Origin of the sequence: Flavobacterium sp. 2, assembly GCF_049949195.1 — a bacterium.
Taxonomy (GTDB): Bacteria; Bacteroidota; Bacteroidia; order Flavobacteriales; family Flavobacteriaceae; genus Flavobacterium.
On sequence record NZ_CP188206.1, the window covers coordinates 980414 to 1095756 of the forward strand.

The window sequence follows — 115343 nt, forward strand, 5'->3', positions numbered from 1 at the left end:
GAAATTTCTTGAGTCACCCGGACCTGAATTCTCTTTAAAATAATACGAGATATTCAGTTTTCCCTGATAATTCATCACAACATCCTTACACGGAATAGAAGAACCGTCTTCAACAAGAACAATTTCAAAAGGTTCATTATAATCAGATTTTGCTAGACTTTCTAAAAGTTCATCAACTTCATCTGGACGATTATACACGGGTATAATTAAAGAAAAAATCATAATGGGATATGCGGTATTAGAATGGCAATTTTTTAAATTTCAAAATTTTAACAAAGATAGGCTATATTCATAAAAAAACCATCAACTTTTGATTGATGGTTTTGATTTTATGTTTTTCAATATCCTTATTTGATACTTTCAATATCAACTACTTCATTTGCTTCAGCCTTATAATCAACTCCAGCAAATTCAAATCCGAATAAGTTTAAGAAATCATTTCTATATCCAGCTAAATCACCAATTTCTGGCAACGTTTCTGTTGTAGCTTCTAACCAAAGTTTAGCCACTTTTTCCTGAACATCATCTCTCATTTCCCAGTCATCAATTCTAATTCTTCCTTTTTCATCAACAGGAACTTCAGAACCGTTATATAATCTGTCTTGGAATAAACGCTGAATCTGCTCAATACAACCTTCGTGAATTCCTTCTTCTTTCATAATTTTATATAAAAGAGAAATATACAATGGAATTACCGGAATTGCAGAACTTGCCTGAGTTACCAACGCTTTATTTACCGAAACATAAGCTTTTCCTCCAATAGATTGTAAGCTCTCAGTAATAGTAAATGCAGTAGCTTCTAAATGGTCTTTTGCACGTCCAATTGTTCCCTTACGGTAAACTGCTTCTGTTAATCCAGGTCCGATATAAGAATAAGCAACTGTAGTAGCTCCATCAGCCAATAAATTTTCTGCTTTTAAAGCATCAATCCACATTGCCCAGTCTTCACCTCCCATAACAGCAACTGTATTCTCAATATCTTCCTCATTTGCAGGAGCGATTGAAACTTCAGAAACTTTTCCTGTATGGAAATCAACTGTTTTATTTGTAAAAGTTTGTCCAATTGGTTTTAAAACCGACCGATGCGTAACTCCTGTGTTAGGATTTGTACGCACTGGAGAAGCTAAACTGTAAATTACAAGGTCAACTTGTCCTAAATCAGCTTTAATTAAATCAAGTGTTTCTCTTTTTATTTCGTTTGAAAAAGCATCTCCATTGATACTTTTTGCATATAGACCCGCTTTATGAGCTTCTTTTTCAAATGCTGCCGAATTATACCAACCTGGAGAAGCCGTTTTTCCTTCAACTGGTGGTTTTTCAAAAAACACTCCAATCGTTGATGCATCAGATCCAAAAGCACTTGTAATTCTTGAAGCCAATCCGAAACCTGTTGAAGCTCCAATAACCAATACTTTTTTAGCACCAGCAATTGATCCTTTTGATTTTACATATTCAATTTGATTTTTTACATTTTGCTCGGCTCCGTCTGGGTGCGCTGTCAAGCAAATAAAGCCTCTCATTCTAGGTTCTATAATCATATTTTCTTGTTTTTCGTTATAGCAATTGCCAATTAAGACAATTGATTAACTTATTTTAGCTTTGTTTAATTCGTTTTTAGATGACAAATATAAAGTATTTCTTTAGTTCAACAAGGCCTTCGCATGATTTAAAGCCGAATCCGAAACAACTGCACCAGATAACATTTGAGCAATTTCGATAACTCTTTCGTCCTGAGACAGAAGCTTTAATTCTGATTGTGTGTCGTCATCGACAGTTGATTTAAAAACTTTAAAATGAGAATCTCCTTTTGCCGCAATTTGAGGTAAGTGCGTTATTGCAAAAATTTGCATCGATGTACTCATTTCTTTCATGATTTCGCCCATTCTAATAGCGATTTCACCAGAAACTCCTGTATCAATTTCGTCAAAAATCAATGTTGGAAGTTTTGAATATTGTGCCAAAATTGCTTTTACAGCCAGCATAATACGAGACATCTCCCCGCCTGACGCTACTTTCTTAAGTAATCCAAAGTCGGTTCCTTTATTTGCAGAAAACAAAAACTGAAGTTCATCTTTACCATTTGAGAAATACGTTTCTGATGGCAAAAGTTCGATATTAAAACGCACATTCGGCATTCCTAAAGTTTCTAAAATAGAAATCAATTTATTTGATAAAACCGGAATTGCGTTGGATCTATTTTCATGAATTGTTTTAGAAAAAGCATCTAATTCAATTACTTTCTGCTCAATTATTTTTGATAATGAAGCTATTTCTTCTTCAATATTACCTAATTCTAAAACCGTGTTGCTCAATTCGGTTTCAATTTGAATTAGTTCCTCAACTGAAGAAACCTGATGTTTCTTTTGAAGATTATAAATCAATTGCAGTTTTTGACTAATCAATTCTAATTGTGCTGGATCGTTCAATAATTTCTCCGAACAATTTTGAAGTTCTTTCGAAACATCATCAAACTCAATTGTTAAACTTGAAATTCTATCAAACAAACCTTGATATTCAGCAGAAAATGGCGCTATTTTTTGAAGCGAAATTTTCACTTCATTTAAATTATGCAATAAACCGAATTGCTCTTCATTTGCAATTGCAAGGGATTTATCAATAGACTCTTTTATAATCTCAACATTATTTAATTTTTCAAAATCGGCTTCAAGTTCTTCTTGTTCACCTGATTTTAATTTAGCTGAAACTAGTTCATTTAATAAATACGTATTATATTCTTGCTCTTTTCCTGAATCGCTTTGTTTTTTTAATAAAGCATTCAATTTTGATTTATCTGATTTGTATGTTTTAAGCAATTTTTGATAATCCAAAATAACATCTCCATTATTTGCAATGGCATCAATTATTTTAAACTGAACACTTTCATCAGACAATTCCTGAGTTTGTTGCTGTGAGTGGATATCAATTAAAAACAGACTTAAATCTTGTAGTTCCTGAAGATTTACGGGACTATCATTTATAAAAGCACGAGATTTTCCTGAAGGCAAAATTTCACGTCGAATGATTGTTTCATCTTCATAATCCAAATCATTTGCTTCAAAAAATTCCTTTAAGTTATATTTTGAAATTTCAAACTGGGCTTCAATTATACATTTTTCTTCTTTGTTTTTTAAAGAAGTTAAATCGGCTCTTTTTCCTAAAACTAGCCCCAAAGCTCCTAAAATAATAGATTTTCCAGCTCCTGTTTCACCTGTAATTATTGAAAATCCTTTTGAAAAATCAATAGAGAGTTTTTCAATCAAAGCATAATTTTTAATCGACAGCGAAGTAATCATAAAATAAATTTGAGGATATAAAAGTTATTGTTGAAAGTAAAAGTAAGACTAAAAAACCAACTAAAACTTAATTTGTGACCATTTTGTACTATTCAATGGTGAAACTTTATTGAGAACATCGGTTAAATCTGTAACCGTAATGCTAGGACCGCCTGAAAAAATCGAAGTAATCTCATCTGATTTTGCATCAAAGAAAACTCTGGTCAAAAAGGCATTTGGTTTAACACTATTAAATCTTCCAATTAGTAATAAAGACGCTTTAATTTTTTCCTTTGCTCCTTTTAAATCATCACTCATAGTATCTAATCCAGAGTGATACATAAAAGTAGCTTGGCGCAAATCGCTATACATTGGTGAAATCATATCTGTTATTAAATAATAGCGATTTTGAATTCCGTCAGCTTGACTCCAACCTTTAAAACCGCCTTGCTGGGCAACATTTGCTATATTTTGTGCCGTTTGAAGATATTGATTTCCGGCTCCCAATTGAAATGTATCAGCATCCATTCCTAAAATCAAGTAGCTGTAAAAAGAAACTACAGAAACCAGATTTGATTCAAAAGTAGTCGGATTAAAAAGCAAAGGTTCGTATTCAGTGTACCTAAAACTAAAATCTTTATCATTATAATTTAGTACTGGAGAAGAATATGTCGAATTAAAAATTAATCGTGAAGATTGAACCTGAATAGTTCCAGTAAACTGATCCGAACTGTTTGAAGACAACGTAATATACATCGAGCAATTTATACGTTCATTTTGTTTTAAAACTGAGCCTGTCCAATCTGTTTTATTTACAAATTCTGACAATGAAGTCTGAAGCGTTTTAAAAACCTGCTGATTGGGATTTGGAAGCCTTTCAGTATTAATTGTTACAATACAATTTAGCTGTTGCGCCTGAGTAAAGCCAAAAATTAAAAACATTAAAAATGTAACTGCTTTATTCATAAAAAAAGATTTGTGTTGATGTAAAATTGATGTTGATACTCTATTTTAAAAAAGCTATTATTTCGTAAAATGCAAAATCACTTTGTTTAAAATATCAACAGCAACAGACTCTTTTGATTTTAATTCCATTGGCTCAATTTTAAAATCTTTATCAATAAAAGTAACTTTATTGGTTTCTTTTTTAAAACCTGCACCTTCATCCTGCAAGGAATTAAGAACTATCAAATCTAAGTTTTTTTTCTGAATTTTCAGCTTGGCATTTTCAATTTCATTTTGAGTTTCTAAAGCAAATCCAATTAAAAACTGCTCTTTTTTTATTACTCCTAACGAAGCTAAAATATCTTTTGTTTTCTCAAGTTCTATTGAAAATTCTTCCGCAGCTTTTTTAATTTTCTGCGAAGCCACTACTTTTGGCTTGTAATCTGCCACAGCTGCCGCCGCAATAGCCACATCTACATCATTATAATATAAATGGCACGCATCGTACATTTCCTGCGCTGAGACCACATTTATTACTTGAACTAAACTGCTTTTTGCTTTAAAATGAGTTGGACCAGCAACTAAAATTACTTGTGCACCTAATTTTACAGCTTCATTTGCGATATCAAAACCCATCTTTCCAGATGAATGATTTCCTATAAAACGTACAGGATCTATCGCTTCGTATGTTGGACCAGCAGTAATTAGTATTTTTTTCCCTACTAACGGAAGTTTACTTTGCAAATCAGCTTCAAGAAAAGCTACAATATTCTCAGGTTCAGCCATTCGGCCTTCTCCAGATAAACCACTTGCCAGCTCACCACTTTCAGCAGGAATCATAATATTGCCAAATTGTTTTAAAGCAGCAAAACTAGATAAAGTTGAAGGATGTTTATACATATCCAAATCCATTGCGGGTGCAAAATAGACAGGACATTTAGCCGATAAATAAGTAGCAATTAATAAATTATCACAATTTCCCGTTGCCATTTTCGACAACGTATTAGCAGTTGCCGGAGCAATTAACATGAAATCAGCCCAAAGTGCTAAATCAACGTGATTGTTCCAGACAGCATCTTGATCATCTTCATTAAAGAAACTGGAATGTACAGGATTTTTTGATAACGTAGATAACGTTAATGGAGTTACAAAATCCTTAGAAGCAGGTGTCATTATCACTTGGACATGTGCACCTGCTTTTATAAAAAGTCGTACTAATGAGGCTGTTTTATAGGCTGCAATTCCACCAGAAACTCCTAGTAAAATTTTTTTCCCGTTTAAAACTGACATTTATACTATATTATTTGTTTGAACCTCTGTGGTAAGTTTTACCGTCTAACCATTCTTGAACAGCTAAAGCATGTGGTTTTGGTAATTTTTCGTAAAATTTAGAAACTTCAATTTGCTCTTTATTTTCAAAAACTTCTTCAAGACTATCATTGTAAGTCGCAAATTCTTCTAATTTCTCAGTTAATTCTTTTTTGATTTCAGAATTAATTTGATTTGCTCTTTTAGCCATAATGGTAATTGCTTCATACACATTTCCTGTTGGCTCTTCAATAACTGTTTTATTGTAAGTTATTGTGTTTACAGGAGCATTCGTCTTTTTTAAATCCATGACTTTATTTATTTAGTATATTTTTGTAAATCTGTTTCAACTCGGGCATACATTTCGTCTGCCTCTTTTTTGTATTTTGTATCGCTTTTAAACTTAATCAAGTTATTGTAAGCCACTTTTGCAACATTTAAGCGTTCTTCCATTTTTTGTGGAATACTGTTTATAGCCAATTTATAGGCTGAATCATATTTATAAAACAGTGCATCTTCTTTTAATGGAGTTCCAGGGAAATCAGCAATAAAATTGTCAAATGCAACTAAGGCTGATTTATAATCTGAAATTGTGTTATATCCTTTAGCATTTTCATATGCTTTTTTCTCCAATTTACCATTTAAAACTTTTACAGACTCATTTGCCTGAGCGATATACTCAGAATTTGGATAATTATCAATAAAAGCCTGTAATTTCTCTAAAGCTTTTACTGTATCTGCCTGATCTAAACTGTAAACAGGAGCTAATTTTGAATAACTATACGCACCTAAAAATGCTGCTTCCTGTACTTTTTCACTACGAGGATAACCTGAAACGAAACTTTCAAATTGATAACCAGCTAAATAATACTGATGTGTCTTATAATAAGATTGTGAAAACATATAAAAAAGCTTTTCAGCCTGTGGCTTACCTCTATATGAAGGCGCTAATTGCTCAAAAAGACGAATTGCTTTTGAATATTTCCCTGCATCATACATTTTTGTTGCCATTTCAAATTTTGCTGCAACATCTTCATTTTTTAATACCTTTTGGTAATCACTACAAGAACAAAAAAGGGCAACAACAATTAATAATGATACTATTTTTTTCATTTTCTTACTTTTATTATGATTTCTCAGACAATTGCCAAAGCTAAATCACACCGAAGTTTCGGTGGCAAATTTAGTCATTAATTTAGCGACTGCAAAATAATTTTTTAGTATCTTAAAATACTAACACTTTAACAATTATTTAATGCTGTTTTTTACAAAATCATTTAATCTTGCTGCTAAAGAATCATCAACAGAAACCAAAGGCAAACGCACTGTATTGTCAGCAATTCCAAGGGCTTGAAAAACTTGCTTGATTCCGGCAGGATTTCCTTGCTCAAAAATCATATCAATACAATCTGATAAAAAATATTGTGTTTTAAATGCTTCATTTACTTTTCTGTTCAGTCCTAAACGGATCATTTCAGAAAATTCTTTTGGATAACCTTGTCCAATTACTGAAATTACACCTGCTCCACCTGCTAAAACAATCGGCAACGCAATCATGTCATCTCCAGAAATTACCAAGAAATCTTTTGGTGCATTTTTAATCAATTGTAAAGCCTGAGCCATATCTCCGGCAGCTTCTTTTATAGCAACAACATTGCTAAAATCATTTGCCAGACGAATTACTGTTGACGGAAGCATATTACTAGAAGTTCTTCCCGGAACGTTATATAAAATTACTGGAATTGGAGAAGCCTCAGCAATTGCTTTGAAATGCTGATAAATTCCTTCCTGAGTTGGTTTATTATAATAAGGAGAAACAGAAAGAATAGCTTCAAAAGCTGAAAAATCACCTGTCTTTAATTCTTCAACAATTTGCGTTGTATTATTTCCTCCTACTCCAAGAACTAAAGGCAATCTTCCCTTATTTACATCGATTACTGTACTGATAACCAACTCTTTTTCGGCTTGAGTCAAGGTCGCATTTTCTGCTGTTGTTCCCATAACCACAAGATATTCAACTCCTCCGTCAATCGAAAAATTAACGATACGCTGCAAAGCTTCGATATCAACTGAAAAGTCTTTTTTAAATGGAGTTACAAGTGCAACACCAGTTCCTATTAATGATTGCATATTTTAATTTATATTTTATTTTAAACTTTTTAAATACCTAAATAATTCGGAAACAAATATTTTATAATTCTCCATTTCCGTCTCTATCATCCATCGGTTTAATTTTTTATCCACCGCTGAAAATCCAATTTTGAATTTTGCTTTTGACTTGCTGGTGACCATCATCAAAATTGGCTTTTCGCTTTCATAATAACTAATCAACAGATCAAATTCTGTTTCGATAAATTCATTCAAAAAACTTTCTGTAATTTCTCCCCTCCAATTAATCTGTTTTTTACTAAAAGTTGGTCTCGAGTACGTTTTTTTCTTCTTCAATTTATCTCTATACGCTACAATTTTTATGTTTTCAGAAGCAATTCCGTAAAGGGAAAACTCATTGAACAACTCTTTTGAATGACGAAAGTTACTTTCATCTATCAATAAACCAATTGTTTGTATGTCGCTTGTAAAAACTTCGTTTTTGACAATATTCAGATTATTTTTTAATGATTTTTTTACAAATAATTCCTTTATATAATTTAAAAACATAGTATTTTTACCAGATTACAAAATTAATTATTTAAGTCGCATTTAAGATGGTAAAACTAAAAAAGTATAACGGATTTTTAAAACTTTTTGTTATATTCTTAACACTATTTTTTATTTTTTCATGTAGCCCAAAAAACTACAGTTTAACTAAGATCGAAGGAAAACAGCTTCCTATAACAGAAAAAGGAGCTCAAACTCCTGAAATTGAAAACTTTATCAAGCCTTATCGCGATCATATTAATAAGGATTTAGACAGCGTTTTAGCTTATTGTCCTGAGACTCTGGATAAAAGCAACGGAAAATGGCAAACAGCAATTGGATCTTTAATGGCTGACGTTTGTGTACAAAGAGGAAATTTGGTTTTTAAACAACGTGAAAATAAAACAATTGATCTTTGTTTATTAAACCATGGCGGAATTCGTGCTATTTTACCAAAAGGAAATGTGACCACAAGAACTGCTTTTGAAATTATGCCTTTTGAAAATAATTTGGTTGTTCTAGGTTTAAAAGGGGAACAAGTTCAAGAAATAGCTGCTTATATTATTAAGGAGAAAAAAGCACAGCCGTTGTCTGGAATGACGTTTACAATTGCAAAAGACAAAACAGCTAAAAATATTATGGTTCAGGGAAAACCTCTTGATCTAAATAAAATTTATTATGTTGCTACTAACGATTACCTTGCTAATAGAGGTGATAACATGAACTTCTTTGGTAAAAGTGTTGAGAAATATGATTTAAATTATAAACTTCGAAATGTTTTAATCGATTATTTCAAAGAAGTTGATACAATTCCGGTTCCAAAAGACATCAGAATTACAGAAGAATAAGCATTCAAGAAAAAATAAAATTATACTAGCGTTTACGCAAAAAATATATCCAATGAAAAGAAGAGAATTTATTGAAAAAACTGCTGCAAGTACAGCCTTATTAAGTTTAGGTTTGTCATTAAGCAGTTTTGAAACTAACGATATAAAACACCTGACTATTTTACATACAAATGATGTACACAGCCATATAGATCCTTTTCCTGCTGATGACCCTCGTAATGCAAATAAAGGAGGTGTATCTAGACGTGCAGCTCTTATAGAGACCATTCGCCAGGAAAATCCAAATGTACTTTTATTGGATGCCGGAGATATTTTTCAAGGAACTCCTTATTTTAACTATTATGGAGGCGAATTGGAATTCAAATTGATGAGCATGATGAAATATGATGCTTCAACTATTGGAAATCATGATTTTGACAATGGTCTGGATGGTTTATATGCTCAAATGCCACATGCTAAATTTGAATTCATCAATTCTAATTATGACTTTAAAAATACGGTCATGAACGGACTTGTGAAGCCTTATAAAATTTTCAATAAAAACGGAATTAAAGTTGGCGTTTTTGGTTTAGGAATTGAACTTGACGGTTTGGTTGACAAGCAAATGTATAAAGAAACAGTATACAATGATCCTGTAGAAATTGCTCAGGACATGACTCAATTATTAAAAAAAGAGGAAAAATGTGATTTGGTTATCTGCTTATCACACCTTGGTTACAATTATAAGGATGAACCAACGAAAATCTCCGATTTAAAATTGGCTGAACTTACACAAGATATTGATTTAATCATTGGAGGTCACACTCATACTTTTCTTGATAAACCAACTATTGTAAAAAATAAAGCTGGCGAGAAAGTTTTAGTTAATCAGGTAGGTTGTTATGGAATAAATTTAGGCCGAATTGATTTTTACTTTGATAAAAACAAAAATCATACGAATCAAGGAAAATCAATTATTGTATAGCATTTTTTTGTGCATTTTTGTTTTTTCAAGAAAGTATTCGACCATAAAGTAGTAGCCCAAAATTTGTGTAACATCACGAATCAAAACTAAAACTACTGAATAGGAAAAATATTCATTGAAAATATAAAAAATGTCCGAAAAAATATAACTAACAGCCATCAAAGACATTAAAAGAGCCAAATGAGTTCCTTTGGTAATATATGTTACAAACGAATAATAACTCATAACGCTCAGTACTATTCCATAAAAAGTATAAAGCCAATTAAACTTTTTCATATTATCCAATTGAAGACTTAGTACGGAAACCAACAAATAGACAAGAAATATGACCACGATAGAAACCGGAAGAATATCTTTTCTTCTTAATTTTATTCTTTCGTGGTCTATTATAAAAAGCTTTAAAATCAGCAAGTAAACAATTAAAAAGCTTATTACTCCTCCTAGTTCTGAAATCTCAACATCCATGAGATCAAAAACTTGACCTATAAAACAAAAGAAAAAGATCAAGCCTTCTGTTTTTCCTATTTTGAAATCACTACTGATAATAAAATAGAAAAAAATAGCTGGAAGCACGACAGCTTTAGCATAAATCGCCAAAATATCCTGTCTCGTGCAATCTAAAATAATTGTAAACAATAATGCTACAAAGAATAAAATCAAAGACGGTTTATTCGCTTTCATTTAATTTACTTATAAATTCTTCCTCTGACAATATAGGAATATTTAATTTATTGGCTTTTTCTAATTTTGCCGGTCCCATATTATCACCTGCGACAACAAAATCTGTTTTCGCGGAAATTGAACTTCCTACTTTTCCACCATTATCTTCGATTGTTTTCTTTAGTTCATCTCTTGAAAACTTTTCAAATACGCCTGAAACGACAAATGTTTTTCCGATGAATTTTTCTGTAGCGTTGGGGTTAATTTTTTCTACTATTTCAAATTGAACACCATAATTTTTTAAGCGCTCAATTATTCGTTTATTTTCTTCATTTTCAAAAAATTCGATTACGCTTTTAGCAATTCGTTCACCAATTTCATCCACTAAAATCAAATCCATTAAAGAAGCCTGGCTTAAAGCATCGATATTTTTATAATGTTTGGCCAATTTTTTAGCAACGGTTTCACCTACAAAACGGATTCCGAGTGCAAAAAGAACACTTTCAAAAGGAATTTCTTTCGATTTTTCAACACCGTTTACTAAGTTCTCCGCAGATTTTTGCGCCATTCTTTCCAAGTGCAAAATATCTTCGACTTTTAATTCATACAAATCGGCATAATTATGCACTAAATCATTTTTGAAAAGCAAAGCAACTGTTTCTCCTCCAAGACCTTCAATATCCATTGCTTTTCTTGAAATATAATGCTGTACGCGCCCAATAATCTGTGGAGGGCATCCGTAGAAATTTGGACAATAATGATTGGCTTCGCCTTCGTTTCTAACTAATTCCGTCTGACATTCAGGACAATGAGTAATATATTCTGTTTTTTCTGAATTTTCTGGTCGTTTATCTAAATCTACTGCAATAATTTTTGGAATGATCTCTCCTCCCTTTTCAACAAAAACAGTGTCATTTATTCTAATATCTAATTTTTCAATTTGGTCTGCATTATGCAAAGAAGCTCTTTTTACAATCGTTCCCGCTAATTGAACAGGCGCTAAATTGGCTACCGGAGTAATTGCTCCCGTGCGTCCAACTTGATACGAAATTGAATTTAATTTCGTCGATACCTGTTCTGCTTTAAATTTATACGCAATTGCCCAACGTGGAGATTTTGCTGTATAACCCAATTCTTCCTGATATTGAATGTTGTTTACTTTTATTACAACACCATCAGTTTCGTAAGGTAAATTATGTCTGTGCGTATCCCAATAATCGATAAAATCAAAAACCTCGTTCATATTATCGACTAATTTTGCTTCACTCGGAACTTTAAATCCCCATTTTCTCGCCGATTCCAATCCTTCAAACTGAGAAGAAAACGGCAAATTATTTCCGGTTACAAAATATAATAGACATTCCAACGGACGCTTAGCAACCTCAGCACTATCTTGAAGTTTTAAACTTCCAGAAGCTGTATTTCTTGGATTTGAATAAGGTGTTTCTCCAATTTCAATCAATTCCTGGTTCATTTTTTCGAAACCTGCATACGGCAAAATTATTTCTCCTCTGATATCAAATTTTTCAGGATAATTTCCTTTTAATTGCAACGGAACTGATTTTATGGTTTTGATATTATTTGTTACCTCATCACCCTGAAAACCATCTCCACGTGTTAACGCCTGAACTAGTTTTCCGTTTTCGTAAGTAATACTTATTGAAGCTCCGTCATATTTTAATTCGCAGGTATATTCTAATTTAACATTACCTAAAACTCTTTGAATTCGGTTTTCCCAATCCAGTAAATCTTCTTTAGAATAGGAATTATCCAAAGAATACATGCGATATTGGTGTGCAATTGTTTTAAAATTTTTAGTAATTGCTCCTCCAACTCGCTGCGTAGGTGAATGTTCGTCAAAAAATTCGGGGTGTTTGTTTTCTAAATCCTGAAGCTCTTTTAATTTTCTATCGAAATCATAGTCCGAAATAGTAGCATTATCAAGCACATAATAATTGTAATTGTGCTGGTTAAGTTCGTCTCTTAAAGTTTGAATAGTTTCTTGAATACTCATAGGATATTAAAATGATGCCAATTAATTTAGAAATACTGAAACATCAAAATTAGATAATTATTTTCGTTGAAAAACATCAAAAAATAAAAGTTTTAAAAAATCAAAAATCAAGTCACAAAAAAATGCGACTTGATTTTCTTCTTGTCCATTATTCTTAAAAAAGAATTAAACAAAACCAACTTCCAAATGGTTTCTTCGTTTTATATCTTTACACTGATAATCAAATAATTAGCATGCAAATATAAAACTATTTTTGGATAATGATAAAGTCAGAACGTCTATTTAACAAATGCTCTTCTTCGGTACATTTTACACCATTTTTGCATTTATTAATTAACCTACTTTCTCCGTAACCTTTTGCGCTTTCAATTCGAGAAGCATCAATTCCTTGAGAAACAATATAATCTCGGGTTGATTTGGCTCTATTATCTGAAAGTTTTAAGTTGTATGAGTCTTTTCCGCGTGAATCTGTATGAGATTCGATCTTGATTTTGATGTTTGGAAATTTTTGCATGATGAAAACTACTTTTGTCAATTCTTCAATTGCCAATGGCGTAATATCATATTTGTCGTAATCGAAGTAAATTGGTTTTACATCCACTTTTTCAACACCTTTGCTTTTCACTACCAAATCGTCATAATTACTCAATTCAAAATTAACGTCTTTAATTTCTCCTCCGTTTTCTTTAGTCGTTTCAACGGTTTTTTCATCACTTGCGTAATTTGGTTTTGCGGCAATCATTTTTACTGTTTTTCCGCAAGGCACTTCGATGGCGTATTTACCTTCAAAATTTGTTTTAGTTTCCCCAAGAATTTCGGTATATGAATTATATGCCATAATTGAAACATCTGTAAGCGGCAATCTAGTCTTTTTATCTATTGCCATACCCGAAATACTCTGGTTGCAAACTGGTTTTCCTTTTACAAATGAGTAAATATCATCATCGCCTTTACCTCCTGCTCTGTTCGATGAAACATAACCATAAGTTTCAGCGCTGTCAATTATAAAAGTAAAATCGTCTTTATTACTATTAATTGGAGCACCTAAATTTACTGGATCAGAGAAAGTTCCGTCAGGTAAAAGTTTGCTTTCGTAAACATCCAAATCTCCTAAGCCATAATGTCCATCAGAAGAAAAATAAAGTTTTCCGTTTCGGAAATATGGAAAAACTTCATTTCCAAGCGTGTTGATTTTTGGTCCAAGATTTAACGGAGAACTCATTGTTCCGTCGTCAGCGATTTTCACATAATACAAATCGGTTTCACCAATTCCTCCGCTCATATCAGAGGCAAAGAAAAGCCATTTTCCATCTTCACTTAAAGAAGGATGTCCAACTGAATAATCATCATTGTCAAAGAAAAGTTTTTGCGGATTTTCTAATTTATTGTTTACAATACTTCCTTTAACAATCTGAAAATTATTGGTTTTGCTTTCATCAATAACTAATTTATTCTTTTTGACAATGTTTGTCGAATAATAAATTGTTTTTCCGCTGGCATCGAAAGAGGCTGTTGCTTCATGATACTTTGTCATTACATTTGGAAGAAATAATGTTTCGTTGAACAAACTTCCATCAGCTGGATTTCTTTCGGATAAATAAAGATTCAGAAAAGGCTGATTGTTCCAAGTATATAACTTTTCGCTAAATTTTGTTGTATCTCTGGCAGATGTAAACACGATTCTGTCCTGAAAAAAAGTAGCACCAAAATCAGATTTGCTTGTATTAATATCAAGATTTTTGATTGTGTAAAGTGGTTTCGCTTTAGACAAACTATCAAGCAGTTTTTTCTGAGCAAGATAACGGTTCACCTCTTTTTGATCACCTTTTTTAGTCAAATACTCTTTTGTCATTTTATCAGCATCATCATAATCCATAACTCCTTTCAGTGACTGAATATAACGCAAGTAGTAAATATCGGTTAAATTATTTCCTTGCGCTTCGTACAGTTTTTTGTACCATTTTAAAGCATTTCTTTCATCGGAAATAAAATAATACGAGTCGGCTGCGTTCTTCAACGTTTGTGTCGATGGATTTTTGCTGTTTTGCAAAATTTCTTCGTAAGCCTTTGATGCATCTGCATAAGCAAAATTTCTAAACAGCGCATCGGCTTTCTTTAAATTAGTCTTTTGAGCAAAACTAAATGTAATGCTCAAGACTAAACTTAGGATATATAGTTTTTTCATAGGTTTTAGATTTAGAAGAATCGAGGAGATTTGATTTTACTTTCGCCTTTATTGAACTGATAACGCAGAATGATTTCGTGCGATCCGTCGTTGTATTTATTCAGATCACTGACTGTGTAATCGAAAGCATATCCAACATAAAAACTTTTAGAAATCTGAAAACCAGCCAAGATGCTCACAGAATCATCTGTTCTGTATGAACCTCCTATCACAAACTTTTCAGCAATCATAAAATTCGCCGATATATCAGCAGTAAGTGGAGCCCCACTTACTGCTTTCACTAAAAATGCAGGTTTGAATTTTAAATTTGGATTCAAATCAAAAACGTAACCTCCCATGAAATAATAATGCAAACGATCATAGTCGATGGATTCCTGAACATCATCGTAATAACTGTTTTCGATGAAACTAGGAACTGAAGCTCCTACATACCATTTATCAGTATAGTAATAGATTCCGGCTCCAACGGCTAATTTTGCCTGATTGTCGATATTTTGGTTTAGCAAAACATCGTTCGGATCGTAATATCTCCCTTTTGACCAATCTACATTCAGCATTCTCATACCTGCTTTCAAACCGAAGGCTAATCTTTTTTCATATCCAAGCGGAATTGAATAAGAAAAGTTTCCGTCAAGATAAAGTTCATTTGATGGACCAATTTTGTCATTGACAACGCTAAGTCCTAAACCAACTTTCTCGTTTCGAAGCGGTGCGTGAATTGAAAAAGACTGTGTTTCTGGTGCTCCAGAAATTCCAACCCATTGTGAACGGTGCAAAAGTGTTGCTTCTAATGTTCCGGTAGACCCAGCATACGCTGGATTTACCGCCATTGTGTTGTACATATACTGCGTGTACTCAGGATCTTGCTGCGCACTGGCACAGACTGTGATAAAAGAGCATATTAGAATAAAATATGCTTCTAATGATTTTATATATAGTTTCATAACGATACTTATTTAGTTTAATTAATTAGATGATTAACATTGTCTGCTTATCTCATTATAGATAACCATCCTTTTTTAACCGTTCCGTCTCCAATGTCTATCACATAAAAATAAGTACCTGTTGGCAGCATATCTCCTCTACTAATAACTCCAGATACATTCGCAGTTCCGTTCCAATCATTTTCATAATGTTGTTTACTGTAAACTAACGCGCCATATCTGTTGTATACTTTCAATTCATTATTTGGATACGATTCTATACAGTCAATTCTAAAGAGATCATTAGCTCCATCATTATTTGGAGTGAACTCATTATAAACTGTTAAACAAATTGGTTCGACTGAAACTGAAGCCGAGTTGTTTGCTGCGGAAACATCTAAAGGAGTTGATATTTCAATAGTTGCAACAGATAAATAATCAGTACCATGAACTACTTCGGCAACAATTGTAAGCACCACGCTCTGACCAGCATTTAGCGTTGGAATTGTCCAAAGCTGTGTTGTTGGATCAAATGTTCCTTGAGTCGTGCTTGAACTTATAAATTCATAACCATTAGGCAATAAGTCGCTTACAAGTGTGTTTATGAAATTTCCTTGTCCAACATTATTTACTGTTACTGTAAATGTTATCTGCTCACCAAAATTTGGAGTTGGATTACTCACTGTATTAGTAATAGTTAAATCTGAACAAGTTGCTACTGTAACATTTAATGTTTTAGTAGTTGTTTCATCGCAAGTGTTGATGTATGTAACTTTTACTTGACCAGAACCAATATCTGACCATGAAATTGTCACATTTCCATCAGCAGTTCCTCCGCCAGAAATAATTGTTCCATTGGTAACTGACCAAACATAATTTGATTTACCATTTGCTACTGAATAAGTTACACCTTGGAAAACACATGGAGTATCGTCGCTTGTTGTAATTGGAACCAAAGCATCATTTTCAAAAGCAATTGTGATTCCTAATCTTGTTGCGCTTTCACATCCATTTGTTGTATTGGCAAGAGCCGAAGCATAGTAAGTTCCAGCAGTTAATTGTGTATTTGCAGCTAAAGGTGTTCCGCCCGTTGCAGAAGAATACCATACTACATTTGGTTCATTTACTAAGATATTAGCAAGTGTTGGCAATTTTGACAAACAGAATGTTTGTGTCGTTCTTGGTGTTGTAATCACTCCTGGAGTATTTACATTTACCACAACTGCCAAACGTACTGGATTCTCACAACCTATTGCACTTGAAACAGCTCCGTAATATGTTCCTGTAGTCAATGCTGTTGCTGCTGGAATTGCTGTTCCTCCTGTTGCTGTACTATACCAAACTACATTTGCTTCATTAACCTGAATATTAGCAACTGTTGGTGTATTTAGTGTACAGAAGTTCTGAACTGCATTCGTTGTTGTTGGTGTCGGACTTGGGTTTGTTACCGTAACCGTAACCTGTAAACGAGTTGAACTTTCGCATCCTGTTGCTGGGTCAACAATATTTCCAAAATAAATACCTGTTGTCAAAGCAGTTGTCGCTGGAATCGCTGTTCCTCCTGTTGCTGTACTAAACCAAGTAACATTGCTTTCGTTTACCTGTATGTTAGCAATAGTAGGCGCTGTTGTTGAACAGAAGCTTTGCGATGCGTTAGTTGTAGTCGGATTTATTGTATTTCCAACAGTCACATTAACTGCCAATCTTACACTACTTTCACAACCTGTTACCGGATCTTTTATAGCTCCGTAATATGTACCATTAGATAAAGCTGTTGTTGCTGGAATTGCTGTTCCGCCTGTCGCGGCACTGTACCAAACTACATTTGCTTCGTTCACTTGGATATTGGCAACTGTAGGTGCATTTCCAGAACAGAAAACTTGAGTTGCATTTGTAGTTGTTGGAGTTAATGGATCTGTTACGTTGATTGTAACGCTTAATCTTGTAGCACTCTCACATCCTGTTACTGGATCGTTTATTGCTGCAAAATAAGTTCCGTTAGTCAATGCCTGAGTTGATGGAATCAATGTTCCTCCAGTCAAAGCTGTATACCAAACGATATTTGTTTCATTGAATTGAACACTTGCAAAAGTCGGTGCGTTAACCAAACAGAAATTTTGTGTGCCTGCTGTTAGCAATGTCGGTGTTCCTGGATCGTTTACGTTTATTGTCACACTCAATCTTGTTGCACTTTCACATCCTGTTGCAGGATCACTTATTGAAGCGAAATAAGTTCCGCTTGTCAATGCCTGAGTTGATGGAATCAAAGTTCCTCCTGTCAAGGCAGTGTACCAAACAATGTTTGTTTCATTGAACTGAACACTTGCAAAAGTGGGTGCATTAATCAAACAGAAGTTTTGTGTTCCTGCTGTCACTAATGTCGGTGTTCCCGGATCGTTTACATTTATTGTTACGCTCAATCTTGTTGCGCTTTCACATCCTGTTGCAGGATCGCTGATTGAGGCGAAATAAGTTCCGCTTGTCAATGCCTGAGTCGATGGAATCAAAGTTCCTCCTGTCAAAGCTGTGTACCAAACAATGTTTGTCACATTGAACTGAACACTTGCAAAAGTCGGTGCATTAATCAAACAGAAGTTTTGTGTTCCTGCTGTTACTAGTGTCGGTGTGCCCGGATCGTTTACGTTTATAGTCACGCTCAATCTTGTTGCGCTCTCGCATCCTGTTGCTGGGTCGCTGATTGTTGCAAAATAAGTTCCATTTGTCAATGCCTGAGTTGATGGAATCAATGTTCCTCCTGTCAAGGCAGTATACCAAACAATGTTTGTTTCATTGAATTGAACACTTGCAAAAGTCGGTGCGTTAACCAAACAGAAATTTTGTGTTCCTGCTGTTACCAATGTCGGTGTGCCCGGATCGTTTACATTTATTGTTACGCTCAATCTTGTTGCGCTTTCACATCCTGTTGCAGGATCACTTATTGAAGCGAAATAAGTTCCACTTGTCAATGCCTGAGTTGATGGAATCAAAGTTCCTCCTGTCAAAGCAGTGTACCAAACAATGTTTGTCTCATTGAACTGAACACTTGCAAAAGTCGGTGCATTAATCAGACAGAAGTTTTGTGTTCCTGCTGTAACCAATGTCGGTGTTCCCGGATCATTTACGTTTATTGTTACGCTCAATCTTGTTGTGCTTTCACATCCTGTTGCAGGATCACTTATTGACGCGAAATAAGTTCCGCTTGTCAATGCCTGAGTCGATGGAATCAATGTTCCTCCTGTCAAAGCAGTATACCAAACAATATTTGCTTCATTAAACTGAACACTTGCAAAAGTCGGTGCATTAATCAGACAGAAGTTTTGTGTTCCTGCTGTCACTAATGTCGGTGTACCCGGATCGTTTATGTTTATAGTCACGCTTAATCTTGTTGCGCTCTCGCATCCTGTTGCAGGATCGCTGATTGTGGCAAAATAAGTTCCGTTAGTCAATGCCTGAGTCGATGGAATCAATGTTCCTCCAGTCAAAGCTGTATACCAAACAATGTTTGTCTCATTAAACTGAACACTTGCAAAAGTCGGTGCATTAATCAAACAGAAATTTTGTGTTCCTGCTGTTACCAATGTTGGTGTTCCTGGATCGTTTACATTTATTGTTACGCTCAATCTTGTTGCGCTTTCACATCCTGTAACTGGATCACTTATTGAAGCGAAATAAGTTCCGCTTGTCAATGCCTGAGTCGATGGAATCAAAGTTCCTCCTGTCAAAGCAGTGTACCAAACAATGTTTGTCTCATTGAACTGAACACTTGCAAAAGTCGGCGCATTAATCAGACAGAAGTTTTGTGTTCCTGCTGTTACTAATGTCGGTGTTCCCGGATCGTTTACGTTTATAGTCACGCTCAATCTTGTTGCGCTTTCACAACCTGTTGCAGGATCACTTATTGAAGCGAAATAAGTTCCACTTGTCAATGCCTGAGTCGATGGAATCAATGTTCCTCCTGTCAAAGCAGTATACCAAACAATATTTGCTTCATTAAACTGAACGCTGGTAAAAGTCGGAGCATTAACCAAACAGAAATTTTGTGTTCCTGCTGTTACTAGTGTCGGTGTGCCCGGATCATTTACATTGATTGTTACGCTTAATCTTGTAGCGCTTTCACAACCTGTTGCAGGATCACTTATTGAAGCGAAATAAGTTCCATTTGTCAATGCCTGAGTCGATGGAATCAATGTTCCTCCAGTCAAAGCTGTATACCAAACAATGTTTGTCTCATTCAACTGAACGCTTGCAAATGTAGGTGCATTTACCAAACAGAAGTTTTGTGTTCCTGCTGTTACCAATGTCGGTGTTCCTGGATCATTTACATTTATTGTTACGCTTAATCTTGTAGCGCTTTCACATCCTGTAACTGGGTCGCTTATTGAAGCGAAATAAGTTCCGCTTGTCAATGCCTGAGTTGATGGAATCAATGTTCCTCCTGTCAAAGCAGTGTACCAAACAATGTTTGTCTCATTAAACTGAACGCTTGCAAATGTTGGAGCATTAATCAAACAGAAATTTTGTGTGCCTGCTGTCACTAATGTCGGTGTCCCCGGATCATTTACATTTATTGTTACGCTTAATCTTGTAGCGCTTTCACATCCTGTAACTGGGTCGCTTATTGAAGCGAAATAAGTTCCGCTTGTCAATGCCTGAGTTGACGGAATCAGTGTTCCTCCTGTCAAAGCTGTGTACCAAACAATATTCGTTTCGTTGAATTGAACACTTGCAAAAGTCGGAGCATTAATCAAACAGAAGTTTTGTGTTCCTGCTGTTACCAATGTCGGAGTTCCAGGATCGTTTACATTTATGGTCACGCTTAATCTTGTTGCGCTTTCACATCCTGTTGCTGGATCGCTGATTGTTGCAAAATAAGTTCCATTAGTCAATGCCTGAGTAGATGGAATTAAGTTTCCTCCTGTCAAGGCATCATACCAAACAATGTTTGTTTCATTAAACTGAACGCTTGCAAATGTAGGTGCATTTACCAAACAAAAGTTTTGCGTTCCTGCTGTTACCAAAGTTGGTGTTCCTGGATCGTTTACATTAACTGCAACTGCCAAGCGAACACTACTCTCACAATTAGTAACTGGATCTTTTGCTGTGGCATAATAGGTACCCGTAACTAAAGCGTCAGTAGATAACAAAGGCGTTGTAGAAGTATCTGTGCTATACCAAACCACATTTGATTCATTTACCTGAATATTTGCAACCGTTGGATTATTAATTAAACAAAAATTCTGAGTAGAATTTGTTGTCGTTGGTGTATTCGGATCACTTATAATAATTACAGCATCTTGTAATGTTCCTGCAAGATTTTCACAAGTTGTATCACTCGAAACAGCAACATAATAAGTTATTGGACTCACTGCACGTGTTAAACCAGTAACCGTCAAGACTCCTGTTGAACTTACTGTATAAGTTACACCTGCTGGTGTTCCATTTACAAGAGGAGTTTTGCTTGCATCTGCATACCAAGTGAAAATAGGATTTGTCAACGTTGGTGCAGTTGGCGTTAATGATGCAGTAACACCATTACATACTGTTAAATCATCAACTACAATATCAGTTGCTACTGAAGGAGGTAAAATAGTAAACGTTATTTGTTTTCTATCCGCTTCAGCCGTTTCACAAAATTCATTTGAACTAACACCAACAAAATAAGTATAAGTTCCTGGAATTAAACCATTCACTATCAATGATGGTCCTGTCGCGCTGGCTACTGGCTGGCTTACACTTCCATCAAATTTATACCAATGAAAAACTGGATTCGTAAACGTGCCCACTAAACTTGTGGCTAATGTTACAGTTCCTGAAGGTGCACAAATCGCAGTTGCTGCAGCACCATTTAAAGTAATATCTGTCAATGTAGGTTCTGGGCTTGTTGCTCTAACTTCAACAGTAACTTCGCCTCGGGTCATTGCCTCACAACCGTAACGCACTGGCTGAACATAATATTTATAGATACCTGCCGCTAAAGTTGCCGGAACAGTATAAGTAATACCACTCGCTACAATTGCTCCTCCCGTAGGTGAATCATACCAAACATAGGTTGAACAAGCTTCTTCTGGTATTTGAAGTGTAACGGTGCTTCCCGGACAAACTGTAACCTTATTATCAGTTCCTCCGCCTATAACCGAAGTATTAGCAACGCGCTCTACTGTGTGAACTCTTAAGAATTCTAAAACACCTGCTACTCCGCCAAAACGGATTCTCACTCTATCATACGATTCTGTTGGAGAAGATACCAACACCATTGCCATAGTATTGGCAGATAATAATTTCAAACTTAATAATGTACTATTATTTTGAATAGGAGCTCCAACCGCAACGTTTCCTAGATAACGCTGAATGGTAAAACCAGTTAACAAATTAACATTCAATAATGTTCCTGGTTTTGAAATCACTATTCTTAATGTATCACTTACAACTGACGGCGTTTTGAATTGAACTGTCATATCTGCTGCTGCAAGAGCACCAACACCGCTATACATTGTAGCAAAAGTCGTAACATCATTATCAGCTATGTTCCAGGCATCACTTACTCCAACTGTCGCAGTTAACGCTCCTACAGGAAGCCCTAAATCAGTTGTTCCATAAAAAATATCCTGAATATCTCCTGGTGTACAGGTTACTGTAGCAACAGATTTATTATAATATGCTTCATAAACTTTAGTGTTTTGAGCAACACTTAAAACTGCACCTGACACAATTCGGATTCCGTCGTAATCCTGTGGGCCTGCAGCATTTGAAGGTACAAAAGTATACTCATAAGCATTATCTCCCGGAAGCACATTCAATAACGCTCCTGAAATAGATTGCAATGTACCGATATCAGCTCCAGCTTTAGTTCCAATTACTGAAACGCCCTGTGCTACTCCTAATACACTATATTCAGAACCTAATTTAATAGTTACTGGTGTTCCTTTTGCAATATTTGAAGGCCAAGTTAAGTTTTGCCAGGTTGTACCAATTCCTAAAAGCCCAACTCCAGTAACAATTGTTGAAAATGTTTGTGGGTTTCCATCAATAGCATTTGGCCCATTTGCCACACCTCCCGTAATAATTGATCCTGAACTTTGTCCAGTTGCATATACTCTTTCAGTTAATAATTGGCAATTGTCTGGATCTTTAACATTTATAGAAAGTGTTCCTGTAACTGAACATGTTCCTAATGTCGCTACAACTGTATAAGTATAAATTCCAGGAACATTAAGCGCTCCTGTGTTAAACGGAGGTCCCGCGATTGCATTTCCTTGTGGATCATACCAAGCTAATGTACCTGTTGAAGTTGCATTCAGCGTAACATTGGTGCCTTGAGCTACAGACTGTGCAGGATCGACAGTCAAGCTTGGCAGCGTATTAATTGTCACTGTTACTGCTTGTTTTGCAGATGGACAATCGAATCCGCTACCTTGAGCCTGAATTGAGTAAACACCACTAATCGTTATATTCGATGCTGCTTCGTCTGTCATAATTGCATTTGAAGGATCGAAAAAAGTATAAGTTGTATTTCCGCTAGTATCAAGTGCTGTAATCGCATTTTTTAAATTAGCACTTCCACAAGCAACTAATGGCGATGTTACTGCCAAAGTTGTAGTAGTTGCCGGGAAATTAACAACGACTGGTTTTAAAGTATTTATTGCATTATCACAGCTTGCTGTATTCCCAACAGCGATATAATAAGTATAAGATACTCCTGAAGCAAGTCCGCTTATAGTAAGTGCTCCTGTTGATGCATCTTTAGAAAAAGTAATTCCAGGCTGAGCAACAACTGTTGATCCTGTAATAATTTCTTGCGTTTTAACCTGATCTGTGTAATATTTAAATTGTGCTCCCGCTAAACCAGAAGTTGGGTTCAAAACAGCTGTTCCATCACAAGAAGATGTTACTGGACTTGCAATAGTAATATCTGCTGCAACTGATAAAGGCAACACTGTTACTGTTACTGGCTGACGAACACTATTTATACACGTACCGCCTCGAACAGCTTCAATATAATAGGTTTTAGAACCTGTTAAAGGTCCTGTTGTATAAGTGTTTGTGTTTGAAACCAAAGCTAAACCTCCGCTAGGAACGTCATACCAGCTAAGTATATCTCCTCCTGTAGTTGAAGCTGTCAATGTTGCAGATGCTCCTGAACAAATTGGTGAAGATGCTCCAGTGATTGTAGCTTCTTTATATCTAAATGAAGCTCCATAAATATCTAATTCACTTAATACCGAAAGCACTCCTCCTAGTCTAACTTGCACACCAGTGAAATTTGCGCCTGCTGCAAAAGTAGCTCGGAAACGGTTTCCACCTAATAACTGTACATTTAGTAATGAATTAATAGCTGCACCATCTCCATTATCAGTTCCTCCATTATAACTTTCTAAAGTAATATAAGAAAGGGCACTTACGTCTAAAAGTCCGGTTGGTAATCCAAGCTCAACTTCTATTATATCACCTGCAAAGCCAGAGCTCGCAAAATCTAATCTTTGTTGCACATAGCCAGCTACTCCAACAGGATTTTGAAGAGTAGTTGCAGTACTATTATCACCGTCAACAGATAAATTAGCAGTTCCTAAAGCAGCTCCACAACCGACACAAGCAATACCGCTTGTTGAAATGGTTTGTGCATTTGCCTGTAAACATGTAGTTACTGGTGCTGGTGGCGTTACAACAACATTGATTATTGTTCTTGATGCACTAACGCAATTTGAGGCGTTTCTTGCTTCAATATAATACGTTTTGTCTGCTGTTAAAGCTGGACTTGGAGTATAACTTGGATTATCCGTCACCAACGCTGTTCCTCCTGTAGCCACATCGTACCAATCATAAGCGATACCTGCCACAGGGTTTGAAACTTGCAAAGTAACAACTTGTCCTGAAGGAATAATTACTGTTGAAGCAGCCACAGTTGGTGGTGCTGGAAGTGGATTAACAGTTATACTGGCTTGCGCTCTGCTTGAAGTAGTACAGCTTCCAATTACTGATTCAACATAATAACTTGTTGAAGAAGTTAAAGCTGGAGTTGTAAAGGTTGTTCCTGTAAACAATAAATTTCCAGCTGTTGCTGCATCGTACCAATTATAAGTGGTACCTGCAACTGGAGACTGAACTGTTATTGTTGTAGATTGTCCTTCACAAATACTTGAAGAAGCTGCTGCCACTGTTGCCACTACAGGATTATTTACCGTAATTGGCACAGCATAACGCACACTGTTAACACAACCATTTCGAGTTACTTCTGTCCAATATGTTGTATCAACAGTTAAATTTGGTGTGGTAAAAGCTGCAGTACTTGCCAATGAAGCACCGCCGGTGGCTGCAGAATACCAATTAACGGTTTCTCCAACAGCAAGGCCTGCAGTTAATACTGTATTTTGTCCACTACAAATATTTTTATTTCCAGTAACATTTGTTTCACCATAATGGTAGCTTGCCTGATAAATATCCAAGCTCGTTAATGCTGATACTAAACCACCTAAGCGAACTTCAACTCTGTCAAAATTTGCTCCTGCAGTTATACTAGCTCTAAAACGATTTCCTCCTAATAGTTGAACACTTACTAAGTTATTTATCGAAACTCTGTCATTATTAAAAGTGGCTCCATTATATGTTGCTAAACTTATATAATTCAATAAACTTAAATCTAGAACACCGCCCGGCAACTCCAATTCAACATCAACAATATCACCCGCTTTTCCTGGATTATTAAATTGCAATGTTTGCTGAATCCATCCATTTATTAAACCAACTGGCACGGTCAAACGTGCCGCAGTATTAATATCTCCGTCAACAGACAAATCTGGATTTGTACTGCTACATAACAAACAAAGACCATTAATATTAGTTTGTTGACTATTTGCTTGTAAACATCCCCCAAGCGGAGTACTCACTACGTTCACTGTAATTGGAGTTCTGGAAGCACTTACACAACCACCAGTTGCACTTTGAGTTTCTACATAATAGGTTTTTGTAGCAGTTAAAATCGGAGTTGTGAAAGTTGAGTTATTTGTTGCAAGAGCTGTTCCGCCTGTCGCTACATCATACCAATTCAGCGTCACTCCAGGTTCAGATGTTGTAGCATTCAAAGTGGCATTTTGTCCAGATTGAATGGTTACATTTTGCGTCAAAGCACTAGCCGCTGCCGGAACCGCAACCGAAACTACATCTACCTGAGCTCTGGTTGGACTTATGCAACTTCCAATAACAGCTTCTACATAAAAAGTAGTTGTTCCAATAGGAACTGTAGGAGAATACGAAGTTCCCGAAGCCAATATTGTTCCGGCAGTTGGTACTGAATACCAATTATAAGTTGTTCCCGGAATTGCATTAATTAATGATAAAGTAGTTTGTTGTGTTGCTCCTGAAGAACACACAGCAGTCCCCGAAGAACTAATTGCCGGTGCAACAGGATTAGACACATTAACAACCACTGGCACACGATTGTTGCCTTCACATCCTCCTGCTCTTTCTACACCAATATAATAAGTAGTACTAGCAGTTAAAGTTGGAGTAACCAAAGTATTTCCAGTTGCTAACGCAGTTGTAGAAGATGCTGAACTATACCATGCTAAAGTTGTTCCTGCTACTGGTGTAGCAGTTAAAGTCGTTGAAGTTCCAGAACAAATCGTCTGATTTAAACCACCTGTTACAGTTGGTTTTGCAAAATCAAGACGAACATCATAAACTCTTAAGTTAACAAGTAGGCTTAAAAGACCACCTACCTGAATTTGTACTTGATTGGCGTCGCCAGGAACTGTATATCGGACTTCTCCAATAGCATTTCCAGATAACAAACTTAGGTTCAAAACTGGGCTGTTAAGCGCCACTCTTGGACCTACATCTGTTCCTGAAAGTTTTGTTTGAATTGATACATTGGATAATAATCCAACATCAAGCAAACCATTCCCTGTACCTAAATAAAGTACAATTTCGTCTCCTGCTTTCACGGTCTGATTCAGCGTCATGGTCTCTTCAACCACACAAAGAAGTCCGACCGCATTTTGCAGAGTCGCAAATGTCGTTAGCCCCGGATCGTTGTCATAGGCCAACGTGGGATTGCTTACATCTAAACCTACACACAATAAGCCTCCCTGACTGTTTGTTTGTGACACTGGTCTACAAACAGTCTGAGCAAAAGCATTACTACATAATAGGAATAAAAATAATAGCCCCAATAATCTCTTCTGAATAATGAGATTACAAAAAGTAAAGATTTTTTTCATAATTTGGAAGATTAGAAAATGGACAATAAAATACCTGTTGCGATAAGCACGAATGCTTAGGCAATTTTAAAAAACGTTAATAATCAACTAGTTAAAACAAAATATAAAGTATTTGGGGCTAACTTTAAAATCTTGCTACATTAAAAAAAATAAATTAGGGTAGACATTTTTATGTATACCAAAGAGTGCTCTTATTCATCCTGAATAAAAAATCCCTCAAAACTTTTAGGAAATACTGATCTAGACCAATCTTCCTGATGAAGTGATTTGTTTGCTGCATAATTTTCAATTAAGAAAATTTAAACGTTATGTTGTGGGGGAATAAAAAAATACTGATTCAATATCGCAAGAAAGCTGATTAGACTATCTAGATTTTTTTTATAAGATTAAAAAAATTGAAACAGTGTTTAATAAATAATTATTTATCGCATTCGCTAAAAATTAAACACGATAAATCATCATTTATTAACCTAGCCGCCAACTGGGCAATGATAATAAATGAATGTCTCGATTATGATTTTGAAATAAACTTAGATTTGAATAGAAAGAAATTTTGCGAACAAATTTCGCAGCATTAAATAAAGCAAAAATAACTTGAACACCTAATGCAAACTTGATAATGAGAGTAATTGTCAATTCCATACGCATATAATTAAGTTACTTAAAACATTTAGGCAAATATTTTCTGTCAAAGCAAAAAATTAAACAAAACACTGTAAAAATAGGTTTATCAAAACAGGGCCAAATTATTTTGTTTAACATTTCTATATCAAAAATAAATAAAATAAAAACAAAAAACAATCTAATATTCTCATTTTTTTTCATGCAAGAAGCAGTTTAAAAAACAAAAAAAGCTAATAATATAAGAAAAAACCTTGTTTTTACTACAAAAAACGCACTTTATGAAGTGTGTGAAAAATACGTTTATTTAATGTTAAATTTAAAAACTGAAAGAAAAAACTTATATTAAATATATTTCAAACGATATAGTTTTAACAATAAAGACAAAAACATCTACTAAACCAAATATTTAAAAGCTAAAATCTTAAAATATTGAGAAATCTTAAATAAATGCGTAAAAGTACGTGCCCATAAAAATTTTAAACATTAAACAAATGTTAAAAAATTAAAAAAAGGCTAAACAATTCAAGACAAACTGTTTAACCTTTTAATTCTTTTTTTAATGGATTTTGCTATCTACGATTCTATAATCGTATTAATCTGTTTAAATAATTGTCCATCACTCAAAAAAGCACCTTGCTGAATTAATTCAAAAATAGAAACGTTTCGATCTTCAGTAAATACTTTTTTACCCACTTTCATTTCAATTGTTTCTGTAAACATATTATCACTCAACCATTGCAAACCTTCTTGAGTCAAAAAATCAGTTTCCGGTACTAACGACTTCAATACTATAGATTGAACATGGGTTTCAAAACACTGAAATAAGAAAATATGATTTTTAGAAAAATGCTCCAAGAATTCAGCTCTAGACAAAACACCTTCCCAGATCAAATCTGAAAAAACATCTAATTCCTGTTCGGCAACTTCAGGTTTATTTTCTTTAAGAGAATCCCATTCTGCTTTATCAATTGCTTGTGTCGCCAAAAAACTGGCAAATTCAGCATGCAATTCATCAAATTGCTCTTTTGTTAATCTTGCGTATTTCATTTCACTCTATATTTTACGCATTAAGTCATAAACCATACATATCTGCATACAAACAACTTAAAGTCTAATTTATTTATTGTAAAAAAAAATCCCGATTTTCATCGGGATTTTTATATAGTTTTTAAAACTATTACTTTTCAGCAACAATTTCGTAAGCTAATTCAACGATTACATCTCTGTGTAAACGAACTGTAGCATTGTATTTTCCTAAACGTTTTACAACACCGCTAGTGATGAATTTTCTATCGATAGCATTACCAGATTTCTCTAAAGCTTCAGCAATATCGATATTAGTGATAGAACCAAAAAGTTTCTCTCCACCAGCTTTTGCAGTAAGTTTAATTTCAAGAGCTTTTAAAGTTTCAGCTAATGCTTTAGCATCAGCAACAACTTTAGCTTCTTTGTGTGCTCTTTGTTTTAGGTTTTCAGCTAAAACTTTTTTAGCAGAAGGAGTTGCTAAAGTAGCAAAACCTTGAGGAATTAAAAAGTTACGACCGTAACCAGGTTTTACAGATACTACATCATCTTTAAACCCTAGGTTTTGTACGTCTTGTTTTAAAATAATTTCCATGTTGTTGTCCTTATATTTTAGAAGTTAGGTTCTGATCAAGCAGAAACCAGCGACTAGATTTTTTTTATACTATTTTAATAAATCGGCCACGTATGGCATTAAAGCTAAGTGACGAGCTCTTTTTACAGCTACAGAAACTTTTCTTTGGTATTTTAATGAAGTTCCAGTTAAACGACGAGGAAGAATTTTTCCTTGCTCATTTACGAATTTCAATAAGAAATCAGCATCTTTATAATCGATGTATTTGATTCCTGATTTTTTGAAACGGCAATACTTTTTAGTTTTGTTAGTTTCAATGTTTAAAGGCGTTAAATATCTGATATCTCCGTCTTTTTTTCCTTTTGCAGATTGTTCGATTGTAGACATAATAATTACGCTTTAGTAGATTTTAATTTAGCTCTTCTTCTCTCCGCCCATGAAATAGCATGTTTATCTAAACTTACAGTTAAGAAACGCATAACTCTTTCGTCACGTCTAAATTCAGTTTCAAAAGCTACAAGAACTTCTCCAGCTACTTTGAATTCGAATAAATGGTAAAAACCACTTTTTTTGTTTTGGATTTCGTAAGCCATTTTTTTCAGACCCCAATCCTCTTTCGATACCATTTCAGCTCCTCTACTAGTAAGAAATTCTTCAAATTTCGTTACTGTTTCCTTCACCTGAACCTCAGATAAAACGGGATTTAAAATGAAAACAGTTTCATAATGATTCATAAATACAATATTTATTTGTTAAAATTGGGTGCAAAAGTAATCATAAAATTTAAATAAACAACACATTTTTGCTTTTATTCGTCATACTGCAAAAAATATATGCTCAGTTTAGTTTTTTTTACAAAAAAAATAATACTTTTACTAATGCTATCCTGAATTTATTCTAAATTTAAATGTTATGAAACTAAACTGTGTTGTTGTAGATGATAGTTCTATACAGAGGACCATTATTGCAAAATTAGTTAATAATCACCCAGGTTTGCACTTAATCGGGGACTTTTCTAATGCAATAGAAGCAAAAAGCTGTATCTCTTTAAATAATATCGATTTAATATTTCTTGATATCGAAATGCCTGTTATCAATGGTTTTGACTTTCTTGACGGACTAAAATCAAAACCTCAAATTATATTTATCACTTCTAAAGCAGAGTATGCTTTAAAAGCCTTTGACTATGATGCCACCGATTATCTGCAGAAACCAATTGCTGTGGATCGATTCAACGCTTCTGTCAAAAGGGCAATTGATATGCATTTACTTAAAAAAGAAGTCAAAGAAGAAGAAGGAGAACATATTTTCATTAAAAGTAATCTTAAAAAACTAAAAATCTTTACTGCTAAAATTAAATGGATCGAAGCATTTGGAGATTATGTTAGAGTAGTTACTGAGGATGATAGCAATTTGGTACTTTCAACAATGAAATCTTTTGAAAACGATTTATCAAAAGACAAATTTATTCGTGTACACAAGTCTTATATTATTAATATTGATAAGGTAGAACGCTTCAACAGCAAATTTGCAGAGATTGGAATTACAAAAATTCCGTTAAGCCGAAATAAAAAAGAAGACTTAGTTAAAGCATTATCTACTTCGTCTTAATAGAAATCGACATTCACAACAACTTTTATAGCTCTGTATTGAGCAACAGCTTCAAAACTATTCAGCATTTTCTGAATAGTTTTTTTTGTGTTTCCTAAATGCAGGTTTTGCGGAATCTTAATTAATATAGTTCGGATATACTCATTTCTGATTCGGCTTATTGCTGGTTCTTCCGGACCTAAAACCGGCATATTCAAATTCTGACTCAAAACCTGATACAGCCACATTGATCCTTCTTTTAATTTATCAAAATCCTTATGTTTTATAGTAAGTTTTATAATTCTGAAATAAGGCGGATATTTATAGATTTGACGGTCGTATAATTGCTCCTTATACATACCTAAATAATTATGATTGGTAACCTGCTGAATTGTATTATGATTTGGATTATAGGTCTGAATCACAACTTTACCTTGTTTTTCTGATCTTCCCGCTCTTCCTGCAACCTGAGTCATCATTTGGAAACTGCGTTCAAAAGCTCTAAAATCGGGATGATGAAGCATATTATCGGCATTCATAATTCCAACCAGACTTACATTATCAAAATCCAAACCTTTGGCCAACATTTGTGTTCCGACTAAAATATCAATTTCTCTATTTTTAAAAGCATCGATGATTTTCTCAAAACCAAATTTTCCTCGCGTTGTATCCTGATCCATTCGCGCCGTTTTTGCTTTTGGAAAAAGCGAAACTAACTCCTGCTCTATTTGTTCGGTTCCAAAGCCTTTTGTTGTCAAATCGATACTTGAACAACTGTGGCAATTCGTTGGTTTTGCAATCGAATAACCGCAATAATGACAACGCAATTGATTTTTAAATTTATGAAAAGTCAAACTCACATCGCATTGTTGACAATGCGGAACATGCCCACAAGTTAAACATTCTATTATAGGAGAATATCCTCTTCTGTTTTGAAACAAAATTACCTGTTCACCAAAAGACAAAGCTTCGGAAATTTCTTCAATTAAAAGATCGCTAAAATGTCCGGTCATTCTTTTTCTGAAATGTTTGTCTTTCAAATCAACCAAAACAACTTCAGGCATACGAACATTTTTATAACGTTCTGTAAGCGTTACTAAACCGTATTTATTATTTTGTGTATTAAAATAAGTTTCAATACTTGGCGTTGCTGAACCTAATAAAACTTTGGCATTATGAAAATTAGCCAAAACTATTGCAGCATCTCTTGCGTGATATCTTGGCGCAGGATCTGTTTGCTTAAAAGTTTGCTCGTGTTCTTCATCAACAATTAATAGTCCTAAATCATTGAAAGGCAAAAACAAAGCCGACCTCGCTCCTATTACAATTTGTGCTTTTTCCGAATTTTCAAGCGTTTGTTTCCAAACCTCAATTCTTTCATTATTGCTGTATTTGGAATGAAAAACAGCTACTTTATCTCCAAAATGAAGCCTTAAACGAGAAACTAATTGAGTTGTCAATGCAATTTCAGGAAGCAAATACAGAATCTGTTTTCCTGTCTGCAGATATTCTTCAATTAATTTGATATATATTTCAGTTTTTCCGCTTGAAGTAACACCATGAAGCAGACAAACTTCTTTTTCAGAAAAACTCTCTTTTATTGCAAGAAAAGCATTTTCCTGCGCTTCACTTAAATGAAGTTCTTTTTCTGATTTTTCTCCATTAAATGAAACTCGATCGTGCTGCAAATAATACTCTTCAAAGATTTCTTTTTCAATTAAAGCCTTAACAACTGCTGATGTCACATTCGCGACTTCAGTAAGTTTTTTTACTGTGATTGGCTTTTTTTCTGAGGCATTTAGCTGAAAATAAGCCAAAACAATTTCTTTTTGTTTATTGGCACTTTTCAACACTTCAAGCAATTCTGCTAAACCATTATCAGAATCATATTTGGAATGCAATTTTACATACCGAACCAATTTTGGCTTGTAGTTTTCTTTTATTTCTTCTTCTAAAACAATAATATCTTTGCTTATCAATTTTTGAAGAACCGGAAGTATGTTTTTCTTATTTAAAATTGAAGTAATTTCCTGAACCTTCAATGAACTCTGATGCTGCAAAGCTTCATAAACCAAAAATTCATCATCTGAAAGTTCACTATCATTTACAATAACTTCTGGTTTATGCGAAACTATTGTTTCACTTTCCAATAATAATCCGCTTGGAAAGGCACCGCGATAAACATCGCCAATTCCGCACATATAATAATTAGCAACCCAAAGCCAGTGTTTTATCTGAGTTTCGGTTGCAATTGGTTTTTCATCTAAAATCTGATGAATTTCTTTGGCATCATATAATGTTGGCGCATTTTCATGAATGTCTAAAACTAGCGCTGTGTAAATTTTATTTTTACCAAAAGGTACCGCCACTCGCATTCCTTTTTTAATGAAATGATATTCAGCCTCAGAAATTCGATAAGTAAACGTTTTTGCTAAGGAAAGCGGTAAAATAACTTCGATAAAAAACATGCAACAATTTTAAATATGATTTGGAAAATTATTTTTTTCCTGAAGATTTTTGAGCCAAATACTCATCAACTAATTTCTGAGTATGATTTAAAGATTGAATATTTGTCCAATCTTCATGACCCGGAATAATATACTTTGGACTTTTAAATTTCGCTTGTACTTTTTTAATAGATGTTTTCCATTCTTTAACATCGGAGTCACCTAAATAACCAAGATCCTGCGCATCGGCACTTTTTATAAAACAAGCTCCATAAAGTACTTTTTCTTGATTAAACCAAACCACAATATTATCTGGCGCGTGCCCTTTTCCTGGATAATAAACCTCAAAAGTATGTTGCCCAACAGTAAAAGTTTTGTCATTAGGAATTATGAATTCAGCTCTCAGTTTCTTTTCTTTTTTCAGAATATCATCCGTCAACTTAATAGAATACGTTTTAATTCCTTTTTTTCTATAAAAATCAAATCCGCCTGCGCGATCATCATGAGAATGCGTAGCAAAAAGCATTACAACTTCTTTGTTATGTTTTGTCTTTATACTATCCAACAAAGGCTGAAATTGTGTTTCATCCCAAGGCGCATCAAAAAGAACAACACCTTTATCTGTGACCAGATACATGGCATTGGCAGAAATCAGCGTTCCTTTATAATCATGAAACGTTTTATAAACATAAAAGTCACCTGTAAGATGACTTATTTGTAATGGCGAATTCTTAGATTGTCCAAAAGCATTTGAAAAAATCACTAAGAATAAAACTATCGAAGCTAATTTTCGCATTTATATTTTAATTTAGTTTTTTACGCGTGTCCAGTACTGTGTTCTGCCCATTAGAGAGATTCCAACATAACCACGAAGTTTCAACTTATCTGCAGAATCTAAAGTGATATAACATTTGTACTTTTTACCATTTGTCGGGTCAAGAATAGTACCGTCATTATATTCACTTCCGTCTTTTTTAAGACCGTTAATAATCACCATTCCTAAAATTGGTTTATTTTTTTCAGCACCGTCACACTTAGAACAAACATCTTTTTTATGATTCTCACGAAGTATTTCTACTACTTTACCGTAAATTTTTCCTGATTTTTCGTAAACCTCTACGATTGATTTCGCTTCTCCAGTTTCATCGTCAATTGTTTTCCATTTTCCAATAACACTTTGAGCCTGAACACTCATTGCGAAGAAAAAAACACCAATTGCTAACATCCAATTTTTCATACTATTTATTTTTTTTTTGTTTTAATTTTCTGATAGTAGCATTCAATTCGAACCCTAAAAGCAGAATCATACAGTTTATCCAAATGTAAAACATTAGAATTAATAATGTCCCAATTGAACCATAAAGTTCGTTATATTTTGAGAATTTTATAACCCAAATCCCAAAAAAGAATGAAGATATAACAATTAAGACCGTTGTAAAAACAGATCCAATGCTTATAAAAGGTACTTTATTATACTGTTTTGTACCATAACGCAATAATATTGAGGATGTTATCAAAATCATTAAAAGAACAAACAAATATCGACCCAAAATAATCAGCGGAATTCTATCACTTAATACATCCTGAATGATTGTTTTTTGAATAAATACCTCAAAAACGACAATCGTTGCCACCGTTACAAACAATATTATAGTCATAACAAGCGAAATTGCCAGCGCCACTAAATATTGATGCAAAAACCCACGTTTATCAAAAACATGTTTAGAGGATTCAAAACCGCTCAAGATTCCGTTAATACCATTCGCCATCAAGAAAATCGAAAGAAAAAAACCAGTTGACAATAATCCCGAGTGACTATTATTTAAGATATCGCTGATAATTTTGCTAATGGCATCATATGTATTTGGAGGAACTCCTTGTTGTACAAACTGAAGAAAATCCTCCTGAAAATTATCAATCGGGATAAAGGGAATTAAGTTCAAAATAAATAAAGCAAACGGAAACAAAGCCATAAAAAAGCTAAAAGAAACCGCACTCGCATGATACGAAAATGCGCCATCAATAATACCGATAACGTACATTTCGATCAAATCATACAGCGAAAAACCTTCCAGCCAAGGCAATTTTATTTTCTTTAAAAGTCGGGCGAAAGAACGCACCACAGGCAATTTCTCAATCCGAGCTTCTATCTCTTGCGACATATTTATTTGATTTTAGATTTCTGAGTTTAAATTTTAGATCACAAAATTCAACTCATAACTTATAACTCAAAACTCATAACTTAACTAAAACGCTTTCAAGCTCAAATCCATATTATAAACAGAATGCGTCAAAGCCCCTGAAGATATATAATTTACACCGCAAAGACCATATTCGCGAATGGTTTTTTCGTTGATATTTCCTGAAGATTCTGTCTGGCATTTTTTACCAATTAAATCGACAGCCTTTTTGGTATCTTCATAATTAAAGTTATCAATCAAAATTCTGTGAACGCCGTCGCTCAACAAAATTTCACGAATTTCGTCAAGGTTTCTAGCTTCAACAATAATCTTCAAATCTAAATTATTGGCTTTTAAAAACTCTTTGGTTTTTTTGATTGCAAGCGTAATTCCACCAGCAAAATCGATGTGATTATCTTTCAGCATAATCATATCATACAACGCATAACGGTGATTTTCGCCTCCGCCAATTTTTACTGCCCATTTCTCAGCTACTCTAAAATTTGGCGTTGTTTTGCGTGTGTCCAAAATTTTAGCGCCAGTTCCTTCTAAAAGTTGCATCAAATGATGAGTTTTTGTAGCAATAGCCGACATACGTTGCATAGTATTCAAAACCACTCTTTCCGACTTTAAAATCGATTGTGAACTTCCCGAAACCTCAAAAACAACATCGCCATATTCTACATGCGTTCCGTCTTCGATAAAAGTCTTTATTTTTAATTTTGGGTCAACAAATTCAAAAATCATTTTCGCCAAGGCAACACCCGCAATAATTCCCTGATCTTTTACCAATAATTTTGCCTGACCGTGAGCCGTATCTGGAATACAAGCCAACGAACTGTAATCGCCCGGGCCAACATCTTCTCTTATGGCATTGCTTATCAAAAGTTGTAATTCTGTCTGAAATTGCGCTTCACTTATCATTTTTCTGTTTTTAATAATATGCTAAATTAGGATATATTTTATGGATTTGAAAGTTTACTTAACATGAAAAATTTTTCAAAACATTAAAGTTTTCTTTTTTAACCATTAAGATATTCAGAAAAAAAAGTTACAATTCTTAACAAAATTTACCCCCTTAATAAGCGTTCAATTAAATATCTTTGAGGTTCATTCAAACAAAATCATGGGATTAATTAAAGATATTTATTCGGTTTCTTTTTACGAAAAATTTGGTCAGGCTGTCGCCGAAGTGCATCTAACATTCAACAAGCAAAAATTTATTGAGACCATTTACGAAGGTGATTTTGCGCAAAAAGAGTGGAAAGAAAGAATGAAACATACAACAGTTGTGTTTCACCAATTTATGCCTCAAAATTTTCCCGAAGCTGTTGCTGCAATTGATAAAATCATCAAAAATCTGAAAAAAAACAACTTTGCAGATAGCAATTTGGCTTTCATTTTTTTTGCTGATTATATCGAAATGTATGGTTTAGACGATTTTAAAACTTCGGCGAAAGCCTTTGTTTCCATTACGCAGTTTATAAGTTGTGAATTTGCCGTTCGCCCTTTTATTTTAAAGTATAAAGAACAAATGATTGATGAAATGGTAAAATGGTCTTTACATGAAAATCATCATGTTAGAAGATTAGCCAGCGAAGGTTCCCGCCCGAGATTACCGTGGGCAATGGCGATTCCGTTTCTTAAAAAAGACCCTACTTCTATTCTTCCAATTTTGGAAAATCTAAAAAATGATCCATCAGAATATGTTCGCAGAAGCGTTGCAAATAGTTTAAATGATATTGCAAAAGATAATCCACAAATTGTATTAGAAATTGCAAATAAATGGAAAGGCCACAGCAAAGAAACCGACGGAATTATAAAACACGGATGCCGAACTTTATTAAAACAAGGTCATCCTGAAATTTTAAGTCATTATGGCTTAGAAAGCACTAACATTGAACTTTCCTCTTTTGAAATCAAAACACCGATTGTAAAAATTGGTGATTATTTGCAATTTCAATTTCATTTAAATAATAAAAATGAAGAAGCTAAAACGATTCGTTTAGAATATGCTGTTCATTATAAAAAAGCAAAAGGACATTTGGCTAAAAAAGTCTTTAAAATCAGTGAGAAAATTTACGATCCGAATCAATTGACTAAAGTTGAAAGAAATCAGTCTTTTAAGTTAATTACAACGAGAGTTTTTCATACTGGAATTCACCAGTTGTCGATTATTATTAATGGAACTGAAAGTGAAGTTTTGGAATTTGAATTGATTGAATAACTTATATAAAAAAATATTCATGTGGTATACGAGAAAATTAATATTTAAGCTGAGTTTTTTATTTTACTTACTTCTTTCCTTTTTTATTTTCAGTTTTCAAACTAAAAATGAAGAGGTATTAATCGTTTCCTATTCTGCGATAAGCTGTCCTTGTGCTCAATGGAAAATCGAGAATAAAAACAATACTTCAAACATTTATCTTGAGAGAGTAAATAGCAAACTATTAGATGCTAATCATATTTGGGATGGAAAAACTTTACCTTTAAAATTAAAAATAAAAGGATATTTTAAAAAAGAATTAGGAATTCCTAAAGACTTTACAACTAAAGGAGATCCAAAACCTGCAAAAATATTTCTATATACTGAAATCAAAATAATCAAATAAAAAGTTTCCTCAAAACACTGATTACAAAATACATAAATATTCATTTTACGAATCTTATCCTTTTAAATCAAAACATAATCAACGATTTTCCTTACTTTTATAAATCTAAAAACAAGTTTCTTAATCTAAATTAAGTTACAGATTTCTATCACAACTGTAATTTTGTTTTCAAATCAAATCAAATCAAAATACCACATGTCAAATATCAGTTTAATTATCGAAGAACGCTCAGCCAATATTGGCAATTTTATGGTGGGACGTTTATTGCCTTTCCGCGAAAAAAGAGCCGTTGGACCATTTGTATTTATCGATCATATGGGACCTGCACATTTAAGTGATCATGAAAATATGGATGTTCCGCCACACCCGCATATCGGACTTTCGACATTAACTTTTTTGTTTGAAGGAAGCATTATGCACCGCGATAGTTTAGGAACAGAATTAGAAATAAAACCCGGCGCCGTAAACTGGATGACAGCCGGAAAAGGAATAGTGCACTCCGAAAGAACGCCAGAATACTTAAGACATTCAGACAAAATGCTTCACGGATTACAAATTTGGGTTGCGCTTCCAAAAGAATTGGAACAAATGGATCCGAATTTTACGCATGTTGAAGCTGATGATATTCCGGCTTGGGAAGAAGATGGCGTTTCGTACAAATTAATCGCCGGAGAAGCTTTCGGAAAAAAATCACCAGTTCCTGTTTATAGTCCGCTTTATTTTATTGAAATTAAAAGCAAAGAAGCTAAGAAAATCAATATTGGAAGCCATTTATTCGGCGAAAGCGGTTTGTATATTTTAGAAGGAAGCATCAAAAATGGCGAACATGTTTATGATCCGAGACAAATTTTAATTACAACTGAAGCTTCTCTTTGTGAATTTGAAATTTCTGAAAACTCTACCGTTTACATCTTTGGCGGACAACCATTTCCGGAAGAACATTTTATCTTTTGGAACTTCGTTTCTTCGGATAAAGAATTAATCGAAAAAGCAAAAAAAGACTGGACAGAACAAACTTTCCCAAAAGTTCCGGGAGAAACCGAATTTGTTCCATTACCTGAACCAAGAATCAAATAATTATGGATACAGTTTCAGCAAAAATAGATACACGTTTGTATCGCACGGAAATTACTTCTGCAAGCGGAAATGTTTTAATTTCGGATGAACCTCAAGAAATTGGAGGAAAAAATTTAGGGCTTAATCCGACAGAACTTTTGGCTTCATCATTAGCATCTTGTACATTAATTACTTTAAGAATGTACATTAATCGCAAGCAATGGAACGTCGAAGAAATCAATATCAAAATTGATTTTGAAAGAGATTCAGAACGAAATTGTACCTCATTTACCAGAAGAATTGAAGTAATCGGAGAAGTAGACGAAACGCAAAGACAAAGATTGGAAACCATTGCCAACAGTTGCCCAATTCACAAAACATTAATGCATTCAATAGAAATTAAAACGACACTAATATAATTAACATGGAAATTCAACAAATAAACGATACAAGAAGAGGATATTTTGAAGCTTTAGAAGACGGAAAACAAGCTGGAAAAATGACTTACACCTGGGCCGGAGATTCAAAATTCATCATAGATCATACAGAAGTTAACGAAGAATTCAATGGAAAAGGTGTTGGTAAAAAACTTGTTATGGCTTCGGTAGAATATGCAAGAGCTAACAACTTAAAAATTATTCCACTTTGTCCTTTTGCTAAAAGTGTTTTTGATAAGGTTCCTGAAATACATGATGTACTTTTTTCTTAAAGATGCTAAATTTCTAAGTTTTTTTTAACCGCAATCCCGATAGCTATCGGGAGCAAAGGATTACGCAAAGTTCGCAAAGTTTTTTTAGATAAAGCTTTGCGAACTTTGCGTTTATATTAAGTCCTACAGATAATAAAAACCTTGCGTTCTTTGCGGTTAAATTCCCACATCAAAAAATCGAATTTTAAAATCTCCGCAGAAATTCCTATATTTGCGCGTAATTTAAACTTAGAGTATGACAAGGATAATTACGCTTTTCTGTATTTTTATAGCACAAATCGGCTTTTCTCAATCGGCTGAAAGTTATTTAGAAAAAATCAGAAATAATGAAGCTCTCTTAACAGCTTTTTTTCAACAAATGCCAAAAGGAGGCGATTTACACCACCATTTTTCAGGATCAATTTACGCAGAACCACTTTTAGAAAGAGCCATTTCTGAAAACTTTTATCTTAATTTAGAAACTTTGGCAGTTTCAAAAACAAAACCTGAAAAAGGAAACTGGATAAATTTCGATAGTATAAAAAAACTCGAAAAACTGGATTATTACGAACAGCAAATCATGCAGACCTGGTCGATCAAAGATTATAATGGTTCTGTTCCTTCTGACGATCAGTTTTTTGATTCGTTTATGAAATTTGAGCCGACAATTCCAGGCCATTTTGCTGAAGGAATGCTCGAATTAAAAAAGCGTGCCGTTGCCGAAAATGTAAGTTACATCGAAACACAATTATCTACAATTCCGTGCGATATGAATGTTTCAGATTTATCGGATTTTAATTCAAAATTGCGTCAGGCATCTTCTCAAAAAGATGAAAAAGCAGTTCTAAAACTTTTAGACGATTTATACAAATCGCTTCAGAAAAAAGATGCCAAAAAATACGCCGAAGATTTCAATACAAATTTCTTAGCAAAACTTCATAAAGACTTAAAAATTGATGACGAAAAATTCACAATGCGTTATCAAAACTTCGTACTTCGTTTTATGGAACCTGTAGATTTATTCAAAAATCTGGTTATTGCTTTTATTTCGTCAAGCGAAAGTAAATTAACTGCCGGCGTAAACATCGTTTCTCCGGAGCACGGACAAACTTCTATGAAAGATTATTGGCTTCACATGGTCATGTTTAAATACTGCCACGATAAATTTCCGAATGTAAAATACACGCTTCACGCGGGTGAATTGACTTTAGGTTTGGTTCAGCCTGAAGAATTGACCTGGCATATTAACGATGCCATTTATGTTGCAGGAGCTAACAGAATTGGCCACGGAGTTGACATCGCTTACGAAGCAAATTCGTATAATTTATTGAAATATATGTCGAAAAATAATATTCCGATTGAAATTAATTTAGCAAGTAACGAATTCATTTTGAAAGTAAAAGAAAACAGGCATCCGTTTACACTTTACAAAGAATTCAATGTGCCAATTGTAATCAGTACAGACGATGCAGGAATTTTAAGAAGCAATATGACTGAACAATATGTTTTATTAGCTAAAAGATATCAAGATGTTTCGTATGCGACTATAAAACAATATGTTTACAATAGTATTAATTATAGTTTTATCCAAGATGAATCGGTTAAAAAACAATTGATTAAAGATTTAGATAATCGTTTTAAAACTTTTGAATTGAAGTTTTCTAAAAACTAATCTTTGCGAAAATTGCACGCAGATTTAAACAGATTTAAGCTGATAAACACAGATTTTATTAATAAAATATCAAAAATAACATCTGCTTAAATCTGTTTAAATCTGCGTGAAAAAACATTTACAATTATGATTCTAGAAGCCGTATATCTTTTTATAAAACCAGAATTAGTATCAACATTTGAAGCTGATTTTGCAAAAGCAAGTCAATATATTTCATCAATCGAAGGTTACTTAGGACATCGTTTAGAAAAATGTCTGGAAGTCGAAAATAAATATCTTTTATTAGTTGATTGGAATACATTGGAAGATCATACAATCGGTTTTAGAAATTCGGAAGCGTATTTGGAATGGAAAAAGCTTTTACATCATTATTATGAACCGTTTCCTGTTGTAGAACATTTTGAAACGGTTTTTGAAAATAAAAAATAGAATTAAAATTAGCCCACAGATTACGCGGATTAAACCGATTAACACAGGTTAAATTTGTGGTGAAAAATATTGAAAATGAATATCAAACTTATCGCAATAGGCAAAACAGATAATAAATCGCTTCAGACTTTGATTGACGATTATACCAAACGTTTGTCGTTTTATATCAAATTTGATTTGGAGATTATTCCCGATATCAAAAACGTAAAAAACTTATCTGAAAGTCAGCAAAAGGAAAAAGAAGGCGAATTGATTCTCTCAAAACTTTCTGCAACCGATCAGTTGATTTTGTTGGATGAAAACGGAAAAACTTTCTCCAGCGTTGGTTTTTCTGAAGAATTGCAGAAGAAAATGAATTCTGGTGTAAAAACATTGGTTTTTGTTATTGGAGGTCCTTATGGCTTTTCTGAAACGGTTTATAAAAAAGCACAAGGAAAAGTTTCGCTTTCGCTGATGACGTTTTCACATCAAATGGTTCGTTTATTTTTTATCGAACAATTGTACCGTGGATTTACAATTTTACGAAATGAACCTTATCATCATCAGTAATGGTTAATCGTTGATTTGTTTAATTGTTTAATCGCAGTTTCTAAAAAATGAATTCTTCGTCTTCATTTATAAAAACGAATAGAATCTTTTTATCAATTATAGTTTTTACTAAAATCTTACATTGAATATATTCTTCATAGCTCATGTTTTTATCATATGAAAATGTAATTTGAGCTTTTGGATTGATAACTAAACTATCTAAAAATGGTTTTAAATTACTTTTTGGAAAATCATAGGTTTTTCTTCCACTGTATTTTACCATTCCGTTCTTTTTAAAATACAGCTGGCTTCTGTTATTCGCAATTTCCATTTTATAATACACTTTCGTGAAAGGCAAAAAAGCTAAATTCTTTCCAATAGAATCAGCGTAAGAATAATAATTTTGTGCATTTTCATTTTTATGCGCGCTGTCGCCACGCTTTTTTTCCTGTAATTTCATTACTTCCGGAATTAGTAATTTTAATGGCAAACGTTTGTCAATGTTGAAAATCCAATTCGTTGAAATGATGCTGTTTTTTCGATTTACATCTGCAATTGTATCTTTTCCTTCGGTTTTAAAAAAGATGTAAATTGGCGAATGATCCTGAACGTCTTTTACAATTGTAACGTTTGATTTTGGGAGTAAAACGTCTTTTTTTTCTCCGCAGGAGAAAAGAATAAAAGCAATGATTAAGGTAAAGTATTTCATTTTATTATTAATTTTCACATACAGTTTGTCATTTCGACGAAGGAGAAATCACACTAGTATTTCCTCAAAGAAATTCGCCAATCTTTGTCGAGTTTCGAGTGTGATTTCTCCTTCGTCGAAATGACAAAACCAAGCGATTGTTTTAATTATAAATCTAATTTATTAAATAAAGCCACACATTCCACAGCCTCCTTAACATCATGAACACGCAAAATTTTAGTGCCTTTTGTCAACGCAATTGTATTTAAAAAAGTAGTTCCGTTTAAAGCTTCCTGAGCTGTAATATCAAGCGTTTTATAAATCATTGATTTTCTAGAAATCCCTGCTAAAACAGGCAATTCTAATAAATTAAAAAGTTCCATTTTTTGCATCACTTCATAATTCTGATCCGTTGTTTTGGCGAAACCGAAACCTGGATCGAGAATCAAATCGTTGATTCCTAAAGCTCTTGCCTTTTTTACTTTTTCTGAGAAATAAAAAAGCATTTCTTTTACAATATCATCATATTGCGTCAAACTCTGCATCGTCTGTGGATTGCCGCGCATGTGCATCATAATGTATGGAACGTTATATTTTGCAATAACCTCAAACATTTTATCGTCAAGTTCTCCCGCTGCAATATCGTTTATAATCGCTGCGCCGCTTTCTATACTCGCTTTTGCAACTTCGGCTCTGAAAGTGTCAATTGACAATAAAGCTTTCGGAAAATGCTTTAAAATCAATTCTATGGCTGGAACAATTCGGTCAATTTCTTCTTGTTCTGACACAAATTCTGCACTTGGTTTACTTGAGTAAGCACCAATATCAATAAAAGTAGCGCCTTCAGAAAGCATTTTATCAACTTGCGAAATGATTTCATCTTCGTTTTTATATTTTCCTCCATCAAAGAAAGAATTTGGCGTAACATTTAAAATCCCCATTACTTTAGGAATCGATAAATCTATAAGTTCGCCTCTGCAATTAATTGTCATTTGTTTATTTTGTTTCAGGTTTCAAGTTTCAAGTTGATGCAGATTGCGCAAGTTCTGGAACTTGAAACCTGAAACCTGAAACTTTTTAAACTACTTTCGAGTTTCAAGTTATAACCGTTAACACTTTGTTTAGAAAAAACTTGGAACAAAGAAAACCTGAAACTTGAAACTCTTGAAAAATTATCCTTATTTTTGGAAAAATTTAAGCAAATATACAGCATATAAATGAAGAATACTTCCCAAGAATTTGATAATGTTATCGCGGTTTGTCGAACCTTATTCATCAATAAAATGAAAGATTACGGCAGTGCATGGAGAATTTTAAGACTTCCTTCTCTAACTGATCAAATTTTCATAAAAGCGCAACGAATCAGAAGTTTACAAGAAAACGATATCCGTAAAGTTGATGAAGATGAAAAAGGAGAATTTATCGGAATAATCAATTATTCTATCATGGCTTTGATTCAGTTGGAATTGGGCGTTGTTGATCAGCCGGATCTTGACGTTGAAAAAGCAACCGAATTATATGACGCTAAAGTAAAGCTGACAAAAGACTTAATGGAAGCAAAAAATCACGATTACGGAGAAGCATGGCGTGATATGCGTGTGAGTTCTTTAACCGATTTGATTCTGCAAAAACTCCTTCGCGTTAAGCAAATTGAAGATAATAAAGGAAAAACTTTAGTTTCTGAAGGCATTGATGCTAATTATCAGGATATGATTAATTATTCTGTTTTTGCATTAATTCTAAATCCGATAAAATAAATCAAATTTCAAAAAAGAAATTCCAGATTCCAATGCTAAACTTGGAGTTTAGAATTTTAATACTTAAACATTTGTTATGAAAAACATCCTTACCCAATTCTCCCGCTTATTTGTCGGTGTATTATTTATCATTTCTGGATTAATCAAACTAAACGATCCTGTTGGTTTCTCTTATAAATTGGCAGAATATTTTAGCGAACCGGTTTTTAATATGCCTTTTTTAGAGCCATTGGCTTTAGGATTAGCTATCTTTTTAGTAATTCTGGAAGTAGTTTTAGGTGTAATGTTGTTGGTTGGCTATAAATCAAAATTAACCATTTGGGCATTATTGCTTTTAATCGTTTTCTTTACCTTCCTTACCTTCTACTCTGCTTATTTTGATGTAGTAAAAGATTGCGGATGTTTTGGAGATGCTTTACACTTAACGCCTTGGCAATCCTTCACAAAAGATGTTGTTTTACTTTTCTTTATCCTGATTTTATTCATCAATAAAAAATTAGTAAAACCATTATTTTCAAAAATGGTGACCAACATTCTTACTTTGCTAAGCATTGTTTTATGTGTTTTCATGGCAGTTTGGGTTTTAAACCATAATCCGATCAAAGATTTCCGTCCGTATAAAGTTGGAACAAACATTGAGAAAGGAATGGAAATTCCGGAAGGCGCACCAAAATCGGTTGTAGAAATGATTTTTATTTATAAAGTAAACGGAGTTGACAAAGAATTTACCGAAAAAGATTTAATGAATATTCCCGAAGGTGCAACTTTCGTGGATAGAAAAGACAAAGTGATCACTGAAGGTTTTGTACCGCCAATTCACGATTTCACAATGACAAAAGACGATTCTGATTATAAAGCAGAATTATTACAAGAACCAAAATTAGTGATTTTTGTTACTTACGATTTGGCTTTGTCAAATCCTGAAGGAATGAAAAAATTAGCAAAAGTTGCTGCGGATGCAAAAGCAAAAGGTTACAAAGTTATTGGAATGACGGCTTCTGGCGCGGAAGAAATTGCAAAAGCTAAAAAACAATATGGCTTGAATGTTGATTTTTATTTCTGTGATGCAACAGCTTTAAAAACAGTTGAAAGAGCAAATCCGAGCATTGTTGTTTTACACAAAGGAACTATTGTTCAAAAAGTACATTATAATGATGTTGATGATTTAAAGTTATCTGATGTTGCTTATGGGATTTAAAAAATCTTAACAATATAAATAACGCCAATATTTCTATTTTTTTTAGATATATTGGCGTTATTTTTTGAAAATCAAACTAAACCAACTCCAATTAAAAACAAAATAGAATGATAACTGCGATAAGAAAAAATTTGACCAAAACGTTTTATGAAAATCCTTTCCTTTTTTCATTTATAGTATTTTTACTTATTTATGCCGGTTATGATTATTCTGTTCACAAATCTTCTGGTACACATTTAGTTTCTCTTCAGGTTTTGGCATTAATTGCTGGTGTAATTTTTGAAAGTAAAAGAATTTCAAATAAATGGACAACATCAGTTCTTATAGGAATCATTTCTTTTGTTTTTATATTTTTCTTTGGTGTTTTTTTATGCATCATAGTTGGTGAATCAGATTGTAATCTTTCATTCATTTTGGATAGAAGTCTTACGTTTTGGCCTTTTATTTTCTTTGTCTTTTACGTTATGTATTCACGCATATTTAATGAACGAAATATAACGCCAAAATTAACCGAGGGAATAACATTATTTCTCTCGATTGCCATGATATACTGGGTAGCTGATAACGGATTAATCAACTTTGACAACATAATCTCCCAAACCATAATGGCTATTGGTATTTTATTTTCATTATTTTCTTTTTTTCATGCCTTTACAAGAACTTATTTGTCAGACAGAAACAAACTTATCCTAAGTATTTGGAGCTCAATAATCATGATGTTTTTTGCCGTAGATAATTTAAATTCAATTTATAATCAAAACATTATCAATTCAAATGATATCTTGCAGGGAATATACATTGCCATTCAATATTTTCTTTTAGGAATTTCAAGTATTTATATGATTCAGAATTTCATGATGCTTATTGGTTTTCTGCCAAGATGGAAAAGGTTTTTCAATTCAAGATATTTTAGAGAACTAAGAGAACTCAAAGACGAACATATTGATCGATATTCTGAAGAACAGGTAAATTATTTAGATTCTATATTCTGTATTGTTCTTATAGGTTCTGTTTTCTATTTAAACTATTACTATGAGTTTGTTTCCAGACAATTTATAATTTGGATAAGCTTTGTAATTTTTCCTGTGATTCTAAATCTTTTTAATCGTGTTACAGGAAAGAAAAGATTTGCTTATCTCCTATTTTTGGTTCTGTTTATTTCTTGCCAGAATAAAGAGGAAAAAACTATAAAAATCAATCCCGAGAATATTAGCTTAAATGAAGTTGTTTCGGATTTAACTCCAGAACAAATTGAAAAAATCAAAACTATTCATGCCATTTTTGCGGAAGTTGACAAAAGCAGTTTAGAGCAAACAATAACTGATTTTAAGAGAGATTTACACCCCGAAAATGAAATCGAAATCTGGATGCAGATGGCAGACGCATACAAAGGCTATCTTAGTAAAAACAAAAAGAATCTAGATGAAAAGAAAGAAGTTTTTAAACTGATTTTATCTCGTTCTATGATGAGTTCTCAAGAAACTTTAGAAAACACCAATTTAGAATACCTTTCTAAAAAAGACGCAGAAGAAGTTTTGAGTTTTTACAATGATACTCCGCAGCCATTAATTGTAAAACAATCAGCTAAATAAAAAGTATTTCCAGAACGGTTTTCTTTCTTACATTTGTTTAAACCAACTGTAAGAAACCAAACATTTCTATGAAACAAATCTCAAAGTTTTTATTTACTTTTTTAGCGGCTTTTCTATTCAACCAAGTAAGTTTCAGCCAAACTCAAACATCAAACAAAGACCAGCGTTACATCTTCTTCTTACACAATGCATATATAGAGCAAAATCCCTTAAATATTCCACATCCTGAATATGGAAAAGCGGAATACAACGAAATTTTGGCTTCTTTCAGAAAAGATAATTTTATCGTTTACAGCGAAATCAGAAAGAAAAATACAAATGCCTCTAAATACGCTGAAAAGATTGTAAAACAAATAAAAGCACTATTAAAAAAAGGCGTTTCACCAGATAAAATAACTGTAATAGGAACTTCAAAAGGCGGTTATATCGCGCAATTTATTTCTACTTATTTAGCTAATCCCAACGTAAATTTTGTTTTTATTGGCTGTTTCAGAGATGTAGATATTCAAGAATTCCCAGAGATTAATTTCTGCGGAAATATTTTGACGATTTATGAAAAATCAGATATTTATGGTGTTTCAGCAATTAAAAGAAAAGAAACTTCAAAACTGAAAATAAATCATTTCAAAGAAATAGAACTTAACACAGGTCTAAAACACGGATTTTTATATAAAGCTGCCGAAAACTGGATTGCTCCAAGCAAAAAATGGGCAAATGGAAATTATGATTTGAATTAAAAATAAAGCTTTCAATAAATTGAATTATTGAAAGCTTTTTTTATTGAAAAGCTGACGTTTTTTTAGTTCAAAACCCATTCTTAAAATCAAAATTTTACTTGTTTTTTCATCCGTTATAAAATCCAATTAAAAATTTACCGAATTTTAGCCTTAACTATTACGATTTCATTCTATTTTTTGTAACCCAAATTTCACATTTTGTTACAAAATAAACGATTCTTCAAATTTTGTTAATGTACAATTGGCATTCAATTTGTTTGTTTAACTTTGTGAATTCAGTACTAAATAAAAATAATTTTAATATAATATGAAACAATTAGCCCTAGTCGTTATTGCGTTTATTACATTTTCATGCTCACAGGCTCAGAAAAAAGAATTTTCAAAAGAAGCCTTGTCTGAAAAATTATTAGCTTCAGATGGAAGCCAGGTTGCCTTCAAAAGCATTTTGAAAAAATACAAAGGAAAAACTTTAGTTATTGAAGTTTGGGCTTCATGGTGTGGAGATTGCGTAAAAGCAATGCCAAAAGTAAAAGAATTACAAGCCAATAATCCAGATGTATCTTATTTATTCATTTCTGCTGATAAAACAGCTGATAAATGGAAAGCCGGAATCGAAAAACATGAATTAAAAGGCGATCATTACATGATGAATGACGGTATGAAAGGCTTATTCGGAAAAGCAATCGACCTAGATTGGATTCCGCGTTACATCATCGTTGATAAAAAAGGAAATATAGTGCTTTACCGTGCTATTGAAACTGATTTTGATAAAATCAACGAAGCTTTGAAAGGTTTAAAACAAGCTTAAAAATTACTTTAAAAAACAAAAAATTAAAAGAATAATAAAAACTACCAAAATGAGAAAATCGATTGTTGCAGGAAACTGGAAAATGCATAAAAATGCTGCACAGACTGAAGAATTATTGAACGAATTAATTGCTAAAATTCCAGCAAAAACTAATGCACAAGTAATTGTAGCGCCAACTTTTGTAAACTTACAAGCTGCTGCTACAAAATTAAAAAATACAACTATCGGAGTATCTGCTCAAAACGTTCACCAAGCTGAAGGTGGTGCTTTTACAGGAGAAATTTCTGCAGATATGTTGACAAGCATTGGTGTTAATACAGTAATTTTAGGTCATTCAGAGCGCAGAGCTATTTTCCACGAAACTGATGCATTAATCGCAAACAAAGTTGATACTGCTTTAAAACATGACATGACAGTAATTTTCTGTTTTGGTGAAGAATTAAAAGATCGCCAATCTGGAAATCATTTCAATATTGTTGAAAACCAATTACGTGATGGCGTTTTCCACATTGCAAAAGAATCTTGGTCGAAAATTGTTTTAGCTTACGAACCAGTTTGGGCTATTGGAACAGGAGAAACTGCTTCACCAGAGCAAGCTCAGGAAATGCACGAATTTATCAGAGAAGTTATCCGTAAAGCTTTTGGAGCTGAAATCGCTGATGAAGTTTCTATTTTATACGGTGGTTCAGTTAAACCAGACAACGCTAAAGAAATTTTCTCTAAACCAGACGTAGATGGGGGTTTAATTGGAGGTGCAGCTTTAAAAGCTGATGATTTCTTAGCAATTGTAACGGCTATCTAATTAAAATTTTAGATTTTAAAATCAAGCTTTATAAAAAAGCGTTCGCCGTGGCGAACGCTTTTTGTTTTTTAAATTATTCTTAAATTAAGAATGTTCTTTTAGTTTTTTAGACAACTTCTGCTTTCTATTCTTACCTTTGCAAAAATTTTTTTTATGTCAAATATATATTTAGGATATCATTTTACGATTGAGCCAAAAGAACTAGGATCAGAAATTTTAGTGGCAGAATTAGGCGAAAAAGCGTTTGAGAGTTTTACAGAAACTGAAAACGGAATTTCGGCTTTTGTGAAGAAAGATTTATGGGACGAAAATATTCTGGATGATATTTATATTTTACAGTCTGAAGAATTTAAAATTGAATATACCATTGAAGAAATCGATCAGATAAACTGGAACGAAGAATGGGAAAAGAATTTTGAACCAATTGATGTAGACGGAAAATGTCATGTTCGTGCTCCTTTTCATCCAAAAACAGATGCTGAATTTGATATTTTAATTGAACCAAAAATGAGTTTTGGAACTGGTCATCACGAGACAACTCACATGATGATTCAACATTTATTAGAAATGGATGTTAAAGGTTTAAAAACACTTGATATGGGATGCGGAACTGCTATTTTGGCCATTTTAGCCGAAATGAAAGGCGCTGAACCAATTGATGCAATTGATATTGATAATTGGTGTTATTTAAATTCTATTGAAAATGCTGAACGCAATAATTGCAAACATATCAGCGTTTATGAGGGCGATGCAGCTTTATTAGCAGGTAAAAAATACGATTTGATTATTGCCAATATCAACAGAAATATTTTATTGAATGATATGCAAGCTTATGTTGATTCTTTGAACCCAAAAGGAATTATATTATTCAGCGGTTTCTATGAAGAAGACATTCCATTTATCGATGCATCCTGCGTTGAAAAAGGGTTAACGTATGTTAAAAAATTTCAAAGAAACAATTGGGTTTCATTAAAATACGTAAATTAGTCACAAGTTACAAAGTACAAAAACCAAATGAGATGAGTACTAAAGAAAAAGTAAAAGAAAGAGTTCGCGAGAAGGAAGCAACAGTTTTTAATAACGAAATTATTGTTTATAATGACGATGTAAACACTTTTGATCATGTAATTGATACTTTAATGCGTGTTTGCAGCCATACCGCAGAACAAGCAGAACAATGTTCCTTAATTGTACATTACAATGGAAAATGCACTGTAAAAACGGGTCCGCTTGACAAGTTAAAACCGCAATGCACACAACTTTTAGAAGCTGGATTGAGCGCCGAGATTGTTTAATCGCAAATAATTTAAAAAGCATTCTATTTTATTCTATATTTGGATAAAATAGAATGCTTTTTTTATGGAAGAATACGGAAAAATATTAATCATTGCGATGCCTATTTTTTTGGCCTTAATTATTATTGAAAAAATTTACGGCATTTATAAAAAAAATGACACTGCACCTTTAATCGACAGTGTATCGAGCATCAGTTCCGGAATCACTAATTCGGTAAAAGATGTTTTGGGACTTAGCATTACTTTTCTTTCGTATGAATGGCTGGTTTCTAAAATTGCTTTACAACATTTGGAACCAAGTGTTCTCTCCTATTTTATTGCTTTTTTTGTAATTGATTTTTATGGTTATTGGAGTCACCGCTTAGCGCATCAAATCAATTTTCTTTGGAATAAACACGCCATTCATCATAGCAGCGAAGAGTTTAATCTTGCCTGTGCGCTTCGCCAGCCAATTGCAAGTTTAGTAAATCTGTTTACTTTTTTGCTGATTCCCGCAGCTCTTTTGGGAGTTCCGGCTTCTGTTATTGCCATTACGCTTCCTCTGCATTTATTTTTGCAGTTTTGGTATCACACCAAACATATCAACAAAATGGGATTTTTGGAACATATTATCGTGACGCCATCACATCATCGTGTGCATCACGCCATAAATCCGGAATATTTAGATAAAAACCATTCGCAGATTTTTATCTTTTGGGATAAACTGTTTGGTACTTTCCAAGCTGAATTAGACGAGGTTCCACCGGTTTTCGGAATTACAAGACCGGCAAATACCTGGAATCCAATCAAAATCAATTTTCAGCATTTAACACTTCTTATCAAAGATGCGTGGCGTGCCGAAAACTGGAAAGACAAATTCACAATTTGGTTTAAACCAACTGGCTGGAGACCAGAAAATTTTGAAGAAAAATATCCCGTAAATAAAATCGAAAATGTTTTTGAATTTGAAAAATATGGAACTCAAAACTCTCAAAAACTCATTTATTGGTCGGTTGCACAAGTCTTGATTACGCTTTTGTTTGTGAGTTATCTTTTTGACAATATTGCCAAAATTGGTTTGCCAAACATCTTCATTTACGGATTTTTTATTTTTATAACAATTTATAGCTACAGCGAGTTAATGGACAAAAGCAAATATGCCATCTTTTGGGAAGGATTCCGTTTTTGTACTGCCGCAGCAATTATAGTTTACAATGGTGACTGGTTTGGCTTAAATACTATTTTTTCATTAGGTAATTTTGTCATTTTAATCTATTTGGGTTTATCATTTTTAACCACAATATATTTTGTAACCGTTGATTTTAAAAATAACCAAAACCAAACCATAAACTCACTCAACCCCTTATGAGAAACGCTACCTATTTTAAAATTTACCTCGCATTTTGCCTCGTATACCTCATTGTTTTACTTTTGGGGTATGAAAACTTAGATTTGTTTTTAAAACCAATTTTAATTCCGTTATTGAGTTTCGGAATTTATTTTTACAGGACATTCCCAACAAAAAACATTCTGCTCCTTGCGCTGCTTTTTTCATGGATAGGTGATGTAATTTTGCTTTTTACTGACTTAGGTGAAATTTATTTTATTTTAGGATTGGTTGCTTTTCTTATTTCACACATTACTTATTGCGTTTTGTTCAACAAACAGAATAGAAGACAAGTCAAGAGAAACTTAGTGTTTTTTGGAATTGGAAGTGTTGTAATTGCCTTTTATTTAATTGGAATGCTTTCGCTTTTATTACCCACTTTAGGCGATTTGCAAATTCCGGTGATTGTGTATGCAAGTGTCATTTCAATTATGCTTTTATTTGCTTTTAATGGTTATTTAATTTGGGAAAAACGAGGAAGTTTATATGTTTTTTCAGGAGCAGCGGTATTTGTCATTTCTGATAGTATTTTGGCCGTAAACAAATTCTACACACCAATTGAAAAAAGTTCGTTTTTCATTATGCTTACTTATCTTGTGGCACAATATCTGATTGTAATTGGAATATTGAAACTGAATCCAAAAAAGGCAGAATAACATTTATAGATTTCTATATTTTAAATCTTTAAAATGATTTATCTGATAGCTGCTAGCAGTGACGGGAAAACCTTTTAAATTTGCATGACCAAAAAAGCATAACCATGAAAAAAATATTCATCTTTTTAATTTTATTAATCAGTGCAACTTCTTGTATTAGTACAAAATCGACATTAAAAAATGTAGATGATAATGCTCCTGATTTAATTTTGAAGAAAGACAATACGTTTGCCATTACACTTTTTGCCAAAGACAAAAAATATGGCTACGATCCCGATTATCCCGTAAATATTTTCTACCGAAATACTAAAGACGAAGCTTTGAACGAAACTCGTTTTCTAAATGCACTTGCTGGTCCAAGTGGTGAAAAAATCACTTATAAACGATTAGAAACATGTTGTCCGTTTCCAACTAAAAGAAGCGATATGGGTGCTGGATTTTTAAATGTTTATGAACTAACTTGGGAAGGACAGAAAAAGCCTGTGATACTTTATTTAAACATTTATGAAAAAGGAATTTTAATGGTTCCGATGGGATTGAGTTTGAAGAAAGAGTAATAAAAAATATAGCTTAAATGTCTAACAATATTGATAACAGAATTGAATTTTGGATTAATTTATGGGAAGATTTAATTTCTAACTTCTTAAAAAAATCATATGGTCTTTCATTATATAGTCCACATATACTCGTAGAAGATATAATTACCGAAATTGAAGAAAACTCTTTTAAAAATTTAGACAACAAGCGTTATTTTTATGAGAAATTATCATTTTATTTAAAGGATGATATTGTAGTTAAAACCAACTTTGAATCCAGTTTCAAAATCTTGAGATCAATCTTTAATTCTGATAGAAATAATTATATTCTTGAAATTTCAAAAAAAATAAAAAATCAGTTTGAAGAAGGGTTGTATTTCAATTATTGTTTAGAAATTCTAAGTCAAGAACTTAGCAAAGATGAAGAAATAAACGTGAATTTTATAAATTCGATAAATTATTTAACCCAAAATTTAATCGTTGAATTTATAAAAAAAGGCTACATTTTAGAAGACATTAAAAAATTTGCGAACAATATATTTTCTAATTATACAGAAATATCTGGGGATATTTCAACTAAATACCCTCATAATTTAGATGAGAAAAAATACATTGGTGATAACGAAATTTTCGATCAGTCTAAATACAATAAAGACATTGTTCTTCTAATGGATAAATTAGAATATAAAGATCGAATTAAGGCATTTTACCACTATTTTTATAAACAGAAAGAAAAAGCTAATTATATCTTTGTAGTTAAAGGACTAAAAGGTTCTATAAGTATTGAAATCGGAGGAATTACATTATATTCTTTAATCAGCAAGCAATTTGTAACGAGTGAGAATAAATTTAATATTGAAGATTTACAAAGAAAAAGTAATAATGAATCTGAAAAATTTATTCAAGCTTCAGTTGAAGTTGATTATCTATCTCCAAAGTCCTCCCTTATTAATGCATTAACAAAACTCGAAAACGCTCTCGATTTAATTTCTTGTCACTTTAAGACAAAAACTGAAATTGAAATTGACTCTTCAAATTATATAGTCGTAAAAAATGGTAGGCGTATTTTTTCTTCCTCAGGATTAAACAAAAGAGAAAACCATGTAAGACATAGAGATTCATTAACCCTAGACGACTTCGAAAAAGATTTAAACAGCTTAAATGACTTCTCATTTTTATGGAATAATAAAAATTTGCAAAAAAAAGGTCACTCAAAATTATTAAATGCGATTCATTGGTATAGTAAAGCAGAACAATCTATAAAACAAGAAGACAAGATGCTTAATTATTGGATTGCGATTGAAAATTTATTTAATTTAGAATTCGATATTAGTAATGACGTTTTAACTGGTAATAAAAAACGAAAAATCCATTTAATACAAGAAATTATTTCATCTACACAAATTTTTAACTATATATATGATTATGGATGGGAACTATATCGTCATTATGAACACATAGTTAGAAACCAACGATTCTCAACAAAAAAAATACCAAAAGAAATTATTATAAAAGCTAATTTAGATGTAAATGCAGGTGAGACAATTTATTTGGAAAAATTTGTAAACTCATTAGAAGAAATAAAAAATTATGAAACTGATCTATTTATACTCCAAAAGTTAGAAAATCTAATTTCCTTCTATAAAGATTCGAAATTTACCAAGAAAAATATTGAAGAGCAAATAAACATAATTGAAAATGATGTATTGATGATTTATAGATTTAGAAATTTAATTGTTCATAATGCACATTTTGATAATGCTTTACTACCATATTTTGTTTGGAAAATTAGGGATTATTCTGGTACTTTAATTAGAAAATTAATTCAAGAATTAAGTTTAAATGATACCGAACTTTCTAATTTAATGATGCAATTATTTCTAAACAAAGAGCATTTTCTCCTTGAACTAGAAAGTGGAAAAGTTAATATGTTTGAAGATGAAAAATAACTTAGACTATAATTGAGTTTACACTAGTGATGAAAGAAATTCAAACTAAGATAAACTCCAAAAAACAGCTTATTCAAAACTTAAATTAACTTAATTTCTCATAATTCCACTAAATCTAGCCCTGATAGAAGTGGAAATCATTTTTCTCTAAAACTTATTTTTTCCTGGCTGGGCAGAGCGACCGGAGGAAGCTCCTGAACAGACTTTGGAAAAAAAAGTTTTAGAGAAAAATATTGAAACGAATAGCAGGATTAGCTTCATAAAATAATCTTAAATCTTAATCCTAAACTCATAAATCATAACTACCTTTGCAGTGCAAAAAAATAATTTTATGAACTTACAACATATTCCACAAATTAAGCATACTGACAGCGGAAATTTCTTTTTATTAGCGGGGCCTTGTGCTATCGAAGGAGAAGAAATGGCGCTGAGAATTGCTGAAAAATTAGTTGGTATTACCGACAATCTTCAGATTCCTTATGTGTTTAAAGGATCTTTTAAAAAAGCGAACCGTTCTAGAATTGACAGTTTTTCTGGAATTGGAGATGAAAAAGCTTTAAAAATCTTAAGAAAAGTTTCTGAAACTTTTCACGTTCCAACTGTAACTGATATTCATACAAACGAAGATGCTGATATGGCAGCCCAATACGTTGATGTATTGCAAATACCAGCTTTCTTGGTTCGTCAGACTGATCTTGTTGTTGCTGCGGCAAATACTGGAAAAGTAGTAAACTTGAAAAAAGGGCAATTTATGAGTCCGGAGAGCATGAAACATGCTGTTCAAAAAGTATTAGACTGTAATAATGAAAACGTTATGGTTACTGATCGTGGTACTATGTTTGGCTACCAGGACATGATTGTTGATTTTAGAGGTATTCCTACTATGCAGCAATATGCTTCTACAGTTTTGGATGTAACGCATTCTTTACAACAACCAAATCAAACTGCAGGTGTTACAGGCGGAAGACCTGATATGATTGAAACGGTTGCTAAAGCGGGTATTGCAGTTGGTGTTGACGGTATTTTTATCGAAACACATTTTGATCCGGCTAATGCAAAAAGTGATGGTGCCAATATGCTTCATTTAGACTATTTTGAAGGTTTGATGACAAAATTAGTTGCTATCAGAAAAACAGTTAACTCATTCTAAATTTATAATACTTAAGTTCTTTGAAAACAAAAATTTTATTTTTCCTTCTGGCTTGCGTTTCACTAAGCGCTTTTGCTCAGGAAGAAATTCCGGTACAAAAATACGCTGCACACAATAAAGGAAAATTCTTTGTGATGTGGGGTGGTAACAGAGAAAGTTACTCTAAATCTGATGTGAATTTCAGAGGTAAAGATTACAACTTTACTGTTGAGAACATGCAAGCTCATGATAAACCAAAAGGATGGCATGTAGACTATATCAATCCTGCAAATATGACTATTCCTCAAACGAATTTGAGATTGGGTTATTTTTTCAGCGATCATTATAGTGTTACAATTGGTGTTGACCACATGAAATATGTAATGTCACAAAATCAAATTGCTAACGTTAACGGAAACATCAATTTACCTACAGATGATCCTGCATCAATTTACAATGGAAATTACAATAACACACCTGTAGATATGTCTCAGGGAGGAGCTATTGAAGGCGGTTATAACAAAGGTGAAATAAATCCAAACGGTCCTGCTTTTTTAATGTATGAACATACAGATGGTTTAAACTACATTAATACTGAGGTGGCGAGATTTGATGATGTTTCAAAATGGTTTGGATTACCAAATATTGATAAAGTTCAGATTAACTTAACCGAAGGTATTGGTGCTGGAGTTTTATATCCTAAAACCAATACTACAATTTTAGGTAAAGAACGTCACGATGATTTTCACGTTTCTGGTTATGGTGTTTCTGCAAAAGCTGGTTTAAACATTACCTTTTTTAAACATTTCTATGTTCAGGGAGAGTTAAAAGGCGGTTATATCAATATGCCAGATATTAAAACTACAATGAGCAATGATGATAAGGCTTCTCAGCACTTTACTTATTTTCAACGAATTATTGCTGTTGGAGGAATTTTCAGAATCTAAAAAGATTACTTTACAAAATAATAAAAGCAGAATTTCATTCATTTGAAATTCTGCTTTTTTGTTTGTGTTAATTCCGAATGAAAACTGAAGAATAAATTATACTTTTAATTTTTTAAAATTTGAATATGAAAAAACAAAAATACCTCTTTCTGATAATTACCTTTTTACTGAGTTTTGGTTGCGCGTTATTTGTCGCGATGAAAGTTTTTCCGAATAATCCATTTTCAGGAAACAAAGCTCAAAATACTGTTTTAGATAAAATTCAGGATGGCGATATTATTTTTCAAACTTCAGAATCTCCACAATGCGAAGCAGTACGAATTGCCACAAATTCTAAATTTTCTCACTGTGGCATTATCTACAAAATAAACGGAAATCTATTTGTTTTTGAAGCCGTTCAGCCTGTAAAATTAACTCGTTTGGAAGATTGGATCCAGCACGGAAAAGACAATAAATATCTCGTAAAAAGACTGAAAAATGCTGCTGAAATTTTGACTCCTTCAACTTTGCAAAAAATGAAAGATTACAGTCAGCAATTTAACGGCAAAGAATATGACGCTTATTTTGAATGGACTGATACCAGAATTTATTGTTCTGAATTAATTTGGAAAATATACAAAAACGCTGCCGGCATCGAATTATCAAAACTCAAACAACTGAAAGATTTTAATTTAACCGATGAAAAAGTTCAGAAAATATTAAAGGAAAGATATGGAAATGAAATTCCACTAGAAGAAAAAGTAGTTGCGCCTTCTGACCTTGCAGATTCTGATTTATTGAAAACAGTTATCGGCACTTATTAAACTTATATAGATCTTAAAACAAAAAAGCTATGAGCAAAACTCATAGCTTTTTTGTTATTTAAAATTATCAAAAATTAATTTGAAGGAGGAAGAACGATTCCGTTTTGATCTACTAGATAGATTAATGAAGTCATAGTTGCTGCACCAAGTTCTAATTCTCTTTTGTTGATTGCATCAAATTTATCGTTTGCTGCATGATGGTAATCAAAATAACGCTGTGAATCTGGCTGTAAACCTGCTTTAACAATTGTTTTAGATGTTAAATGCTCAATATCTGATCCTGCGTGTCCTTTTACAAAACTGTGAATTAAATAAGGCTCAAAAAGGTTTTTGTATTCCTGTAATTTTTTGAAGTTAGCATCATCAGCTTCGATTGAAAATCCTCTTGGTGTAAATCCGCCTGAATCACTTTCTAAAGCAAAAATATGATTCTCGTTCTTTTGTTTTGCAACTTCTTCATATTTTGCTCCACCTTTTCCACCGTTTTCTTCATTCATAAACAATACAACACGAATCGTATTTTTAGGTTTGTAGTTTAAGTTTTTCAGGATACGAACTACTTCCATACTTTGTACTACTCCTGCTCCATCGTCATGCGAACCATCAGCTAAATCCCAAGAATCTAAGTGCCCTCCAACAACAAGAATGTTCTCTGGAGTTACTGTTCCTTTTAATTCTCCAATTACATTATAAGATAATACATCTGGCAAAGTCTCGCAAGATTGTTTGAAATATAATTTAATCCCCGGATTGGCTTTCAAAGTTTTACTCAATAATTCAGCTCCGTTTGTACTAATTGCCGCCGCCGGAATATATTGTTCTTTTGGCAAATCACCATAGCTTTGTGCACCTGCATGTGGAAAATCATCTAAACGCAAGTTTAAAGAACGTACAATCGCTCCAACTGCACCAAGTTTCGCTGCTTCTTTTGCACCACTTCTTCTTTGATCTCCTGCTTCAGAATAAGAATTAAAAGTTCCAATATATTCAGGATTCATTGGTCTGTTAAAAAACACAATTTTACCTTTTACTTTATCACCTAATCCTTTTAATTCATCAAGGCTTTGTACTTCGATTACTTCAGCTGTAATTCCTGTTTTCGGAGTTGCAACTGAACCTCCCAATGCACAGATTGGTACAGCAGTTTTTACTTTTCCGTCTACGATAAAAGCAGTTTCTTTCTCACCGCGAACCCAGTGAGGAACCATAACTTCTTGTAAATAAACTTTATCAAGACCAAGACTTTCTAATTGTCTTTTTGTGTATTCTACACCTTCCGCAGCACCTTTTGATCCAGATAAACGGCTTCCGATATCATTTGATAAATATTCTAACCAAGAATAACATTTAGCTTCGGTTAAAGCTTTTTTGTAAAATAATTTAATGTTTTTTTCATCATTCGATTGTGCAAACGATGCGGTCAATCCATTTAAAACTAAAGCAGTTAAAAGAATGGTTTTTTTCATGTTTTTTATAGCATTTTGGGTTGTTTTACAAAGGAACAAAAATCTTTAGAACTGTCAGAGTTTTTTTGTAGACTTTTGTCAAAAAAAAAAGCTCTGATTGCAATTATCTTTCAATTTGCAAATCAGAGCTTTTATATTGTACTAAATAAAATTTATTTTACTTCAATAAGTTTATTTCTTGTACCAATTCCGTTTTCATTAAAAGGCTCAATCGTGAAATAATATTTTGTGCCTTTATCAAGACCTCTAAAATCATACGAGTTCTCTCCGTAAACCATAATACTGTTATATAGTTTATCAGGAGTTATGCCATAAAAAATATTATACCCAATTGCATCTGACTGCTTTTTCCATGATATCATAGCGTTGCGAGAATCAGTTTTGTTTCTGTCAACCTTAAATACGGAAACTGCTTTTGGTTTTTCTGACAAACCATTTCCAAAAACTCTAAAATCAGAAATCGCAAATAAACCAGAAGCATTATGAATATTTTCCATTTTGATATAACGCGCTTTTATCGATTTTGTAAGCTCTACATAATCATGCGGTACATCTTTATCATTTTTGGATTTATCAACAACCAAAGTCCAGTTTACAGCATCATCAGACATAAATATTTTATATTGATAATAAATATCCATTGCCTTATTGTACTGCGTTGCTTTATGATCTGCGTAATTAATTTGAAGTGCTTTGATTTCCATTTGTCTGCCTAAATCCATTTGAAGCCACTCTCCTGGATTACTTGTTTTAGCCGACCAATAGGTTTGAATGTTTTCGTCTGTTAAATTCTCAGGTCCGTAACAGAACTTCTCGTATACTTTTTTACCACCGTTATCCATTCTGTGTGTTTCTACTTCCATACATTCTTCAGAAGAAGAAACGGTTACAGGCTTTTTATATGAAAGTAACATCCAGCCTGATGAAGCGCCTTTTGTCTGATCACGCTGACTTGTTGGAAGCACAATCGGGAAATCTCCATAAGCTGTAATAGAATACATTACGTCATCTTTATCAAATCCGGCAGGAAACATATCAATGCGACGCTCAAAACGGTCTTTAATTGAAATTTTACACGTTCCTGTATTCCAATAATTTCCGTAATTGTCTGCGAATGTATTTCCGTGACCGGCACCAATTACAAATCCGCCCGGTTTATATGACATTGGATTGTGTTTTTGATACGTAAAAGGCCCTAACGGATTATCACCTACATGAACGCCATTTGCATAACCTTTAAATTCAGTTGCTGGCGCTCCATATTGCATATAGTATTTTCCGTTATGTTTGGTCATCCAGGCGCCTTCAATGAAATTTCCCCAAGGCGCTGGTTCCATATCATTATTTGGGCCAAAACGTTCCCAACCATGCGCTGATGGGTCTAGAATTGCAACTTCTTTTATCTGCCCATACGGACGCTGAATATCTTCTACTTCAGTTGCTTTGTATAACTGTGCATAATCAGCCTGATTTCCTTTTGGAAGCCAAGTATTATAATCTACTTCTGTTCCTACAAGAGGTAGTTTTCCGCTTGAACCGTAGTAAATATATACTTTTTTATCATCGTCTTGAAAAATCGCAGGATCCCAAGTTGGCAACATTGCTTTGTCAACATGACGGGTCCATTTACCAGATTTTGGATTTGCTGTTTTCCAGATTGGGTGATCTCTTTTCCAAGTTGAACCAACGTAGAATAATGTATCATTAACAACCCAAGCTGCTGGCGCACATTGATCATCATCGCCAGGCTGTCTCTGAAAACTTCCGTAAACAAAATTCCAGTCTGACATATCTTTACTCCAAAAAAAACCTGCCTGATTCGTTGCAAATAAATAATATTCTCCTTTGTATGTAATAATAACGGGATCAGCACTAGAACGGCGTGAGTATGGAATTCCGTTATGATTGTAAGTCGTATAATTGTAACCAATATTAATTGGATTACAATACGTTGTTGCAGGTTTATTAGGGTCAAACCATTCTGTTTTGCCTGTTGCATTTTGAGCCAAAATACTGTTATTGAAAACGATCAAAAACAATAAAATTGGCAATCTCAGTTGTTTATATATTTTTTTCATGATTTGATTTGTTTTTATAAAGGCTGAAAGATTATTTTTTTGCTTTTAATCTTTCCTTTAAAAGTTCAGGTTCATTCGTCGTGATATAATTGAATTTTTGATCGATAATCCAATCCATATCAGCAGCTTCATTTACAGTCCAAGCGTTCAAAATGATTTTGTTTTCTTTGGCTTCTTGGATCCATTCTGGATGTTTTTTAAATACCGAATAGTGATAATCAACACCATTGATATTGTCCGCTTTAACTTCTTTCGGAGATTTATTTCCTTCTAAATATTGAAGCGAAGTTTTAGAATCTATAGCTCTAATTTGTTTTAGAATATCGTAATCAAAACTTATGTAGCATGTTTTTTTATTCGCTTTAAGTTTTTTGATTGTTTCTACCGTTTTTATAGCCGTTTCTTTTCCGCGCTCTTTGCTAATTTCTGAAGGTTTTATTTCGCAAACCAAAAGCGTGTGCTTATTGTTTTTTATTCCTTCTGAAATATATTCGTAAAGTGTTGGCAACTTTTCACCATTCGACAAATTAAACTTAATTAAGTCAGCGTAATTGGTTTGTTCTATCAGTAATTTATTAAAATGAGCATCGTGATTAATCACAAGAGAATCATCGGCAGTGCGCCAAACATCAAATTCTGATCCAGATAATTTTAAATCAATTGCATGTCGTAAAGAAGCAATCGAATTTTCCGGAAGATTATTTTTTTTCCACGCACCTCTATGCGCTACAATTGCATTCTTCTGTGCATAACAAGCAGCGAACGCGAATAAAAAACTTAAAAAAAAGAAAGTATGGGATTTTTTGAAAACATTCATAACATTTAAAGATTAAAAAGGTTTTGTCTTTTAGAAAAAAAGCCCTCCAAATGAAGGGCTTTTAACTAACCAATAAACCAACTATTTAGTTAACTCGAAACTAACTTTCTTGTCGGCAGTTGAATTTCCTCCTACGAAAATATCAAACTGTCCAGGCTCTGCTACGAATTGTAAATCAGAGTTATAAAATTTTAAATCTTCAACAGTAATATCAAAACTTACGGTTTGTTTTTCACCTTTTTTAAGTGCTATTTTTTGGAAACCTTTTAATTCTCTAACTGGTCTTGTTACAGAACCAACTAAATCTCTGATGTATAACTGAACCGTTTCTTTTCCGTCAAAATTTCCAGTATTGGTTACATCAACCGTTACTTTTAATTTTCCGCTGAAATTCATTTTATCAGAAGAAATTTTCAAGTTTGAATAATCAAAAGTGGTATAGCTTAAACCAAATCCGAATGGGAATAAAGGCTCGTTTCTTTCGTCAATATAGTTTGATCTGAATTTCTCGAATTTCCCTTCTGTGTTAGAAAGTGGTCTTCCTGTATTTTTGTGTGCATAGTAAATTGGCAATTGACCAACGCTTCTTGGGAAAGTTGAAGTCAATTTTCCTGAAGGATTAACATCTCCAAACAAAACATCTGCAATTGCATATCCCGCTTCTGTACCAGCAAACCAAGCGTTTAAGATTGCAGGAACTGTTTTCTCTTCATCAGTAATTACTAACGGACGACCATCAAATAAAACTAAAACAACTGGTTTTCCTGTTTTCAATAAAGCATTTAATAAGTCTTTTTGCGCTTGTGGAATTTGTAAGTTTGTGCGGCTGCTTGATTCTCCACTCATTTCTGCAGATTCTCCTAAAGCAGCAACAATTACATCTGACTGATTAGCAACTTTTAAAGCTTCTGCTAATAATTCTTCTTTTGAACGGCCATCACGGTGTAATGTTTTTCCAAACATTGTCGCATTTGTTTCAAAAGTTTCGTCATAATCTAAATTGCTTCCTTTTGCATATAAAACTTTCGTTCCTGCTCCGGCAACTTCTTTAATTCCAGCTAATAATGAAACTGCGTTTTCCATTTTAGTGGCAACACTCCAAGTTCCTGGCATGTTTTCTTTAGCATCTGCTAATGGTCCAATTAAACCAATTGTTCCCGATTTTTTAAGTGGTAATAATTGGTTTTGATTTTTTAATAAAACCAATGATTGAGCTGCAATTTGACGTGCTTCTTTTCTGCTATCCATTGTAAAGATTTCAGTTTTAGCTCTTTTCTCATCACAGTATTTATATGGATCTTCGAATAATCCTAAATCATATTTTGCTTCTAAAATAAGTTTAACAGCATTGTCGATAGTTTCCATAGAAACTCTTTTCTCATCTAGGGATTTTTTCAAAGTTCCTAAGAAACCTTCTCCAACCATATCCATTTCAACACCAGCATTTAAAGCTAAAGCCGAAACATCTTGAAGATTCCCCATTCCGTGTTCGATCATTTCTGGAATTCCAGTAAAATCTGTTACCACAAAACCTTTGAATCCCCATTGTTTTCTTAAAACATCTGTCATTAACCATTTATTTCCAGTTGCCGGAATTCCGTCAATTTCGTTGAACGACGCCATAACTGAACCTACACCAGCATCAACTGCTGCTTTGTAAGGCGGGAAATAATCGTTGAACATTCTGATATGGCTCATATCAACAGTGTTATAATCACGTCCAGCTTCTGGCGCTCCATATAATGCGAAGTGTTTAACACACGCTAAAATGGAGTTGTTTTTTGAAAGATCATGTTGTTGGTAACCGTTAACCATCGCTTTTGCGATTTGGCTTCCTAAATATGGATCTTCTCCAGAACCTTCGGAAACTCTTCCCCAACGTGGGTCACGAGAAATATCAACCATTGGTGAGAAAGTCCAGTTGATTCCGTCAGCACTTGCTTCTTTTGCTGCGATTTGAGCACTTCTTTCGATTAAGCCCATATCCCAAGTACAAGATAATCCTAACGGAATTGGGAATGTTGTTTCGTAACCGTGAATAACGTCCATTCCAAAAAGCAACGGAATTTTCAAACGGCTTTTTTCAACAGCAATTTTTTGTACTTCTTTAATTTTTTGAACTGATTTAATGTTGAACAAACCACCCACTTTACCTTCAGCAATATTTTTTGCCACATTTGAGCTGTTTGCCTGCCCTGTGGTAATATCACCAGATGTTGGCAAGTTTAACTGACCCAATTTCTCGTCTAAAGTCATTTTTGACATTAACTCTGCTACAAATTCAGACTTTGGTTTAATTTTTACTGTATTTTTAGCAGGCTTTTTTTGAGCGTAACCCAAAACAGCGCATCCTAAAAAAAGCAAGACTAATTTGTTTTTCATTATAATTTATTTATTTGTTTGTATTCGTTTTTTTCTGTTGCAACATCCAATCGTAGATAGCTGCATTATCATAAACTCTTGTCCAGCTGTCGTGATTTGCATCATCAAAGATTGTAAGCTTTACATCTTTTGCATTGCATTTTTTCAATTCTTTGTAAATCGTGATCGCATAATTCACATTTACGACATCATCCAGCAATCCGTGAAAAATTCTGGTTGGAATATTGGCTATTTCACAAGCTTTTTCTAATTGAATTAAATCTACAAAACCAGCGACAGGTACGTTTGCGGCAAATAGATCCGGATGTGCAAAAGCCAAATTCCACGAAGCCCAGCCTCCTGAGCTCAAACCAGTAACATATATTCTTTCTGAATCAATTTTATTTTCTTTCTGAATTTTTAAAATCAGCTCATAAATCGATTCTATATCCCAATTTTCATCTTCTTTACATTGCGGAGCCAAAACGTAAGCATCTAATTGATGCGTTTTTAAATACTTAAAAGGTCCATGAATTTTTACCTTTTCAATATCGGTTCCTTTTTCTCCATCTCCAGAAATAAAAACTATCAAAGGCTTCTTCTCTTTTGTATTTGCAGGCTTATGCAGTGCATAACCCAGTTCATACTTTGTCATTATTACTGTATTTATTTTTCCCGTTATTTCACTTTGGGCAAAACCAAATACAGAAAACAATAAGACTAGAAGCGTTATTTTTTGTTTCATTTAGAGGCAATTAAATTCCGTATTTGCTTGACGTGAAACCAAGTTTTGTTAATCCTTGTTTTACTTCTGGTGCATTCATAAATAATTTCCACAGCAATCCTGTTCTATAATTTTCAATCATTACAACTTCAGGACCTTGGTCTATTGCTAAGTAACGCTTTGCTACCCATTTATTACCTAAGCTAAGTGCATCATAAAAACCTGCATTACCCCATGTTTCTTCTTTATGATTTTCGTATAAATTTCTGATCAAAGCCATCGATTCTTTTGGCGTATAAACAATTGAGCTTATTGCTGCTGTTGGGGAAATTACTCCTTGATCATTACTTGGCATATGTGCATTATAACCAATAGAACCATCAGGATTTCTAGAATATGATGCTGTTAACCCCCAATATTCAGGACCATAACCCGCATTTTTATTTGGATTTTGTACACAATATTCATAATTGATTTTGGTTTGATTTACATTCAAATCCCAATAGTTAGCATATTTATCGCTCAATTGATTTGGATCTAAACCAACATAAGAATAATGAGCCCAGAATAATGGTCCACCAAATTCTTTAGCTCCATTATGACTTAAAATTAAAGGAATATTATATTTTGTATTAGATGAAACTATACCTCCGTTTCTTGCCCATCCTTCATGATATACTTTCGCATCAATTGTATGTACAGGTGATGAGGCTGCCATAACATAAGTTATCAAACACTCATTGTATCCTTGTAAAGGAAAGTTCATTTCCCATGCATAGCTAGGTGACCAGTGCCAGTACAACACATTTTTTTTGTTTGTGTACCATTGCCAGTCGACACCTTTCCAAAGCGCATCAAATTTTTGTGCTACGGCCTTTTCCTTTTGAGAACCATCTTTAAGATATTCACGAACAGTAATCATTCCTGCAACCAAAAATGAGGTTTCAACTAAATCGCCACCATTATCCTTGGTTCCAAAAGGTTTTACTTTTCCTGTATTTCCGTCAATCCAATGTGACCATGCTCCATGAAAACGATCTGCTTTACCTAAAAAATCTGCAATTTTGTTAAGACGTTCTACACCTTGTTCTTTTGTAATATAACCTTGCGACATTCCTGAAACAAGCGCCATTAATCCAAAACCTGATCCACCAGTTGTAACAATATTTGAGTCATTTTCTGGATAAACTCCATCAGGATGATAACGCTCTCTTGCTAATCCAGAATTTGGTTCTGCATAATCCCAGAAATATTTAAACGTTTGTTTTTGAACAGTATTTAAAAGCTGTTCATCAGTTAATGTAACAACGCCAGAGGTATTTTCCTGTGCATTTTCTTTTGATTTATCAGCATTTGATCCACAACTAAAAAAAGTAAAAGCTAAAAATAAAACTGAAATTCTAACCATTATAAAAGTTTAAGATTTTGAAAAATAATCACTTCCCTCAGGAAATCTGAAGGAAGTGAGTTTTAAGATTTTAATTAATAACCAGGATTCTGAGTTGTTAAACCTCCTGATTGTTGAATAACTGTAGATGGAATTGGATATAATTCATGTTTCCCAACTACAAAGGTTTTTCCTTGAGGAAAAGTAGGACTGACATCAGCTTTCAATGCAGCTTCAGCTTGTCCAGTTCTTACAAGATCAAACCATCTATCGTGCTCAAAAGCAAATTCTAATCTTCTTTCTTTATAGATTGCTTTTCTAACATCTGCTTGTGATGTTGCTGGAGTATTGCCTAGACCAGCTCTTTGTCTAATCTGATTGATTAAAGGAATCGCAGCTGAAGTTTGTCCCGATTCATTTAAAGCCTCAGCTTTCATCAATATTACCTCTGCGTATCTTAAATATCTAAGATTTGTGTCTGTAAATTCCTGATTGTAAAAAGCTGATGAATAAGCTTTATAATTATACATTGGGTTAGAAACTGTAGATGCTACAACTCTTCCATCGTACAAAACTGAACCTCTAAAAATAATGGTTGCATTTTTTCTAACGTCTCCTGCTTCATAAGCATCAGCAAGTCCTTGAGAAGGAGTATTGAAACCCCATCCCCATCCTCCAGCACCTCTAGGCGCTTGAGATACAGAATAATTTCCAATTCCGAATCCTGGAGAAGAAGTTCCACCAATTCCATTAATTTCAAAAATTGATTCTGGACCAAATTCTCCTTCTTTTTTGTATTGTAGAGAATAATCAGAAACTAAAGAATATCCTGTTACTTTATCGCAATTATCAATCACGTTTTGCCATTTTTTTTGGTATAAGTTAACCTTAGCTAACAAAGCATAAGCTGCTCCTTGAGACGCACGTGAAACATCAGTTCCACTATATGAAGATTTTAATGGTAATGCTTGTATAGCGTCATTCAAATCTTTTTCAATAAAAGCATAAACTTCGGCTGGGCTTTTACGAGTCAATTGCATAATTCTATCGGCATCATTTCCAGGAACTGGTAAATGATCAACAATTGGAACTGCACCATATCCTTTCACTAAAGTAAAATACATAAAAGCCCTTAAAAATTTTGCTTCCCCTTCCAATCTAGTTTTTAAAACTGGGCTTACATTATTAAGTTTTGGAAACATTGCCAACGCTTGATTAGCTCTGTTGATTCCTGCATAATTATAATTCCAAATACTGCTAAAAGATGGTGTAGAAGCATTAAAAGTCAAAGCATCTAAAACATCTTTATCTGTACCTGTGTCTCCAGGATCTGATCCTTTGTCTGCATCATCAGTCATAATACTTGAAACTCCGTTCCAGGCAAATGAAGACATATCCCAAGTTAAAAATATATTATAAACCGCATCAACCATTGACGTAGCACCTGCATCGCTATCAACTAAGGCTGGATCAGCAGGTATATTTTTTGTTTGATCTACATCTAGAAAATCTTCTGAACATCCAGAGACAAATAATCCAGAAAGTATAAAAAGTGATATATATATTCGTTTCATGATATTAAAATTTTAAGTTTGCACCAACTACAAATGTTTTTAACGCTGGATAAGCATCTAACTCAACTCCTTGAGTTCCTTTAACTAATTCACCATCTCCTAAAACTTCAGGTGAGAATCCAGAAAACTTTTGAGTAATAAAAGGATTCATTGCATTTACATAAATTCTGCAATAGCTTACAAAACCATCTTCTCTTAAAGGAAGTTTATATCCTAAAGTGATATTATTGATTCTGAAATAATCTCCAGATTCTAAATAATAAGTTGATGCTACTGGAACTTGATTAAATGGAGCTGGATTTGAACCTGTAGTATTTGTTGGAGTCCACATATCGTTTAATAAAGATGCTTCCACATTTTCTCCATAAAAACGTTGTGCTTTTTTTCCGTTATAAACTTTCGCTCCTCCTGTTCCGTATCCGTCTACAGAAAAATCAATGTTCTTGTAATTTAATCCCACAGTAACTCCGTAGTTTGAAGTTGGTAAAACTGAACCTACATATTTTCTGTCTTTGGTTTGATCTAAAGATCCTTGAGGAACTTTACTTCCGCTTGCTGTATAGTACAACATCTGTCCGTTTGTTGGATCAACACCTGCATATTCATACATATAAAAACTACCTAAAGGTTGTCCTACTGATGTATTGTCAAGTATTTTTGTAACCTGACCATTACCTAATGATCCTCCATTTATTGTTGCAAGTGTAACATTCTTCAAACTAGCTAGTTCATTTTTGTTATGAGAGAAATTCCCTCCTACCCAGTAACTTAAGTTATCCGTAATTTTATCATCCCAACGTAAAGCAATTTCGTAACCTTTATTAGATACTTCTCCCACATGTGTTGGAGATTCTAAAGTGATACCTGAAGTTGAATATGGTGTAACATTTAAAATAGCATTATTGGTATTTTTGCTGTAAACATCAAAAGATCCTTTTAATCTGCTGTTAAGCAACTCAAAATCTAAACCTGCAGAAGCTTCTTCAACAATTTCCCATGATAAACTAGGGTCAATTTGAGAATTAATGGTAGTTCCTGAATTTCCATTATAATCTACTCCAGATGTAAATGACTGGATGTTTAATGGCACTTTTTGGTTTCCTAATTTACCCCAAGATCCTCTAATTTTTAATAGATCCAAACCTTTTACATCAGATAAGAAGCTTTCTTTTGTTACAATCCATCCAAGACCAACTGATGGGAATGTCCCCCAACGATAATCACTTGAATAATTGGAAGATCCATCACGTCTTACAGTACCAGTTAATAAGTATCTATCCATTAATTTGTATTGGAAACGAGCAAAATAAGATGCTAAACGAGATTGATTTTCATTTACAGCTTTGTAAGTAGTTACACCTCCATTTTGTGCATATGCAATACCGTCAAGTCCCCAATAATTACTATTTGGATTTACATTCTTGATATCTGCAGTTGTTTTTGATCTTGTACCAATTACGTTTGCCTCGATACCCGCAGTAACTTCAACATCATGAATCTCTCCAAAAACTTTATTGTAAGTGAAATAGTTAGATAAATTCCAATTGAAATAATCGTCTGTATTTCTTGTCAAAGTATTTGTGTTCAAACTTTTTTTATCATAACCAGCCTCTACTCTAGTTGGGTCAGCTGCTAACCAAAGACCTAAATTATCAACAAAATTGTATTGTTTGTAAGTGAAATATTCTCCATTAAATTGTGAAGTAAATTTCAATGATTTCATAATGTCCCAATCCAATCTTAACCCACCTTGAAGCATAACCGTTTTTTGTTGCTCATTGTTATAATCTAAAGCAACTACTGGGTTACCAACTGAATTAAAAGAATCTCCTGTTTGAGCGATGACACCATCTTTGATAAATGGCACACCATATTTTCCATTAGGAAAACGTACTGGAACTAAAGGAGATTGTCTGTAAGCAGATGTAAATGCAGACATAGGTTGTGGAGTGTTTTTTATTGAACTCACACTAAAATTTTGAGTAATTTTAAGTTTTTCTGAAATTTTGTACTCGTTATTACTTCTAAAAGTAGTACGTCCGTATTCTGTACCTTTTAATATACCTTCTTCTTCGTAGTTCCCTACACTGAAAAAGTATTTAATATTTTCTGAAGATCCAGAAAGAGATACATTATTTTGAGTATAAACTCCAGTTTGAGTTATCTCATCAAACCAATTTGTATTATATGGCTGATTTGCCGAAAATCTTCCAGCTGGAAACTGAGCGCTAAAGGCAGCATTATTATACTGAATATATTGGTCAGCATTTGCCATTTTTACTTTCTTTAGAGGTGATCTAAAGCCAGCATAACTGTCAATATCTACAATAAGTTTTCCTTTACCTGTTTTGGTTGTAATCATGATTACACCATTAGCACCTCTTGTACCATAAATTGCAAGCGCAGAGGCATCTTTTAAAACTTCGTAAGAAGTAATATCATTCGCATTGATATTATTAATATTATCAGTAGGCATACCATCGACAACGTACAATGGGCTTCTTCCCCCTAATGCTGTACCAACTCCTCTAATAACAATAGAAGGAGTACTACCCGGTGCGTCTGATGTAGCGACTTGAACCCCTGCAGCCTTACCTTGTATAGCTTGCGAAGCATTAATAACTTTCATCTTGGTAATCTCTTCGGATTTGATTGAGCTTACTGCCGAAGTATTATCAATTTTTTTTCTGGTACCGTACCCAATTACTACCACTTCCTTTAAGGCTGTATCGCCTGATTCTTTTAAAGTGATTGTCATTGGTGCGGCCGTTGCCGGTACAGAAACTGCATCAAAACCTAACATAGAGATTTTTAATATGTCTCCAGGTTTTGCATTGATTGTAAAGTTTCCGTCGAAATCTGCATCAGCAGTTGCTCTGGCATCAGACGAAGCAATTACTGCTCCGGGAATTCCCATTCCGCTGCTGTCTACTACTTTTCCTTTAATTGCTTGTGTTTGCCCTATCATATATGTAGGCAGCAACAAGAGCGCTAAAAAGCTAAAAATAAAATTTTTCATACAGTACGTAATCGTTTAAGTTAGTAGAGCCAAATTAAACAATTACAACGTTGTAGTACATCAAATACCACTACTACACAGCTACATCACTTTGTTAAAATACAAGCATATACCAATGATTATCAACGTTATAAATATCAAAATATTTTCATTAACACATCATTATGATGTAGTAATGATGTATTGGAATTATATAAAAAAAGAACTGAAAAAATAGAATATCTTTAAAATTTAAATGCTAATCTTACACAGTTAATAAAAACTTTGATAGGTTTTCTTCCTGATTAAGGTTTAGTTTCTTTCTTAAGCGATATCTATGCAATTCTACACCTCTAAAAGAGATGTTCATCATAGGGGCAATTTCCTTTGAAGAAAGGTTCATTTTTAGATAAACACACAGTTTTATATCCTTCGGAGTAAGATTTGGAAATTTCTTGGAAAGATTAATAATAAACTCATTGTGGATTTGATTCAGATTGGTTTCAAAAATCTCCCATTCGTGTTTGTTTACTTCATTAATTTTAATTGCTTTTTTGATTTCGCTTTTGAGTTTATTGAAATCCTTTTCAGAATCCAGAATGTTTTGAATATTCTCAATCATTTCACTTTGCTTTGCAATAGATAATGATTTACCCGCAACTTCTGAGGATTTGGTTTGCAATTCCAATTCTAAAATATGTTTTTCATATTCCTGAACATTCAATTCATTCTCCTTTTTCAATTCCATTTCAAGAATTTCACGCTGATGCTTCAGCTCCTCTGCCTGTAATTTTAATTTTTGAGTATATCGAAGTTTATTCCATTTGTAATAAAAGAACAATACGGCTCCTATCACCAATAAATAAAGCAGAATCATCCAAAATGAAAAATACCACGGTTGTGCTACTTTAAACTCGAATGTTGCAACATTATCATAATTTGCTCCATCGTGCTTAAAAATTTCGACAGAATGAAAACCACTGTTAAGATTATTTAAAACAATTGTACCATTTGAGATTGGAATATAATTTTTGCTTCCATTTATTTGGTAAAATAAATTTGGTTTACTTGCTCCATAAATTCCTGAAATCACATTAATACGTAATTCAGTATTGTGTTTTATTTTACCTTCATTCGGCAACAAAATATTATTGTTGAATGCTTCAACTTTTACTCCTTTGTTTTGCTTGTTTTCATATGACAGCTGCAACGAAATAAAACCATCATCAAGGTTCATTAAATAATGATTTTTGCTTTTGAAAATGCGCAGGTTTTCATTAATTAATTTTCCTTTATAATATTTCTCCTGGATCATATTCCATACAAACTTATTTCCATTTGCATAAATATGGTACAAGATTCCTTCCTGAAGTACTATAAAATGGTTCTCGTCGATTGCAACAACATCAGAAATATTTTTAAAGTTTGTATTGAACAATTCATTCTCTTCTAATTTATTTGTAATTGAATTGAAAGTGTACCAAACATTATTAATTAGAAAAAGAATTTCTTCTCTAAACTCAAAAATCTTAACTCCAAAGTCATTTTGTATTTTACTTTGTTGGGTGATATTTTCAACTTTTGTTGTTTTAAAATTATCATCAAAAAGAACTCTATATAATCCGCGATAATTATCTGCCGCCCAAATTTCATTTCTTTTGTTTTGGGCAACATATTTTATTGGTTTTGAAAGATCATTAAATTTGGAACTTTCTGTCAGTTTTGCAGCATCGTTATAAACTAAAATTCCGCTGTAGGTAGATTGAAAATAAGTGTCGTTAATAATACTTTTTGATAAATTCCATCCGCCACTAACATTATTAATTTTTGTCAATACTCCATTTTCATAAACAAAAGTTCCGTCATTATGACCTATAACATATTTATTGCCGATTTTTGTAATATTCCAGCCTTGTCCTTGTGTATTAGGCAACATTTTAAAATTACCCGAATCAAATTCAAAAATACCATGATTTGAGGCAATTAAATATCCTTTATCAATCGTAGCAACCGAATAAACAGAACCTAAAATACCCGAATTGTCATAAAAAAAGGAAATTGGCGAATTTACCTCAACATGTGCAATTCCGTTATCAAGTCCGAGCCACAAATCTTCTTCTTTATCAAAACCAATGCACAAAACCGAATTGTTCATCAAAACATTATTTCGGTCAATATTTTTAAAAGTCTGAGTACTGAAATCATAAATAAAAACGCCTTTATTTCCTGTTCCAATGACCAATTTATTGTTTTTAATAAATTTGGCGACATTAATTCCTGTTCCTTTCAACGTTTCATTTAATGGATTCTTCCAAGCTGATAATCCATCTTTTTCAACAATAAAAATGCCGCGTTTATGGGTAAAAATATAAGTTTTGCCTTTGTATTTTTCTATAGCGTGAACAACGGTGTTTTTTAAAACATTCCAACCTTTTGGATTTGCAATTTTTGATCCGTTCATTCTAAAAATTCCTTTGTCGACAGACGCTACATAAAGATTTTGATCAACAACAAAGCAATAGGATATCAGAAAAGGAAATTTGATTTTTTTAATGTGTTTGCCATCATAAATAAAAACATCATTAAAAGATTGAAAATACAATGAACCGTTGAATCTAAAAATTTTCCAGATTTCTTCATTATCTTTTTCATCAAACAAACGCAAATTTTTGGTGATGGAAACATAATGCATTTTTCCATCTTTTCTTTGCCAATAACCAAACTCTTTATAAGAACCAGAATAAATTCGATCTCCTTCAATTAAAATGGAACGGATGATTGTTTTATTGGGCAACGAATATTTTTCCCAAACAACACCATCATATCGTAATAAATAGTGATTATTAGCAAAATACATGGCTTTGTCCTGTCCTTGAACAATATTCCAGATTTGATTATCGCCTTGATAATCTGATTTATTGTAATTTTCGACAAAAGGAAGTAATTCTTGTGCTTGTAAGTTCGAAGCAATGAAAAAGAAGAAGAGTAATTTAAAAAGTATCGATTTCAAGATATTCGGTTTTATAGTCAAAGATACTGACAAATATTTAATTTTGGGCGTAAAAAAAGCCTCTCTGACGAGAAGCTTTGTTATGTGAAATTGGTTTAAATCTTAATTGTTCAATAACTGATAAACCTGATTTGCAATTTCGTATTCTTCGTCTGTTGGAACAACCAAAACTTTAGCTCTTGAATTTGCTTTATTGATTTCTCTCAATTCTTTTGAACGAATTTGATTTTTTTCAGAATCAATTTCAATTCCAAAATAATCCATATCTGTACAAACCAGATTACGCATATATGAAGAATTTTCGCCAATTCCAGCCGTAAATACAATAGCATCTAATCCATTTAAAGCAGCTGCATAAGCTCCAATTGTTTTTTTAATTCGGTAAGCATTCATCAATAAAGCTAATTGGCAGTCTTTATTTCCTTTTGCTGCTTCAGCTTCAATATCACGCAAATCGCTGTAACCTGTAAGACCGAGCATACCACTTTGTTTTAGCAAAACAGCATTTACTTCATCTGGAGTATAACCTAGATTTTTTATCATATAAAAAACTACTGACTGGTCAATATCTCCTGCTCGCGTTCCCATAATTAAACCATTTGAAGGCGAAAATCCCATTGAAGTATCAATACATTTTCCATCCTTAATTGCAGCCATACTACAGCCATTTCCTAAATGGATTGTAATTATTTTAGAATTCTGATCTAAATAATCAATTGCTTTTTCAGAAACATATTTATGGCTTGTTCCATGAAAACCGTAAACACGGACTTTATTCTCCGTTAAAAGGTAATTCGGAATTGCATATTTATAAGCTACTTCTGGCATTGTTTGATGAAAAGCAGTATCAAAAACTGCAATTTGTTCCGCCGAACTGAAAATTTCCTCTGCCACATTAATTCCTTCTAAATTTGCCGGATTGTGCAATGGCGCCAATTCAAAAAGCTGTTTAATTTTTGCTTTTACTTTCTCGTCGATTTTTACAGTATCGCTAAAATCGCTTCCGCCATGCACCACTCGATGTCCAACTGCAGTAATTTCTGAAGTTGATTTTATAACCCCTTTTTCAGCATCTAAAAGCATATTGGCTACTTTTTGCAGACCTACTTTATGATTCGGAATCGGCAATGTTTCTTCATGTGAATTAGCCGAAGTTTTAAAAGTAATATTTGAAGTTTCTAAACCAATTCTGTCAATCATACCAGAACAAATTACTTCATTTTCCGGCATAACCATTAATTGATATTTGATCGATGAACTTCCTGAGTTTATAATTAGTATTTTCATTTTTTTTTAAGTTGCTAAGATTCTAAGGCACTTAGTATGTTATTTCATTTTTAAATTTGTATTATAATCCCTGCGCCTGAATGGCTGTAATTACAACTGTATTGATAATATCATCTACGGTACAACCACGGCTTAAGTCGTTTACAGGTTTGTTTAAACCTTGAAGCATCGGTCCAATTGCCAAAGCTCCAGTTTCTCTCTGAACGGCTTTGTAGGTATTATTTCCTGTATTTAAATCCGGGAAAATCAATACGCTCGCTTGTCCTGCAACTTCTGAATCTGGCATTTTGCTTTTTCCGACAGCGCGATCCACTGCGGCATCGTATTGAATTGGGCCTTCAATTTTTAAGTCTGGGCGTTTTTGTTTTACAATTTCTGTAGCCGTTCTTACTTTGTCCACTTCATCGCCTTTTCCAGACGCTCCAGATGAATACGAAAGCATTGCGATTTTTGGTTCAATTCCGAAAGCAGAGCTTGATTCTGCTGATGAAATTGCGATTTCTGCCAATTGTTCCGCAGTTGGATTTGGATTAATAGCACAATCCCCAAAAACAGAAACTCTGTCTTCTAAACACATAAAAAACACAGAAGAAACTACAGATGAATTAGGTTTTGTTTTAATGAATTGCAATGCCGGTAAAATAGTATGTTGCGTTGTATGTGCTGCTCCCGAAACCATTCCGTCTGCATGTCCTTTGTAAACCATCATGGTTCCAAAATACGACACATCTTCCATTAAATCCCTCGCCATGGTAATACTTACATTTTTCGCTTTTCTAAGCTCATAATACGTGTTTGCATAATCCTCATAAAGCGGAGATTCTTTTGGATTGATGATGCTCACTTTTGAGAAATCAAACGTAAGTCCGAGTTCAACAACTTTGCTCTCAATTTGTTTTTTGTCGCCAATTATAGAAATATCAACTACATTCATATCCAATAATCTTGATGCAGCAGTAATAATTCGGTCATCATTTCCTTCTGGCAGTACAATATGTTTTCTGTGCTGTTTGGCTCTTTTTACCATGTTGTACTGGAACATTTTTGGCGTCATTCCTTCTGGTTCGAATGTAATTACCCTTTCAGATAAAGCTTCTATTTGAACGTATTTTTCGAATGTACTTATCGAAGTTTCAATTTTATGCGTGTTATTAGCATAAATTTCTGATTTTATCGAACCGATTTTATTTGTAATATTATACGTTCCGCCATCAACAGCAATAATTGGAACAATGGCTGAAAGTCCTTCAATTAGTTTTAAGATACTTTCTTCCGGAACAATATTTCCCGTCAAAATGATTCCTGAAATAGTTGGATAATTTGCCGATTCATTGGCCTGTAAAGCGCCTAAAATAATATCAGATCTGTCTCCTGGAGTAATTACTAAAGCATTGTTATGCAAGTGAACCAAATAATTATGCAATTGCATGGCTCCAACACTGTAATGGCCAATTTCATTATTTAGATAATTTTCTCCAAACAAAACTTTGGCACCAAGCTCATTTACGATTTCCTGCATTGTGGGATTATCTAAACTCGATATTAGCGGAATTGTATTAACCAAAACATTTGGCGGAAGACTTTTCTGCAGACTTTTTGTTACTAATTTAATATTTTCTGGCTGCACTTTATTAGCAAAAACAGATAAAACTTCTACCTCTTTTACTTTAAAGGAATCATAAACCAAATATAAGCTGTCTACTAATTCTTCAAGTGTTTTTCCAACTCCTGAACCAATGATAATCGTTGGAATTCCAAGATTTTTAGCAATTAAAACATTCAAATCTAATTCGATTGATGTTCCTTCGCCAGTAAAACTAGTTCCTTCGACCAAAACAAAATCAAACCGATCTTCGAGTTTTTTATACTTTTCAATAATCAGGTCTAAAACCTCTCCAATTTTGCCTTTATTTTTCTTCTTGATCAGTTTGCTTTTTGTAATTGCATAAGCATCTTCAAACTTAATATCGAGATTAAAATGAGACAAAACGGTCTCAATATGATTATCTTTTTCTCCGTCTACAAAATCTTCAATTATTGGCCTAAAATATCCCACTTTGGCCGTTTTGCCAATCAAAATGCTCATCACTCCCAGCGTAATAATCGATTTTCCGCTATTGTGATCACTTGTGGCAATATAAATTGCTTTGCTCATAATTTATATTTTTAAACTAAATTTTTAATTTGCTGATGTTCTATTAATTGGCATTAAAACCAACGTCTTTTTTTGAAATATATAATCAGGGCAACAACTAATAAAAACATGATTCCCATGACTATAAAATAGCCATTTTGAGTTTTGAGTTCTGGCATATTTTCAAAGTTCATTCCATAAACTCCAACTATGAAGGTAAGCGGAATAAATATCGCCGAAATAATAGTCAGCGTTTTCATAATCTCATTCATCTTTCGGCTTTGTTCCGAAAAATAAAAATTGGATGCACTTTCTAATGCACTCATATCTGATTCTATTTGTTCTAAGAGCTCTAAACTCTTTTGATGAAGTCTAATAAAGAAATTAAATGTTTCCTTCTGAATCAAGCCGTTATTTTCATCATCATCTTTAATTGTTTTCAGATAATACAATGAATCTCGAAGCGGTACAATGGAACGTTTTAAAAAATTAAAATTATCTCGGTGATTCTCGATTTTTTCCAGAATAACCGGATGCGCTCCTTTTTTGGCCTGATTAATTAATTCTTCAATTTTGTCTTCTTCATCTTCAATCGTAATGTAGAAGTTTTCCATAACGGCATCAAGCAGTAAATAAAGAAGATAATCTACTTTTTTAGTTCTTACGATTCCTGCATGTGTGCGAAGTCGCTCACGAATATGCGTAAAGAAATCACTTCGTTTTTCTTGAAATGAAATTAAGATTCCATCTTTTAAAATAAAACTAAGCTGCTCAACACTAATATTGTCAGAATATTCAGAAGGCAAAAGTGATTTTATATTGAAAAATAAAATATTTGGTTGTTCTTCTAATTTAGTTCTTTTGGTTGTATTTAAAATGTCTGCTAAAAGGAAGTCGTCAAGCTTAAAATGTGTCCCAATTGTTTTAAGCAAGCCAATGTCATTTAAGCCATGAACATTTAACCAATTGTTTTTAGTATAATCAAAACAAGAATTTAATGCTAAAACCGTAAACTTATCATATTCAATAACATCTGCATCATCGTATACAAAAAGTTGCATTTCAGTTTCATGCTCTTTATGTGATCCTGTATACTCTAATGTTATATGCTGAACTTTGCGTCCTTTCTTGTATTTAATCTTTCTCATTCATGAAAATTTACAATAGTAATATTACGAAAAAGATTTGGAATGGGAAATGACAATTGTCAGTTTGTAGAAACCTTAATGCAGAAAAACCGCAATGCTTTTCTACATTAATAAAAATTAAACATAAAAAAACCGAGTCAGAAATACCCGGTTTTATACTATGATTTAAATTGGTTTTATGGCGTTGTAATTATTGTATAAGATAAATTCTTAAAAACCCCATTTGTAACTTCTACTATTTCTGGAGTAACTATTTTAGTTTGCAAAATGCCTATTTTTTCAGTTGTAAAATTAAATGTCCCTGAAATTGTTTTCTTTTCTGAATCCATAGCCGTAATAGTAATTTTTCCTGATACAGGAGAATGTTCTGTATACAAATATCCATCGACTCTAGAGCTATTTAAAAACAATGCATCACTTACTTTATCTGGATTTGTTTTATCATTATACCAATTGTATGCTTTTAAAGGCATTAAATTATTTGTTGTAATTTCACTTTCAAAAGCTAAAAAAAGCTCTGACGAATCATCCTGAAAATTAATATCAAACCTCATCAGGTCCACATCAGGAATTTTAATTAAGGTCGCTATGACTGGCTTGGTAGGCTTCCATTCTTTACCATTCACAGTAGCAGATACTGAGCTTGCTTCTTCATTGCTGTCATCACTGGAGCAACTTGAAAATAAAATAGTTATCAAAATAAACACAAGGCTTAAGTTTTTTTTCATCAGTAATTGTTTTTGGTTAATTTCTTATCAAAACTAAATTAAAACCAAACATCTTGTTTGAGGAAAACCTCATTTTGGAGAAATTTTAATAAATATTTTAAACAAAAAAAACCGAGCCATTTCTGACTCGGCTTTCATATTCAATTATTTAAGAGTAAATTATTTTACTTCTTCGAATTCAACGTCTTCAACATTGTCTCCAGATTGCTCTTGTTGTGGAGCAGCTTGTTGACCTTGATCACCACCTTGAGCGTACATTGCTTCTGTAGCTGTTTTCCAAGCTGCATTTACATTGTCTAATCCTTTTTGGATTGCTTCAAGATCTTGAGATTGGTGAGCAAATCTTAATTCAGTTAAAGCAAATTCGATAGCTGTTTTTTGATCGTCTGTCAATTTATCTCCTAACTCTTTCAATTGAGATTCAGTTTGGAAAATAGTACTGTCAGCTTCGTTCAATTTCTCAGCTCTTTCTTTTGCAATTCTGTCAGCATCAGCGTTAGCTTCAGCATCTTTTTTCATTTTTTCGATTTCCTCAGCTGTTAATCCAGAAGATGCTTCGATACGGATATCGTGAGATTTTCCAGTTCCTTTATCAGTTGCAGAAACTTTAATGATACCATTAGCATCGATATCGAAAGTTACTTCGATTTGAGGAACTCCTCTTGGTGCTGGTGGAATACCATCTAAGTGGAAACGACCGATAGTTTTGTTATCAGCAGCCATAGCTCTTTCTCCTTGTAATACGTGGATTTCAACAGATGGTTGAGAATCAGCAGCAGTAGAGAATACTTGAGATTTTTTAGTTGGGATAGTTGTGTTAGACTCGATTAATTTAGTTAATACACCACCCATAGTTTCGATACCTAAAGAAAGAGGAGTTACGTCAAGTAACAATACATCTTTTACATCTCCAGATAAAACTCCACCTTGAATAGCAGCTCCAATAGCAACAACCTCATCAGGGTTAACACCTTTAGATGCTTTTTTACCGAAGAATTTTTCAACTTCGTCAGCGATTCTTGGCATACGAGTAGAACCTCCAACAAGGATTACTTCGTCGATATCAGATGTAGATAAACCTGCATCTTTTAATGCTTTAGCAACTGGCTCCATAGAACGTTTTACTAAAGTATCAGATAATTGCTCAAATTTAGCTCTAGATAATTTTTTCACTAAGTGTTTTGGTCCAGAAGCAGTAGCAGTTACGTATGGTAAGTTGATTTCTGTTTCAGCAGAAGATGATAATTCAATCTTAGCTTTCTCAGCAGCTTCTTTCAAACGCTGTAATGACATTGGATCTAAACGTAAATCAATTCCTTCTTCAGTTTTGAATTCGTCAGCTAACCAGTCAATAATAACTTGGTCAAAATCATCACCACCTAAGTGAGTATCACCATTTGTAGATAATACTTCGAATACACCGTCTCCTAATTCAAGAACAGAGATATCAAAAGTACCTCCACCTAAATCGTAAACAGCAATTTTTTGATCAGTTCCTTTTTTATCTAATCCGTAAGCAAGTGCAGCAGCAGTTGGCTCGTTGATGATACGCATAACTTTAAGACCAGCGATTTCTCCAGCTTCTTTTGTAGCTTGACGTTGTGCATCGTTAAAGTAAGCAGGAACAGTGATAACTGCCTCAGTTACTGTTTGACCTAAATAGTCTTCAGCAGTTTTTTTCATTTTTTGAAGTGTCATTGCAGACAATTCTTGAGCAGTGTATAAACGACCATCAATATCCACACGTGGAGTATTGTTGTCACCTTTTACAACACTGTAAGGAACTCTTTTTGCCTCATCTTGAGTTTCAGCAAAAGTGTGTCCCATAAAACGTTTAATAGAAGCAATCGTTTTTGTAGGATTCGTTACTGCTTGTCTTTTTGCAGGATCACCTACTTTAATTTCTCCACCTTCAACAAAAGCGATGATAGATGGTGTAGTTCTTTTTCCTTCTGCGTTAGGGATAACAACTGCTTCGTTACCTTCCATTACAGAAACACAAGAGTTCGTCGTACCTAAGTCAATTCCGATTATTTTACCCATTTTTTATATATTTAATTTTTGATTTAATTTTATTAACTCAGGTGGCATAAGTCAATCTTTGTGCCAATATAAAAAACTAAATAAAATTGTCAGTTTTAATGTCGGAAGCTTAAAAAACATCTGACAACATGACATTTTAAATACCTGACATGTATGGCATATTAGTATTTCAGCTGTCATTATATTCGACAAACTTTCCGGTTACGATATAATTACAAGGGAGTTATCTCTTTTAAAAGCTCTTTTTTTCCGAATAAAAAATCTATATTTGAGATATTCAAAATTAATTAAACCTTAACCCATGAAGTTGTTTCAATTAATAGTAATAATGCTTCTTCCTGCATTTGCATTTTGCCAAACCAAAAAAGACAATATTAAAATAATCGGAAAAATAGCCGGAAAAATCCCCGAAACAATTGAATATACTTTACCCATTAACGGAATTGAATATTTTGGTTTTACCAATTCTATACAACCGGATTCGGCAGGAAATTTTGAAATTAATGTTTATTCCAGTAAAGCTTGTTTCATAGATTTATCAAATAGTTATAAATCATTCGGAACATTAATTGCAGAGCCTGGAATGACTTATAACATTTCCATCAATACTGAATCTCCTGAAAATAAATTTAGGGTTGCTTCCAAAAATGAAAAAGGACAAACTTTATATAATCAAATTTCAACCCGAAATATGATTACTGGTGATGGTCATTTTGAATCCGAAACAAAAAAATATAAAAATGACAGTATTTCTTTTGAAGTAAAACAAAAAATTGAACATCAAAGAGAACTCGAAATTGCCGGATTTCAACAATTATTAAAAGACAAAACCATTTCTAAAGATTTTTATAATCTGGTAAAATCAGACCGAGATTATTTCTATAAAGGCATGCAAGGAAGTCTTGCTTTTATAAATTATTTGATTTCAGCACAAAAAAACAATTCACTTTCTCCTACTGAATATAAAAAGCTTTGGGAAGGAATTTTCGAAACAAATCCTGTAACAAATCTTAATCTTTTAAGCTCGCCTTGGTTTTATTTTTATGTCGAAAATTATTTGCGCTATAATGAGTTAATAATAGATGCGATAGACAGGTCAACTTTAACTGAATTTAATAAACAAGGACTTATTCATACTCATAATATTGATTATGCTAAAAAACATTTATCAGGCCTCCAATTAGAATATTACTTTGCAGCTTATATTTATTACGAAGCCATTAATAATAATTATGAAAAAGAACTGATAACGCTTTTTGAGCAATTCAAAAAAGAATATCCATCAAGCTCGTACACCCATTTCTTAGAACCTGTAATTATTCCCATTATTGCTTTTCACAAAAAACAGGCAGAACCATTAAATGAAAAAATAAAAATCGTTGCTAATACAACAACTTTCAATTCGGTAAAAGATGCACTGAAAACATTAAATGGTAAACAATATTATGTTGATATCTGGGCAACTTGGTGCGGGCCATGCAAAGAAGAATTTAAAGACAATGCAAAATTGTATGAATTGCTGAAATCAAAAAACATCACGATGGTTTACGTTTCAATCGACAAAGATAATCGTGAAAAACAATGGCAGGAAATGATTCATTTTTATAATCTGGAAGGTTTTCACATCAGAGCAAATGAAAAATTAGATGCCGATTTAAGACAGTTATATGGAAGTCAGTCAATGGGAATTCCGTGGCATTTTTTGACAGATGAAAATGGAAATATCATTAATAAAAGACTAAGCGGGTCATCTGAAATTGAGATTTTAGAAAAACAGCTAAATAATAATTAATAAACACCCGATTTGGCGAATCCGAAAATAGAGCATAATTTAGTTCAAAACCCAATACATTGTTGGAACGCTACGCAGCACATATAACCAAATTTAGAATATAAAATTAACTAATTAAAAATGGGAATACTAGAAAAAATATTTGGAAAGCCAAAACCAAAAAATCCTGAAGATTTTTTTTTAGTTACAATTAATAAAGAATTTATTAGAGTTGAGCATCCAGAGAGAAAAACCGAAGAAATTTTATGGAAGGACATTGACGAAATAAAATTAATAAACACAGATGATGGACCTTTTGTACCTGATGTTTGGTTAGCGTTGCTTGGCGAAAATTCAGTGTGTCTTATTCCACATGGTGCTAAAGGATTTGAAACAGTTTATGAAATAATTTCAAAATATGACAATTTCAACTTTGACAATTTTATTTCTTCAATGTCATGCACAGATAATGAAGAATTTTTATTGTGGAAAAAGGAATAAATATATCGCATAATAACTAACAAAACGATTTTTTTTAAAACAAGCTTAATGAATCGGTGTAAATAATACTATCCATTAAATTGAGATCAACAAAAAAACAATCCGTCATAAAATGAGACTAAAACTAACTTTATTTTTCCTGATTTTGTCTATTTCGATATTTGCACAAACAAACTTAGGCATTGGTTTAATTTCCATTAAATTTAATGATAAAACTGTTTTGCCATTTTATTCTTCAATGAATGACAAAGAACCTATAAAAACTATTCGATTTTTTAATGATAAATCGATCAACAGCTGGAATATTAAAGATCTTAAAAATGAGCAAAAATGGTTGAAACCAGAAGTACTTTGGATCGATTACAATTTCTTTGTCTTTCGTTGCGAGAAACAGGAAAATGAATGGTTTAAAATAATTGTAAATAACGAATCTGGAAAATCACTTTGGATTAAAAAAAACAAAATAACTGAATTTAAAAATTGGGAAAAGTATCTTCAGGATATGTTTAGAATTGAAAGAGTCTCAAAAACCGACAAAATTTATAAATCACCCAATAAAAATGCAGCAACAATTAAATACTCTGGAGAGGATTGTTTTCAGGTTAAATCAACGAAAGGAGATTGGATTGAAATTTTTACTTCAGAATGTGATGAATCAAAAAATGAAATAAAATCGGGCTGGATAAAATGGAAAGAAGGAAATCGTTTATTGATTGAGTACTTTCCAATCAGCTAATAAACAGTTGAATTATTGCTTATTAACATTTTTCTAAATTATAAAAATGAAAAAACTTATTTTACCTATCATAGCAATTTCATTTGCTTTTACAGTTCAATCTTGTCTTAAAAAAGAAACAATAAGCCCCAAAAAAAATGTTTCTGTAATCGACAGCCTTCCAGAGCATGACTGTACAGGCGAAGAAGAATATGAGGAAAGCACTTCCGGAGAACCTGATAATGTCACTTATCCTGAAACAGGAAATAAAATTGCAGACTTTCTTCCTAAACCCGACGTTTATGAAGTGCAATATAAAGCTGAAGGAGATTTGAATAATGACAATTTACCTGATATTGCTGTTGTATTAAAACACAAGGAAAATTATACGTTAAAAAGACCCATGTTAATCCTTTTGCAAAATCCAGATAAATCATACCGTTTAGATAAAATATCCAATATTGTGATGCCCCCTGAATATAACGAAAATGATTTTAAAATGTACACTGAAACTATAAGTATAGAAAAAGAGGAACTTCGTATCTATCTCTTTGGTGGCCCGCATAATGCCATTTCCAGTACATTTAAATATATTGAAAAAGATCTTGTTTTGAACACTTTAACTGCATATTCTGGTGGTGCTGGAAGTATCGTCGAAATGTCTTATGATTTTGAAAAAAGTGAAAGCACAACAAAAGAAACCAATACAATGGAAGAAAATATGCCGTCAACATCTGAAACTTTCCCAATAAAAAAAGAACTTCATATTTTTGAAGATACTGCCCTTTCGGAATTCTATAACGGAGATAGTGACGAATCTTAAAATTTTACAATATGTTTACTGTCTTTTTAAACTTTAAAAAATGGAAAACTACACCATAATCATTTTCATATTAGCCATTGTAATCGGTATATCTGCTTTTGCCGAAAAATCAAAATTGCCCTTTCCTATTCTTTTGGTAATTGTTGGAGTTGCAATTGGATTTATTCCAACAATGAATGAAATCGAAATTAATCCCGAAATCATTTTTTTGATATTTCTGCCGCCATTATTATATGATGCTTCATTTAATATTTCGCCAAAACATTTCAAAACAAATCTTAGCACAATCAGCACATTAGCTATTCCTTTGGTTTTCCTGACTACTTTCTGGATTGCAGTGGTTTCGCATTATATGATTCCCGGAATGAGCTGGCCATTGTCTTTTGTTCTCGGTGCCATACTTTCAGCTACTGATGCCGTTGCAGCGGTAAATATTACAAAAGGTCTTGACATTCCTGAAAAAACGATTACAATACTCGAAGGCGAAAGTCTTATTAATGACGCTTCTGCTCTTGTTGCTTATCGTTTTGCTGTTGCTGCAGTGATGGGCTCGGCTTTTATTATTTGGAAAGCTACATTTCAATTTGTGCTCTTACTTGGAGGCGGGTTTTTAGTTGGTTTTGTTACTGGTAAAATTTTAGCTTTTATTCTAAAAAAAGTCCGCAATAATATAAATGTTACGGTTAGCTTTATGCTGCTTATGCCTTTTGTCACTTACCTTATTGCAGAACATTTGCATGTTTCGGGCGTAATTGCGGTTGTTATTTTAGGTTTAGCAATGGCACGTTTAAGCAATAAAGTCTTTCCTGAAAATTTAAAAAACAATGCCCGAAGTCTTTGGGATGTTATTATTTTTCTGCTCAATGGTTTGATTTTTATATTAATCGGACTCAATTTTAGATATATTCTGAAAGATATTGACGACGGTATGATTTTACCCTACATTGGTTATGCGGCAATTATTACTATTGTTGCCTTATTAACCAGAATGGTGAGGGTATTTTTTCAAAAGAAAAATCTACAAAAGGCTTTTCAAAAGAACAAAAAAGGAAAACGAAAAGTGAGTGAGAATGCATTGCTTGATTTTGGTAATAGTTTAATTATAAGCTGGTCAGGAATGCGCGGCATTGTTTCGCTGGCAATTGCTTTAGGTTTACCAAAATTTCTAGATGACGGAACTGCTTTTCCTCAACGAAATGCTATTATTTTCATTTCGGTAGCAGTTGTTTTGATAACTATTATTGGGCAAGGACTTACATTACCGTGGGTAGTTAAAAAAATAAACTCAACCAATAAAGACAAAGAGCTCACTCAGAAGTAATTTTATAAGTAAATACGCTTACGAATTTTAATATTTTGCGTACTTTCGGTAAACCATTTACTAACGCCCCAAAAACAAAAAAATGAGCGAAGAATTACAAAGCAAATTTGACGAGTTTGACAAACCAGAAATCATCCGAAGAAATCTACTTCCTTGGTGGATTAAAACATTTTCCTGGATTTTTATGATTTTAGCAGTTTGCGGATTAGGTACTTTAATAGGAAGCGCTTTTTCTACAAATGTTCAACTTTCTTTATATGGCTTTGAAACCAATACAGCCTACTCTGCTGTTGGTATTTTTATTATTTTGGTAATGGCATTGAAAGGATTTGCAGGTTATTCGCTTTGGTTCGAAAAAGCAAATGCGATTTCAATTGCCAAAATTGATGCGATTATTGGTGTTGTAATTTGTATTATTTCGATGTTTGTACTTCCATTTACTTCTGGAGACGGACATATTCAATTACGTTTAGAACTTCTATTATTAATTCCTTATTTCATTAAAATTAATAAAATTGAATATGAATGGGATAACTTAGAAAAACCCTGATACTATCTTTTTAATTAAATAATTATATCAAATGGAATCAGAAATTACAGTAACCACACCAGAATCAGAAATTGTTACGACACGAATTCTGAATTTTCCGCAAGAATTGGTTTTTAAAGCCTGGAGTAATCCTGACCATTTAAAAAATTGGTGGGGACCAAAAGGCTTCACCAATACTTTTCATGAATTTAATTTTTGCGAAGGCGGAAAATGGAGCTTTATTATGCACGGTCCCGAAGTTGGAAATTATGCCAATGAATGTGAATTCATAAAAATAGACAAACCGAATCTTATTGCTTGGAAACGCCATTCTAAACCGCTTTTCCAAATTCTGACCACATTTGAAACTGTTGCCGAAAATCAAACGAAAGTAATTTTTAAAATGCTTTTTGAAACTGCTGAAGAATGCCAAAAACTGAAACCTTACGTTGTCGATAAAAATGAAGAAAACTTTGATAAGCTCGAAGTTGAATTATCGAAAATGAAGTCATAAACATCTATAAAATATATCATATGGTAATTAATCGAGAAAGATTATGTGTAGAGTTTATAATACCATTGGATGTCTGAATACTTTACAAATTCAACTTGTCAGATATAATGCTGATCACTTTCACACATTAAATGAGCTGATTAATTTTCGGAAAAATTATCGAGCAAATGAAGCACAGATTATTGCTGATCATTCTCTATTTATAGAAGAAGAAAAAACAAGCCTCGAAAAAGATATTGCTGAACTAAACCTTGCTATTCCACAAAAGAAAATTGATCTTGAAGAACAATTAAAACAAAAACTTGACGATTTAAATCTGAAAATTGAATACCTCCCCGAAACTCATTCCAGAATTATTCCAACAATAAAAGATTATTGGTTCAACCTTGTCATTTGCATAAAATTTTGGCTGGTACAACTTAAATTCCATTTTGATATTTTACATTTTAATTATCAGGCAAAAAAACTACTTTCCAAAAAAAATAAACAATTAGAATACCTTTCTTCACATTTTCAGGATGCTGTAAATGAAAGCTGTTTCCCTGATATACAAGCGCTCGAAAAGAAAAAAGAAATCGTTGAAAATCTAAACAATACAATTTATGGCGCAATTGGAGAGCAAAAAGTAGAAACTACACTCAAAAAACTCTCTAACGATTATATTTTGATAAATGATTTTTGTTGCTCTTTCAATCCGCCAATCTATAATAAAAACAATAAAGATCATATACATTCTATTCAAATTGATCATCTGCTTTTGTCGCCAGCTGGTATCTTTTTAATTGAAACAAAAAATTGGAGTAACAATTCAATAGATAATCCAGATTTTCGATCTCCCGTTCAGCAAATTCTCAGAACTAATTTTGCATTGTATAAAATGCTTAATAATGAATTAGGCAACTTAAATAAAAATTTTGCCCGGCAATATTGGGGAAACAGAAAAGTGCCTATCAAAAATGTAATTGTTTTCACCAACAATAAACCTTTAGAGCAATTTGAATTTGTAAAAATTGTCACATTAGACGAATTACTTCCTTATATAAAATACTTCGACGCAAGCTTTCTAAATGACGAAATTGAAATGATTGCTGACTTTCTTCTTAAATTTTCTGAACAAAGAAAAAACCGCTCTAGATTAAGTGCTTAACACAAACTAAATTTTACTTTACACCATAAAATTTAAAAGCTCTCTTTTAAAAAAATAGTATATTTATCAAAAAACTATCAAATCAAACCACATGAAAAAATTAATTTGTTTTACTCTTCTCTTAATTACACCATTCTTTTACGCACAAAATAAAGTCGCCAAAAAGCCCGAAACTGTCATTATAATCAACAATGAAATTGTAACAATGGCACAAGTTGAGAAATATGCTCAGGAAGGCAGAATTAAATCAATGAATAAAGGTGTTACAGAAGAAGAAAGAAACAAATTAGCCGAAAAATATGGTGATAAAATTGGAGACAGAGAATTTATAACGGTTGTTGAGGTTTTTACTGAACAAGAAAAACCTGAAAGTAGCCCCAAAAACAGCGACATCGCAGCGGAAAAATTCACTAAAAATAATAACCCTGAATATCTTTTAAAAATCAATGACAAAGCCAAAGATTTTACTTTGAAACTCCTTGATGGCAAAACAATAAAACTTTCCGATCTAAAAGGAAAAGTGGTTCTTGTCAATTTTTGGGCCACTTGGTGCGCACCATGTCTTCAGGAATTTTACGATGTTCCTGCAAAAATTACAGAACCATTTAAAAATGACAATTTTATATTTTTGGCTATCTCAAGTGGAGAAGCTGAAAATCTTGTTTTAAAAAAAGCAACAAAACTAAAAAAAGATGGTCTTGATTTTAATTATGGAATCGATCCAGATAAAAAAATATGGAATGATTATGCCACCAATTCAATTCCAAAAAACTTCTTGATTGATCAAAATGGAGTTATAAAATTTGCAACAACTGGAAATGTAGAAGGAAATTTAGATAACATTGCGAGTGAAATCAAAAAACTGCTTTCAAAATAAAACTTATGACATTTAAATATTCTATTTGCCATCCTGACAAACCAGAAATCGAATATAAAAAACAATTGATTTCAAAAGAAGAAGTTTTAGAAATTGCTAAAAATTATCCATGGGCTGAAAAATTAGATTTCTCAGATACGCTCGACCAAAATAAAGTTTACTTTAATCCTTCGCTCGATTTCAGCTGTATTAGTAACGGACAAAGTTTTGCTTTGACTGCAATATATGATAAACAAAAAAATCTCGAATTTTCTTTGTGGTACAACAGACCTAAAAAAGTCAAATCTTTCTTTGGCTTATTCGGAGAATCTGAAAAAATGATTGTTGATGATTATTGGTCGCTTAATCTTGATGAATCTTTAAAATTTCTTACCTATTTTGTAGAAGGAAAATATGATGCTATTGAAGATTTGTATAAAAAATAAAGTATCAATTTTGATAAATTTTATTCTGTCGGAAATTCCATTTGTTTTTATTCGTAATTTCGATTTTTTAAAAAGATTGTCGTTTTAGACGAAACAATTTCGGCAGGCAATCGCAATACAATTTAAATTACAATTACAAAATGGCTTCATTTATTAAAGAAATTTCTTTTCGCTGGTCAGATCTAGACCCTAATTTTCACGTTCGTCATAGTGCTTATTACGATTTTGGTGCACAGCATCGTATCGAAATCCTTGAAGAACTAGGATTGACATTGAGAGTTATGCAAACGCAGGGTTTTGGCCCGGTTTTGTTTAGAGAAGAATGTGTTTTCAGAAAAGAATTAAAACTTTCAGATAAAATTTTCATTCACACCAAAACATCAAAAATGAAAGCCGATGCTTCTCGCTGGTCGATCATTCATGAATTTAGAAGAGAAGACGATACACTTTGCGCAACCATTACTGTTGACGGTGCATGGATGGACACAAAATTGAGAAAACTGGCTTCTCCAACGCCAGAAATTGCAATCGAAGCGTTGAGTATTTTTCCAAAAAGCGATGATTTTGTTGGACTATAAAAACTAGCAAAATTTATTTAACTTTATAAAATCCAAAAAACAATATTTACAATTGTTTTTTGGATTTTTTTTCTCAAAATCAAAATCTATGATTGATTACGTAAAAGACTTTAGAATTGTATTTTTTATCGTTATTATCGCCATTGTAACTATAGTTTTGGGCGCTTTAACAGATAAAATTCTTCGTTATTTTTTATACCGAAAACTAAACGACAAAGAATATGATGCCACTGGTTTTAGATTCTTAAAACATTTGGTTATAACCGTAATCTACATTCTTGGATTTGCTTTTGCTTTAATCCAAATTCCTGAATTTAAAATCATTGGACATTCCTTTTTAGCTGGTGCCGGCGTTATTTCTCTCGTTGCTGGTTTAGCTTCGCAACAAGCTTTAAGCAATATTGTCAGCGGAATCTTTTTGGTGATTTTTAAGCCTTTCAAAATCAATGATAAAATCACAATCAACAATTTTGTTGGAACAGTGGAAGATATTAATTTAAGGCAAGTCGTTTTGAAAGATGCTGAAAACAACCGAATTATAATTCCAAATTCAGTTATCAGCAATCAAATTATTGTCAATACAAACATGCACGATACCAAATGTTGCAAAATAATCGAAATTGGAATTGGTTATGATTCTGATCTCGAAAAAGCATTGGAAATCATGAAAGATGAAATTGCCAAACATCCGTTTTTTATTGATACACGCACTAAAGAAGCCAAAAATCAAAAAGCACCTCTTGTTGTGGCGCGAGTTGTAGCTCTCGCCGATTCAAGCGTCAATTTAAAAGCTTGGGCCTGGGCAAAAAACTCTACAGACGGTTTCATAATGTATTGCGATTTACTGCAAAGCATTAAAAAACGTTTTGATGAAGCCAAAATTGATATTCCGTATCCGCAAAGAGTGGTGACAATTAAGCAGTAATTTACTCAAACTTTAGTCCAAAGTTTACTTTCTCAAAAGTCGTACTGCAGGAAAAGGCAAATCGACCAACATTTACAGTTCCGAAGATTCCACCTACCGAATGTCCTGAATAAAATCCGCCGGCTGAAAATCGATGAACCTGATACTTCAAAGCAATATCATTCACTCTTGAGCTAAGTTGCCCAAAAGCAATCACATGGGATATAATTTCATAACTTCCAAAAACTTTCGGGACCAGTTTTTTGTAATAATCAAAACTTTCATCGGTTTCATAATCCACACTTGTTGAATGCAGATTTTCAAGATTTCCGCCAATATAAGTGTTTTCAGAAAAATGCCATGAAACGCTAAAACCCGTAAAAGTTCCGTCGTAACCACTCCGTGATTCGAGATATCCCACACCAATCGTGGCTCTGAAATTACCGCAAATTTTTCCGATGTAGCCAATGTAAGTCCGATCAATTTCCGACTTGTCAATTCCAGCGCCAAAAATAATATCGTCATCACACATACTAAAAGCATACTGAAAATAAGCCGAATATTGATCTTTATTGGCCGCGACAACGCTTCGGCCTTTATCCAGATCGATATTTGCAGAAATTAAGGTTGAGTTTATAACGGCGAAATCAAATGTGTTGATTTCTTGGGCAAATGTGGGGACTGTGAGCAGGAATAAAAGTATTGTTTTTTTCATAATACTATTTTTTAGCTTACAACATTCTGATACTAAGTTACATACATTTTCACTATTAATATAAAGAAGTTCCCTAAAATGCTACATTACTCGTCAAAATGCATTATTTTCAAAATCAGCATCATTTAATCGATAAAATTTCAAAAAATCATCGATTATTAACATTAAAAACCATTAAATTCTTCCGAATGCTCTTTTTCTGATAACTTTAAGACATTAATTTTTGCATTTCCAAATGGTTAACGGTAATTTTATACTTCTTAACCCATAATTGGCCCTGAAATGAAAATTGCAAAGCTTTTATTATTCCTGTTCCCTTTTTTGGTTTTCGCACAAGATGCCAATATTAAACCTCTAGATATTAATTTGACGAATTACGAATATCCTTATCCCGTTCAATTTTTAGAATTGACCAGCCAGCGTCAGTACATGCAAATGTTTTATATGGATGTAACTCCGGAAAATTACAACAACAAAAATGTGGTACTTCTTCATGGAAAAAATTTCAACGGAGCCTATTGGGAAACTACCATAAAAGCTTTAACCGCAGCAGGTTTCCGAGTAATTGTTCCAGATCAGATTGGCTTTGGAAAATCATCAAAACCCGATAATTTTCAATATACATTTCAGCAATTGGCAGAAAACACCAAAAAATTATTAGATCATCTTGGAATCGGGAAAGCGACTATTTTAGGACATTCTATGGGCGGAATGCTGGCAACTCGCTTCGTCTTGATGTATCCTGAAATGACAGAAAAATTAGTTTTAGAAAATCCAATTGGTTTGGAAGACTGGAAATTAGTCGTTCCTTATAAACCTGTAGATTGGTGGTACGAATCAGAATTGAAACAAAACTTTCAGACCATCAAAAATTATCAAATGGCTAATTATTACAATGGAAAATGGAATTCCGATTATCAAAAATGGGCCGAACTCAGCGCCGGTTGGACAACAGATCCAGAATATGAAAAAGTCGCGTGGAATTCGGCACTTTTGTATGAAATGATATTTACACAGCCCGTTTTATATGAATTCAAAAACCTTCAGGTTCCTACGCTTTTAATTATTGGCACGAGAGACAAAACAGCTTTAGGAAAGCCTTTAGTTTCAGAAGATATTCAAGCAACAATGGGAAATTATGCCGAATTAGGCAAACGAACTCAAAAGGCAATTCCGAATTCAAAACTAGTTGAAATTCCAAATACTGGACATTTGCCACATATTGAATCTTTTGATCAATTTATAAAACCATTAATCGTATTTTTGAAAGAATAATTAATTAAAACCACACTATTATGTTTACTATCGACCAAATCAAAGAAGCACATTCTAAAGTAAAAAGCGGTGCTGATTTTCCAAACTATATTCAAGATTTAATCATTCTTGGCGTAAAAGGTTATGATACTTTTGTGCATGACGGAAGTGTAATTTATTTTGGATTAAATAATTATACCGCTGCTGCAGAAGAAAAATATCCTGAAATAAAAGTCGCTGATTTTCCTAACAAAGAACTTTTCATCGAACTTTTAGTAAAACATCAACATGGTGAAACCGATTATATGACTTTCTGTACACATTGTGCACAATGCGGTATTGCAAAATGGCGCGTTAATATCGTCGAAATGACTTGTACTTATTTTGATAAATCAGAGAACGAAATTTTAATCGAAAAAATCCCTAGTTAATTTTTAAAGTATGAAGATTTTTAATCAAAGAATAAATTTAGTTTTAGCGGCACTTTTTCTAATTTGCTTTACAAGCTTTTCACAACATAAAAAAGATAAACCAAAATTTAAAGTAATTGCTTTTTATACAGGCAAAAATGATCAGGCACACATCAGTTTTGTACACGAAGCCAATAAATGGTTTCCAAAAATTGCCGAAGAAAATCATTTTGTGTACGATTCAACAAGCAATTGGGACAATCTGAACGCGAAGTTTTTAGCTAATTACCAAGTTGTATTGTTTTTAGACACAAGACCAGAAACACCATCTCAGCGCGAAGCTTTTCAAAAATATATGGAAAATGGCGGAGGTTTCATCGGATTTCATTTTTCGGCTTTTGCATTAAATAATTCCTCTTATCCACAAAACTGGGACTGGTACCACAATACTTTTCTGGGTTCTGGAGAATATGGAAGTAATACCTGGAGACCTACATCGGCAATTTTGAGAGTTGAAAACCAGGATCCAATAACTAAAGGTATTCCTAAAACTTTCAAATCACAACCAAACGAATGGTACCGATGGGGCAATGATTTGACAAAAAATCCAGACATTAAAATTCTTTTAGCAATTGACGAAAGTAGTTTTCCATTAGGAACAGGCCCAAAAGCACATGAAATTTGGCATAGCGGTTACTATCCTGTCGTTTGGACAAATAAAAAATACAAAATGCTTTATGTGAATATGGGGCATAATGATATTGATTATGAAGGTAAAACCAACAAAACTCTTTCGTACACATTTGAAAATGAAACACAAAACAAAGTAATTTTGAATGCTTTGCTTTTGTTTGGAAATAAAAAAAATAAATAAATTTCAAAATACTAGACAAACTGTCTGTAATCATAAATTCTGAAGAAATTTTTAAAATAATTACTATAATAATTTAATGAAAAATAAAATCGCGATCATTCTTTTTACACTACTATTAATTTCTTGCAATTCAAAACAACAGGAAAATAAAATCAATAAGACAGATAATCTGAAAAAAGAAACATCATCAAAAATAATTAGTAAAAAAAATGAATCCGATACTGTAGATTATCAAATTTCGACGTTTGATAATCCTGAAGATGCAGATCGTATATCTAGACAAAAGGAAAGTTTGAAACGACTTTCAGAAAAAAAAGTTTTTTTTAATATTCATAATAAATTGATTGAAAAAATAAACGAAGAGCAACAATCCTTTTTCGAAAAAAACAACAATTATGAATTACTTTCTGTTGCCAAAGGAAGTCTGTTTCAGGAAAACAGTAATGATTTTGTGTTTACAGTTTATGACAAAAAGAATGTGAAAATTTCGTTTTTACTCTATAATGAAAAAACTGCTGCATATGCTGAATTATACAAAGACATAAAAGTCATAAATGGCCTTAAAGATGCAGATTGCGATTTCTATTCTTTTGGAACATTAGATTATCAATTTGCAGATGAATTTTTAGTTTACAGTGAAGATCATTTAACAAAAAGCATAGAAACTTATTTACAATATACTTCTGTTAAAATTACTGATATATCAAAAGCTCAAGATTTTGCATTGAAAGAAGGATGTTTCGCTAAAAATGTTTCAAAAACAAATCTTGCAAATACACTTTGTTTGGCCACAAGTGCTGTTTACAACAATTGGGAATGCTTACGATACGACAAAACAAACAATACTTTTTTTATTTTTTTCGGTCAGGCTTTCGCTGATTAATGATTTAAAAAATAATTCATTAAAAAATATATTTAAAATGTCAGACAAACTTTCTCCAATTATAAATTCTGAAGAATTAATTCAATTGTCGCATTCAAAAACGATTGTTTTAATCGACGCCAGAGCCGGACTAAATGCGCAAGAAAATTATCAAAAAGAGCATTTAAAAGGCGCTCGATATGTTGATTTGAACAAAGATTTAGCAACAGTTGACTGCAATCCGAAAAATGGCGGAAGACATCCGCTTCCATCGTTAGAAAAATTTGCTGATGTACTTTCTAAAATAGGAATTTCGCCGGAAAGCCATGTCGTAATTTATGATGACAAAAACGGATCCAATGCAGCATCGCGATTTTGGTGGATGCTGAAAGCAATTGGACACGAAAAAGTTCAGGTTTTAAATGGAGGTTTGAAGGAAGCTATAAAAGCAGGTTTTCCAATAAGTTCAGAAATTGAACAATTTGAACAAAGCAATTATCCAGTTTCAAATTGGAAATTAGCTGTAGCCGATATTGAAGAAGTTGAAAAAGCCCGAAAAACCAATGAAAATATCGTGATTGATGTTAGAGACAAAAATCGTTTTGACGGACTTACAGAACCACTTGATTTAATCGCCGGACATATTCCAGGTGCAATTAATGTTCCGTTTAGTGAAAATTTAAATGAAGATGGATTATATAAATCTCCTGAAGTTTTAAAAGAAAAATACAATGCCATTTTAGGCGATATTAATTCAGAAAATGTAATTGTACACTGCGGTTCAGGCGTAACGGCATGTCACACCTTACTTGCAATGGATTATGCCGGAATTCCGATTCCAAAACTATATGTTGGCTCATGGAGCGAATGGTCGAGAAATGACCGCGAAATGGCAACAAAAAAATAGAGTAAACTTTTTTGCCACAGATTTCACAGATTAGAGTGATTAATCTTTTTAATCTGTGAAATCTGTGGCAAAAGAAATTTTTAATAATATAGAAATGCAACACTGGGACATACTTTTATCTAACCAGGTAAACAAAAAAGCTTTTATTGACAACATACTCAATAGCGAATCAAAAGGAGAATTAGCCTTTTTAAACGATCAAAAAGGAATTCTGTTCTCAGATATCGCAATTGAAAAATTCATTGAAAAAGAGTATCAATATGATATTGTAGAAGCTTCTCCGGAATCACATCGTCAATTAAGGACTTTTTCTTCGGGCGAACGCAAAAAAGAGTTTTTAAAATACTGCATCAGCCAAAAACCTGATTTTATCATTTTTGATAATCCATTTGATCATTTAGATCAGGCATCGCGAGTTGTGCTAGAAGAATCTTTAAAAAAACTGACGAACGAAATTGCCATAATCCAAATCGTAAATCGCGTTTCAGATGTTTTAGAATTTGTTCCGAATAAAGCACAAATCAAAGACAATTCATTTGAATTGCATCCGATTTTAAAAACCGAAAATCATTTTAAAACCTTAAATTCAGCTGCAATTCCAAAAGCAATTGAACCACATTCTTTCCACGAAAGTGTGTTAATTAAAATGGAAGAAGTTTCAGTAAGTTACGAAGAACGCAAAATTGTAGACAAAATTTCCTGGACAATAAAGCAAGGTGAATTTTGGCAGCTAATTGGCCCGAATGGTTCTGGAAAAAGCACCATTTTATCTTTGATTACGGGCGATAACCCAAAAGGTTTTGGTCAGGATTTATATTTATTTGGAAGAAAAAAGGGAAGCGGAGAAAGCGTTTGGGACATAAAAAAACAAATCGGAATCTTCACCACTTCTATGACCGATTTATTTCAGAAAGGCCATACTTTGGAACAAATGATTCTTTCCGGTTTTTTTGATTCCATTGGACTTTATAACGAACCAACGACGCATCAACTGCAAATTGTAAATCAATGGCTTGATGTAATTGAAATGACGCATTTGCGCAAAAAACGTTTTATCGATCTTTCAATCGGGCAGCAAAGAGTTGCTTTGATTGTTCGCGCTGTTTTAAAACATCCGCCATTATTAATTTTAGACGAACCTGTAGAAGGCCTTGACGACGAAAATGTAGATTTAGTAATTCAGCTTATCAATACGATAAAACAAGAAACAAACGTTGCTATTTTATACGTTTCACATCGAATTGAAGTCGGCCTCGCACCTACTTCTGTTTTCGAGCTTTTGCCATCAGAAACAGGATCAATCGGAAAAATAAAATATCATTCAGAATTAAATTAGATAATTTGCCAATTAGATAATGTGGCAATTATAACACAAAGTATATCTGTAGAGGCGCACTGCAGTGCGTCTCCGCAACGAATATCCACAATGCGTTAGACGCACCGCAGTGCGTCTCTACAGAAAATTGGAACGATAATAAAATTATGGTAAAACAAAAAAGCTCCAAAAAGGAGCTTTTTCAATATTAAGAAATTATCTAATTATCTATATTGACACATTATCTAATTAATTCTCGTCATCTTCAGTATTATGCGACTTCACGTAAGTACGCCATTTTTCAATACAATCCTGAAAATCCTGAGGTAATTCCGTATCAAAACGCATCAATTCTCCCGTATTTGGATGAACAAAACCAAGCGTTTTAGCATGAAGCGCCTGACGTGGCAATGCTTTAAAACAATTCTCAATAAACTGTTTGTATTTAGTAAACGTCGTTCCTTTCAAAATCAAATGTCCGCCGTAACGTTCATCATTGAATAACGGATGCCCGATATGTTTCATATGTGCACGAATCTGGTGTGTTCTTCCTGTTTCAAGTTTACATGAAATCAAAGTTACGTAACCAAAACGTTCCAAAACTTTATAATGCGTAATAGCCGGTTTTCCAATTTCCGGATCAGCAAAAACAGCCATTTGCATGCGATCTTTCAAATGTCTAGCTAAGTTTCCTTCAATTGTACCACTTTCTGCAGCCACATTTCCCCAAACAAGCGCAATATACTCACGTTCGGTAGTTTTAGCTTCAAATTGCTTCGCTAAATGCGTCATTGCTGCTTCCGTTTTGGCAACAACCAAAAGTCCTGACGTATCTTTGTCTATTCGGTGAACCAATCCCGGACGTTCACTACTATTCATTGGCAAATTATCAAAATGATGTGCCAAAGCATTTACCAGCGTTCCCGTGTAATTTCCGTGGCCTGGATGCACAACCATTCCTGGTTCTTTATTTATTAGCAAAAGTGCATCATCTTCATAAACAATATTCAACGGAATATCTTCAGGAAGAATATGATTTTCAAATGGCGGATGCGACAACATAACCGTTATCACATCAAAAGGTTTTACTTTGTAATTTGATTTTACCGGAATATCATTTACAAAGATATTTCCATTAGTTGCTGCATTCTGAATTTTATTTCGTGTAGCATTCGGAATCAAATACATTAAATATTTGTCAATACGCAAAAACGCCTGACCTTTAGGGACTTCAAATCTGTAATGCTCGAATAATTCGTCTTCCAGATCTAAATTTTCTTCAATATTATTGTTCATCTTGTGGGGTTTCTACAGGCACTGCTGTACTGTCTGCCTGGCTGTCATCTACATAACTCGCTTTTCCGTCTCCTAAAACCAAATCAATTTTAGAAGCTTTCAACACGCGGTCTCCTACTTTTAAGTTTCTTCCTTTGTAACGCATTTCCAAAACCATATCTTTTCCAAGATTCGGAATATAAGTAATCGTTCCCGGCTCAAGCCCTAAAGCTTTCAAAGTAGGAACTGCTTCGCGATATGTTTTTTCAATTAAATCAGGAATTTTAACAGATGAAAATCCTGATGCGTTAATTTTAATATATATTTTTCTTCCAACTTTCACCTTAGTTCCCGGCAATGGATCTTGCTCAACAACACTGAATTTCGGAAATTCACTTCGGTAATCAACACTATCCAAAAGCACATAATCTAAGTCCAGTTCGTCTAATTTCTCTTCAACCTGTTCTTCAGTTAATCTTGCTAAATTCGGAACCGCAATTTCATGTCCGTGATCAGTCGTAAAAGTCAGCCAATGCATAAACAAATAACCCAAAACTGCAATGATAGCTGCCGCACTCAACAATTGTAAAAAAAATACGCGGCTAGTTAAATACTTACGTAAACTCATAAATTAATTTTTAGTTGAACGCAAAGATAAAGTATTTCATTTCAAAAAAAATGATAATTTTGTTTAAAACAAAAATGCCCTGCGATTGTTATTTCTATTAAAAACTAAAATCTTTGGAATTTGGTATTTTAGAATTTAAAATTTCAATTTTTAGGAGCTGTTTCCCGCTTTCGCCTATATCTTTTTGTCTGCAGAAAAAGCAGCCAAAAAGGATACCGGCTCTATCGGGGCTAGGGCACTCGGTTTCAGGATAAAATCTCGATTAAATAAATTAACGATTAAATAAATAAGAAAGTCAATGAAAAACATTGCCATAATAATGGGCGGATATTCAAGCGAATACAAAATTTCGCTTATCAGCGGAAACGTTGTTTACCAATATCTTGACAAAACAAAATACAACGGATTCCGAATTCATATTTTCAAAGAAAAATGGGTTTATGTAGACGCAAACGACGCCGAATTTCCAATTGACAGAAACGATTTTTCTGTAACTGTAAATGGAGAAAAAATCACTTTTGACTGTGTTTTCAATGCCATTCACGGAACTCCGGGCGAAGATGGATTAATGCAGGCCTATTTTGAATTAATTGGTCTTCCACAATCATCTTGCGATTATTATCAATCGGCTTTGACTTTCAACAAAAGAGATTTATTATCGGTTTTAAAACCATACGGAATCAAAACGGCAATTTCATATTATCTAAACAAAGGCGACGAAATCAATACAGCTGAAATCGTTAAAAAAGTGGGACTTCCTTGTTTCGTAAAACCAAATAAAGCAGGTTCAAGTTTCGGGATTTCAAAAGTAAAATCTGAAGCTGAACTTCCAATCGCAATTGAAGTTGCATATAAAGAGGATAACGAAATCATCATTGAAAGTTTCCTTGACGGAACTGAAGTTTCTGTCGGCGTAATCAATTACAAAGGCGAAATCAAAGTTTTGCCAATTACAGAAATTGTATCAGACAATGATTTCTTCGATTATGAAGCCAAATACGAAGGAAAATCACAAGAAATCACTCCAGCGAGAATTTCTGACGAACTGACACAAAAAGTGGGAGAAACAGCAAAACGTGCTTACGAAGTTTTAAAAATGAAAGGTTTCTCAAGAAGCGAATTCATTATCGTAGACAACGAACCATATATGCTGGAAATGAACACTATTCCAGGATTGACAACAGAAAGTCTGATTCCGCAACAAGCAAAAGCAGCCGGAATTTCTCTGGAAGATCTATTTACAAATGCAATTGAACTGGCTTTAGCCTAGTCACTAAGATACTAAGGTGCTGAGATACTAAGATTTCAGCACCTTATTTTTTAATTATAACACAATCTTGTCGTTCTGAATCTGCGATTCTAAAAAAAACTTAGAATCTTAGCATCTCAGCACCTCAGAATCTTTAAAAGAAATGCGAAAAGCCATATTCCCAGGATCATTTGACCCAATTACGTTAGGACACGAAGATATCATCAAAAGAGGAGTTCCGTTATTTGATGAAATTGTAATTGCTATTGGTGTAAATGCCGAGAAAAAATACATGTTTTCATTAGAAGAAAGAAAACGTTTCATCGAAGAAACCTTTAAAGACGAACCAAAAATTTCGGTAATAACTTATGAAGGATTGACAATTGATTTAGCAAAAAAAGAAAAAGCCAATTTCATTTTAAGAGGTCTGCGCAACCCAGCTGATTTCGAATTTGAAAAAGCAATTGCACATACCAACAGAAAGCTTTCAAAAATTGAAACAGTCTTTTTATTGACCGCCGCAAAAACTTCTTTTATCAGTTCGAGTATTGTTCGTGATGTATTAAGAAATGGCGGCGAATATGAAATGTTAGTTCCAGATGCTGTAAGAGTTACAAAATAAGGGAATAAACAAACTTATTTGCACAGGTAAGATAAATCGTTATTTTTGTTTACCTAACCCTTAAAACCTAAATAATGATTTTTTACGGAACCAAAGCTGCAAACATCAAAAATGACCAAGTTTTAAACGTAGATTGCTCACATTGCGATTCGAAAGTTACCATGAGATACAGCATATTCGAAAAATATGCTCACATTTATTGGATTCCTTTTTTTCCAATCAAAAAATTAATTTTTGCAGAATGTAATTCCTGTAAAAAAACATTTGAAAGACACGAACTTCCAACGCCAACTCAGCAAAAAATTGACCGATCAAAAGGAAAAGTAAACAGCCCGTTTTGGATGTTTTCAGGATTAATGATTATAGGAGCTTTTGTTCTATACGGTTTTTACAGTTCAGTCCAAACAACAAAAAACACTGAAAATTTTATTCAAAGCCCAAAAATTGGTGACGTTTACCTGATTAATAGCTCAACTGGATTTTATTCAACAATGAAACTGGATGAAATTTCAAAAGATAGTTTGGTATTATCAATCAATAATAAGGAAATTGACAACAAAGAGGAAACTGGAAAAATTGATTTAGAAGAGAATTATGTAAACAAAAAAACTATAGCCAAAAGAGAGCTGCAAAAACTTTTCACCGAAAATAAAATTTACGAAGTAGTTAGGCATTAACACTTCCAACCATAAATTTGTAAGCGAAGCAAATTATAAGTAATTTCGCATTTTTAAAATAAACAAAAAATAATGAGCATCGAGAGAGAATTAAACAAGCGAGGCGGATCTAAATGTGAACTTTGTGGCGCCGAGGAAAATCTAAAAGTATATCAAGTTTTGCCAACTCAAAAAGGCGGACTTGACGAAAGCATTTTAGCTTGTAACACCTGTATTGACCAAATTGAAAACCCAGATAATGTAGATTTAAATCACTGGAGATGTCTAAACGACAGCATGTGGAATGAAAATATTCCGGTTCAGGTTGTGGCGTGGAGAATGCTAAGCCGTTTGCGCGCTGCGGGATGGCCTCAGGAATTACTTGACATGATGTATTTAGATGAAGATACGCTGGCATGGGCACAAGCTACTGGCGAAGGTGAAGACGACGAAAACAAACTCGTTCACCGCGACAGCAACGGCGTTATTTTACAACACGGAGATTCTGTAGTTTTGATTAAAGATCTTAAAGTAAAAGGCTCTAGCATGGTTGCCAAACAAGGAACTGCTGTTAGAAACATTCGTTTAGATCACGAAAACGCTGAGTATATTGAAGGAAAAGTCGATGGTCAGCAAATTGTGATTATTACACAATACGTAAAGAAGATTTAAAAGATACTAAGGTTCTAAGTTGCTAAGATTCTAAGTTTTTTTTTTAAACTCATAATTCATAACTCATAACTTTTAAACATAAAAAAAAGCTGTTCGACTGAACAGCTTTTTTTTTATGTTTAAGTAAATTATTTCTGGAATAATTTATTGATTTGATCTTTTACAAATGGCTCAGAAACGCTGCTTGTTGCTGAAGTAGCTTCTTTGCTTGAAACCATAAACTGAACTGTAGCTTTCTCTGGAATCACACTTCCTGTGTAATGCAACCAGATATAGTTGTTAGGCAATTCTAATTTAATATCATATAATGGGCTTGCAGAAAAACCATTCATGATAATAGAGTAAAGACTTGCGTAATCATTGTTTACATTTTTGAATGAAAATTTTCTCAAAGCTGAAGAATCGTCATCATTCTGAATACTAGTGTAATACACAGTATACTCGTCTCCAATTTTCTGAATGTAATTGTTATTTACTTTTCCTAATTTTTCAACCGGAACTGTTTCAAGAACTTTAATTTGTGCAAATGAAACGAAACTTAAGAACAAAGTAGCAATGGTAATAATGTTTTTCATAACGTATTTGGGGTTTACAATTTTACTGTAGCAAAAAAACATAGAAATAATGAAAAAATCGCTATCAAATCATTATTTTTTTAACACAAAATTGTAAAACTTAATTTGAATTTTATAAAATACTGACAAACAATACAATAGAACAAAAATTACTCAACTGTTCTATTTTTCCTCAATCTAGTATTTTTTGCTTTTTTCGTCTTCTTTCTTTACGACATTACGAGCCACTTCAATTTTAAACTTTTTGCCTTTCATTTTTTCATCTTTGATATGCTTCAGCAAATCTTTGACTTTATTGTATTTTACAGCTGCAAACGAAACAAAATCTTTTACCTCGATCAATCCTAAATCTTCTTTTTCTAATTTTCCTTTTTGAGAAAAGAAACCAACAATGTCAAATTTGTTCAGTTTTGTTTTCTTTCCGCCGCTTATGTAAATGGTTTGAAATTGTGGTGGTTTTGGCAACGAAACAATTCCTTCGACATCTAAAACATCCATTTCATAATCAATATAATCCAGCTGTTTTTCACTTTCATGAATAATTACATAAGCTGTTCCGCTTGCCTGCATACGCGCCGTACGCCCGTTTCTATGCGTGAATTCGTCTTCTTTTAATGGCAAATGATAATGAATAACGTGCTTCATTTCTGGAATATCCAAACCTCTCGCTGCTAAATCTGTTGTGACCAAATAACTAATACTTCCGTTTCTAAACTGAATTAAAGCGCGCTCACGTTCGTCCTGATCCATTCCGCCATGATAATAAACCGAATAGATTCCTTTTTCATTCAAAGTATCACTGATACGTTCTGCCGCGTCTCTATGATTGCAAAAAATAATAGCCGATTCTGATTTTAAAGAGCAAATCAAATTGAATAAACTCCCTAATTTATCTTTGGCTGACGAAACAATCATTTTCATCGACAGATTCGCTTTTTCCTCTTCTTCTGGAATAAAATCCAAAACAGTTGGATTTATAACGCGTGTATATTTCGGAATTTCAATATCTGAAGTTGCAGAAACCAAAACTCTTTTATTGACTTTTGGCAATCTTCCAATAATAAAAGACATTTGTTCGTGAAACCCTAACTGAAGCGATTTATCAAACTCGTCTAAAATCAAAGTCTGTATTTTATCGGTTCTAAAAGTTTCTCTGTCAATATGATCTGCAATTCTTCCAGGAGTTCCAATTAAAACTGCAGGCGGATTACTTAAATTCTTGATTTCAGTATCAATTGAATGCCCTCCGTAGCAGATATTTACTTTGTATTGTGTTCCCATTTTCTTCCAAACTTGCTCAATTTGAAGTCCAAGTTCGCGTGATGGAACCAAAATTAAACATTGAACAGAAAGAATTTCAGGCTGAAGCATTTCTAAAACCGGAAGCAAAAAAGCCAATGTTTTTCCTGATCCTGTTGGAGAAAGCAATAAAACATTGTTTTCGTTCAAAATAGCATCTTGAGCCATTTCTTGCATTTCGTTTAGGCTCTCAATCCCTAAATTCGAAAGTATGTTGTTGGAATGGTGTTTTTTATTCATTTTGCAAAAGTAGGGAAAGTTTTTTAACCGCAAAGCACGCAAAGGTTTACGCTAAGTCCGCAAAGTCAATATTCAAAGCTTTGCGAACTTAGCGTTTATAAAACCTCTCATAAAAAAACTTTGCGTGCTTTGCGGTTAAAAATCACAAAGCATATCAACTTTAAACCTGAAACCTGAAACAAAAAAAACTTATATTTGAATCCTATTAAAATTAAACTCATGAAACTTTTTACCCTTCTCCTCTCCCTTTTCACAATCAGCATTTTCGCTCAAAACAACAAAAAATACGATACGTTTTTCGAAAAAGGAAACGGAAATCAATCGGCTTCTTATCAGGAAACTATAGCTTATTTTAAAATGCTTGCTGCTGATTTTCCAACCATTCAAATGAAAGAAATGGGATTGACTGATTCTGGTGAACCATTGCACATGATCACTTTTAATCCGGACAAAGAATTTGACTTTGATAAAATTCAGAAAACAAAAGCCGTGCTTTTTGTAAATAATGGAATTCACGCCGGAGAACCAGACGGAATCGACGCAACAATGCAATTTTACAGAGATTTAGCAACCGGAAAAATGAAAGCGCCAAAAAATACCGTTTTGGTTACAATTCCGGTTTATAATATTGGCGGGGCTTTAAACCGAAATTCGACAACACGTGCCAATCAGGACGGACCCGAAGTTTATGGCTTTAGAGGAAATGCAAGGAACTACGATTTGAATCGTGATTTAATGAAATCGGATACTCGAAATACAAAAAGTTTTGTGGAGATTTTCCAAAAAATAAATGCCGATGTTTTTATCGATAATCACGTAAGCAACGGTTCTGATTATCAATACAAACTGACGTATATTATGACACAACATAATAAACTCGGAACGGTTTTGGGTGATTTTATGAATAACGAAATGATGCCGGCTTTGGTAAAAGATCTTCAGAACAAGAAAATCGAAACGACGCCTTATGTAGATTCGTTTAAAGATACACCAGACAAAGGTTTTGGACAATTTGTCGACAGTCCGAGATATACTACTGGTTATACTTCCCTATTTAATACTATTGGTTTTGTGGTAGAAACACACATGCTGAAAAAATATGCCGAACGTGTAAAAATGACCTACGAATACATGAAATCGACTTTGGATTTTACCGATGCAAATTATCAGAAAATCAAAGAGCTTCGTGTAAAAAATTTAGAGCAATATCAGCCTAAGAAAAAATACACTTTACAATGGGAAATGGACAGCACAAAAACCACAAAATTTACTTTTTTAGGCTACGAAGCAGGTTACAAAAAAAGTGACGCTACAACAGGCGACCGTTTGTACTATGACCGAAGCAAACCTTATAAAAAAGATGTTCCGTACATCAAAGAATTTAAATCAGCTAAAGAAGTTGTGATTCCAACGGCGTATATAGTTCCGCGAGGTTATTGGAATATTATTGATCTTTTGAAAAACAATAATATTTCGTTTCGTCAATTTAAAAACGATACGATTATAGAAGTTGAAAGCTACAAAATTGCTGATTTTAAAACGGTTCCGTCAGCTTACGAAGGACATTATGCGCATAGAAACACAACGGTAACTTCTAAAATCGTTAAAATGGCTTTCGCCAAAGGTGATTATTATGTTCCAACAAACCAAAAAGGTGTTAAATATATAGTGGAAGCTTTTGAACCAGAAGGTGTTGATTCGTTTTTTAACTGGAATTTCTTCGATCCGATTTTACAGCAAAAAGAACATTATTCTGAATATATTTTTGAAGATACTGCAGCAAATCTTTTAAAAGAAAATCCAGCTTTAAAAGCAGAATTAGAAACCAAAAAACAAAACGACCGCGAATTTGCTAAAAGTGCTGAAGCGCAGTTGGATTGGATTTACAAACATTCTGTTTATTATGAAAAGGCGCATTTGCAGTATCCTATTTATAGGGTTTTGTAGATTTTTTTTTAACCGCAAAGGACGCAAGGTTTTTTGATTTTGATTGAGTTTAGAAAACGCTAAGATCGCAAAGCTTTGCGTATAGAATTTTGTCAAAGTTGAGACCAGAAAACTTTTTACTTTTAGAAAATATGACATACAAACTATTTCTCGACGATATCAGAGATGTAAATATGGTTTACAAAAAATTAACTAATTATGATTTTGTTGTGGTTAGAAATTTTCATGATTTCAAAATGACAATTTTAGAAAAAGGTCTTCCCGAATTAATTAGTTTCGATAATGATTTAGGTCTTGATGAAAATGAAAATGTTGCCGAAGATGGTTACGCTTGCGCAAAATGGCTTGTTTATGAATCTGGATTTGATTTACAAAATCTAAATTTCAATGTTCATTCTGCTAATCCTGTAGCTTCTCTTCAAATTCAAAGTTTACTTGATAATTATATTAAACATTTGAAATCACAATAGTGCAGATTTGCAATCTATACTTGTAAAAAACAAGTATAAAAAGCAAAGTTATCTTACTTTGTGGGCACGGATTGCAAATCCGCGCTATCGGACTATTTAGATGATTTTCCTGAATTTCTTAAAACAGATATTACTCCAAAATTAAAAGACTACAATAATACATCTCCTTCAATTTTATATTAAAATATTATGGCAACAACAGTTATATATACTAACAGTTACAATGAGATTATTACTGAACAACAATTAAGTTCGCTTAAAGATTACAATAAAGTTTATAAATTAAATGGAGTAATAAAAAAGATAGAGTCATACTATAACGGGCAATTTGACGGAATTGAATATTTCAAAGAGGATAATGAAACTTTAAACGATATTTTTACTTTAGTTGGCACCAATTCTTTATTAATTACTCAAATTGAGTTAACTGGTAATTATAAAATTGTAAATTCTTTTTCGTACATAGAAGGAGTGAACACTCATATTGAAAAACATCTTTTATTAAATAATAAAATAATTTGTATTCATGAACAACAAACAGCGGGACAATTATATTGCGAAAAATATTTGTTTGATTCTGATGGAAGCGAAATTGGCGAAGAAATTTTCAGTTTTACATATAATGTTGATGGTACATTAAAAAATATTTCAGGTATTGGCTATCCTTTTAGTAATGATAATCAAACACTGGATGCTGATGAAATTCCTCTATTTTTCCCAAATCTGCTAATTGACAACCCATATTATGCTAATGCAGCTTTTTTACCCGATAGCGCGGATTTGCAATCCGCGCTGACGTTATGCTAATTTCATTGTTAGAAAAAAATCACATTTACGGCTTCCCGTAACCATATTCAATTCCAACATTCTATATTTGAATATCAAATAGTATTACCCAATTCTAACCTGCTTAACCAAAAACTATGAATAACCAAACCGGCGACACTATTGTTGAGGGAATATTTTACGGATTAAATTATTTGGGAGCGCTTTTTCATTGGCTCGCTTTCTTCGGTAGAAAATCGTTTCAAAAAGCACTTGAAAGCGGTTTTATAAATACAATCATCGGAATTCTTGTCCTCGTTTTGATTGTTCTTTTCTTCAAAAATGAAGTTTTACATTTAATTCTTTACCTAATCAAAAAATACCTAAATCAAAACTAAAAAATGAATCCACAACCTTCAAGAAATTCATCTTCAGGAAACTCATCTTCAGGAAGTCCGAAACCTTTTGCTATTATAGGTTTAGTATTTGCCATTATTGCTTTTCTTTTCTCCATGATTCCGTGCATTGGATTTTATGCCGTTGGCCCGAGTTTATTTGCCTTGGCTTTTAGCGGAATTTCATACGCTGGCTTAAAACAAAGAAACGAAAACACTTCTGTTTCGCTTGCAGGTTTGATCGTTGGAGCTGCTGCCATTTCAATTGGGGCTTACCAATATTATGAATATCAAACTGTTTTTGAAACTAAAGCCGAAATCGAACAATCGCTTAACAATACCGAAAAACATGTTATTGATACGATTCAAAAAAAGGTTTTGGAAAAAGTCGGAGAAAAATTGGAAGAAGAACTAAGAAAAGATTCGATACAAGAAGCCAAAAATGATTCTATCAAAAAAGACTCTATTTCGAAAAAATAAGGAATATCATTTTTTCAATCTTTTGATATTTGTGGCAATCTTGTTTTTGATTTTCTATCTAAAAACAAATATCATCAGCATTAAATGTCCTTATTCTGAAATTGGAATGAAATGCAAAACCTGCGGACTTACGACTTCATTTCGAAAAATCATAAACAATGATTTTTCTGATTTGAATTTTGGATTTTTGCTATTCTTTATTGCTTTTTTATCGCAATTAATTATAAGGCCGTTGGTTAGTTTTATTTTGTTTTTTTCGGATAAACCCACATTTATCAGAAATGTTGATATCGCACTTTCTATATTTCTATTTGGATTTGCTTATGCTGAATTGATATAACATATTGTAATTTTTTTTCTTTTAATAAACCAGGCTGATGAAATTTAAACTTGTATTAATAATCGCATTTGTTATTGGAATTTCTTCATGTAAAAATGAAGCAAAAGAAAACAATCTTAAATCTAATCCAGATAATTCGGGAATAAAACCTGAAAAGGAAACTACATTAAACGATACTTTAAAAACTGATTCTGCAGTTATAAGTTCGTCAAAAAATAATGAGGCAGAAAACAAAAAATTGTTATCCGATTTTTTCATCAAAAATGACAAAAAGCCACAATTCTTTTTGATCAATAATCAAAAAGACACAACGATTGTATGCGCTGAGAAAACCAAAATTACAATTAAAGCAAATTCTTTTGTTTCAGTTAAAACAGGAAATGAAGCAACAGGAAAAATCAAAATATCGGTTAAGGAATATTATTCTATTTCTGATATGATTTTAGGAGGACTTTCAACCACTTCTAACGGAAAATTATTGGAAACGGGCGGTATGCTTTATATTTCTGCAACAACAAATGGCGAAAAATGCGATTTGAAAAAAGGAAAAAATATCGAAATTGCTTTTCCTAAAAAAAACAATAAAGATGGAATGCAGCTTTTTAATGGAAATTGGAAAAAAGACCAGATCAATTGGATTGTCAATAAAAACTCGGTTGATTTAGCACAGACTTTTACTAATGTTGATGAAAGACCGGTATATATAGGTGGAAATGAAGCTTTGTACAAATTTATTGGCAACAATTACAGAAATTCTGACGAAGAAATTAGTGGCAAAATATATGCTTCTTTTGTTGTAAACAGAGAAGGAAATGTCACTAATATTAAGATAACAAAAGGTTTGAGTAGAAAAGCTGATGACGAATATCTTAGAGTTCTAAAAAAACTTGGAAAATTTACCCCAGGCAAAGTGCAAGGCGTTCCTGTGAACTTTACGTATACTTTGCCAATTACTATAAAATCAGAGGACTCCGATATTTCCAATTCAAGAAATTACAACAACAACCGCCCTCAAGAACCTTATTCCACAAAAACTGATGAAAATATAAAAGCAAATGAAATAAGTTACTATATGTTCAGTAGTGCAAAACTTGGTTACCTAAATTGCGACCGATTTTTATACTATATTCCATCAATGGTAATTAATTATGGTGTTATTGTCGAAGATGAAAGCAATGTTTCGATCAATATTATTTACCATAGCTTTAAATCTATTATGAAAGGTGAATTGAGTCCTAAAAAAGTTATTTTTTATAATTCGCTTTTAAAAGAAAAAATTACAATCGTTGCTATTAAATATTTTGAAGGCAAACCATTTTTAGCGATTAAAGAAACTACCACGAGTGAAAAATCTGAAAAAGATCTTCAATTTAATCCGGTAACGCCTGAAGAGCTGAAAGATGAAATTATAAAACTGAATAAATTCAATTAATCATTTGATTTAAGTTATTTTTAGGCATTAATTTTAAAGAAAAATGGATACTTCGTTTTATCTGGAAAACTTTCAAAAAATAGCAAATCAACTTGATCGAAAACTTCTTGATGAAAAATCAGTTGAGGTTACTGTTGGTGTTTATTTGGATTCTGTTTTTATAAAATTGTATAAAAAATCATGGACAAATAATCCTCATGAAGCTTTAACAGCTGAATCGAGAATTTTCTTTTCTGTTTGGGTTAATGATTCCAGTATTCAGAAACAAAAAATCATGTATAATATTCATGCCTTAAAGTTGAGAAAACTAAAAGGTTATGCTATTGAAAGCCGAAAATTTGCTGAAAAATTTAGAAATCTTTTTGAAAATTACAGCCAAAAATGGCCAAATGTCAGCACAAATTACGGTCCGCTGACTTTAATGGAGGGCTGGATTACTTTAGATTTCGAGAATTATCAGGCAGAAATTTTAAAAATCTGCAACAACTTTTTGGAGATTGAGTATCTAATTGATGCTACTTTGCTTCAGTTCAAATCAATGAAATAGAAAATTACTCGTAAAATACAGCTTTGCGTGAGGGATAGAGCTAATCCGCCGCGGCGGAGGCGAAAGCCCGACAGCATCCCGATAAAAGGGCGAATACGCGTAAACTGAATTAGCCCTTTTATCGGGATGGTGGCACGCCCAACTCTTTAAACTTCAAATTTTAATTTTCAACCGCAACGCAACCTTTTCAAGCTTTTTGTACTATAAAATATAACGCAAACAAAAAGCAAAATGAAAAAAATAGCAATATTACTTATTGGACTTTGCATGATTTCATGCTCGAATGAAGAATTGGGTAATTCTGAAATTAAAAGTAAACTTATTAGTATTGAGGAAAATCAATATCTGGATAATGAATTATGGATACATAAAGTTTACAATTTTGATGACAATAAATTGATAAATATTAAATATGAAAACTCTGATTTTGGCGATGAATATACTTATAATGAAAAAGGATTAGTCTCTAAAGTAGTTGAAAATGTAGATATTGGGAAAGTTTTAAAAACAACAACATACACATACGATGATAAAGGCAGACTAATTGAATACAACCTGATTCCAGGTAACGTTGATCTTAATTTAAGTGCTTTTAAATATACCTTTACATATCTTTCAGATAGAATACTTCGTACATTTAAATCCCAATCAGGATACTCGGAAACAATCGAGTTTTTCGTCGATGCAAACTATAATATTATCAAAAAAACAATAGCAAATAGCGACTATAGCTACATTTTTACATATGAAAATGGCAATCTTACAGATGCTTCTGAATTTAATAAAAATAGTAAAGGCACTTCTGTAAATTACAAGTATAGCAATTTAAAAAATGAACTTCAGATCAATCAATTCATTTTTGGAAAAGAATGGAAACTAAATAGTTTTTTATGTCGTTTGCATCCTGGTAATTCTATTTTAACTGGGATTTCTGAAAACTTGATTTCTGAATATTCGACTACTTTTAGAAACCCGATAAATCCTGATAAACAAACAGATATCACAAAGTTCACTTATAAAATGAATGACAAAAATCAAATGGAGAAACAGACTATTTTGCGTACAGCAACTACTAACGGAATCGTTGATGTTAACTCACGAACTGAAATTTCATATAAATATGAATAGCTCTTTTTATGAGTCTTTAACATTTTAAGATATTAAAAAAGCCCAATAACATGTGTTACTGGGCTTTTTTGTAGCTTTTTGTTTAGAAATTTAAGATTCTAAATTTTCTTCTTTTTTTTTAATATCTACCGAAGCGCGATTTTCTTCTTGAAACAATAATTTAATATTTTCATAGGAGTTTTTAAGTGCTTCCTTGATTTGTTCTGGGTTTAGCCAGGCAACTTTTTCTATTCCTTCTTCAAGTTGTCCGTGTGGTGTTCCCTCAAAATCAGATTGCATTTCAAACCAATGCGTAATTTTGAGTTTGTATTTTCCGTTACGTTTAAAGATATGATAGGTCTTTTGAAGTTTATTCGTAATACGAAGCTTGTTTACCCCTGTCTCCTCCTCTACCTCACGCATAGCCGTCGCTTCAATGTCTTCCCCTTTCTCTATTCCGCCTTTTGGCAGGTCCCATTTTCCGTTTCTAAAGATAAACAAGACTTCGCCTTTTTTATTATAGACAAAACCTCCGCCCGCTTTATTCACAGGAATTTTGGCTTTAAGGGTCTTCATGATCTCACTTTCATCTGGATGATAGAGAATAGCTTTTTGAATTTTATTTTGAAAAATTTTTATGATAAGCTGTTCGATATCAATACTCTCCAACAAGAACAATTGGAAATCTGTTTCTTTCGAGATTTCATTTGTCAAAAAAAGTGGTTTGTCGTTTACAAAAACTTTATACATTTGTATTATGATTTTTAATAAAGATACTGCCGAAAAAACAGCCGAATTGCTTTTGCAAATAAATGCAATTAAATTGAATCCCGAAAATCCTTTTACGTGGGCTTCTGGTTGGAAATCTCCTATTTACTGTGATAATAGGTTAATTCTTTCATTTCCGAGCATCAGAAACTATGTTCGTGATGAATTTGCTAAAAACATTGAAAAACAATTTGGAAAACCTGATGTGATTGCTGGTGTTGCTACTGGAGCGATTGGTGTTGGAATTTTGGTTGCCGAAAGCTTAGGTCTTCCTTTCGTATATGTGCGTCCGGAGCCTAAAAAACACGGAAGACAAAACCAAGTGGAAGGTTTTTTACAAAAAGGACAAAATGTTGTTGTTGTCGAAGATTTGATTAGTACCGGAAAAAGCAGTTTGATGGCTGTTGAAGCTTTAAGAAGCGAAGGTGCCAACATTAAAGGTATGGCTGCAATTTTCACATACGGTTTTGGTGTTGCCGAAGAAAATTTTAAAGAAGCTAATATTGATTTATTCACATTAAGCAACTACGAAAATCTTCTTGATTTAGCCGTTCAAAAACAATATATAACAGAAGATCAACAATCTACCTTACTTGAATGGAACGCAAGTCCATCAACTTGGGGACAGGAATAAATTCAGGTTTTTAAATCGTCGATTTCTGATTTTTAGAATTTACGATTTAAAATTTTGGAATTTAATTTGTTGTCATTCTTTAAAACAAATAAAAAACAAAAAACAATATGAACTTAGAAAGTCCAAAAGTTACAGTTCAGAAATCAGCTCAGGATTTATTTGACCAACTGACTGACGTAAAGAATTTTGAAAAATTAATGCCGGATAACATTGCTAAATTTGAAGTGACTGGCGAAGACGCTTTTATTTTTGGATTGAAAGGTATGCCGGAAATCAAATTAAAAATGAAAGACAAAGTAGCTCCAAACAAAATTGTTTTAGGTGCTGCGAGTGATAAGCTTCCGTTTACTTTGACTTCAAATATTGACAGTATTTCTGATTCAGAAAGTG

The 115343-nt window shown here is 33.0% G+C and carries 103 protein-coding genes (2 of these 103 running past the window's edge); 58 read left to right on the forward strand and 45 right to left on the reverse strand.

Going from position 1 to position 115343, the window contains the following annotated elements; all coding sequences use genetic code 11:
* The 9 genes from ACNFIH_RS04050 to ACNFIH_RS04090 form a co-directional block, all read right to left on the reverse strand.
* Positions 1–222, reverse strand: partial view of a glycosyltransferase gene (locus tag ACNFIH_RS04050; protein ID WP_426485600.1) — the 5' end (the start) only. Its footprint begins 777 nt before the window's first position; the window shows 222 of its 999 coding nt (coding positions 1–222); the start codon lies at positions 220–222; its stop codon lies off the left edge, out of view.
* 125 nt (positions 223–347) lie between these two features.
* Positions 348–1538, reverse strand: a complete 1191-nt coding sequence (gene fabV / locus ACNFIH_RS04055; protein WP_426485601.1) for an enoyl-ACP reductase FabV — start codon at positions 1536–1538, stop codon at positions 348–350.
* Between the two features lie 102 nt (positions 1539–1640).
* On the reverse strand, positions 1641–3293 hold the full coding sequence (recN, locus tag ACNFIH_RS04060) for a DNA repair protein RecN (protein ID WP_426485602.1): 1653 nt from the start codon (positions 3291–3293) through the stop codon (positions 1641–1643).
* 60 nt (positions 3294–3353) lie between these two features.
* The gene (locus ACNFIH_RS04065) at positions 3354–4238 is read right to left on the reverse strand and encodes a DUF4835 family protein (RefSeq protein WP_426485603.1); all 885 of its coding nucleotides are present in this window, start codon (positions 4236–4238) and stop codon (positions 3354–3356) included.
* 57 nt (positions 4239–4295) lie between these two features.
* Positions 4296–5507: a bifunctional phosphopantothenoylcysteine decarboxylase/phosphopantothenate--cysteine ligase CoaBC gene (coaBC, locus tag ACNFIH_RS04070; RefSeq protein ID WP_426485604.1), complete on the reverse strand. Its 1212-nt coding sequence runs from the start codon at positions 5505–5507 to the stop codon at positions 4296–4298.
* Positions 5508–5517: 10 nt separating this feature from the next.
* Positions 5518–5835: a DNA-directed RNA polymerase subunit omega gene (locus ACNFIH_RS04075; protein WP_007807938.1), complete on the reverse strand. Its 318-nt coding sequence runs from the start codon at positions 5833–5835 to the stop codon at positions 5518–5520.
* A gap of 8 nt (positions 5836–5843) precedes the next feature.
* On the reverse strand, positions 5844–6638 hold the full coding sequence (locus ACNFIH_RS04080; RefSeq protein ID WP_426485605.1) for an outer membrane protein assembly factor BamD: 795 nt from the start codon (positions 6636–6638) through the stop codon (positions 5844–5846).
* Positions 6639–6773: 135 nt separating this feature from the next.
* A complete protein-coding gene (dapA, locus tag ACNFIH_RS04085) occupies positions 6774–7655 on the reverse strand; it encodes a 4-hydroxy-tetrahydrodipicolinate synthase (protein ID WP_426485606.1) in 882 nt (293 codons plus the stop codon).
* Between the two features lie 15 nt (positions 7656–7670).
* On the reverse strand, positions 7671–8183 hold the full coding sequence (locus ACNFIH_RS04090; RefSeq protein ID WP_426485607.1) for a DUF6913 domain-containing protein: 513 nt from the start codon (positions 8181–8183) through the stop codon (positions 7671–7673).
* Between the two features lie 47 nt (positions 8184–8230).
* Here ACNFIH_RS04090 and ACNFIH_RS04095 point away from each other — a divergent pair, with 47 nt between their 5' ends.
* Both ACNFIH_RS04095 and ACNFIH_RS04100 read left to right on the forward strand, forming a co-directional pair.
* Positions 8231–9010, forward strand: coding sequence for a 5'-nucleotidase C-terminal domain-containing protein (locus ACNFIH_RS04095; RefSeq protein ID WP_426485608.1), 780 nt, complete (start codon positions 8231–8233; stop codon positions 9008–9010).
* Positions 9011–9062: 52 nt separating this feature from the next.
* Positions 9063–9974, forward strand: a complete 912-nt coding sequence (locus ACNFIH_RS04100; protein WP_426485609.1) for a bifunctional metallophosphatase/5'-nucleotidase — start codon at positions 9063–9065, stop codon at positions 9972–9974.
* Here ACNFIH_RS04100 and ACNFIH_RS04105 read toward each other — a convergent pair.
* The 9 genes from ACNFIH_RS04105 to rpsF form a co-directional block, all read right to left on the reverse strand.
* Entirely contained in the window at positions 9960–10655 is a 696-nt protein-coding gene (locus ACNFIH_RS04105) for a lysoplasmalogenase family protein (RefSeq protein WP_142449289.1), read from the reverse strand. The genes ACNFIH_RS04100 and ACNFIH_RS04105 overlap by 15 nt on opposite strands.
* On the reverse strand, positions 10642–12648 hold the full coding sequence (gene ligA, locus ACNFIH_RS04110; RefSeq protein WP_426485610.1) for an NAD-dependent DNA ligase LigA: 2007 nt from the start codon (positions 12646–12648) through the stop codon (positions 10642–10644). Before ligA ends, ACNFIH_RS04105 begins: the two co-directional genes overlap by 14 nt.
* Before the next feature lie 247 nt (positions 12649–12895).
* Positions 12896–14833, reverse strand: coding sequence for an OmpA family protein (locus ACNFIH_RS04115; RefSeq protein WP_426485611.1), 1938 nt, complete (start codon positions 14831–14833; stop codon positions 12896–12898).
* Between the two features lie 11 nt (positions 14834–14844).
* Positions 14845–15777: a PorP/SprF family type IX secretion system membrane protein gene (locus tag ACNFIH_RS04120; RefSeq protein ID WP_426485612.1), complete on the reverse strand. Its 933-nt coding sequence runs from the start codon at positions 15775–15777 to the stop codon at positions 14845–14847.
* Positions 15778–15824: 47 nt separating this feature from the next.
* Positions 15825–26969: a gliding motility-associated C-terminal domain-containing protein gene (locus ACNFIH_RS04125; protein ID WP_426485613.1), complete on the reverse strand. Its 11145-nt coding sequence runs from the start codon at positions 26967–26969 to the stop codon at positions 15825–15827.
* 1197 nt (positions 26970–28166) lie between these two features.
* Positions 28167–28640, reverse strand: a complete 474-nt coding sequence (locus tag ACNFIH_RS04130; protein WP_426485614.1) for a DUF6495 family protein — start codon at positions 28638–28640, stop codon at positions 28167–28169.
* Positions 28641–28770: 130 nt separating this feature from the next.
* Positions 28771–29211, reverse strand: coding sequence for a 50S ribosomal protein L9 (rplI, locus tag ACNFIH_RS04135; protein ID WP_035648232.1), 441 nt, complete (start codon positions 29209–29211; stop codon positions 28771–28773).
* Positions 29212–29280: 69 nt separating this feature from the next.
* Positions 29281–29577 (reverse strand): 30S ribosomal protein S18, encoded by a 297-nt coding sequence (gene rpsR, locus ACNFIH_RS04140; protein WP_002987043.1) that lies wholly within the window; start codon positions 29575–29577, stop codon positions 29281–29283.
* Between the two features lie 5 nt (positions 29578–29582).
* Complete coding sequence (gene rpsF, locus ACNFIH_RS04145; RefSeq protein ID WP_026729424.1) at positions 29583–29924, reverse strand: 30S ribosomal protein S6; 342 nt, start codon at positions 29922–29924, stop codon at positions 29583–29585.
* 178 nt (positions 29925–30102) lie between these two features.
* Between rpsF and ACNFIH_RS04150 the strand changes: the two genes are divergently transcribed.
* Complete coding sequence (locus ACNFIH_RS04150) at positions 30103–30801, forward strand: LytR/AlgR family response regulator transcription factor (protein ID WP_026729423.1); 699 nt, start codon at positions 30103–30105, stop codon at positions 30799–30801.
* Here the strand turns inward: ACNFIH_RS04150 and priA are convergent.
* The 5 genes from priA to nadC form a co-directional block, all read right to left on the reverse strand.
* Entirely contained in the window at positions 30798–33248 is a 2451-nt protein-coding gene (gene priA, locus ACNFIH_RS04155) for a replication restart helicase PriA (protein WP_426485615.1), read from the reverse strand. The genes ACNFIH_RS04150 and priA overlap by 4 nt on opposite strands.
* A 28-nt stretch (positions 33249–33276) precedes the next feature.
* Positions 33277–34023 (reverse strand): subclass B1 metallo-beta-lactamase, encoded by a 747-nt coding sequence (gene bla-B1-FLAV, locus ACNFIH_RS04160; protein WP_426485616.1) that lies wholly within the window; start codon positions 34021–34023, stop codon positions 33277–33279.
* Positions 34024–34035: 12 nt separating this feature from the next.
* Positions 34036–34464, reverse strand: coding sequence for a DUF2147 domain-containing protein (locus ACNFIH_RS04165; protein WP_426485617.1), 429 nt, complete (start codon positions 34462–34464; stop codon positions 34036–34038).
* Position 34465: 1 nt separating this feature from the next.
* Complete coding sequence (locus ACNFIH_RS04170) at positions 34466–35389, reverse strand: YihY/virulence factor BrkB family protein (protein WP_035648244.1); 924 nt, start codon at positions 35387–35389, stop codon at positions 34466–34468.
* A gap of 84 nt (positions 35390–35473) precedes the next feature.
* Positions 35474–36331, reverse strand: a complete 858-nt coding sequence (nadC, locus tag ACNFIH_RS04175) for a carboxylating nicotinate-nucleotide diphosphorylase (protein WP_426485618.1) — start codon at positions 36329–36331, stop codon at positions 35474–35476.
* Between the two features lie 202 nt (positions 36332–36533).
* Between nadC and ACNFIH_RS04180 the strand changes: the two genes are divergently transcribed.
* The 8 genes from ACNFIH_RS04180 to rlmH all read left to right on the forward strand — a co-directional run bounded on the left by ACNFIH_RS04180 (position 36534) and on the right by rlmH (position 42413).
* The gene (locus tag ACNFIH_RS04180) at positions 36534–37634 is read left to right on the forward strand and encodes a DNA alkylation repair protein (RefSeq protein WP_426485619.1); all 1101 of its coding nucleotides are present in this window, start codon (positions 36534–36536) and stop codon (positions 37632–37634) included.
* A 19-nt stretch (positions 37635–37653) separates the two neighbouring features.
* Entirely contained in the window at positions 37654–38019 is a 366-nt protein-coding gene (locus ACNFIH_RS04185) for a hypothetical protein (RefSeq protein WP_426485620.1), read from the forward strand.
* A gap of 195 nt (positions 38020–38214) precedes the next feature.
* The gene (locus ACNFIH_RS04190) at positions 38215–39096 is read left to right on the forward strand and encodes a pirin family protein (protein WP_142449299.1); all 882 of its coding nucleotides are present in this window, start codon (positions 38215–38217) and stop codon (positions 39094–39096) included.
* 2 nt (positions 39097–39098) lie between these two features.
* Positions 39099–39494 (forward strand): OsmC family protein, encoded by a 396-nt coding sequence (locus tag ACNFIH_RS04195; RefSeq protein ID WP_426485621.1) that lies wholly within the window; start codon positions 39099–39101, stop codon positions 39492–39494.
* A gap of 5 nt (positions 39495–39499) precedes the next feature.
* Positions 39500–39784, forward strand: coding sequence for a GNAT family N-acetyltransferase (locus ACNFIH_RS04200; protein WP_426485622.1), 285 nt, complete (start codon positions 39500–39502; stop codon positions 39782–39784).
* A gap of 235 nt (positions 39785–40019) precedes the next feature.
* Complete coding sequence (locus ACNFIH_RS04205) at positions 40020–41435, forward strand: adenosine deaminase (RefSeq protein ID WP_426485623.1); 1416 nt, start codon at positions 40020–40022, stop codon at positions 41433–41435.
* A gap of 126 nt (positions 41436–41561) precedes the next feature.
* Positions 41562–41864, forward strand: coding sequence for an antibiotic biosynthesis monooxygenase family protein (locus ACNFIH_RS04210; protein WP_426485624.1), 303 nt, complete (start codon positions 41562–41564; stop codon positions 41862–41864).
* Between the two features lie 75 nt (positions 41865–41939).
* Positions 41940–42413, forward strand: a complete 474-nt coding sequence (gene rlmH / locus ACNFIH_RS04215) for a 23S rRNA (pseudouridine(1915)-N(3))-methyltransferase RlmH (RefSeq protein WP_035648259.1) — start codon at positions 41940–41942, stop codon at positions 42411–42413.
* Positions 42414–42453: 40 nt separating this feature from the next.
* Here the strand turns inward: rlmH and ACNFIH_RS04220 are convergent, their stop codons facing one another.
* Together ACNFIH_RS04220 and folP are read right to left on the reverse strand one after the other, a co-directional pair.
* Positions 42454–43101, reverse strand: coding sequence for a hypothetical protein (locus ACNFIH_RS04220; RefSeq protein ID WP_426485625.1), 648 nt, complete (start codon positions 43099–43101; stop codon positions 42454–42456).
* 146 nt (positions 43102–43247) lie between these two features.
* Positions 43248–44072 (reverse strand): dihydropteroate synthase, encoded by an 825-nt coding sequence (gene folP, locus ACNFIH_RS04225; RefSeq protein WP_426485626.1) that lies wholly within the window; start codon positions 44070–44072, stop codon positions 43248–43250.
* Between the two features lie 225 nt (positions 44073–44297).
* On the opposite strand from folP, the gene ACNFIH_RS04230 reads away from it, so the two are divergent.
* From ACNFIH_RS04230 to ACNFIH_RS04300, 15 genes are all read left to right on the forward strand, one after another.
* Positions 44298–44837 (forward strand): DUF1599 domain-containing protein, encoded by a 540-nt coding sequence (locus tag ACNFIH_RS04230; protein ID WP_035648267.1) that lies wholly within the window; start codon positions 44298–44300, stop codon positions 44835–44837.
* Between the two features lie 76 nt (positions 44838–44913).
* Positions 44914–46035: a BT_3928 family protein gene (locus tag ACNFIH_RS04235; RefSeq protein WP_426485627.1), complete on the forward strand. Its 1122-nt coding sequence runs from the start codon at positions 44914–44916 to the stop codon at positions 46033–46035.
* 107 nt (positions 46036–46142) lie between these two features.
* Entirely contained in the window at positions 46143–47627 is a 1485-nt protein-coding gene (locus ACNFIH_RS04240; RefSeq protein WP_426485628.1) for a hypothetical protein, read from the forward strand.
* Between the two features lie 68 nt (positions 47628–47695).
* On the forward strand, positions 47696–48364 hold the full coding sequence (locus tag ACNFIH_RS04245) for an alpha/beta hydrolase (protein ID WP_426485629.1): 669 nt from the start codon (positions 47696–47698) through the stop codon (positions 48362–48364).
* A 307-nt stretch (positions 48365–48671) separates the two neighbouring features.
* Positions 48672–49172, forward strand: a complete 501-nt coding sequence (locus ACNFIH_RS04250) for a TlpA family protein disulfide reductase (protein WP_035648277.1) — start codon at positions 48672–48674, stop codon at positions 49170–49172.
* Between the two features lie 49 nt (positions 49173–49221).
* Positions 49222–49974 carry a triose-phosphate isomerase gene (tpiA, locus tag ACNFIH_RS04255; RefSeq protein ID WP_035648280.1) on the forward strand — a complete coding sequence of 251 codons (753 nt, stop codon included), beginning with the start codon at positions 49222–49224 and terminating at the stop codon, positions 49972–49974.
* A gap of 153 nt (positions 49975–50127) precedes the next feature.
* Positions 50128–50961, forward strand: a complete 834-nt coding sequence (prmA, locus tag ACNFIH_RS04260; protein ID WP_426485630.1) for a 50S ribosomal protein L11 methyltransferase — start codon at positions 50128–50130, stop codon at positions 50959–50961.
* Between the two features lie 32 nt (positions 50962–50993).
* Positions 50994–51269, forward strand: a complete 276-nt coding sequence (locus ACNFIH_RS04265; RefSeq protein WP_035649330.1) for an ATP-dependent Clp protease adaptor ClpS — start codon at positions 50994–50996, stop codon at positions 51267–51269.
* Between the two features lie 64 nt (positions 51270–51333).
* Positions 51334–52617, forward strand: a complete 1284-nt coding sequence (locus ACNFIH_RS04270; RefSeq protein WP_426485631.1) for a sterol desaturase family protein — start codon at positions 51334–51336, stop codon at positions 52615–52617.
* Positions 52614–53291 carry a lysoplasmalogenase gene (locus ACNFIH_RS04275; protein WP_426485632.1) on the forward strand — a complete coding sequence of 226 codons (678 nt, stop codon included), beginning with the start codon at positions 52614–52616 and terminating at the stop codon, positions 53289–53291. Before ACNFIH_RS04270 ends, ACNFIH_RS04275 begins: the two co-directional genes overlap by 4 nt.
* Before the next feature lie 104 nt (positions 53292–53395).
* Entirely contained in the window at positions 53396–53848 is a 453-nt protein-coding gene (locus tag ACNFIH_RS04280; RefSeq protein WP_426485633.1) for a 2-dehydro-3-deoxyphosphooctonate aldolase, read from the forward strand.
* Between the two features lie 17 nt (positions 53849–53865).
* On the forward strand, positions 53866–55776 hold the full coding sequence (locus tag ACNFIH_RS04285) for a hypothetical protein (RefSeq protein ID WP_426485634.1): 1911 nt from the start codon (positions 53866–53868) through the stop codon (positions 55774–55776).
* A 331-nt stretch (positions 55777–56107) separates the two neighbouring features.
* Positions 56108–56926, forward strand: a complete 819-nt coding sequence (kdsA, locus tag ACNFIH_RS04290) for a 3-deoxy-8-phosphooctulonate synthase (protein ID WP_035648291.1) — start codon at positions 56108–56110, stop codon at positions 56924–56926.
* A 20-nt stretch (positions 56927–56946) separates the two neighbouring features.
* Positions 56947–57852 carry a hypothetical protein gene (locus tag ACNFIH_RS04295; RefSeq protein WP_426485635.1) on the forward strand — a complete coding sequence of 302 codons (906 nt, stop codon included), beginning with the start codon at positions 56947–56949 and terminating at the stop codon, positions 57850–57852.
* Positions 57853–57977: 125 nt separating this feature from the next.
* Positions 57978–58655, forward strand: a complete 678-nt coding sequence (locus ACNFIH_RS04300; RefSeq protein ID WP_426485636.1) for a YiiX family permuted papain-like enzyme — start codon at positions 57978–57980, stop codon at positions 58653–58655.
* Positions 58656–58729: 74 nt separating this feature from the next.
* On the opposite strand, the gene ACNFIH_RS04305 is transcribed toward ACNFIH_RS04300, so the two are convergent.
* The 14 genes from ACNFIH_RS04305 to dnaK form a co-directional block, all read right to left on the reverse strand.
* Positions 58730–60121 carry a M20/M25/M40 family metallo-hydrolase gene (locus ACNFIH_RS04305; RefSeq protein WP_426485637.1) on the reverse strand — a complete coding sequence of 464 codons (1392 nt, stop codon included), beginning with the start codon at positions 60119–60121 and terminating at the stop codon, positions 58730–58732.
* A gap of 152 nt (positions 60122–60273) precedes the next feature.
* On the reverse strand, positions 60274–62199 hold the full coding sequence (locus ACNFIH_RS04310; RefSeq protein WP_426485638.1) for a discoidin domain-containing protein: 1926 nt from the start codon (positions 62197–62199) through the stop codon (positions 60274–60276).
* Positions 62200–62230: 31 nt separating this feature from the next.
* On the reverse strand, positions 62231–63016 hold the full coding sequence (locus ACNFIH_RS04315) for a glycerophosphodiester phosphodiesterase family protein (protein ID WP_426485639.1): 786 nt from the start codon (positions 63014–63016) through the stop codon (positions 62231–62233).
* 81 nt (positions 63017–63097) lie between these two features.
* Entirely contained in the window at positions 63098–65398 is a 2301-nt protein-coding gene (bglX, locus tag ACNFIH_RS04320) for a beta-glucosidase BglX (RefSeq protein WP_426485640.1), read from the reverse strand.
* 10 nt (positions 65399–65408) lie between these two features.
* A complete protein-coding gene (locus tag ACNFIH_RS04325; RefSeq protein WP_426485641.1) occupies positions 65409–66122 on the reverse strand; it encodes a prolyl oligopeptidase family serine peptidase in 714 nt (237 codons plus the stop codon).
* 10 nt (positions 66123–66132) lie between these two features.
* The gene (locus ACNFIH_RS04330) at positions 66133–67509 is read right to left on the reverse strand and encodes a glucoamylase family protein (RefSeq protein ID WP_426485642.1); all 1377 of its coding nucleotides are present in this window, start codon (positions 67507–67509) and stop codon (positions 66133–66135) included.
* A gap of 74 nt (positions 67510–67583) precedes the next feature.
* Positions 67584–69062, reverse strand: a complete 1479-nt coding sequence (locus ACNFIH_RS04335) for a RagB/SusD family nutrient uptake outer membrane protein (RefSeq protein WP_426485643.1) — start codon at positions 69060–69062, stop codon at positions 67584–67586.
* Positions 69063–69066: 4 nt separating this feature from the next.
* Positions 69067–72081, reverse strand: a complete 3015-nt coding sequence (locus ACNFIH_RS04340) for a SusC/RagA family TonB-linked outer membrane protein (protein ID WP_426485644.1) — start codon at positions 72079–72081, stop codon at positions 69067–69069.
* 244 nt (positions 72082–72325) lie between these two features.
* A complete protein-coding gene (locus tag ACNFIH_RS04345; RefSeq protein WP_426485645.1) occupies positions 72326–75070 on the reverse strand; it encodes a LuxR C-terminal-related transcriptional regulator in 2745 nt (914 codons plus the stop codon).
* Between the two features lie 102 nt (positions 75071–75172).
* Positions 75173–76357, reverse strand: coding sequence for an acetate/propionate family kinase (locus tag ACNFIH_RS04350; protein WP_426485646.1), 1185 nt, complete (start codon positions 76355–76357; stop codon positions 75173–75175).
* A gap of 61 nt (positions 76358–76418) precedes the next feature.
* Positions 76419–78512, reverse strand: coding sequence for a phosphate acetyltransferase (pta, locus tag ACNFIH_RS04355; protein ID WP_426485647.1), 2094 nt, complete (start codon positions 78510–78512; stop codon positions 76419–76421).
* Positions 78513–78565: 53 nt separating this feature from the next.
* Positions 78566–79639: a magnesium/cobalt transporter CorA gene (gene corA / locus ACNFIH_RS04360; protein ID WP_426485648.1), complete on the reverse strand. Its 1074-nt coding sequence runs from the start codon at positions 79637–79639 to the stop codon at positions 78566–78568.
* A gap of 176 nt (positions 79640–79815) precedes the next feature.
* Entirely contained in the window at positions 79816–80367 is a 552-nt protein-coding gene (locus ACNFIH_RS04365; RefSeq protein ID WP_426485649.1) for a DUF6252 family protein, read from the reverse strand.
* 159 nt (positions 80368–80526) lie between these two features.
* Positions 80527–82410 (reverse strand): molecular chaperone DnaK, encoded by a 1884-nt coding sequence (gene dnaK / locus ACNFIH_RS04370; protein ID WP_426485650.1) that lies wholly within the window; start codon positions 82408–82410, stop codon positions 80527–80529.
* Between the two features lie 301 nt (positions 82411–82711).
* Here dnaK and ACNFIH_RS04375 point away from each other — a divergent pair, with 301 nt between their 5' ends.
* From ACNFIH_RS04375 to ACNFIH_RS04430, 12 genes are all read left to right on the forward strand, one after another.
* On the forward strand, positions 82712–84202 hold the full coding sequence (locus tag ACNFIH_RS04375) for a TlpA family protein disulfide reductase (RefSeq protein WP_426485651.1): 1491 nt from the start codon (positions 82712–82714) through the stop codon (positions 84200–84202).
* Positions 84203–84322: 120 nt separating this feature from the next.
* Positions 84323–84682: a hypothetical protein gene (locus ACNFIH_RS04380; RefSeq protein ID WP_426485652.1), complete on the forward strand. Its 360-nt coding sequence runs from the start codon at positions 84323–84325 to the stop codon at positions 84680–84682.
* Between the two features lie 112 nt (positions 84683–84794).
* Positions 84795–85418 (forward strand): hypothetical protein, encoded by a 624-nt coding sequence (locus ACNFIH_RS04385; protein WP_426485653.1) that lies wholly within the window; start codon positions 84795–84797, stop codon positions 85416–85418.
* Between the two features lie 46 nt (positions 85419–85464).
* Positions 85465–86220 (forward strand): hypothetical protein, encoded by a 756-nt coding sequence (locus ACNFIH_RS04390; RefSeq protein WP_426485654.1) that lies wholly within the window; start codon positions 85465–85467, stop codon positions 86218–86220.
* A 40-nt stretch (positions 86221–86260) separates the two neighbouring features.
* Entirely contained in the window at positions 86261–87541 is a 1281-nt protein-coding gene (locus ACNFIH_RS04395; protein ID WP_426485655.1) for a Na+/H+ antiporter, read from the forward strand.
* Between the two features lie 82 nt (positions 87542–87623).
* Positions 87624–88091: a hypothetical protein gene (locus ACNFIH_RS04400; protein WP_426485656.1), complete on the forward strand. Its 468-nt coding sequence runs from the start codon at positions 87624–87626 to the stop codon at positions 88089–88091.
* 31 nt (positions 88092–88122) lie between these two features.
* Positions 88123–88584, forward strand: a complete 462-nt coding sequence (locus ACNFIH_RS04405; RefSeq protein ID WP_426485657.1) for an SRPBCC family protein — start codon at positions 88123–88125, stop codon at positions 88582–88584.
* Positions 88585–88627: 43 nt separating this feature from the next.
* On the forward strand, positions 88628–89731 hold the full coding sequence (locus ACNFIH_RS04410) for a nuclease-related domain-containing protein (protein WP_426485658.1): 1104 nt from the start codon (positions 88628–88630) through the stop codon (positions 89729–89731).
* Between the two features lie 91 nt (positions 89732–89822).
* Positions 89823–90608 carry a peroxiredoxin family protein gene (locus tag ACNFIH_RS04415; protein ID WP_426485659.1) on the forward strand — a complete coding sequence of 262 codons (786 nt, stop codon included), beginning with the start codon at positions 89823–89825 and terminating at the stop codon, positions 90606–90608.
* Positions 90609–90613: 5 nt separating this feature from the next.
* Complete coding sequence (locus ACNFIH_RS04420) at positions 90614–91033, forward strand: hypothetical protein (RefSeq protein ID WP_426485660.1); 420 nt, start codon at positions 90614–90616, stop codon at positions 91031–91033.
* Positions 91034–91173: 140 nt separating this feature from the next.
* Positions 91174–91611: an acyl-CoA thioesterase gene (locus ACNFIH_RS04425; protein ID WP_026982233.1), complete on the forward strand. Its 438-nt coding sequence runs from the start codon at positions 91174–91176 to the stop codon at positions 91609–91611.
* A gap of 88 nt (positions 91612–91699) precedes the next feature.
* The gene (locus tag ACNFIH_RS04430) at positions 91700–92536 is read left to right on the forward strand and encodes a mechanosensitive ion channel family protein (RefSeq protein WP_426485661.1); all 837 of its coding nucleotides are present in this window, start codon (positions 91700–91702) and stop codon (positions 92534–92536) included.
* A gap of 1 nt (position 92537) precedes the next feature.
* Here the strand turns inward: ACNFIH_RS04430 and ACNFIH_RS04435 are convergent, their stop codons facing one another.
* A complete protein-coding gene (locus ACNFIH_RS04435) occupies positions 92538–93230 on the reverse strand; it encodes a hypothetical protein (RefSeq protein ID WP_426485662.1) in 693 nt (230 codons plus the stop codon).
* Between the two features lie 282 nt (positions 93231–93512).
* Between ACNFIH_RS04435 and ACNFIH_RS04440 the strand changes: the two genes are divergently transcribed.
* The 6 genes from ACNFIH_RS04440 (at position 93513) to ACNFIH_RS04465 (ending at position 98873) form a co-directional block, all read left to right on the forward strand.
* Complete coding sequence (locus ACNFIH_RS04440; RefSeq protein ID WP_426485663.1) at positions 93513–94505, forward strand: alpha/beta fold hydrolase; 993 nt, start codon at positions 93513–93515, stop codon at positions 94503–94505.
* Between the two features lie 20 nt (positions 94506–94525).
* Complete coding sequence (locus ACNFIH_RS04445) at positions 94526–94915, forward strand: DUF1398 domain-containing protein (RefSeq protein ID WP_426485664.1); 390 nt, start codon at positions 94526–94528, stop codon at positions 94913–94915.
* 10 nt (positions 94916–94925) lie between these two features.
* Positions 94926–95768, forward strand: a complete 843-nt coding sequence (locus tag ACNFIH_RS04450) for a ThuA domain-containing protein (RefSeq protein WP_426485665.1) — start codon at positions 94926–94928, stop codon at positions 95766–95768.
* Positions 95769–95844: 76 nt separating this feature from the next.
* Positions 95845–96651 (forward strand): hypothetical protein, encoded by an 807-nt coding sequence (locus tag ACNFIH_RS04455; protein WP_426485666.1) that lies wholly within the window; start codon positions 95845–95847, stop codon positions 96649–96651.
* Between the two features lie 37 nt (positions 96652–96688).
* A complete protein-coding gene (locus ACNFIH_RS04460) occupies positions 96689–97537 on the forward strand; it encodes a sulfurtransferase (protein ID WP_426485667.1) in 849 nt (282 codons plus the stop codon).
* 94 nt (positions 97538–97631) lie between these two features.
* The gene (locus ACNFIH_RS04465) at positions 97632–98873 is read left to right on the forward strand and encodes an ATP-binding cassette domain-containing protein (protein ID WP_426485668.1); all 1242 of its coding nucleotides are present in this window, start codon (positions 97632–97634) and stop codon (positions 98871–98873) included.
* 228 nt (positions 98874–99101) lie between these two features.
* On the opposite strand, the gene ACNFIH_RS04470 is transcribed toward ACNFIH_RS04465, so the two are convergent.
* Positions 99102–100148: an RluA family pseudouridine synthase gene (locus tag ACNFIH_RS04470; RefSeq protein WP_426485669.1), complete on the reverse strand. Its 1047-nt coding sequence runs from the start codon at positions 100146–100148 to the stop codon at positions 99102–99104.
* Entirely contained in the window at positions 100138–100755 is a 618-nt protein-coding gene (locus ACNFIH_RS04475; protein ID WP_035648362.1) for a PASTA domain-containing protein, read from the reverse strand. The genes ACNFIH_RS04470 and ACNFIH_RS04475 overlap by 11 nt, the downstream gene beginning before the upstream one ends.
* Before the next feature lie 298 nt (positions 100756–101053).
* Between ACNFIH_RS04475 and ACNFIH_RS04480 the strand changes: the two genes are divergently transcribed.
* The 4 genes from ACNFIH_RS04480 (at position 101054) to ACNFIH_RS04495 (ending at position 103954) form a co-directional block, all read left to right on the forward strand.
* Positions 101054–102025, forward strand: coding sequence for a D-alanine--D-alanine ligase (locus ACNFIH_RS04480; RefSeq protein ID WP_035648366.1), 972 nt, complete (start codon positions 101054–101056; stop codon positions 102023–102025).
* Positions 102026–102167: 142 nt separating this feature from the next.
* Entirely contained in the window at positions 102168–102626 is a 459-nt protein-coding gene (gene coaD, locus ACNFIH_RS04485) for a pantetheine-phosphate adenylyltransferase (RefSeq protein ID WP_035648368.1), read from the forward strand.
* Between the two features lie 74 nt (positions 102627–102700).
* The gene (locus ACNFIH_RS04490) at positions 102701–103303 is read left to right on the forward strand and encodes a hypothetical protein (protein ID WP_426485670.1); all 603 of its coding nucleotides are present in this window, start codon (positions 102701–102703) and stop codon (positions 103301–103303) included.
* Positions 103304–103375: 72 nt separating this feature from the next.
* The gene (locus ACNFIH_RS04495) at positions 103376–103954 is read left to right on the forward strand and encodes a PhnA domain-containing protein (protein WP_426485671.1); all 579 of its coding nucleotides are present in this window, start codon (positions 103376–103378) and stop codon (positions 103952–103954) included.
* A 128-nt stretch (positions 103955–104082) separates the two neighbouring features.
* Here the strand turns inward: ACNFIH_RS04495 and ACNFIH_RS04500 are convergent, their stop codons facing one another.
* Both ACNFIH_RS04500 and ACNFIH_RS04505 read right to left on the reverse strand, forming a co-directional pair.
* A complete protein-coding gene (locus ACNFIH_RS04500) occupies positions 104083–104529 on the reverse strand; it encodes a hypothetical protein (protein WP_035648373.1) in 447 nt (148 codons plus the stop codon).
* A gap of 177 nt (positions 104530–104706) precedes the next feature.
* The gene (locus tag ACNFIH_RS04505; protein WP_426485672.1) at positions 104707–106068 is read right to left on the reverse strand and encodes a DEAD/DEAH box helicase; all 1362 of its coding nucleotides are present in this window, start codon (positions 106066–106068) and stop codon (positions 104707–104709) included.
* Positions 106069–106287: 219 nt separating this feature from the next.
* Here ACNFIH_RS04505 and ACNFIH_RS04510 point away from each other — a divergent pair, with 219 nt between their 5' ends.
* The 8 genes from ACNFIH_RS04510 to ACNFIH_RS04545 all read left to right on the forward strand — a co-directional run bounded on the left by ACNFIH_RS04510 (position 106288) and on the right by ACNFIH_RS04545 (position 113572).
* Positions 106288–108015: a M14 family metallopeptidase gene (locus ACNFIH_RS04510; RefSeq protein ID WP_426485673.1), complete on the forward strand. Its 1728-nt coding sequence runs from the start codon at positions 106288–106290 to the stop codon at positions 108013–108015.
* Between the two features lie 131 nt (positions 108016–108146).
* On the forward strand, positions 108147–108485 hold the full coding sequence (locus ACNFIH_RS04515; protein ID WP_426485674.1) for a cyclic-phosphate processing receiver domain-containing protein: 339 nt from the start codon (positions 108147–108149) through the stop codon (positions 108483–108485).
* A gap of 189 nt (positions 108486–108674) precedes the next feature.
* Positions 108675–109292 carry a hypothetical protein gene (locus tag ACNFIH_RS04520; RefSeq protein WP_426485675.1) on the forward strand — a complete coding sequence of 206 codons (618 nt, stop codon included), beginning with the start codon at positions 108675–108677 and terminating at the stop codon, positions 109290–109292.
* Between the two features lie 116 nt (positions 109293–109408).
* Positions 109409–109648 carry a hypothetical protein gene (locus ACNFIH_RS04525; RefSeq protein WP_426485676.1) on the forward strand — a complete coding sequence of 80 codons (240 nt, stop codon included), beginning with the start codon at positions 109409–109411 and terminating at the stop codon, positions 109646–109648.
* Positions 109649–109651: 3 nt separating this feature from the next.
* Entirely contained in the window at positions 109652–110125 is a 474-nt protein-coding gene (locus ACNFIH_RS04530; RefSeq protein WP_426485677.1) for a hypothetical protein, read from the forward strand.
* A 377-nt stretch (positions 110126–110502) separates the two neighbouring features.
* Positions 110503–111897 (forward strand): energy transducer TonB, encoded by a 1395-nt coding sequence (locus ACNFIH_RS04535; protein ID WP_426485678.1) that lies wholly within the window; start codon positions 110503–110505, stop codon positions 111895–111897.
* A 43-nt stretch (positions 111898–111940) separates the two neighbouring features.
* A complete protein-coding gene (locus ACNFIH_RS04540) occupies positions 111941–112444 on the forward strand; it encodes a hypothetical protein (protein WP_426485679.1) in 504 nt (167 codons plus the stop codon).
* Positions 112445–112675: 231 nt separating this feature from the next.
* Positions 112676–113572, forward strand: coding sequence for a hypothetical protein (locus tag ACNFIH_RS04545; RefSeq protein WP_426485680.1), 897 nt, complete (start codon positions 112676–112678; stop codon positions 113570–113572).
* A gap of 90 nt (positions 113573–113662) precedes the next feature.
* Here the strand turns inward: ACNFIH_RS04545 and ACNFIH_RS04550 are convergent, their stop codons facing one another.
* Positions 113663–114301 (reverse strand): NUDIX hydrolase, encoded by a 639-nt coding sequence (locus tag ACNFIH_RS04550; protein WP_142449408.1) that lies wholly within the window; start codon positions 114299–114301, stop codon positions 113663–113665.
* 7 nt (positions 114302–114308) lie between these two features.
* Here ACNFIH_RS04550 and pyrE point away from each other — a divergent pair, with 7 nt between their 5' ends.
* On the forward strand, positions 114309–114953 hold the full coding sequence (gene pyrE, locus ACNFIH_RS04555) for an orotate phosphoribosyltransferase (protein WP_035648398.1): 645 nt from the start codon (positions 114309–114311) through the stop codon (positions 114951–114953).
* Positions 114954–115060: 107 nt separating this feature from the next.
* Positions 115061–115343 carry the 5' portion of a hypothetical protein gene (locus tag ACNFIH_RS04560; RefSeq protein ID WP_035648399.1) on the forward strand. 110 nt of this gene lie beyond the right edge of the window, so the window shows 283 of its 393 coding nt (coding positions 1–283); it begins with the start codon at positions 115061–115063; its stop codon lies beyond the right edge, outside the window.

Excerpts from the sequence above, each read along its gene's own strand:
- fabV (WP_426485601.1), bottom strand. The coding sequence starts at position 1,538 with ATGATTATAGAACCTAGAATGAGAGGCTTTATTTGCTTGACAGCGCAC.
- recN (WP_426485602.1), bottom strand. The coding sequence starts at position 3,293 with ATGATTACTTCGCTGTCGATTAAAAATTATGCTTTGATTGAAAAACTC.
- ACNFIH_RS04065 (WP_426485603.1), bottom strand. The coding sequence starts at position 4,238 with ATGAATAAAGCAGTTACATTTTTAATGTTTTTAATTTTTGGCTTTACT.
- coaBC (WP_426485604.1), bottom strand. The coding sequence starts at position 5,507 with ATGTCAGTTTTAAACGGGAAAAAAATTTTACTAGGAGTTTCTGGTGGA.
- ACNFIH_RS04075 (WP_007807938.1), bottom strand. The coding sequence starts at position 5,835 with ATGGATTTAAAAAAGACGAATGCTCCTGTAAACACAATAACTTACAAT.
- ACNFIH_RS04080 (WP_426485605.1), bottom strand. The coding sequence starts at position 6,638 with ATGAAAAAAATAGTATCATTATTAATTGTTGTTGCCCTTTTTTGTTCT.
- dapA (WP_426485606.1), bottom strand. The coding sequence starts at position 7,655 with ATGCAATCATTAATAGGAACTGGTGTTGCACTTGTAACTCCATTTAAA.
- ACNFIH_RS04090 (WP_426485607.1), bottom strand. The coding sequence starts at position 8,183 with ATGTTTTTAAATTATATAAAGGAATTATTTGTAAAAAAATCATTAAAA.
- ACNFIH_RS04095 (WP_426485608.1), top strand. The coding sequence starts at position 8,231 with ATGGTAAAACTAAAAAAGTATAACGGATTTTTAAAACTTTTTGTTATA.
- ACNFIH_RS04100 (WP_426485609.1), top strand. The coding sequence starts at position 9,063 with ATGAAAAGAAGAGAATTTATTGAAAAAACTGCTGCAAGTACAGCCTTA.
- ACNFIH_RS04105 (WP_142449289.1), bottom strand. The coding sequence starts at position 10,655 with ATGAAAGCGAATAAACCGTCTTTGATTTTATTCTTTGTAGCATTATTG.
- ligA (WP_426485610.1), bottom strand. The coding sequence starts at position 12,648 with ATGAGTATTCAAGAAACTATTCAAACTTTAAGAGACGAACTTAACCAG.
- ACNFIH_RS04115 (WP_426485611.1), bottom strand. The coding sequence starts at position 14,833 with ATGAAAAAACTATATATCCTAAGTTTAGTCTTGAGCATTACATTTAGT.
- ACNFIH_RS04120 (WP_426485612.1), bottom strand. The coding sequence starts at position 15,777 with ATGAAACTATATATAAAATCATTAGAAGCATATTTTATTCTAATATGC.
- ACNFIH_RS04125 (WP_426485613.1), bottom strand. The coding sequence starts at position 26,969 with ATGAAAAAAATCTTTACTTTTTGTAATCTCATTATTCAGAAGAGATTA.
- ACNFIH_RS04130 (WP_426485614.1), bottom strand. The coding sequence starts at position 28,640 with ATGAAATACGCAAGATTAACAAAAGAGCAATTTGATGAATTGCATGCT.
- rplI (WP_035648232.1), bottom strand. The coding sequence starts at position 29,211 with ATGGAAATTATTTTAAAACAAGACGTACAAAACCTAGGGTTTAAAGAT.
- rpsR (WP_002987043.1), bottom strand. The coding sequence starts at position 29,577 with ATGTCTACAATCGAACAATCTGCAAAAGGAAAAAAAGACGGAGATATC.
- rpsF (WP_026729424.1), bottom strand. The coding sequence starts at position 29,924 with ATGAATCATTATGAAACTGTTTTCATTTTAAATCCCGTTTTATCTGAG.
- ACNFIH_RS04150 (WP_026729423.1), top strand. The coding sequence starts at position 30,103 with ATGAAACTAAACTGTGTTGTTGTAGATGATAGTTCTATACAGAGGACC.
- priA (WP_426485615.1), bottom strand. The coding sequence starts at position 33,248 with ATGTTTTTTATCGAAGTTATTTTACCGCTTTCCTTAGCAAAAACGTTT.
- bla-B1-FLAV (WP_426485616.1), bottom strand. The coding sequence starts at position 34,023 with ATGCGAAAATTAGCTTCGATAGTTTTATTCTTAGTGATTTTTTCAAAT.
- ACNFIH_RS04165 (WP_426485617.1), bottom strand. The coding sequence starts at position 34,464 with ATGAAAAATTGGATGTTAGCAATTGGTGTTTTTTTCTTCGCAATGAGT.
- ACNFIH_RS04170 (WP_035648244.1), bottom strand. The coding sequence starts at position 35,389 with ATGTCGCAAGAGATAGAAGCTCGGATTGAGAAATTGCCTGTGGTGCGT.
- nadC (WP_426485618.1), bottom strand. The coding sequence starts at position 36,331 with ATGATAAGTGAAGCGCAATTTCAGACAGAATTACAACTTTTGATAAGC.
- ACNFIH_RS04180 (WP_426485619.1), top strand. The coding sequence starts at position 36,534 with ATGGGATTAATTAAAGATATTTATTCGGTTTCTTTTTACGAAAAATTT.
- ACNFIH_RS04185 (WP_426485620.1), top strand. The coding sequence starts at position 37,654 with ATGTGGTATACGAGAAAATTAATATTTAAGCTGAGTTTTTTATTTTAC.
- ACNFIH_RS04190 (WP_142449299.1), top strand. The coding sequence starts at position 38,215 with ATGTCAAATATCAGTTTAATTATCGAAGAACGCTCAGCCAATATTGGC.
- ACNFIH_RS04195 (WP_426485621.1), top strand. The coding sequence starts at position 39,099 with ATGGATACAGTTTCAGCAAAAATAGATACACGTTTGTATCGCACGGAA.
- ACNFIH_RS04200 (WP_426485622.1), top strand. The coding sequence starts at position 39,500 with ATGGAAATTCAACAAATAAACGATACAAGAAGAGGATATTTTGAAGCT.
- ACNFIH_RS04205 (WP_426485623.1), top strand. The coding sequence starts at position 40,020 with ATGACAAGGATAATTACGCTTTTCTGTATTTTTATAGCACAAATCGGC.
- ACNFIH_RS04210 (WP_426485624.1), top strand. The coding sequence starts at position 41,562 with ATGATTCTAGAAGCCGTATATCTTTTTATAAAACCAGAATTAGTATCA.
- rlmH (WP_035648259.1), top strand. The coding sequence starts at position 41,940 with ATGAATATCAAACTTATCGCAATAGGCAAAACAGATAATAAATCGCTT.
- ACNFIH_RS04220 (WP_426485625.1), bottom strand. The coding sequence starts at position 43,101 with ATGAAATACTTTACCTTAATCATTGCTTTTATTCTTTTCTCCTGCGGA.
- folP (WP_426485626.1), bottom strand. The coding sequence starts at position 44,072 with ATGACAATTAATTGCAGAGGCGAACTTATAGATTTATCGATTCCTAAA.
- ACNFIH_RS04230 (WP_035648267.1), top strand. The coding sequence starts at position 44,298 with ATGAAGAATACTTCCCAAGAATTTGATAATGTTATCGCGGTTTGTCGA.
- ACNFIH_RS04235 (WP_426485627.1), top strand. The coding sequence starts at position 44,914 with ATGAAAAACATCCTTACCCAATTCTCCCGCTTATTTGTCGGTGTATTA.
- ACNFIH_RS04240 (WP_426485628.1), top strand. The coding sequence starts at position 46,143 with ATGATAACTGCGATAAGAAAAAATTTGACCAAAACGTTTTATGAAAAT.
- ACNFIH_RS04245 (WP_426485629.1), top strand. The coding sequence starts at position 47,696 with ATGAAACAAATCTCAAAGTTTTTATTTACTTTTTTAGCGGCTTTTCTA.
- ACNFIH_RS04250 (WP_035648277.1), top strand. The coding sequence starts at position 48,672 with ATGAAACAATTAGCCCTAGTCGTTATTGCGTTTATTACATTTTCATGC.
- tpiA (WP_035648280.1), top strand. The coding sequence starts at position 49,222 with ATGAGAAAATCGATTGTTGCAGGAAACTGGAAAATGCATAAAAATGCT.
- prmA (WP_426485630.1), top strand. The coding sequence starts at position 50,128 with ATGTCAAATATATATTTAGGATATCATTTTACGATTGAGCCAAAAGAA.
- ACNFIH_RS04265 (WP_035649330.1), top strand. The coding sequence starts at position 50,994 with ATGAGTACTAAAGAAAAAGTAAAAGAAAGAGTTCGCGAGAAGGAAGCA.
- ACNFIH_RS04270 (WP_426485631.1), top strand. The coding sequence starts at position 51,334 with ATGGAAGAATACGGAAAAATATTAATCATTGCGATGCCTATTTTTTTG.
- ACNFIH_RS04275 (WP_426485632.1), top strand. The coding sequence starts at position 52,614 with ATGAGAAACGCTACCTATTTTAAAATTTACCTCGCATTTTGCCTCGTA.
- ACNFIH_RS04280 (WP_426485633.1), top strand. The coding sequence starts at position 53,396 with ATGAAAAAAATATTCATCTTTTTAATTTTATTAATCAGTGCAACTTCT.
- ACNFIH_RS04285 (WP_426485634.1), top strand. The coding sequence starts at position 53,866 with ATGTCTAACAATATTGATAACAGAATTGAATTTTGGATTAATTTATGG.
- kdsA (WP_035648291.1), top strand. The coding sequence starts at position 56,108 with ATGAACTTACAACATATTCCACAAATTAAGCATACTGACAGCGGAAAT.
- ACNFIH_RS04300 (WP_426485636.1), top strand. The coding sequence starts at position 57,978 with ATGAAAAAACAAAAATACCTCTTTCTGATAATTACCTTTTTACTGAGT.
- ACNFIH_RS04305 (WP_426485637.1), bottom strand. The coding sequence starts at position 60,121 with ATGAAAAAAACCATTCTTTTAACTGCTTTAGTTTTAAATGGATTGACC.
- ACNFIH_RS04310 (WP_426485638.1), bottom strand. The coding sequence starts at position 62,199 with ATGAAAAAAATATATAAACAACTGAGATTGCCAATTTTATTGTTTTTG.
- ACNFIH_RS04315 (WP_426485639.1), bottom strand. The coding sequence starts at position 63,016 with ATGAATGTTTTCAAAAAATCCCATACTTTCTTTTTTTTAAGTTTTTTA.
- bglX (WP_426485640.1), bottom strand. The coding sequence starts at position 65,398 with ATGAAAAACAAATTAGTCTTGCTTTTTTTAGGATGCGCTGTTTTGGGT.
- ACNFIH_RS04325 (WP_426485641.1), bottom strand. The coding sequence starts at position 66,122 with ATGAAACAAAAAATAACGCTTCTAGTCTTATTGTTTTCTGTATTTGGT.
- ACNFIH_RS04330 (WP_426485642.1), bottom strand. The coding sequence starts at position 67,509 with ATGGTTAGAATTTCAGTTTTATTTTTAGCTTTTACTTTTTTTAGTTGT.
- ACNFIH_RS04335 (WP_426485643.1), bottom strand. The coding sequence starts at position 69,062 with ATGAAACGAATATATATATCACTTTTTATACTTTCTGGATTATTTGTC.
- ACNFIH_RS04340 (WP_426485644.1), bottom strand. The coding sequence starts at position 72,081 with ATGAAAAATTTTATTTTTAGCTTTTTAGCGCTCTTGTTGCTGCCTACA.
- ACNFIH_RS04350 (WP_426485646.1), bottom strand. The coding sequence starts at position 76,357 with ATGAAAATACTAATTATAAACTCAGGAAGTTCATCGATCAAATATCAA.
- pta (WP_426485647.1), bottom strand. The coding sequence starts at position 78,512 with ATGAGCAAAGCAATTTATATTGCCACAAGTGATCACAATAGCGGAAAA.
- corA (WP_426485648.1), bottom strand. The coding sequence starts at position 79,639 with ATGAGAAAGATTAAATACAAGAAAGGACGCAAAGTTCAGCATATAACA.
- ACNFIH_RS04365 (WP_426485649.1), bottom strand. The coding sequence starts at position 80,367 with ATGAAAAAAAACTTAAGCCTTGTGTTTATTTTGATAACTATTTTATTT.
- dnaK (WP_426485650.1), bottom strand. The coding sequence starts at position 82,410 with ATGGGTAAAATAATCGGAATTGACTTAGGTACGACGAACTCTTGTGTT.
- ACNFIH_RS04375 (WP_426485651.1), top strand. The coding sequence starts at position 82,712 with ATGAAGTTGTTTCAATTAATAGTAATAATGCTTCTTCCTGCATTTGCA.
- ACNFIH_RS04380 (WP_426485652.1), top strand. The coding sequence starts at position 84,323 with ATGGGAATACTAGAAAAAATATTTGGAAAGCCAAAACCAAAAAATCCT.
- ACNFIH_RS04385 (WP_426485653.1), top strand. The coding sequence starts at position 84,795 with ATGAGACTAAAACTAACTTTATTTTTCCTGATTTTGTCTATTTCGATA.
- ACNFIH_RS04390 (WP_426485654.1), top strand. The coding sequence starts at position 85,465 with ATGAAAAAACTTATTTTACCTATCATAGCAATTTCATTTGCTTTTACA.
- ACNFIH_RS04395 (WP_426485655.1), top strand. The coding sequence starts at position 86,261 with ATGGAAAACTACACCATAATCATTTTCATATTAGCCATTGTAATCGGT.
- ACNFIH_RS04400 (WP_426485656.1), top strand. The coding sequence starts at position 87,624 with ATGAGCGAAGAATTACAAAGCAAATTTGACGAGTTTGACAAACCAGAA.
- ACNFIH_RS04405 (WP_426485657.1), top strand. The coding sequence starts at position 88,123 with ATGGAATCAGAAATTACAGTAACCACACCAGAATCAGAAATTGTTACG.
- ACNFIH_RS04410 (WP_426485658.1), top strand. The coding sequence starts at position 88,628 with ATGTGTAGAGTTTATAATACCATTGGATGTCTGAATACTTTACAAATT.
- ACNFIH_RS04415 (WP_426485659.1), top strand. The coding sequence starts at position 89,823 with ATGAAAAAATTAATTTGTTTTACTCTTCTCTTAATTACACCATTCTTT.
- ACNFIH_RS04420 (WP_426485660.1), top strand. The coding sequence starts at position 90,614 with ATGACATTTAAATATTCTATTTGCCATCCTGACAAACCAGAAATCGAA.
- ACNFIH_RS04425 (WP_026982233.1), top strand. The coding sequence starts at position 91,174 with ATGGCTTCATTTATTAAAGAAATTTCTTTTCGCTGGTCAGATCTAGAC.
- ACNFIH_RS04430 (WP_426485661.1), top strand. The coding sequence starts at position 91,700 with ATGATTGATTACGTAAAAGACTTTAGAATTGTATTTTTTATCGTTATT.
- ACNFIH_RS04435 (WP_426485662.1), bottom strand. The coding sequence starts at position 93,230 with ATGAAAAAAACAATACTTTTATTCCTGCTCACAGTCCCCACATTTGCC.
- ACNFIH_RS04440 (WP_426485663.1), top strand. The coding sequence starts at position 93,513 with ATGAAAATTGCAAAGCTTTTATTATTCCTGTTCCCTTTTTTGGTTTTC.
- ACNFIH_RS04445 (WP_426485664.1), top strand. The coding sequence starts at position 94,526 with ATGTTTACTATCGACCAAATCAAAGAAGCACATTCTAAAGTAAAAAGC.
- ACNFIH_RS04450 (WP_426485665.1), top strand. The coding sequence starts at position 94,926 with ATGAAGATTTTTAATCAAAGAATAAATTTAGTTTTAGCGGCACTTTTT.
- ACNFIH_RS04455 (WP_426485666.1), top strand. The coding sequence starts at position 95,845 with ATGAAAAATAAAATCGCGATCATTCTTTTTACACTACTATTAATTTCT.
- ACNFIH_RS04460 (WP_426485667.1), top strand. The coding sequence starts at position 96,689 with ATGTCAGACAAACTTTCTCCAATTATAAATTCTGAAGAATTAATTCAA.
- ACNFIH_RS04465 (WP_426485668.1), top strand. The coding sequence starts at position 97,632 with ATGCAACACTGGGACATACTTTTATCTAACCAGGTAAACAAAAAAGCT.
- ACNFIH_RS04470 (WP_426485669.1), bottom strand. The coding sequence starts at position 100,148 with ATGAACAATAATATTGAAGAAAATTTAGATCTGGAAGACGAATTATTC.
- ACNFIH_RS04475 (WP_035648362.1), bottom strand. The coding sequence starts at position 100,755 with ATGAGTTTACGTAAGTATTTAACTAGCCGCGTATTTTTTTTACAATTG.
- ACNFIH_RS04480 (WP_035648366.1), top strand. The coding sequence starts at position 101,054 with ATGAAAAACATTGCCATAATAATGGGCGGATATTCAAGCGAATACAAA.
- coaD (WP_035648368.1), top strand. The coding sequence starts at position 102,168 with ATGCGAAAAGCCATATTCCCAGGATCATTTGACCCAATTACGTTAGGA.
- ACNFIH_RS04490 (WP_426485670.1), top strand. The coding sequence starts at position 102,701 with ATGATTTTTTACGGAACCAAAGCTGCAAACATCAAAAATGACCAAGTT.
- ACNFIH_RS04495 (WP_426485671.1), top strand. The coding sequence starts at position 103,376 with ATGAGCATCGAGAGAGAATTAAACAAGCGAGGCGGATCTAAATGTGAA.
- ACNFIH_RS04500 (WP_035648373.1), bottom strand. The coding sequence starts at position 104,529 with ATGAAAAACATTATTACCATTGCTACTTTGTTCTTAAGTTTCGTTTCA.
- ACNFIH_RS04505 (WP_426485672.1), bottom strand. The coding sequence starts at position 106,068 with ATGAATAAAAAACACCATTCCAACAACATACTTTCGAATTTAGGGATT.
- ACNFIH_RS04510 (WP_426485673.1), top strand. The coding sequence starts at position 106,288 with ATGAAACTTTTTACCCTTCTCCTCTCCCTTTTCACAATCAGCATTTTC.
- ACNFIH_RS04515 (WP_426485674.1), top strand. The coding sequence starts at position 108,147 with ATGACATACAAACTATTTCTCGACGATATCAGAGATGTAAATATGGTT.
- ACNFIH_RS04520 (WP_426485675.1), top strand. The coding sequence starts at position 108,675 with ATGGCAACAACAGTTATATATACTAACAGTTACAATGAGATTATTACT.
- ACNFIH_RS04525 (WP_426485676.1), top strand. The coding sequence starts at position 109,409 with ATGAATAACCAAACCGGCGACACTATTGTTGAGGGAATATTTTACGGA.
- ACNFIH_RS04530 (WP_426485677.1), top strand. The coding sequence starts at position 109,652 with ATGAATCCACAACCTTCAAGAAATTCATCTTCAGGAAACTCATCTTCA.
- ACNFIH_RS04535 (WP_426485678.1), top strand. The coding sequence starts at position 110,503 with ATGAAATTTAAACTTGTATTAATAATCGCATTTGTTATTGGAATTTCT.
- ACNFIH_RS04540 (WP_426485679.1), top strand. The coding sequence starts at position 111,941 with ATGGATACTTCGTTTTATCTGGAAAACTTTCAAAAAATAGCAAATCAA.
- ACNFIH_RS04545 (WP_426485680.1), top strand. The coding sequence starts at position 112,676 with ATGAAAAAAATAGCAATATTACTTATTGGACTTTGCATGATTTCATGC.
- ACNFIH_RS04550 (WP_142449408.1), bottom strand. The coding sequence starts at position 114,301 with ATGTATAAAGTTTTTGTAAACGACAAACCACTTTTTTTGACAAATGAA.
- pyrE (WP_035648398.1), top strand. The coding sequence starts at position 114,309 with ATGATTTTTAATAAAGATACTGCCGAAAAAACAGCCGAATTGCTTTTG.